At 60.2% G+C, this 115343-nt stretch carries 95 protein-coding genes, 1 tRNA gene and 2 pseudogenes (1 of these 98 running past the window's edge); 61 read left to right on the top strand and 37 right to left on the bottom strand.

Features of this window, described 5'->3' with window-relative positions; genetic code table 11:
• Nucleotides 1-505: 505 nt before the first annotated feature.
• Together HY067_14175 and HY067_14180 are read right to left on the bottom strand one after the other, a co-directional pair.
• Entirely contained in the window at nucleotides 506-736 is a 231-nt protein-coding gene (locus HY067_14175) for a hypothetical protein (protein ID MBI3529101.1), read from the bottom strand.
• 502 nt (nucleotides 737-1238) lie between these two features.
• The gene (locus HY067_14180) at nucleotides 1239-1919 is read right to left on the bottom strand and encodes a hypothetical protein (GenBank protein MBI3529102.1); all 681 of its coding nucleotides are present in this window, start codon (nucleotides 1917-1919) and stop codon (nucleotides 1239-1241) included.
• A 745-nt stretch (nucleotides 1920-2664) separates the two neighbouring features.
• On the opposite strand from HY067_14180, the gene HY067_14185 reads away from it, so the two are divergent.
• Entirely contained in the window at nucleotides 2665-3315 is a 651-nt protein-coding gene (locus HY067_14185; GenBank protein ID MBI3529103.1) for a pyridoxamine 5'-phosphate oxidase family protein, read from the top strand.
• 97 nt (nucleotides 3316-3412) lie between these two features.
• On the opposite strand, the gene HY067_14190 is transcribed toward HY067_14185, so the two are convergent.
• The 3 genes from HY067_14190 to HY067_14200 form a co-directional block, all read right to left on the bottom strand.
• Nucleotides 3413-4126, bottom strand: a complete 714-nt coding sequence (locus HY067_14190) for a haloacid dehalogenase type II (GenBank protein MBI3529104.1) — start codon at nucleotides 4124-4126, stop codon at nucleotides 3413-3415.
• A 114-nt stretch (nucleotides 4127-4240) separates the two neighbouring features.
• Nucleotides 4241-5185: a beta-propeller fold lactonase family protein gene (locus tag HY067_14195; protein ID MBI3529105.1), complete on the bottom strand. Its 945-nt coding sequence runs from the start codon at nucleotides 5183-5185 to the stop codon at nucleotides 4241-4243.
• A 10-nt stretch (nucleotides 5186-5195) separates the two neighbouring features.
• Nucleotides 5196-7490: a TonB-dependent receptor gene (locus HY067_14200; protein MBI3529106.1), complete on the bottom strand. Its 2295-nt coding sequence runs from the start codon at nucleotides 7488-7490 to the stop codon at nucleotides 5196-5198.
• A gap of 362 nt (nucleotides 7491-7852) precedes the next feature.
• Between HY067_14200 and HY067_14205 the strand changes: the two genes are divergently transcribed.
• The 14 genes from HY067_14205 (at nucleotide 7853) to HY067_14270 (ending at nucleotide 24161) form a co-directional block, all read left to right on the top strand.
• Nucleotides 7853-9178 (top strand): PAS domain S-box protein, encoded by a 1326-nt coding sequence (locus HY067_14205; GenBank protein MBI3529107.1) that lies wholly within the window; start codon nucleotides 7853-7855, stop codon nucleotides 9176-9178.
• Nucleotides 9175-9864: a response regulator transcription factor gene (locus tag HY067_14210; protein ID MBI3529108.1), complete on the top strand. Its 690-nt coding sequence runs from the start codon at nucleotides 9175-9177 to the stop codon at nucleotides 9862-9864. The genes HY067_14205 and HY067_14210 overlap by 4 nt, the downstream gene beginning before the upstream one ends.
• Before the next feature lie 159 nt (nucleotides 9865-10023).
• On the top strand, nucleotides 10024-11421 hold the full coding sequence (locus HY067_14215; protein MBI3529109.1) for an alkaline phosphatase family protein: 1398 nt from the start codon (nucleotides 10024-10026) through the stop codon (nucleotides 11419-11421).
• A gap of 258 nt (nucleotides 11422-11679) precedes the next feature.
• Nucleotides 11680-12537, top strand: coding sequence for an EboA domain-containing protein (locus HY067_14220; protein MBI3529110.1), 858 nt, complete (start codon nucleotides 11680-11682; stop codon nucleotides 12535-12537).
• 27 nt (nucleotides 12538-12564) lie between these two features.
• The gene (locus tag HY067_14225) at nucleotides 12565-13488 is read left to right on the top strand and encodes a TatD family hydrolase (GenBank protein ID MBI3529111.1); all 924 of its coding nucleotides are present in this window, start codon (nucleotides 12565-12567) and stop codon (nucleotides 13486-13488) included.
• 72 nt (nucleotides 13489-13560) lie between these two features.
• Nucleotides 13561-14730 carry a 3-dehydroquinate synthase gene (locus tag HY067_14230; GenBank protein MBI3529112.1) on the top strand — a complete coding sequence of 390 codons (1170 nt, stop codon included), beginning with the start codon at nucleotides 13561-13563 and terminating at the stop codon, nucleotides 14728-14730.
• On the top strand, nucleotides 14727-15923 hold the full coding sequence (eboE, locus tag HY067_14235; protein ID MBI3529113.1) for a metabolite traffic protein EboE: 1197 nt from the start codon (nucleotides 14727-14729) through the stop codon (nucleotides 15921-15923). Before HY067_14230 ends, eboE begins: the two co-directional genes overlap by 4 nt.
• A gap of 399 nt (nucleotides 15924-16322) precedes the next feature.
• Nucleotides 16323-17195: a UbiA family prenyltransferase gene (locus tag HY067_14240; protein ID MBI3529114.1), complete on the top strand. Its 873-nt coding sequence runs from the start codon at nucleotides 16323-16325 to the stop codon at nucleotides 17193-17195.
• A 167-nt stretch (nucleotides 17196-17362) separates the two neighbouring features.
• On the top strand, nucleotides 17363-17623 hold the full coding sequence (locus HY067_14245) for a hypothetical protein (GenBank protein MBI3529115.1): 261 nt from the start codon (nucleotides 17363-17365) through the stop codon (nucleotides 17621-17623).
• A gap of 39 nt (nucleotides 17624-17662) precedes the next feature.
• Nucleotides 17663-18091, top strand: a complete 429-nt coding sequence (locus tag HY067_14250) for a DUF3995 domain-containing protein (GenBank protein MBI3529116.1) — start codon at nucleotides 17663-17665, stop codon at nucleotides 18089-18091.
• 139 nt (nucleotides 18092-18230) lie between these two features.
• Nucleotides 18231-19538 carry a branched-chain amino acid ABC transporter substrate-binding protein gene (locus HY067_14255; GenBank protein MBI3529117.1) on the top strand — a complete coding sequence of 436 codons (1308 nt, stop codon included), beginning with the start codon at nucleotides 18231-18233 and terminating at the stop codon, nucleotides 19536-19538.
• A 182-nt stretch (nucleotides 19539-19720) separates the two neighbouring features.
• Complete coding sequence (locus HY067_14260; GenBank protein MBI3529118.1) at nucleotides 19721-21526, top strand: dihydroxy-acid dehydratase family protein; 1806 nt, start codon at nucleotides 19721-19723, stop codon at nucleotides 21524-21526.
• 1265 nt (nucleotides 21527-22791) lie between these two features.
• Complete coding sequence (locus HY067_14265) at nucleotides 22792-23490, top strand: hypothetical protein (protein MBI3529119.1); 699 nt, start codon at nucleotides 22792-22794, stop codon at nucleotides 23488-23490.
• Nucleotides 23491-23867: 377 nt separating this feature from the next.
• Nucleotides 23868-24161 (top strand): cytoplasmic protein, encoded by a 294-nt coding sequence (locus HY067_14270; GenBank protein ID MBI3529120.1) that lies wholly within the window; start codon nucleotides 23868-23870, stop codon nucleotides 24159-24161.
• A 329-nt stretch (nucleotides 24162-24490) separates the two neighbouring features.
• On the opposite strand, the gene HY067_14275 is transcribed toward HY067_14270, so the two are convergent.
• From HY067_14275 to HY067_14285, 3 genes are all read right to left on the bottom strand, one after another.
• Complete coding sequence (locus HY067_14275; GenBank protein MBI3529121.1) at nucleotides 24491-25720, bottom strand: DUF3047 domain-containing protein; 1230 nt, start codon at nucleotides 25718-25720, stop codon at nucleotides 24491-24493.
• Between the two features lie 313 nt (nucleotides 25721-26033).
• Nucleotides 26034-26699 carry a response regulator transcription factor gene (locus HY067_14280; protein MBI3529122.1) on the bottom strand — a complete coding sequence of 222 codons (666 nt, stop codon included), beginning with the start codon at nucleotides 26697-26699 and terminating at the stop codon, nucleotides 26034-26036.
• On the bottom strand, nucleotides 26696-27478 hold the full coding sequence (locus tag HY067_14285; protein MBI3529123.1) for a hypothetical protein: 783 nt from the start codon (nucleotides 27476-27478) through the stop codon (nucleotides 26696-26698). Before HY067_14285 ends, HY067_14280 begins: the two co-directional genes overlap by 4 nt.
• Before the next feature lie 809 nt (nucleotides 27479-28287).
• On the opposite strand from HY067_14285, the gene HY067_14290 reads away from it, so the two are divergent.
• From HY067_14290 to HY067_14335, 10 genes and pseudogenes are all read left to right on the top strand, one after another.
• Nucleotides 28288-28737 (top strand): CHRD domain-containing protein, encoded by a 450-nt coding sequence (locus HY067_14290; GenBank protein ID MBI3529124.1) that lies wholly within the window; start codon nucleotides 28288-28290, stop codon nucleotides 28735-28737.
• An 80-nt stretch (nucleotides 28738-28817) separates the two neighbouring features.
• Nucleotides 28818-30632: a PQQ-binding-like beta-propeller repeat protein gene (locus tag HY067_14295; GenBank protein MBI3529125.1), complete on the top strand. Its 1815-nt coding sequence runs from the start codon at nucleotides 28818-28820 to the stop codon at nucleotides 30630-30632.
• Entirely contained in the window at nucleotides 30625-31638 is a 1014-nt protein-coding gene (locus tag HY067_14300) for a transporter substrate-binding domain-containing protein (GenBank protein MBI3529126.1), read from the top strand. Before HY067_14295 ends, HY067_14300 begins: the two co-directional genes overlap by 8 nt.
• 192 nt (nucleotides 31639-31830) lie before the next feature.
• Nucleotides 31831-33030, top strand: coding sequence for a DUF3047 domain-containing protein (locus HY067_14305; GenBank protein MBI3529127.1), 1200 nt, complete (start codon nucleotides 31831-31833; stop codon nucleotides 33028-33030).
• Nucleotides 33031-33170: 140 nt separating this feature from the next.
• Nucleotides 33171-34994, top strand: coding sequence for a PQQ-binding-like beta-propeller repeat protein (locus HY067_14310; GenBank protein MBI3529128.1), 1824 nt, complete (start codon nucleotides 33171-33173; stop codon nucleotides 34992-34994).
• Nucleotides 34994-36799, top strand: a complete 1806-nt coding sequence (locus tag HY067_14315) for a PQQ-dependent dehydrogenase, methanol/ethanol family (GenBank protein MBI3529129.1) — start codon at nucleotides 34994-34996, stop codon at nucleotides 36797-36799. The genes HY067_14310 and HY067_14315 overlap by 1 nt, the downstream gene beginning before the upstream one ends.
• 121 nt (nucleotides 36800-36920) lie before the next feature.
• The gene (locus HY067_14320) at nucleotides 36921-37562 is read left to right on the top strand and encodes a hypothetical protein (GenBank protein ID MBI3529130.1); all 642 of its coding nucleotides are present in this window, start codon (nucleotides 36921-36923) and stop codon (nucleotides 37560-37562) included.
• Nucleotides 37563-37704: 142 nt separating this feature from the next.
• Entirely contained in the window at nucleotides 37705-38109 is a 405-nt protein-coding gene (locus tag HY067_14325) for a helix-turn-helix transcriptional regulator (protein MBI3529131.1), read from the top strand.
• 6 nt (nucleotides 38110-38115) lie between these two features.
• Nucleotides 38116-38310 (top strand): annotated as a pseudogene (locus tag HY067_14330) (PQQ-binding-like beta-propeller repeat protein).
• Between the two features lie 82 nt (nucleotides 38311-38392).
• A complete protein-coding gene (locus tag HY067_14335) occupies nucleotides 38393-38896 on the top strand; it encodes a hypothetical protein (GenBank protein ID MBI3529132.1) in 504 nt (167 codons plus the stop codon).
• Nucleotides 38897-38959: 63 nt separating this feature from the next.
• Here the strand turns inward: HY067_14335 and HY067_14340 are convergent, their stop codons facing one another.
• Nucleotides 38960-39613, bottom strand: a complete 654-nt coding sequence (locus HY067_14340; GenBank protein ID MBI3529133.1) for a GntR family transcriptional regulator — start codon at nucleotides 39611-39613, stop codon at nucleotides 38960-38962.
• Between the two features lie 388 nt (nucleotides 39614-40001).
• Here HY067_14340 and HY067_14345 point away from each other — a divergent pair, with 388 nt between their 5' ends.
• The 5 genes from HY067_14345 (at nucleotide 40002) to HY067_14365 (ending at nucleotide 49335) form a co-directional block, all read left to right on the top strand.
• Nucleotides 40002-41744, top strand: a complete 1743-nt coding sequence (locus tag HY067_14345; protein ID MBI3529134.1) for a PQQ-binding-like beta-propeller repeat protein — start codon at nucleotides 40002-40004, stop codon at nucleotides 41742-41744.
• A gap of 66 nt (nucleotides 41745-41810) precedes the next feature.
• The gene (locus HY067_14350) at nucleotides 41811-42221 is read left to right on the top strand and encodes a cytochrome c (protein ID MBI3529135.1); all 411 of its coding nucleotides are present in this window, start codon (nucleotides 41811-41813) and stop codon (nucleotides 42219-42221) included.
• A 449-nt stretch (nucleotides 42222-42670) separates the two neighbouring features.
• Nucleotides 42671-43612, top strand: coding sequence for an HD domain-containing protein (locus tag HY067_14355; protein ID MBI3529136.1), 942 nt, complete (start codon nucleotides 42671-42673; stop codon nucleotides 43610-43612).
• 90 nt (nucleotides 43613-43702) lie between these two features.
• Nucleotides 43703-44950: a branched-chain amino acid ABC transporter substrate-binding protein gene (locus HY067_14360; GenBank protein ID MBI3529137.1), complete on the top strand. Its 1248-nt coding sequence runs from the start codon at nucleotides 43703-43705 to the stop codon at nucleotides 44948-44950.
• Between the two features lie 365 nt (nucleotides 44951-45315).
• Nucleotides 45316-49335, top strand: coding sequence for a PAS domain S-box protein (locus HY067_14365; GenBank protein ID MBI3529138.1), 4020 nt, complete (start codon nucleotides 45316-45318; stop codon nucleotides 49333-49335).
• 57 nt (nucleotides 49336-49392) lie between these two features.
• Here HY067_14365 and HY067_14370 read toward each other — a convergent pair whose 3' ends face one another.
• The 7 genes from HY067_14370 to hyi all read right to left on the bottom strand — a co-directional run bounded on the left by HY067_14370 (nucleotide 49393) and on the right by hyi (nucleotide 57672).
• Complete coding sequence (locus HY067_14370; GenBank protein ID MBI3529139.1) at nucleotides 49393-50151, bottom strand: SDR family NAD(P)-dependent oxidoreductase; 759 nt, start codon at nucleotides 50149-50151, stop codon at nucleotides 49393-49395.
• A complete protein-coding gene (gene glcF, locus HY067_14375; protein ID MBI3529140.1) occupies nucleotides 50148-51413 on the bottom strand; it encodes a glycolate oxidase subunit GlcF in 1266 nt (421 codons plus the stop codon). Before glcF ends, HY067_14370 begins: the two co-directional genes overlap by 4 nt.
• Before the next feature lie 205 nt (nucleotides 51414-51618).
• Nucleotides 51619-52671, bottom strand: a complete 1053-nt coding sequence (gene glcE, locus HY067_14380) for a glycolate oxidase subunit GlcE (protein MBI3529141.1) — start codon at nucleotides 52669-52671, stop codon at nucleotides 51619-51621.
• Nucleotides 52672-52898: 227 nt separating this feature from the next.
• Nucleotides 52899-54398: an FAD-binding protein gene (locus HY067_14385; protein ID MBI3529142.1), complete on the bottom strand. Its 1500-nt coding sequence runs from the start codon at nucleotides 54396-54398 to the stop codon at nucleotides 52899-52901.
• Between the two features lie 2 nt (nucleotides 54399-54400).
• On the bottom strand, nucleotides 54401-55666 hold the full coding sequence (locus HY067_14390) for a glycerate kinase (protein ID MBI3529143.1): 1266 nt from the start codon (nucleotides 55664-55666) through the stop codon (nucleotides 54401-54403).
• Between the two features lie 149 nt (nucleotides 55667-55815).
• Nucleotides 55816-56700, bottom strand: a complete 885-nt coding sequence (locus HY067_14395) for a 2-hydroxy-3-oxopropionate reductase (GenBank protein ID MBI3529144.1) — start codon at nucleotides 56698-56700, stop codon at nucleotides 55816-55818.
• Nucleotides 56701-56895: 195 nt separating this feature from the next.
• On the bottom strand, nucleotides 56896-57672 hold the full coding sequence (gene hyi / locus HY067_14400) for a hydroxypyruvate isomerase (GenBank protein ID MBI3529145.1): 777 nt from the start codon (nucleotides 57670-57672) through the stop codon (nucleotides 56896-56898).
• A 97-nt stretch (nucleotides 57673-57769) separates the two neighbouring features.
• On the opposite strand from hyi, the gene HY067_14405 reads away from it, so the two are divergent.
• On the top strand, nucleotides 57770-58618 hold the full coding sequence (locus HY067_14405) for a MoxR family ATPase (GenBank protein MBI3529146.1): 849 nt from the start codon (nucleotides 57770-57772) through the stop codon (nucleotides 58616-58618).
• Nucleotides 58619-58749: 131 nt separating this feature from the next.
• Nucleotides 58750-59928 carry a VWA domain-containing protein gene (locus HY067_14410; protein MBI3529147.1) on the top strand — a complete coding sequence of 393 codons (1179 nt, stop codon included), beginning with the start codon at nucleotides 58750-58752 and terminating at the stop codon, nucleotides 59926-59928.
• 20 nt (nucleotides 59929-59948) lie between these two features.
• On the opposite strand, the gene HY067_14415 is transcribed toward HY067_14410, so the two are convergent.
• From HY067_14415 to HY067_14425, 3 genes are all read right to left on the bottom strand, one after another.
• Nucleotides 59949-64295, bottom strand: coding sequence for an EAL domain-containing protein (locus tag HY067_14415; protein ID MBI3529148.1), 4347 nt, complete (start codon nucleotides 64293-64295; stop codon nucleotides 59949-59951).
• 71 nt (nucleotides 64296-64366) lie between these two features.
• The gene (locus HY067_14420; protein ID MBI3529149.1) at nucleotides 64367-64795 is read right to left on the bottom strand and encodes a thioesterase family protein; all 429 of its coding nucleotides are present in this window, start codon (nucleotides 64793-64795) and stop codon (nucleotides 64367-64369) included.
• Nucleotides 64796-64922: 127 nt separating this feature from the next.
• The gene (locus HY067_14425) at nucleotides 64923-66806 is read right to left on the bottom strand and encodes a type II/IV secretion system protein (GenBank protein MBI3529150.1); all 1884 of its coding nucleotides are present in this window, start codon (nucleotides 66804-66806) and stop codon (nucleotides 64923-64925) included.
• Between the two features lie 300 nt (nucleotides 66807-67106).
• Here HY067_14425 and HY067_14430 point away from each other — a divergent pair, with 300 nt between their 5' ends.
• The 4 genes from HY067_14430 to HY067_14445 are packed head-to-tail and all read left to right on the top strand — an operon-like array spanning nucleotide 67107 to nucleotide 71439.
• Nucleotides 67107-68336, top strand: coding sequence for an efflux RND transporter periplasmic adaptor subunit (locus HY067_14430; protein MBI3529151.1), 1230 nt, complete (start codon nucleotides 67107-67109; stop codon nucleotides 68334-68336).
• Nucleotides 68337-69041 (top strand): ABC transporter ATP-binding protein, encoded by a 705-nt coding sequence (locus HY067_14435; GenBank protein MBI3529152.1) that lies wholly within the window; start codon nucleotides 68337-68339, stop codon nucleotides 69039-69041.
• A gap of 49 nt (nucleotides 69042-69090) precedes the next feature.
• Nucleotides 69091-70248, top strand: coding sequence for an ABC transporter permease (locus tag HY067_14440; protein MBI3529153.1), 1158 nt, complete (start codon nucleotides 69091-69093; stop codon nucleotides 70246-70248).
• A 24-nt stretch (nucleotides 70249-70272) separates the two neighbouring features.
• Nucleotides 70273-71439: an ABC transporter permease gene (locus tag HY067_14445; GenBank protein MBI3529154.1), complete on the top strand. Its 1167-nt coding sequence runs from the start codon at nucleotides 70273-70275 to the stop codon at nucleotides 71437-71439.
• A gap of 215 nt (nucleotides 71440-71654) precedes the next feature.
• Here the strand turns inward: HY067_14445 and HY067_14450 are convergent, their stop codons facing one another.
• Entirely contained in the window at nucleotides 71655-72206 is a 552-nt protein-coding gene (locus HY067_14450) for an NUDIX hydrolase (protein ID MBI3529155.1), read from the bottom strand.
• Between the two features lie 143 nt (nucleotides 72207-72349).
• Between HY067_14450 and HY067_14455 the strand changes: the two genes are divergently transcribed.
• Nucleotides 72350-72724: a hypothetical protein gene (locus HY067_14455; GenBank protein ID MBI3529156.1), complete on the top strand. Its 375-nt coding sequence runs from the start codon at nucleotides 72350-72352 to the stop codon at nucleotides 72722-72724.
• A 62-nt stretch (nucleotides 72725-72786) separates the two neighbouring features.
• Here HY067_14455 and HY067_14460 read toward each other — a convergent pair whose 3' ends face one another.
• Together HY067_14460 and HY067_14465 are read right to left on the bottom strand one after the other, a co-directional pair.
• Nucleotides 72787-73137, bottom strand: coding sequence for a cytochrome c (locus HY067_14460; protein MBI3529157.1), 351 nt, complete (start codon nucleotides 73135-73137; stop codon nucleotides 72787-72789).
• 92 nt (nucleotides 73138-73229) lie between these two features.
• The gene (locus HY067_14465) at nucleotides 73230-74975 is read right to left on the bottom strand and encodes a PQQ-binding-like beta-propeller repeat protein (GenBank protein ID MBI3529158.1); all 1746 of its coding nucleotides are present in this window, start codon (nucleotides 74973-74975) and stop codon (nucleotides 73230-73232) included.
• 299 nt (nucleotides 74976-75274) lie between these two features.
• On the opposite strand from HY067_14465, the gene arfB reads away from it, so the two are divergent.
• Entirely contained in the window at nucleotides 75275-75685 is a 411-nt protein-coding gene (gene arfB / locus HY067_14470) for an aminoacyl-tRNA hydrolase (GenBank protein MBI3529159.1), read from the top strand.
• A gap of 90 nt (nucleotides 75686-75775) precedes the next feature.
• Here arfB and corA read toward each other — a convergent pair whose 3' ends face one another.
• Together corA and HY067_14480 are read right to left on the bottom strand one after the other, a co-directional pair.
• Nucleotides 75776-76741: a magnesium/cobalt transporter CorA gene (gene corA, locus HY067_14475; protein MBI3529160.1), complete on the bottom strand. Its 966-nt coding sequence runs from the start codon at nucleotides 76739-76741 to the stop codon at nucleotides 75776-75778.
• 132 nt (nucleotides 76742-76873) lie between these two features.
• The gene (locus HY067_14480) at nucleotides 76874-77371 is read right to left on the bottom strand and encodes a MarR family transcriptional regulator (protein MBI3529161.1); all 498 of its coding nucleotides are present in this window, start codon (nucleotides 77369-77371) and stop codon (nucleotides 76874-76876) included.
• 53 nt (nucleotides 77372-77424) lie between these two features.
• Here HY067_14480 and HY067_14485 point away from each other — a divergent pair, with 53 nt between their 5' ends.
• From HY067_14485 to HY067_14545, 13 genes are all read left to right on the top strand, one after another.
• A complete protein-coding gene (locus HY067_14485; protein MBI3529162.1) occupies nucleotides 77425-78480 on the top strand; it encodes a 2Fe-2S iron-sulfur cluster binding domain-containing protein in 1056 nt (351 codons plus the stop codon).
• Complete coding sequence (locus HY067_14490; GenBank protein MBI3529163.1) at nucleotides 78477-79409, top strand: SDR family NAD(P)-dependent oxidoreductase; 933 nt, start codon at nucleotides 78477-78479, stop codon at nucleotides 79407-79409. The genes HY067_14485 and HY067_14490 overlap by 4 nt, the downstream gene beginning before the upstream one ends.
• 11 nt (nucleotides 79410-79420) lie before the next feature.
• Nucleotides 79421-80122, top strand: coding sequence for a phenylacetate-CoA oxygenase subunit PaaI (locus HY067_14495; protein ID MBI3529164.1), 702 nt, complete (start codon nucleotides 79421-79423; stop codon nucleotides 80120-80122).
• Nucleotides 80123-80330: 208 nt separating this feature from the next.
• Nucleotides 80331-81374, top strand: a complete 1044-nt coding sequence (gtdA, locus tag HY067_14500; GenBank protein MBI3529165.1) for a gentisate 1,2-dioxygenase — start codon at nucleotides 80331-80333, stop codon at nucleotides 81372-81374.
• 65 nt (nucleotides 81375-81439) lie between these two features.
• A complete protein-coding gene (locus HY067_14505) occupies nucleotides 81440-82135 on the top strand; it encodes a fumarylacetoacetate hydrolase family protein (GenBank protein ID MBI3529166.1) in 696 nt (231 codons plus the stop codon).
• A gap of 26 nt (nucleotides 82136-82161) precedes the next feature.
• Nucleotides 82162-82482 carry a 3-keto-5-aminohexanoate cleavage protein gene (locus HY067_14510; protein MBI3529167.1) on the top strand — a complete coding sequence of 107 codons (321 nt, stop codon included), beginning with the start codon at nucleotides 82162-82164 and terminating at the stop codon, nucleotides 82480-82482.
• Between the two features lie 62 nt (nucleotides 82483-82544).
• Nucleotides 82545-83501 (top strand): 4-hydroxythreonine-4-phosphate dehydrogenase PdxA, encoded by a 957-nt coding sequence (gene pdxA / locus HY067_14515; protein MBI3529168.1) that lies wholly within the window; start codon nucleotides 82545-82547, stop codon nucleotides 83499-83501.
• Between the two features lie 12 nt (nucleotides 83502-83513).
• Nucleotides 83514-84689, top strand: a complete 1176-nt coding sequence (locus tag HY067_14520; GenBank protein MBI3529169.1) for a four-carbon acid sugar kinase family protein — start codon at nucleotides 83514-83516, stop codon at nucleotides 84687-84689.
• A gap of 5 nt (nucleotides 84690-84694) precedes the next feature.
• Entirely contained in the window at nucleotides 84695-86089 is a 1395-nt protein-coding gene (locus HY067_14525; GenBank protein MBI3529170.1) for a CoA-binding protein, read from the top strand.
• A gap of 28 nt (nucleotides 86090-86117) precedes the next feature.
• Nucleotides 86118-86759: a maleylacetoacetate isomerase gene (gene maiA / locus HY067_14530; protein ID MBI3529171.1), complete on the top strand. Its 642-nt coding sequence runs from the start codon at nucleotides 86118-86120 to the stop codon at nucleotides 86757-86759.
• Between the two features lie 173 nt (nucleotides 86760-86932).
• On the top strand, nucleotides 86933-87352 hold the full coding sequence (locus HY067_14535; GenBank protein MBI3529172.1) for a hypothetical protein: 420 nt from the start codon (nucleotides 86933-86935) through the stop codon (nucleotides 87350-87352).
• A gap of 1 nt (nucleotide 87353) precedes the next feature.
• Complete coding sequence (locus HY067_14540) at nucleotides 87354-87692, top strand: hypothetical protein (GenBank protein ID MBI3529173.1); 339 nt, start codon at nucleotides 87354-87356, stop codon at nucleotides 87690-87692.
• Nucleotides 87693-87840: 148 nt separating this feature from the next.
• Nucleotides 87841-88155, top strand: coding sequence for a hypothetical protein (locus HY067_14545; protein ID MBI3529174.1), 315 nt, complete (start codon nucleotides 87841-87843; stop codon nucleotides 88153-88155).
• A gap of 39 nt (nucleotides 88156-88194) precedes the next feature.
• On the opposite strand, the gene HY067_14550 is transcribed toward HY067_14545, so the two are convergent.
• The 5 genes from HY067_14550 to HY067_14570 form a co-directional block, all read right to left on the bottom strand.
• Nucleotides 88195-88809 (bottom strand): DUF2726 domain-containing protein, encoded by a 615-nt coding sequence (locus tag HY067_14550; protein ID MBI3529175.1) that lies wholly within the window; start codon nucleotides 88807-88809, stop codon nucleotides 88195-88197.
• A complete protein-coding gene (locus HY067_14555; protein MBI3529176.1) occupies nucleotides 88810-89334 on the bottom strand; it encodes a hypothetical protein in 525 nt (174 codons plus the stop codon). It abuts the gene before it with no gap.
• Nucleotides 89335-89500: 166 nt separating this feature from the next.
• Nucleotides 89501-90184 (bottom strand): RraA family protein, encoded by a 684-nt coding sequence (locus HY067_14560; GenBank protein ID MBI3529177.1) that lies wholly within the window; start codon nucleotides 90182-90184, stop codon nucleotides 89501-89503.
• Between the two features lie 29 nt (nucleotides 90185-90213).
• Nucleotides 90214-90696, bottom strand: a complete 483-nt coding sequence (locus tag HY067_14565; GenBank protein MBI3529178.1) for an FKBP-type peptidyl-prolyl cis-trans isomerase — start codon at nucleotides 90694-90696, stop codon at nucleotides 90214-90216.
• A gap of 64 nt (nucleotides 90697-90760) precedes the next feature.
• Nucleotides 90761-91906 (bottom strand): N-acetyltransferase, encoded by a 1146-nt coding sequence (locus HY067_14570; GenBank protein ID MBI3529179.1) that lies wholly within the window; start codon nucleotides 91904-91906, stop codon nucleotides 90761-90763.
• A 32-nt stretch (nucleotides 91907-91938) separates the two neighbouring features.
• On the opposite strand from HY067_14570, the gene HY067_14575 reads away from it, so the two are divergent.
• A complete protein-coding gene (locus HY067_14575) occupies nucleotides 91939-93627 on the top strand; it encodes an NAD+ synthase (protein ID MBI3529180.1) in 1689 nt (562 codons plus the stop codon).
• A gap of 262 nt (nucleotides 93628-93889) precedes the next feature.
• A complete protein-coding gene (locus tag HY067_14580) occupies nucleotides 93890-94228 on the top strand; it encodes a P-II family nitrogen regulator (GenBank protein MBI3529181.1) in 339 nt (112 codons plus the stop codon).
• Nucleotides 94229-94309: 81 nt separating this feature from the next.
• On the opposite strand, the gene HY067_14585 is transcribed toward HY067_14580, so the two are convergent.
• Nucleotides 94310-94915, bottom strand: coding sequence for a Smr/MutS family protein (locus tag HY067_14585; GenBank protein MBI3529182.1), 606 nt, complete (start codon nucleotides 94913-94915; stop codon nucleotides 94310-94312).
• 143 nt (nucleotides 94916-95058) lie between these two features.
• Entirely contained in the window at nucleotides 95059-96015 is a 957-nt protein-coding gene (gene trxB / locus HY067_14590; protein MBI3529183.1) for a thioredoxin-disulfide reductase, read from the bottom strand.
• Nucleotides 96016-96149: 134 nt separating this feature from the next.
• Here trxB and HY067_14595 point away from each other — a divergent pair, with 134 nt between their 5' ends.
• From HY067_14595 to serS, 5 genes are all read left to right on the top strand, one after another.
• Complete coding sequence (locus HY067_14595; GenBank protein ID MBI3529184.1) at nucleotides 96150-98456, top strand: DNA translocase FtsK 4TM domain-containing protein; 2307 nt, start codon at nucleotides 96150-96152, stop codon at nucleotides 98454-98456.
• A gap of 85 nt (nucleotides 98457-98541) precedes the next feature.
• On the top strand, nucleotides 98542-98730 hold the full coding sequence (locus HY067_14600; protein ID MBI3529185.1) for a hypothetical protein: 189 nt from the start codon (nucleotides 98542-98544) through the stop codon (nucleotides 98728-98730).
• On the top strand, nucleotides 98730-99350 hold the full coding sequence (gene lolA, locus HY067_14605; GenBank protein MBI3529186.1) for an outer membrane lipoprotein chaperone LolA: 621 nt from the start codon (nucleotides 98730-98732) through the stop codon (nucleotides 99348-99350). The genes HY067_14600 and lolA overlap by 1 nt, the downstream gene beginning before the upstream one ends.
• Nucleotides 99351-99655: 305 nt before the next feature.
• A complete protein-coding gene (locus HY067_14610) occupies nucleotides 99656-100918 on the top strand; it encodes a replication-associated recombination protein A (protein ID MBI3529187.1) in 1263 nt (420 codons plus the stop codon).
• Between the two features lie 55 nt (nucleotides 100919-100973).
• Complete coding sequence (gene serS / locus HY067_14615) at nucleotides 100974-102335, top strand: serine--tRNA ligase (protein MBI3529188.1); 1362 nt, start codon at nucleotides 100974-100976, stop codon at nucleotides 102333-102335.
• A 157-nt stretch (nucleotides 102336-102492) separates the two neighbouring features.
• On the opposite strand, the gene mltF is transcribed toward serS, so the two are convergent.
• On the bottom strand, nucleotides 102493-103875 hold the full coding sequence (mltF, locus tag HY067_14620) for a membrane-bound lytic murein transglycosylase MltF (protein ID MBI3529189.1): 1383 nt from the start codon (nucleotides 103873-103875) through the stop codon (nucleotides 102493-102495).
• Nucleotides 103876-104010: 135 nt separating this feature from the next.
• Between mltF and HY067_14625 the strand changes: the two genes are divergently transcribed.
• Nucleotides 104011-104103 (top strand) — tRNA-Ser (locus HY067_14625).
• Nucleotides 104104-104392: 289 nt separating this feature from the next.
• On the opposite strand, the gene HY067_14630 is transcribed toward HY067_14625, so the two are convergent.
• The 5 genes and pseudogenes from HY067_14630 to HY067_14650 all read right to left on the bottom strand — a co-directional run bounded on the left by HY067_14630 (nucleotide 104393) and on the right by HY067_14650 (nucleotide 113297).
• Nucleotides 104393-104665 carry a hypothetical protein gene (locus HY067_14630; GenBank protein ID MBI3529190.1) on the bottom strand — a complete coding sequence of 91 codons (273 nt, stop codon included), beginning with the start codon at nucleotides 104663-104665 and terminating at the stop codon, nucleotides 104393-104395.
• A 106-nt stretch (nucleotides 104666-104771) separates the two neighbouring features.
• Nucleotides 104772-106970: an Ig-like domain-containing protein gene (locus HY067_14635; protein ID MBI3529191.1), complete on the bottom strand. Its 2199-nt coding sequence runs from the start codon at nucleotides 106968-106970 to the stop codon at nucleotides 104772-104774.
• An 83-nt stretch (nucleotides 106971-107053) separates the two neighbouring features.
• On the bottom strand, nucleotides 107054-107890 hold the full coding sequence (locus tag HY067_14640; protein ID MBI3529192.1) for a hypothetical protein: 837 nt from the start codon (nucleotides 107888-107890) through the stop codon (nucleotides 107054-107056).
• Between the two features lie 325 nt (nucleotides 107891-108215).
• Entirely contained in the window at nucleotides 108216-111290 is a 3075-nt protein-coding gene (locus HY067_14645; protein MBI3529193.1) for a hypothetical protein, read from the bottom strand.
• 1221 nt (nucleotides 111291-112511) lie between these two features.
• Nucleotides 112512-113297, bottom strand: a pseudogene (locus HY067_14650) (IclR family transcriptional regulator).
• A 257-nt stretch (nucleotides 113298-113554) separates the two neighbouring features.
• Between HY067_14650 and HY067_14655 the strand changes: the two are divergent.
• Entirely contained in the window at nucleotides 113555-114757 is a 1203-nt protein-coding gene (locus HY067_14655; GenBank protein ID MBI3529194.1) for an ABC transporter substrate-binding protein, read from the top strand.
• Nucleotides 114758-114868: 111 nt separating this feature from the next.
• On the top strand, nucleotides 114869-115343 hold the 5' end (the start) of the coding sequence (locus tag HY067_14660; protein MBI3529195.1) for an FAD-dependent monooxygenase. It continues 719 nt past the right edge of the window; the window shows 475 of its 1194 coding nt (coding positions 1-475); its start codon is at nucleotides 114869-114871; the stop codon falls past the right edge of the window.

A 115343-nucleotide genomic window follows, 5' to 3' on the forward strand; every position in this document is an offset into this window, starting at 1 on the left:
AATGTCTACTTCGGGCCACTCAAGCTTGGAAGATTGCTTGAGCGCCACATGCGCATCGAGGATGCTTACGGACGCTTAAAGCGACACAATGTGTAACCCATGTCCCCGGACTATTTTGTTACCGATGTCCCCGGCCGCTCACTCTACGCCGCTACCACAATGGTTGTGGCGCACGTGCTGCAACGCCAAATGTTGGCAGATGCGACGGTAGCTACCGGATGCACCGTCTGGTTGCCACAGGACCTGCACTTGTAGCCTTTCCGTTGTGTGCCCGCCGAGGGTTGGTCAAATGCAGACCACCAAACTGCGTGACATGTAGCCGTGGAGCAGTGGTAAGCACCCTTTGAGTATTTGCCCGTGGAGTTGCCGCACTCCGGACACTTGTAACCCTTTGCCATTTTCTACCTCCCTTGTTGTGTTGATGCCCAACGTGCAAGCTCAGCGGACGGCGACGAGGCGCGCAGCGGCGAGTTGACGTTCCGCTGGAGCGCCGGGTTGGGCCGCATTAACTCTCTCCCGGAACAGCGTTGCGTAACAGCATACGACCACCGCGAACCAACAGCACAAGCGCAACAAGCAGCAGCGTGACCAGAGAGACCGCAACGAAAAGATGATGCGTCTGGACTGCTGCAGTCACTGCTACCGCGCCATTGCCGATGAGGATGATGGTGAGAATGACCACGCCAGCGACGGCTTGCTTTGGACTCAACCTGGAACCACGCGAATTAATGCTCATATTTCTGCGGCCCAACGTTTGACTTAAGCGGACCGCCGTAGGCGGGTCCGCTTGAAGGAAGGGTTAGGGCGCTCGCGAAATTGAAGCCGAGTGACAACCACTGTGCCGAACTCGTGCTCTTTGTATTCTTGGTTTTTGGTCTTGTATTTCAAGTCGGGCTCGCTCGAACGAAGACTGATTCTGTGCTCTTCAGGAGCAGACCTGCTTCCGAGAAGCGCTGCCTCTTTGCTTTTGGCCATGTGTGCGAGGCTGGAACGGAGAGGCGACGCATTTGGCTGGCGAAGCGAGAAGGATTCAGAGCTACAGCCGAAGCATGCCAGAACCTGAAACGAAGCGGCAGACGAATAACTCCGACCGTGCGCTTGCCGCAAAGAAACCGACGACTTGCATTGCAACACTTCTTGGACCTGCCTGATTGAAGAGGAAAGCGCCCTAACGTTGCTGGTAACCGGCCCGCGAAAGGAGGCGAAGCCGACTGTAGCGGGTCCGGTTGACCAGCGGGTTAGGCGGCACTCTGGCGGTGTCTGAGCGCGCGTATGTACTCGGCGCAGAAAACTCGTAGCTCGTCATGATGAATCTCCTGAAGGCGAGTCGCAATCGGTTGAAGCTTTGGTGGGATGGAAGACAGGTCGTCGTCTCGCACACAGCTGTAGAGCCAGAAGACCAAGCCTTCGGGAGCAAGTTGGTCCTTGAACAGGTCTGTGTACGCCCCGACGCATTGCATTAGAAGATTCGCGTTGTCGACATCGGTCGCAGCGAGAGTCGCGCTAGGGTCCTTGTCGGCATGCTTGAGAAAGTTTGCCGTCTTGTTTCGATTCCGCCAGTATCGTTGAGCAGACTCCGCGTCGATGGAGACCTTCACATCCTTGATGCTCGAATCCGCTTCGATTGGAAGAACCGCCGCCAGCTCGGCAATTTGGGCCATCAGCTCGGGCCTGCTGGTCATGTGTTTGGGTAAGGTGCCACGCTTGTAGCTCCTAACGGCGTAGAAGATCGATGTCAGATGTGTATCGGCGGCTTCGTCCATGCCACGATCATCCTTAAGATCGGAAAGAAGCCGATAGGCGGCGGATGCAACTGTATGGATGGCGAGCTCGTCCTCCTCCTCGAAGAACAGGCGAATGGCCGCCCGCAACTGGCGCTCTGCAGCGGCAAACTTCGTGACGTGGATAGAGGCGGCCATATTGGGCAAGGTACGGCGGTAATTGTGCTGCCTAACGTGAAGTAGCAATCCCATTGACGGAAAATATCCCGTCAAATTGACGGATAAACTGGCGGCGCACGTGATAACTACTGGATAGTTGAACCAACTCCATTTCGGAAGACCTCCCATACGTCATGATCGTGCCCGATACCAACAGGTCGACGGAAAGCCTACTCTTGGACAGCATCGGGGACAAGATTCCCCTGAAGCGCTACAGCAATAGGACGGGGACCGCTTATGTGGATTGGGTACACCCCCTCTCCCTGCCCTCTCCCGCAAGGGGAGAGGGAACTTGAAAATACACTGCACCTCAAGGATCTTCTTCGCTCAGACCTTCTTCTCGATAGATCGAGAACGGAAAAAACGGATGACCAGTTTGTCGCCCGCTAAAGCGCATCCAAGATCCCTTCTCCCCTTGCGGGAGAGGGCCAGGGAGAGGGGGATGTTAGAATCGTCCCGGGTTCTATTTCTGGAGGGAGCATGAAACGCGTGCTCGTCGCATTGCTGCTGACCGCCTGTAGTTCGCTGTTCGCCGGATCTGCTTTCACCCAGGCCAATCCCGAAGATGCCATGAATGAGGGACTAGGGGCTAGGGATTAGGGGCTAGGGAAGTGCAATGCATCTCTGAACGCGTACGCGCAAAAACACAAAACTCTTTTGGATAAATTCGGAAACTGAACTCGGGATACTCACTCTTAATCCTAGCCCCTAGCCCCTAGCCCCTATGGATCTTCTCTCCGATCGCACCAAACTCGACCGCTATCCGGCGCGCGGCAAGCACGACTTCGCCACCGTTGCCGCGATCCTCGACGAGGGTTTCTTCTGTCACGTCGGTTTCGTGAAGAACGGCCAGCCGTTCGTGATTCCGACCGGCTATGGCCGCAAGGACCGCATGCTCTACATCCACGGCTCCGCTGCCAGCCGCATGCTGACCGAAGCGGGGAAGGGCATAGCGTTGTGCGTGACGGTCACGCTGGTCGACGGACTGGTCCTAGCGCGCGCGGCGTTTCACTCTTCGGTGAACTATCGCTCGGTGGTGATCCTCGGAACGGCCGAGCCGGTCGCCGCCGATGAAAAGGTCGCGGCGCTGAAAACCATCTCCGACCATATCGTGCCCGGCCGTTGGGAAAGCCTGCGTCCCGTGAAGCAGGAGGAGATCGATCAGACCTTGGTGTTGAAGCTCGACATCGTCGAAGCCTCGGCCAAGGTCAGAACCGGCCCGCCGGTCGACGACGAGGAGGACTATGCGTTGCCGATCTGGGCGGGTACGCTCGATCTCGCGGCCCCGGTTGCCACGCCCAACCCCGACGAACGTTTGCAGCCAGGCGTAGCTGTGCCCGCGCACGTGATGCGCTACCGGCGCATCAAATCCTGACCACGAAGTAAACGGTTGCGGCGCCGCAGCCGAGCAGCAACGCGGCGAGCCATAGTTTGCCGTAGCGCGCGGATGCATCCGCCGTTGCGGATGGAATTCAGGCGCCGAGCTGGTCCGCCAGGTCGAGAAAATCGTCGCTGTTGTAGTCGAAAGCGCGATCGGATGCGAGATCCTGTTTCACATGCGGTCCTTTTTCCTTCGGCCGTCGCACGAATGCGGTACGCAGTCCGCAGCGCCTGGCGGCGCGCAGATCATCCTTGTGTGCCGCGACCATCATTACCTCGCCGGGTTTGAAGCCGAGCATCTTCGCGGCGCCGAGATAACTTTCCGGATCGGGTTTGTAGTGATGGAACAGTTCCGCCGACAGAACGCAGTCCCACGGCAATCCGGCGTTCTTGGCCATGTTGGTGAGCAGCGACACGTTGCCGTTGGAAAGCGTGGAAATCACGAACTTCTTCTTCAGGCGTTTGAGTCCGCGTACCGAATCGGGCCACGGGGCGAGCCGGTGCCAGGCGCGATTGAGCTGGTCTTTTTCGGCCTCCTTGAGTCCGCGCATGTCGAACTGCTGCAACAGATCGTCGAGGATCAGCCGATGCAACTGGTCGATGTTCATCCACGGCAACTGACCGGTGCGTACCTTCTGCATGGCGGGCTGGTAGCCGCCTCGCCACGCGTCGGCGAATGCGGCCCAGTCGACGTCCAGACGCTTTTTCGCGCCGAGCGCGCGCCCTTCGCGAATGAGACTGCCGCGCCAGTCGACTACGGTGCCGAATACGTCGAACACCAGCGCGCGTACCTGAGGGGTCTTCATTGTTGTGTTTTTGTCCGTGGTGAGAATGCGCCGGATTATAAACGGCGGTGCGGAACGGACAAAAACCCCCGCGGACGAAGCCGCGGGCCGACTGGGTGAACGTAAGAAAACGGATCAGCGGATGGCGACGCCCCAGGGCAGTTCGCCCACTTTTATTTCAGTGATCGGCTTCAGCGTCTCGGCGTCGATCACGGAAACCGAGTTCGAACGGCCGTTGGCCACATAGAGCTTCCTGCCGTCGGGCGTGATCGCCATGTTCCAGGGGCGCTTGCCGACCGGAATGGTTTCGATGATCTGGTCGGTCGCGGTATCGATCGCCGAAACCGTGGCGTCCTTGCCGTTGGAGATGAACACGCGCTTGCCGTCGGGCCGCACCGCCACGCCATTGGAAAAGTTACCGCCGGGAAGCACGGTCTTGACTTCCTGCTTCGCCATGTCGATCACGTAGATCTTGCTGACGTATTCGGAAGCGACGTAAGCCTTGCTGCCGTCGGGCAGGAAGCCGATGCCGCGCGGGCGCTTGCCCACGGGAATGGCCTTGACCTGCCTGCGCTCGGCGACGCTGATCACGTCGATCTGTTCGGCTTCCTCGGCGCTGACCAGCAGCCACTTGCTGTCCGGGCTGAATACGGCATGCTCCGGGTTCTTGCCTTCGGTCTTGACGCTGAATTCCTTCTTGCCGGTGATCGTGTTGAAGAAGGTGATCGCATTGGTGACTTCGCTGGCCACGACCACCCACTCTCCATCCGGCGAGATGCCCACGCCTTCAGGCGATTCGCCGAGGTCGATCTTGCCGGCGGCTTCGCCCTTGACCAGGTCGATGACGACCAGCGCGTTGTGCGGCTGGTCGCTGACATAGAGCTTGGTACCGTCCTTGCTGACCGCCGATCCCCGTGGCTTCTTGCCCGCGGGAATGGTCTTGATCACCTTGTCGGTCGACGTGTCGATCACGCTGATGGTGCCGCTGCCCTCGTTGGGAACATAGGCATTCGGTCCCGCGACGGCGAGCGAGGCCGCGAGCAGCGGCAATATCGAACAAAAGCTTCTCAACATTTTCATTCAGGTTTCCTTAAGGTTTCTGGCCCATCGTGTACTTGACACCGACCCAGAACGCACGCGGCGCACCGGTCGAGCGGAATTGCTCACCCGTCACATTACTGGCATCAAAAGTCCGCCCCGGACCGTTGAAAAAGTTCTCCCCGAGAACGCCCAGCGTTTCGTAGTCCTTGTCGAAAACATTGTTGATCCGGCCAAAAAACATGAGTTGCTTGGTGTACTGAACCCGCGCGTCCAGATTGACGAGGGTATAGCCCGGCACTTTGCCATTGGCATCCTGGTTATTCTCGTCGCCGCGGGCATACTGGGAAGAGAAAAACATGATATTGGTCCCCATCGAAACGGTTTCGGTAAAATCGACCTCCGCGCGCAGCTTGACAGAATGTACCGGAATGCCGGGAATCTTGTTGCCGGGAGAAACCTGGATATCGCCATTGGCGTCTGCCGAGGAGTTGCTGGGACTGTTCAGCGTCAGCGCGGAAACGAATTTCGCGTCGATGTACCCGTAGTTCATGGCCAGGCTCAGCTTTTGGACGCGTCCGTGAATGCCAAGTTCCAACCCTTGCCGGCGGGTTTTGCCGGCGTTCTGGAAAAAGCCGGCATTCACAGCGCCCCCGCTGGAGATGAAGATGATGTCGTTGTTCAGGTCGGTGCGATAGGCCGCCGCGCTCCATCCAAAGCTTTCAGCCCAACGGCCGCGCGCGCCGATTTCAGTGGTCTTGGCCACCACCTTTTCCAGCGGCGGGTCGGCGAGGAAGTTATTGGGCAAACGGCACGGGGCGGCTGGGTCGGCGCAGGTCAGCTCGATCGGCGTCGGCGCGCGCATGCCCTCGCTATAGGAAACATAGGTGGTCAACGCCGCGCTCGGGTTGAAGTTCAGACCTGCAGCGGGATTGAAGCGCTTGAAGGTATGATCGCCGTTGAGTGGGGCGTCCAGTCCAGTCCTGTCCTTGATCGTGACATTTGCCCAGTTGTATCGGCCTGACAGGGTCAGATGCCACCGCTCGCTGAACGAGTACACGTCCGTGAAATAAAGCCCGTAGTAGTCGTTGGTGGTATCGACATCGGTCTGGAGGGTGGTTACCCCGGAGCCCACTGTCCCGCGATCAGACGTGAAGTCCGCCTCTTCTTCGGTCTGCGAAAAACGGGTCCGGCCGAGATCGGCGCTGGCACCGACGGTGAGATTGTTCTTCTTGCCGCCGAGATCGCCGAGCAAACTCACCTGCAATGAGCCGCCGTAGCCGTTCGTCTCGATCTTGCTGCGATCGTTGAAGGCCTGCGGCTCTCCGGAAGCGAAGCCACCTGCGCATGCAAATGGATTCAGCAAAAGCTTCTCACAGTCGTTGTTGACGTTGCTGCTGAAGTTGTCGTTCGTGTAGCGCCGGTAATAGACATTCCCGGCAAGCAGCCTGTCGGCGGTCAGAAAGTGACTTGCGCGGGCATTCAGAAAGGCGACCTGGTTTTCGTTGCGGTCCGGCCAGGTATAAGCCTGTTTGCGCGTATCCAGCCAGCCGATCGGCAGCGCCTGCGTGCCTTCCAATTTGTTGTCGGCGAGCATCAGCGAGACATCGACATCGGTATCCTCCCGCTCCCATCCCACCTTGCCGAATACGGTCTTGATGCGGCTCGGCGAATGCTCCCGCCAACCATCTTCGTCGAGAAAATTGCCGGCAAGAAACAGGTCTGCCTTCTCGCTGTGAGCGCCATATTCGACTTCGGCAGCCTTCCTGCCCCACGAGCCCCCGGACAATGAAACCGATGCACCCGGGTACTGAAAACCCGACTTCGTGCTCACGGACAGCGCGGCACCCAGCGTGTTGAGGCCGAATACCGGATTGGATCCGGGAATCAGGGTGACGGTGGAAATTGCGTTCTGAGGAATCAGGTCCCAGTTCACCACGTCGCCGAACGGCTCGTTCACGCGCACGCCATCGACGAACACCGACAGGCCTTGTGGCGTGCCGAGCAGCGGGGAAGCGGTGAGACCGCGGAAGTTGACGTCCGGCTGAAACGGGTTGTTCTGCCCATGATTGAGCGTGACACCGCCGAGGTTGTTATCCAGATATTCGGAGAGGTCCAGCGTTTTCTGCTTCTGAATATCGGCGCCGGTGGTGGTTTGTACATTCGCCGGCACTTGGCTGACCGGTACCCCGATTCCCTGGATCGGCGTCGTACCGATGACTTCGACCGTCGGTGCTTCCAGTTCGGCTGCCGGATTGTCAGCGGCGCCGGCCAATCCGAAGGCAAAGGCGAGGGCAACGGAAAGTGCGAAACATGCCCGTGATTTCGGGCAAGTGTGAACGACCATCTTGATTCCTCTCTATTATTATGTTTTGTTACCTGGCGGTAGCTTACCGCTCTCCCCCCGTAACGGCGGACTCGCATGCCTGGCCCGCCTGGCAGGGTAACCCAACGGGCAGGTGAGAGAATCTAAGTGCCGGAGCATGACCCTCGTCAGGGACGGCTTCCCAAGCGCATTGGGAAAAATTCCCAACGTGTGGCTCGGCGGGGTGCCGCAGCGCCATCGGAATGCTCGTGATGCGGGCTGCAAAGTCGTTGCGCGTGGAATTTCCCGGACGGCGTCTGACTTTGGGAATATTTCCCTTGTTGGCCCGGGGAGCTTCCGCTATATAGCTTCTACAGTCCGCTTCGTGCTTCCGGCTTCCTTTCATGAGACCCTTTCGGAACGGCCCGCAAGGGTCCCCGGCCAGCGTAGTGCACCCTTCCCTGCGTCGGGACCTGTTCGTGGTCGGTGCCGTGACGCTGTTGACGTTCGTGTTGTCCAGCGCGTTCGAGTTGAACGAATGGGTCGAGAAACTCACCGGGCCGCATGAGGCCTACCAGGTCGACGAGCTTCCGCTGACGGTCCTGGCAATGGCGATGGCACTGGCCTGGTTCTCCTGGCGCCGATCAAGACAGGTGTTGGAACAAGTGGCATTGCGCCTGGGCAGCGAAGAGCAGTATCGGATGCTGTTCATGGAGAACCTCGCCGGCAATCTGCTGGCGTCGATCGACGGAAAGATCAAGCTTGCCAATCCGGCGGCGGCCGCATTGCTTGGATTCAATGACGCGGGCGAATTGAACGGCCGTTCGCTCGAAGAGTTTTACGTCGAGCGCGAACAATGGGGGATGCATTGCAGCACGCTGCTGCGCGGCGGGAAGATTGAATTGCCGCTGCTGCAACTGAGGCGGAACGATGGCAAGTTTGTACAGGCGGTGGCGAAATTGTCGGCGCGGCTTTCGCCCACGCGTGAACCCGAACTGCACATGTACGTCGCGGATATCACCGACGTAACGCTGATGCAGACCGAGCTTGCGAGTGCGCTGGAAGACAACCGCCGGCTGTCGCAGCGCTCGATGCAGGTGCAGGAAGAGGAGCGCCGCAACCTGGCGCGCGAGCTGCACGACGAATTGGGCCAGAGCCTGAATGCGATCAAGGTCGACGCGGTGACGATTCGCGATCGCAGCGAGAACGCGGTCGAAGTGCGGCGCGGCGCCAAGGCGATCATCGAAGTGTCGGGGCAGGTCTACGACGTGGTTCGCAGCTTGATGCAACGCCTGCGCCCGGTCGCCCTGGACGAACTGGGTTTGCGCTCGGCCGTGGAGTACGGCGTGGAACAGTGGCAGCGCCGCCATCCAGCGGTGCGTTGCAGTTTTGCGGCGCAGGGCGAACTGGACGACCTGAGCGAACAGATGAACATTACTTTGTATCGGCTGGCGCAGGAATGCCTGACCAACGTCGCCAAGCATGCGCAGGCAACGCGTGTGACGATTTCGCTTTCGCGTCCTATCTGCGGCGATCGGAGCGGCGAGGAAGTCCGTTTCGACTTCGAAGACAACGGATGCGGCTTCGATCCGGGCCTGCGCAACCAGGGGCTGGGGCTGGTGGGCCTGCGCGAGCGGGTGGAGGCGTTGGGTGGAAATTTCGATCTGCAAAGCGCGCCGGGTCAGGGTGTCCGCGTAAGTGCATCGATACCTGTGAAAGGCAAGCAATGAACGAATCAAGGGTTACGCCGGTGCGCGTGGTGCTGGTCGACGATCATGCGGTGGTGCGCGAGGGTTATCGCCGCCTGCTTGAACGCACCGACGATATCTCGGTGATCGCCGAGGTGGCCAGCGGCGAGGAGGCTTACCGCGTCGTCTGCGACATGCAGCCGGACGTAACGGTCATGGACATCAATCTACCCGGGATGGGCGGCATCGAAGTGGTACGCCGCGTCGTCGCGCGGCTGCCTGAAGCGAAGATTCTGATGTTCAGCATGCACGAGGACACCGTGTTCTCTTCGCGCGCGTTGCAGGCCGGCGCGCGCGGCTACGTCACCAAGTCGGCTGCGCCGGAAGTGCTGGTCGAAGCCGTGCGCCTGGTGGCGCAGGGCAAGCTCTATATCAGCCACGCGATGGCGCAGGAACTGGCGGTGCAGATGCTGCCCGGCCGGGACAATCCGATCGACGCGCTGTCGGCGCGCGAATTCGAAGTGTTCCGCCTGCTGGTGGCGGGACATTCCCTGCAGGAAATTTCGAGGATCCTGTGCCTGTCCTACAAGACGGTGGCGAACTATCAATCCAACATCAAGCACAAGCTCGACGTCAGCAATACGGCACAAGTCGTGCGCATAGCCCTGAGCCACGGCCTGATCGCGAGCGGTTCCGAATCCGAGGCGTTGCGCAACGAGACCGGTTGAGGTGGGGGGAAAGATCCCCGCCGATGTCCGGCAAGAGTCCCTGTAACCCACGTCTGGCGGCGCATAGTCCTCGTTCCAGGGCTTGTTGACGGGGCATGATGCGCCGCAACGCGCGGGCGGGATTCCCCCAAACGCAATCCCTCGCGCTAAACTCCAATCATGAATCGTACGCTGATACTCAACGTGGTCGGCATGACGCCCGCCCTGCTGGCTCATGCACCGAATCTTGCCGCGCTGGCGAAGCAGGGCGCCGTGCGGCCGTTGCGGACGGTTATGCCGGCCGTGACCACGACGGTGCAATCCACCTTCGTTACCGGCACGCTGCCGCGCGATCATGGCATCGTCGGCAACGGCTGGTATTTCCGCGATCTGTCGGAGATCTGGCTGTGGCGCCAATCCAACCGCCTGGTCGGCGGCGAAAAGTTATGGGACGCCGCCCGCCGGCGCGATCCATCCTTCACCTGCGCCAAGCTGTTCTGGTGGTACAACATGTATTCGACCGCGGACATCGCGGTTACGCCGCGGCCGATGTACCCGGCCGATGGACGCAAGCTTCCCGACATCTATACGCATCCGCCCGGGTTGCGCGACGAATTGCAGCGCTCGCTCGGCCAGTTTCCGCTGTTCCGTTTCTGGGGGCCCGCAGCCGACATCGTTTCCACGCGCTGGATCGGCCAGTCGGCATTGCAGGTGCTGGAGAAGAATCATCCGACCCTGACGCTGGCGTACCTTCCGCATCTCGATTACAACCTGCAGCGCCTCGGCCCGAACCACCCAGCGATCGCACGCGACGTTGCGCAGGTAGACGAGGTCTGCGGCGAGTTGATCGCAGCGGCGCAGCGCGCCGGGATGCACGTCGTCGCGCTCTCCGAGTACGGCATCACCGAAGTATCGAAGCCGGTGCACATCAACCGCGCACTGCGCCAGGCCGGCTGGCTGCGCGTGCGCGACGAACTCGGGCGCGACCAGCTCGATGCCGGCGCATCCGACGCGTTCGCGCTCGCCGATCACCAGATCGCGCATGTCTACGTGGCGCGGCCGGAACTGGTCGACAAGGTTGCCGACCTGCTGCGCTCGCTGCCCGGCGTGGAACGCGTTCTCGACGAAGAGGGCAAGCGCGAGTTCGGCCTGGATCATCCGCGTTCCGGGGAATTGGTGGCGATCTCGCGGGCCGACAGTTGGTTCACGTATTACCATTTCCTGGATGACGCGCGTGCGCCGGACTATGCGCGCACCGTGGATATCCATCGCAAACCGGGCTACGACCCGGTCGAGCTGTTTCTCGATCCCGGGCAGCCGCTGGTCAAGGCGCGCATTGCGTGGAAACTGGTGCAGAAAAAACTTGGGCTTCGTTATCTGATGGACGTGATCTCGCTGGATGCGACGCTCGTCAAAGGCTCGCACGGCCGCCCGACCGACAGTCCGGACGAGGGCCCGCTCTTCATCACGTCGGCGCCGGAACTACTGCAGGAAGGTCCGGTGGCAGCCACCGACGTGAAACGCCTGCTGCTCGAACATGTGTTCTCCGCACGCAGTATGCTGAGGAGGGTGGCATGAGCAGGAAGCAGGGTCTGCCGAAGCGCGGAAGAGGGGCCCGGTACTTGTATGGGGATCTGACCGCGGAGGCAGACATGGGCGGGCCGGCAGCCCCATGCGTCCGTCTCAGGTCGCATCCCCATCAAAAGCGATGTGGCCCCTGCTCCACCTCGTCGGCCGCCCCATCGTTTTTTGATGGGGATGCGACCGCCCGCGATTGCCACCGGCCACCGACACGATGACCTTTGCGATGCGTAGATTCTTAAAAGAGGTGGCGGCATGACGCCCGAACTTCTGCTGAAGCAATGGCTGGAGTCCAGGCTGCCGGCCGATGCCCAAACCTGGCTTGCCGATGCCGCGGCAAAACTGCGCAATGGCAGCGACACCGAGCTATACCGGTCCATCAGCCTGGTTACCCGCAAGATCGGCAAAGCCGACCTCGCGCCCACCACCGCGGAACTGAAACAGGCTGGCGTGGCTCGCGAAGGCTGGAATCCGTCGGACTGGAGCCTGGATCAGGCGGCACGCATTTATCTGCTGCTCATGTCCGGCACGGATGGCGCGACTTTCCTGCGCCGCCTGGACCAGCTCTGCAACACGGCCGACGTCGGCGAGCTCGTGGCCTTTTATCGCGGTCTGCCGCTGTATCCGGATCAATCCCGTTACGTGTTGCGTGCCGCGGAAGGGATACGCACCAACATGAAGGCGGTGTTCGAGGCCGTGGCGCACCGCAATCCGTATCCCGCAGAGCAACTATCCGAGCCTGCCTGGAACCAGATGGTGCTCAAGACATTGTTCATCGGCAGTACGCTGCATCCGATCGTCGATCTGGACCGGCGCGCCAATCCCGTCCTGGCACGCATGCTCTGCGACTATGCCCACGAGCGCTGGGCGGCCGGGCGTCCGATCAGTCCCGAATTGTGGCGCTGCGTCGGGCCACATGCCACCGGCGATATGCTGCGCGACCTCGGGCGCGTTCTCGAAAAGGGCACGGCTCCCGAACGTAATGCGGCGGCGCTGGCGCTGGCGAGTTCGCCCGATCCGGCTGCGACGGGGTTATTGTGGGCGTATCCTGAACTGTCGATTGCCGTAAGCGAAAACAAAGTGAGCTGGCAGACGCTGGCCGGCTCCGCCTGACCTGGTTCGTTTATCTGGAGACTAAACATGCGATTCATCGATCCCCACATTCACATGAGCGCGCGTACCACCGACGATTACGAGCGCATGGCCGCCGCCGGCATCGTTGCCCTGATCGAACCGGCTTTCTGGCTCGGTCAGCCGCGTACCCAGGTCGGCAGCTACATCGATTACCTGTCCAGCCTGGTGGGTTGGGAACGCTTCCGCGCCGCACAATTCGGCATTCACCATTACTGCACCATCGGACTCAACAGCAAGGAAGCCAACAACGAGGCACTGGCGGAACAGGTGCTGGAAGTGCTGCCACGTTATCTGGTGAAGGAGGGCGTGGTGGCGGTCGGAGAGATCGGCTACGACGACCAGACCCCGGTCGAAGACAAGTACTACCGCGCCCAGCTCGCGCTCGCCAAGGAATTCGACATGCTGGTGCAGGTGCATACGCCGCATCGCGACAAGAAGAGCGGTACCATTCGCAGCATGGAAGTCGCCGTGGAGATGGGTGTCAAACCGGAACATGTTGTGATCGACCACAACAATGAAGAGACGGTAAAGGACGTTCTCGACCGCGGCTTCTGGGCGGCGTTCACCATCTATCCGAACACCAAGATGGGCAACGAGCGCATGGTGGAGGTGGCGCGCAAGTATGGCTCCAACCGCATATTCATCGATTCCAGCGCGGACTGGGGCGTATCGGATCCGCTGGCGGTGCCGAAGACCGCACGGCTGATGCTGGATCGGGGCATCGCCGCCAAGGACGTCGAGGCGATCTGCTATGGCAATGCACTCAAGGCGTTCGGCCAGAGCGGGCAGATGAGAGAGGAGCATTGGCTTAATCCGGCGCCGATCGACCAGCGCATGCTGTTCGAGGGAAACTCCGTGCTGCGCGGACAAACACCGCGCGTGGGAGAGCCGGCGATCGTCGAGCGCACCGATTCGGTTGTATTCAAATAGGCCACCACCGCCAATCGCAACAAGAGGAAGCCAATGAGCGTCGAACTGGTCAAGCCAACCGCCGAGCCCGGTATGGAGGCGGTCTACACCCAAGAATTCTCGGTTCGTTACGACTATCCGGTGCATTTCACGGAGCATTTGTTCGCGCGCGGCAATCCGGTGTTCGTGCAATCGATCGTGCGCCGCGAACCGGCCAAGCGCCACCGCATCGTGGTCTTCGTGGATGCCAATGTCGCGGCGAGCTGGCCGACTCTGGTACATGACATCGCCGCCTATGCCGAAGTGCACGCGGAGTCGCTCGAACTGGTCGGCCACCCGGAAGTGGTGGCGGGCGGCGAGCATGTGAAAAACGACCCCGCGTTCGTGACCAGCCTGCAGCGCCGTCTGGTCGAACTCAACCTGGATCGCCACGCTTTCGTGGTCGGAATCGGCGGCGGGGCCTTCCTGGACATGGTCGGCTTCGTTGCGGCCACTACGCATCGCGGCATCCGCCACATCCGTGTGCCCACCACGGTGCTCGGCCAGAACGATTCGGGCGTCGGCGTGAAAAACGGCATCAATGCGTTCGGCATGAAGAATCTGCTTGGTGTGTTCGCCCCGCCGTTCGCGGTGCTGAACGACACCGACTTCCTGCGCACGCTGCACCCGCGCGACAAGATCGCCGGCATTGCCGAGGCGGTGAAAGTCTCGCTGATTCGCGACGGGTTGTTTTTCGAATGGCTGGAAGGAAACGCGGAAGCGTTGCGCGAATGCGCGCCGGCGGCGATGGCCCGCATGATCCGGCGCTGCGCGGAACTTCACATGCGCCAGATCGCGCACGGCGGCGACCCGTTCGAAACCGGCAGCGCGCGGCCGCTCGACTATGGCCACTGGTCGGCGCACAAACTGGAAGGGCTGACCGCCCATGAATTGCGCCATGGTGAAGCGGTGGCGATCGGCCTGGCGCTCGACACGCGCTATTCGGTACAGATCGGCATGCTGGCGGCAGGCGGTGAAGAGCGCGTGTACAAGCTGCTCAAGCGCCTTGGCTTCTACCTGTGGCATCCGGCGATGGAGACCCGCGACGAGCAGAGCCGTCTGATCATCCTGCGCGGCATCGAAGAATTCCGCGAGCATCTCGGCGGCGAACTGACCATCACGCTGCTGCGCGATATCGGCCGCGGCGAAGAAGTGCATGCCATGGACAACAACGAAATCCTGCATGCGATGACGTGGCTGCGCCGGAAAGAGACCGGACAGTGAAGATCGGCGCGGACGGCGCTCACCTGACGTACTGCAGCAACATCCATCCCGGCGAATCGTGGGCCGACGTGCGTGCCAACATCGAACGCTACTTTCCCGCGGTGCGCGACCGCGTGGCGCCGGAAGTAATGTTCGGCATAGGCCTGCGCCTGTCGGCGCGCGCCGCGCGCGAACTGAGCAGCGGCAATGCGCTCGCCGAGTTCCGCGAATTCCTGGCCCGCAAAAAACTCTACGTCTTTACCATCAACGGTTTTCCCTACGGACCTTTCCACGGCACGCGGGTCAAGGAGGAGGTTTATCTTCCCGACTGGCGCGACGAAGAGAGGTTGCGTTACACCGACGAACTGGCGGAACTGCTGGTGCAACTGTTGCCCGACGGCGTCGAAGGCAGCATCAGTACCGTGCCGGGTGCGTTCAAGCCGGCCATGCAAGGCGGCGCGGACATCGAGCGCATTGCCGCCAACATGGTGCGGCATGTCGCGAAGCTGGTGGAGATCAAACGCCGCAGCGGCCGGCACATCGCGCTGGCGATCGAGCCGGAACCGCATTGTTTCCTGGAAACGGTCGACGAAAGCGTCCGTTTTTTCCAGGGGCATCTGTTCGGTGCGGACGCGGTACGCCGCCTGGGCGAACTCACCGGCCTGGATCGCCAGGCCGCCGCGACGGCGCTGCGCGACCATGTCGGCCTGTGTCTGGACCTGTGTCACGCAGCGGTCGAGTTCGAAGACCCGGCCGGCTGTATTCGCGATCTGCGGGACGCCGGCATTCGCGTGACCAAACTGCAGATCAGCGCCGGCCTGCGCCTGCCGGAATTGACGCAGGAAGCGGTGACGGCATTGAAGCAGTTCGACGACCCGGTCTATCTGCACCAGGTTGTGGAAGAAGGCCCTGACGGCATCAGGCGCTACGCCGACCTGCCGGAAGCGCTGGCGACCGCAACGGGCAAGGCGGACGGACGCGAATGGCGCGTGCACTGCCATGTGCCGATTTTCATGGACAACCTTGGCGCATTCTCATCGACGCGCTCCTTCATCAGCGAAGTGCTCGGTATCCATCGCCTGCATCCGGTGTCTGCGCATCTGGAAGTGGAGACCTATACCTGGAATGTCCTTCCCGAACATCTGCGCGCCGGCGACATGGAGCAGGCCATCGCGCGTGAGCTGAACTGGGTTAAAGAGGTTCTAGCGGCATGAGCAGGAAGCAGGGTCTGCCGGAGCGCGGAGGAGGGTTCGGCAAAGCGCGGAGCAGGGGCCCGCTTGCGGGATGCGACCGTGGAGCCGAACATTGGGCGCGCCAATTTTTTTGCCGAACCCTGTGCGCGCCTCCCGGGTCGGATCCCCGCAAGCGGGGCCCCTCCTCCGCCGTACGGTGCGCCCCATGCGTTTATGGGGATCTGACCGCGGAGGCAGACATTAGCGGCCGGCAGCCCCATGCGTCCGTCTCAGGTCGCATCCCCATCAAAATCGATGTGGCCCCTGCTCCACCTCGTCGGCCGCCCCGCGTACCGTTGCGGGGATGCGACCGCCCGCGATTGCCGCCAGCCACCGACAGGAAAGCCTGCGCGATACTCCGATCATAAAAGAGGTGGCCGCATGAAGCTGTCCGTCGCGCTGAAACTTGGGCGCGTGTCCAATCTGCCGACGGTCTGGTCGAACGTTCTCACCGGCATGGCGCTGGCGGGCACCGCAACGGCGGACCGCCGTCTGCTGCTGCTGGTCATCTCTCTCTCGTTGTTCTACGTCGGCGGCATGTTCCTCAACGACGCGTTCGATCACGGCTTCGATGCGAAGGCGCGGCCGGAGCGTCCCATTCCTTCCGGCGAGGTCAGCGCGGCGCAGGTCCATGCTTTCGGCTTCGGCATGATGGCTGCGGGACTTGCCCTGCTTGCCTGGGTGGGCTATGACCATGAACCGTTTACGCAATGGCGACCGGTCGCGGCGGGGTTTGCGCTGGCTGCGGCCATCGTGTTCTACAACTGGCATCACAAGAACAATCCGCTGAGCCCGCTGATCATGGGTGTGTGCCGGATGTTGGTGTACCTGACAGCCGCGTTAGCCGTAACCGCGATCGTTCCCCGGCAAGTGATCGTCGCTGCCGTGGTCCTGCTCTGCTATCTGATCGGGCTGACCTACGCGGCGAAGAAAGAACATCTCGGTCGTCTGGAGAATAGTTGGCCGCTCGCTTTTCTGGCCGTGCCGGCGATCTATGGAATTTATCTCGCGCCGGCACAGCCGGTCGTCGCATTGCCCCTGTTGTTGCTGGCTGCATGGATGTTTTACGCGCTGTGGCTCCTGCGCCGGCGCAAGCCAGGCGACGTACCGCGTGCCGTGGTGAGCCTGATCGCCGGCATCTCTCTGCTCGACGCGATGCTGCTGGCCGGGGCCGGCCACATTCCGTTCGCGTGTCTGGCGGTCGCGGCGTTCGTCATCACGCTCGCGCTGCAACGCTGGATTTCCGGCACTTGAGTTTTGTATCCAGTTCAAGAGCGTTGACGCAACAGCTTCAGCTCCAAGTGTTCCCTTGAGTGTTTGACCTCAAGGGCGCAGAGGGGTAAAGAGAGGGCGCAAAGAAAAGCAAACACGCGCAACTATTAAAAAACACACTTTTCTAGCCCCTTGTAACGGACAAAATCATGGTCGACGAGAAAATCAAGGTACGTGTCACCGAAACGGGTCAGATCCTCGACGTGGTTGTGCTGAACAAGCGCGCCGAACGCATACAGATCGTTCTCGGCGAAGGCATCCATAACGTCAAATGCGATCTTTCCCCTACCCGTAACGGGATGGGCTACGCCGGCAGTGCGATGGGGCGCGAGCTCATTTACGAGCGCAGCCGCGATCAGGTTCAGGCCGACATCGACCGGCTCAACCCGGCCCTGCGTAAATCGCGTTGAAACCCATCAACCGGCGGGCTGCAAGCCGCTGAGGTCGTCATGCTCATAGTCCTTGCCATTGTGTTGATCGCGACATTTGCATTTCTGGCGTCGGTCCATGTGTACTGGGCGTTCGGCGGGCGGTTTGCCAAGGTGGCGGCCATTCCCGAGTTGCGCGGCGCGCCCTCGTTCGTTCCCGGCCGCATAGCGACGCTGCTCGTCGCGTGTTGTTTATTCGTCTGCGCCGCACTCATCGGCGCAGCCACCGGATTCATCGATGCTCCCGTCCCGGCGATGGTTATCCAGTGGGGCTGCTTCGGACTGGCGCTGCTGCTGCTGTTGCGGGCGATCGGCGACTTCCGCCTGGTGGGCTTCTTCAAGACTGTCCGTGGCAGCCGGTTCGCCTGGCTAGACTCCGCGTTGTATTCCCCGTTGTGCCTGGCGTTGGCTCTGGGTGTGTTTCTTGTTGCCTGGAAGGCTGCTGCCTGAAGAGCGACCGCGCATCCTGACTGGATCGTCGGGGATCGGAAAACGCGACCTCGGACCGACGTCCGCGGACGATTCAGTTATGCTTTGCGCAAAGGGCGATTTCCAGACCCAGAGGGAGTTTTCCCGGGAGGAGCATTTCGTGACGAAGGCGGTTGGGTTCGGCGGCCTCGGGTCGATGGGTGCGTCCTTTGCGGTGAAAAGATTTTCCGCCATCGTGCGGCTCGTCGCATCGATGGCGTTTGTTCTTCACTGCGGTGTCGCGATATCCGCCGAGCCGATCAGGGTCGCGTTTTTCGGCTCGCTCAGCGGCCCTTTCGCGCTGCAGGGCGAGGAGACGCTGAAGAATCTCCAGGCCGCCGCGGATTTTGTCAACGCGCGGGGAGGGGCGCTCGACGGGCGCAAGCTGGAGATCGTGCCCTTCGACAACAAGGGTAATCCGCAGGAATCCCTGATCGTCCTGAAACAGGCTATCGACCGGGACATCCGCTTAGTCGTTTCGGGGGTGTCGAATGTCGCGCACGCGCTCAGCGACGCGCTGGAAAAACACAATCAGCGCAACCCGGAAAAAGCGGTATTGTTCCTCGACTACGGCGCGCTCGACCCGGCGCTCACCGAAGGCAAGTGCAGCTTCTGGCATTTCCGCTTCGAATCGCATGCCGAGATGCAGGTCGGCGTGCTTACCGACTACGTCGCGAAGCTGGCTTCGGTGAAGAAGGTCTACCTCATCAACCAGGACTACGCCCACGGCCAGGCGGTGAGCCGCGCCTCGGTCGAAATGCTGGCGAAAAAGCGGCCAGACATCGAGGTCGTTGCGAACGACTTCGTGCCGCTTGGAAAGGTGAAGGACTTCGCGCCCTACGTCGCCAAGATCCGTGCTTCCGGCGCGGACAGCGTGATGACCGGAAGCTGGGGCAATGACCTGTCGTTGTTGATCAAGGCGGGCAACGAAGCGGGATTGAACGTCAACTACTACACGCTGCTCGCGGCTTTCTTTGGCACGCCTTCCGCGATCGGGCCGTCCGGCGTGGGCAGGGTGAAGACCATTTACGCCTGGAACATCAATGCCGCCGATCCGGCATGGGAGAAAGCCCTCCTGGAGTACAAGGCGAAGTACCACAGCGTCACGAATATGGATTACCTGCCGGTGTTCCGGGCCATGGAGATGCTGGCCTCGGCCATGAAGAAGGCAGGCACGGACGATCCGATGAAAGTGGCTTACGCGATGGAAGGGCTGGAGTACGCCGGCCCGAGCGGGGAATCCTGGATGCGTACCGAGGACCATCAATTGATCGCGCCGATCTATGTGCTGGGCCTCGCCAAGTCCGGTGCGCCGGGCGTGAAGCACGATTCGGAAGGAACCGGACTGGGGTGGAAGGCCGAGGCGCTGATCCATGCGCGGGACACCATCCCGCCGATACGCTGCAAGATGGAGCGGCCGCCGATGTAAGGTGTTTCGCCGGACAATCCGAAGATGGTAGTGGATGCGGTGCTGAGCATGATTGCCCAGGCAAGGACGAAAGGCAACTAAGCCGTTTTCCCCGGGGGCGAGCCTCGGTTAGAATTACTCCGCACCCGTGACCATCAAACGACCGGGACTTTCGAACCCGGCGTTCCGAGGAGAAGAAAACTATGGCAAGTAAAATCAAAAAAGATCCCGCAAAGCTGCGTTCCCGCAAATGGTTCGCCAATGCGGACAACCCCAATATGACGGCGCTGTACCTCGAGCGCTACATGAACTGGGGGCTGAAGCGCGAGGAACTGCAAGCCGGCAAGCCGATCATCGGCATTGCACAGTCGGGTTCGGACCTGTCTCCCTGTAACCGTCATCATCTCGAACTCGCCCATCGCGTGCGTGAGGGCATTCGCGAAGCCGGCGGCATCGCCTTCGAGTTTCCGGTGCACCCGATCCAGGAAACCGGCAAGCGCCCGACCGCCTCGCTCGACCGCAACCTCTGCTACCTCGGACTGGTGGAGACGCTGTACGGTTATTTCATCGACGGCGTCGTGCTGACGACCGGTTGCGACAAGACCACCCCGGCACAGTTGATGGCGGCGTCGACCGTGGACATCCCGGCCATCGTGCTCTCCGGCGGGCCGATGCTGAACGGCTGGTTCCGCGGCGAGCGCACCGGCTCCGGCACCATCGTCTGGAAGGCGCGCGAATTGCTGGCAACGGGCGAAATCAACGACGAGGAATTCATCGAGCTGATCGCCTCCTCCGCGCCGTCGACGGGCCACTGCAACACCATGGGCACGGCGTCGACCATGAACTCGCTGGCGGAGGCGCTCGGCATGTCACTGCCCGGCGGCGCCGCGATTCCGGCCCCGCACAAGGATCGCGCGGTGAACGCCTACGAAAGCGGCAAGCGCATCGTCGAGATGGTGTGGGAAGACCTGCGCCCGTCCAAGATCATGACGCGCGAAGCTTTCGAGAACGTCATCGTCGTCAACTCCGCGATCGGCGGTTCGACCAATGCGCCGATCCATTTCAACGCCATCGCGCGCCACATCGGCGTCAAGCTCGACAACAACGACTGGGAAAAGATCGGCTACGACATCCCGCTGCTGGTGAACGTGCAACCCGCGGGGGAGTACCTGGGCGAGGAATACCATCGCGCCGGCGGCGTGCCCGCGGTGGTCAACGAACTGATCAAGGCCGGCAAGATCCGCAAGAACGCGCTGACCGTCAACGGCAAGACGTTGTACGAGAACTGCAGGAAGACCCCGGTCCAGGACGAGCTGGTGATCTGGCCTTACAAGAAGCCGATGAAGCAGAAAGCCGGCTTCCTCAACCTCAAAGGCAACCTGTTCGACAGCGCGATCATGAAGACCAGCGTGATCTCCGAGGCCTTCCGCAAGCGCTACCTGTCCAACAAGAAAGACCCGAATGCATGGGAAGGCCGCGCCATCGTGTTCGACGGCCCCGAGGACTACCACCACCGCATCGACGACCCGAAGCTGAAGATCGACGACAACTGCATGCTGTTCGTGCGTGGCACCGGTCCGAAGGGTTATCCCGGCGCCGCCGAAGTGGTGAACATGCAACCGCCCGCGAAACTGATCAAGCAGGGCATCACCGAACTGCCGTGCATCGGCGACGGCCGTCAGTCGGGCACCTCCGGATCGCCTTCGATCCTGAATGCCTCGCCGGAAGCGGCCAGCATGGGCGGCCTCGCCATTCTGAAAACAGGTGACCGTGTGCGTATTGACCTGAACAAACGCACGGCGAACATCCTCATCAGCAAGGCGGAGTACTCGCGGCGCATGAAGGCGCTGGAGAAACAGGGCGGCTTCAAGAGCCCGGCCAGCCAGACGCCATGGCAGGAAATCCAGCGCGGCATGGTCGACGAACTCTCGTTGGGAATGGTGCTCAAGCCGGCGGTGAAGTATCAGCGGATTTCCACGAGCAAGGGCGTGCCGCGGGACAATCACTAGCGTTAGGGGCTAGGGGAGAGGGACTAGGGGCTAGGGACGAGGGGTTACGGCCGACCGATGGCCGGCCATAAACGCGTTCAACGCAAAGGACGCAAAGAGAAAGGAAAGGTACGCGAAGGAAAACTCGCGTTGGGTAGATCAAAGTGCGGCTATAAAGTATATGCCCGACCCTCGCGCTTGCGCTGTACCTAGGAGAGAGGCGAACTGTGTTCTCGCACGTTTCTGCCCTCTTTATCAAGAATAGAGGCAGGCGCAGGCGCGCCGCTGCGGGCGCATCCAGCGCCTCGCTCTCACTACTGGCAATAATTTGCATGACGACTCCATGCGTTTATGGGCCGAATGGAGCCATGGGAAAGGATTGCTAGCCAGGCCTCAGTCGGTCACGGATCAGTGACAAGTGTTGTCATTTTCACGACCTCACAATGGGCTAGGCACTCTGGCCTAAACAACCCTGCTATGGGGCATGCGTTATCCCCGACTAAATGCTATTGTCAATTTTCTAGCCAAGACTTTGTTAGACTTGGCGTGCCTCCATTCCACTGTCACATTCCATAATCTTCCACAACATGCCTATGTAATCCAAACCCAAATATGGCAAAGCCTCAGATTTCGTTTGCAGTACTTGCGGACGCTCACAAGGACGCGGGCAACGGTAAGATCGATTGCTTTGGAATCTTTGACAACGTAGGCCTCTGGGCCGCGCCGGCGACCCGCGAGTGCTCCGTAGTATTCGGAATAAGAGATATTCCCGCCGGTCCACTGGAAGTCTCGCATTGGCTTCGCGTGCAGCACGCAGGACGGAAAGCAATAAAAATTCTGCAAGGCCACCTCAACTTAGAATCGGCCACGCGATCCGTAATAGTTGCGACCCGCATCCCCCTCTCAATCGAGAGAGTCGTTCCATATGAGCTAGGAGTGGCCATCGGCGAAGAACTCCGAGGCCAGAACGCATTATGGATACCACTAGAGACTAAACTTTTCCCGTGGCCAGCGCCATTGGGGAAAGAAGAACTGGCCAAAGTTCTGGCTGATCCAAAGTCCATCAAGTCGGCCCGTGCATTGCTGATATGCAGTAGTTGCAAGAATCAGTACATATTCCAGATCAATCTAGATTCCGCAAGCCCGATCCCCGCCGACGCGCGCTCATTCCCAGAAACGGGGGAGTTTCGCTGCCCAGAGTGCAGCACCGTTCATCACTTGAAAGACATCGAAGGCCAACTCAGAGCTCAACTCGGGAAACAGAGCCCCTCCTCTGAGGGCCGCCAATGAACTTTGTTCCCTACCATGCCTTCCGCGACTGCGAAGTGTTGGAGGAAACGATCCAGAATCTACGCGCCAACGGCGCCATTCCCGGCAACGTATGCGCTAGTTACGATACATATCATTTTTCATTGCTACACAAACTTCGCTCGGCGAAATATCACGCAGACACTCTCCGCGAGTACCTCGAGACGCAAGCCACTGCAACGCACCAAGTGAGTCCCTTTGACCTAATCTACCGTGTCAATTTTCACTTCGATGGATTTGGGTACTGCATTGGAAGCGCCCTAGATATTTTTTCCCGGGAAATCCTAACTTATTTCGGTATACCGCTACCCCAGCTTGTCTATTTCGATACTGCGGAGAACCAGCTACTAGCTCAGCGAGCCGGCGATCCGGTTATTGCGCTGATTCAATCGCCAGCATGGCGACAAGAGTTTTCGGATTACCGCAATACGGCGACACACGAAAGCGTCGTTGGAACGGAGTACCAAATTGCGGTAAGCGTAGTCGGGTCTACGGAGAAAAAGCGCTTGGTATTTCCTCTCCCGGACGATCCTCGAGTCTTACCTCGCACCTATCGCCGTAACCCTGACATAGTCGAGTATTGCCGATTGACAATGTTCCGTGTCTTATCAATTTTCAATCAAACATACGCGCACGTTAACGGGCGCATTCAAAATGCTGGTACGTTGCCAATCTAGTGCCGCGATCCGGGTCGGACCACGGCAACGCATTGATCGAAAGAGAAGAGGGCCAAAAAAAGTGCTGCTTATAGCGCTTAGAGGCGCGTTTTTGGCAGGCAAAAGGGCGCTTTAAAGATCGCGGTGCTCAGCTCAATCTGCCCCCGTTTGTTCCGGGCCTTCGATCTCAGCGCGAAAGCGATTCCAGCGCCACTTTGGCCGCCCGCTGGATGTGACGAAGCGATGCCCCGTAGTGTAGGCTGATCCTGGTCGGACCACCGCGACTTGGTGGTGCTGACGTTTGACTAACAAAAAAGGAAGATTTATCGATGAAGCAAGCGCTCGCGATTGCAAGTTTTCTGTTGGTATCTGGTGGTTCAAGCTACGCTGCAGATCCCCTGGTTACCGACGCCGACAAGTACAAACTCCGGATCGAGAACGAACGGGTGCGCGTTCTCGAGTACCACGACAAGCCCGGTGAGAAGACCAATACGCACGAGCACCCGGATTTTGTGCTCTATGCGCTGAGCGCCTTCAAGCGCAAGCTGACTTTCCCCGATGGAAAGACGGTAAATCGCGAGTTCAAGGCCGGCGACGTGATATTCATGAAGGGACAAACCCACATCGGCGAAAACATCGGTGATACGGATACCGATGTAGTGATCGTCGAATTGAAGCAGCCGGCGAAGTAATGCACCGATGCCAGGATCAGAAAAAGGACTGATCCTGGTGATCCTGGTCGGACCACGGCAACGCATTGATCGAATGAGAAGAGGGTCAGAAAAAGTGCCGCTTCCAGCGCTTAGAGGCGCGTTTTTGGCAGGCAAAAAGACCCTTTAAGGATCGCTCGTGCACAGCTCAATCTGACCCTATTCGTTCCCGGTCCGGTCGACCGCGTACCACGAACACGCGAAGTCGCCGTTGATCTTCTCGCAGAAGACCTCAGCGGGATTTCGCGTGTCCCCGGAGCAACTCCGTTGGCGCCGACGCGATTCGCGAAAGTGGGTCTCGCGAAAAACTTCTATCTACTTGTGGCAACATCCCACTGGGTTAGCGCTTCATTGTCAGCAAAAACGCGCGTCTCCTTTGCGCCATCCTTCAGGACGATTTCACCAAACTGACTCATGCCTTCGACTTGTTGGAACAGGCTCACGGCGATGAGCCAGACTTTGGTAATCCGCTTTGGCATCGTTCCTCCCACGGCCTTCTTGTAATTGTCGAAGACATTATATTGTTCGCTGATCCACTTGCCCAGGTCCCCCGTCCCGGACCGGGCCACGATATGGGTTTCCCTGAAGTCCCATCCGGGAAGCGGACAGCGAAAGCTCTGGCCGACCGGCAGGTCGTGGCTCCAGATGAACGTGATGTCCTGTCCGTTGTCGAACTCGACCGCGATACTCATGTAGTCATGAGTCGGTAGCGAGTTCTCAGATACCGATGCCGGAATCTTGTCCACTTTCCACTTCCACGCAAGCGTAGTAGTTGGCGTCAGCGCGACGGATACGTCGGTTTTCACGATCGCGACATCGTTCTTCATATGCAGATCGATTGCCCGTTTCGGCGCGTCATCGCCGGCCGGTTCGGCCACTTCCCCGAAAATCTGCGACGGACCCAGCTCCCAGGTGTAATACCAACCGGCAGGAAGTTTTCTCTCTGGCGTGATCTGGCGTTTGATTTCCGCCGTTGCCCACTGTGCGGTGGCGTCCTTGTCCGCAATTCGTTGTAATTGCTCCGGCACATTGGCGTCTCGACTCCAGAGCAGTATGGCAACGCTCGCTCCGCCGCCGCTGTCGGGGTTGACGGGTGCAGGCTCTCCAGCGTATCGGCCCGAAGTATCGAGCCATCGTTGGCCAGGATAAGTCTTCAACTGAAGCGTGCCGGTCTCCTTCGCGACAAATGTGTTGGTTTCCGTCCCTCTGAAGAGAGGTCCACGCTCGCCCACTCTGGCCCACACTGCTATCTGGGATTCAAACGAGAGGTTGTAGGCGCGCGACAGCCACATCTTCCCGTTGAGGATCATCGTGACTTTGTCTCCGGGCTTGAGCGCAAGACCGGTATCCAGCCACGGCCCTATATCACTGCTCAGATACAGGACTTTCAACCCCGCAATCTCCTTCCCCGCCAGTGGCGCAACGCTCGCCCTGATCTGTTGATCGAATTGCTGGTGAGGTAGCTCGGATGCAAATGAAACAGAGGGCGCTGCAGAGGCAAGCAAAAGCATGGCGGTCAAGACCATCGATTTCATAACTATGTTCCTCCGAAATATTGACGATGTGTGCGTCGCGCTTGAGCTCGAACCCGGTTTGGTTCGGCTGGCGCGTGCGTGCAATCAGTCACGCGAATCGATAATCGCCGACCGATGTACCGCTGCAAAGAGAGAAAGGCCGTGCCGGGATGTAACCTGGGCGTTACAGGGAAAATTGCCTGACTGGACTGCTCCCGATCAGCAGGGACAGGTCACCTGTGCATTACCGGCAGCGCTGGCTTGGTATGGGATTTCCCGTTCCCGATCTTCCGTGCGAATTCAATCAGGAATGTCCTGATCAGGATGGCGGGGTTGCGGTTCAGGCGTGCTTCGTAAGCTCCAGCAGATCGACGACGTTCATGCGCAGCGCAAGCCGGACCAATTCAATGTCGGTTGCGACGCCCAGCTTCTTCTTGATCTGGTAGTGGCAGTTGGACACGGTCTTCGGGCTGATGTGCAATGCGCGGGCAATTTCATCCGTGGCCTGCGCCTCCACCAGCATTCTCAAAATCTCGAACTCGCGCACGGTCAGCTCGGCCAGCGCCTCGTGCTCACCGCCCAGCTTGCTGAGCGCCAACGCCTGGGCGATGTCGGGGCTTAGCGCGTGCCGTCCGCGGTAAATATCGTAGACGGCGCGAATAAGCGTGTCCGGGTTACTGCTCTTGGTCACATATCCTTTGGCACCGGCTTGCGTCGCCTGAATGGCGAAGGTCGGGTTCTGGTGCATGCTGAACACCAGGATGCGGGCGCTCGGGAGACGTTTGCAGATGCGGACGATCGCTTCCAGTCCCCCTTGCCCCGGCATGGACAGATCCATGATGACGACGTCGGGCGAAGTTTCCTGGAAACGCGCGTAGGCCGCGTCGCCGTCCGCGGCCTCGGCCACCACCTGCATACCCGGTTGCTTTTCGAGCAACGAGCGATAACCCTCCCGCACGATCGCGTGATCGTCTACAAGCAATATCCTGATCGACTGCGAGTTCATGTCCTCTCAGCCTCTCGTGTGACGGAAGTGACGGGGAGCAACGCGCGTACCGTCAGCCCGTTGGATTGGCGGGCTTGAAGCATCAACTGCCCGCCGAGTGCCGCGACGCGCTCGCGCATCCCGAGCAATCCCAGCTTCGGGCTAAGCGAGAGTCCCGCCGCATCGGCCACTCCGTTGTCCTCGACGAGAACATCGATGCTGCCTTCCGATCGCCCAGCGGGCGGCTCGCATCGTTCGAGCTTTACCCTGACCTTTGTCGCGCCGGCATGCTTCGACACATTCGTCAGACACTCTTGAACGAGCCGATAGACGGCGATCGTAATCGCTTCGGGGAGATCATCGAAGTTGCCCTTGACTTCCAGCTCGATCCGCGCACTGCCGCCTTTCCACTGAGCAACCAGGCCTTTGATGCTGTCGACGAGCCCCAGCTCCTCGATACCGACTGGGCGCAGCCGCAGAAGCATACTGCGCAGCACCTCCATCATATGTGCGCCGGTCCGCGCCAGCCTGTCTCCCTCACCGACGAGTTCGGGACAGCGCTGCTCGGCGGTCTGGATCAATCCAGAGGCGATCGCGTTGACGGCCGCGAGACACTGTCCGAACTCGTCATGCAATTCGCGCGCGAGGAATCGCCGCTCCTCTTCCTGCAGGTTGACGAGCTTGCGCATCAGCTCGGTGCGCTCCAGGATAGTCTGCTCGAGACTGCCGGCCAGCCGATTGAAGCCGGCACTCATCTTCTGCAACTCGATCAGCTCGAACTGCGGCAGACGAGCCGACAAGTCGCCGCGTTCCAGGCGTTCGATGCCTAGGACAATTTCGCGCGTTGGTCGCAGGGCCCCTGGCCATCGCGAAATACACGAGCAGGCACAGCGCCAGGACCGTCATTGCCGTCAGTCCGAGCAAAGCACTTACATTTCGCCAGGCTTCGGCGATCTGGCCTTCGGCATCCGCCACGGCGCTGATCCTGCCGTAGGCCTTGTCGCGCCAGTAGAGATCCCGGACGATTTCCTGCCCGGGATTGAAGCTCGCGCGATATGCCGCGGCGAACCAGGCCGGGACCCGTTGCGCCTTGTCCGAGCCCCTGCAGCTACTTTGCTTGAGTTCTCCCTCGGGACCAACGTATTTGATGCAAAAGCCGGCCAGCAGTCCCGACTCCAGGAGCGGATCGAGGTACGGAAAGCGATCGGGGCGGTCGAACCCGGCGGCGATCTTGGTGAGCTGTGCGTGAAGCTGCCTGGCGACCACGTCCAGGGTCCGGTTCGAGTTGCGCTGCGACTCGCGCTCCCCCGCCCACAGGACGTAACCGGTAGTCACGACCAGACACAGTGCGGCAATCAGCACGATTCGGGTCATCAGGTACGTCTTGAGGTTCATGGATCACCTTGCGAGCTGCCGGCAACCGGGCGCGCGGCTTCGTCGGGATCATTCTAAATGCCGCTCCGGGTTCCGGGTAAGCCGTCCCGGCTTTGCCGGGAAATTTGCCCGTCGTTTCCGGGCAAGGGTCGGGTGCAGCCCGCTTTCGCGCTACGTAGCATCCCCTGGAAGACATGAGTTCATGTTCGTTCAACAAACCCGCTTTTATCAATCGATGGAGGAGCATATGAATTCAATTCTTCGAAAAGCAGGCATCGCATCCACTGGCGTCATCGTGATGGCGGGCGTGCTCGTTGCGGCAACCGGGATGGCGATAGCCGAGACGACCCAAGTGACATTGAGCGGCGCCCAGGAAGTGCCGTCGGTGCAAACGTCCGCCTCGGGTAGCGGCAGCATCACGGTAGGCGAAGACAAGTCCGTGAGCGGCAGCGTAACCACGAAAGGCGTCAATGGCACGATGGCGCACATCCACGAGGCAGCGCCGGGACAGAACGGCGGAGTAGCAGTTCCCCTGATCAAAAAAGGCGACAACGAGTGGGTCGTGCCGGCGGGCGCCAAACTTACCGACGACCAGTACAAGGCCTTCAAGGCGGGCAACCTCTACGTCAATGTCCACAGCGACGCGAACAAGGGCGGGGAAATCCGCGGGCAATTGAAGCCATAAGACGGTCTTCAGTCGTGAAGACCCGTTCGGTTCATTTCTCGATTTCTTGTTTTCGATCCATTGATGGAGCAGCAGAGCCCATGGTTCCGGAATCTTTGCGTCTTCCGTTTCTCGTCCGCGGCTCGCGGTTATTCCGGATGCTCTGCCTGATCGTAGTCTTCGCAACGCCATCGGTGCTGCTGGCGGATACCGAGGAGAAGCTGCGCGGCGCGGCGGCGAACGATGCCGATTGGCTCACGTACGGTCACGGCTACGCGAACCAGCGCCACTCCGGATTGAAACAGATCCATCGGGGGAACGTGTCGCGGCTCGTTCCGAAGTGGATATACCAGACCGGCGTGGACGGCACGTTCCAGACCAGTCCGATCGTGCGCGATGGCGTGGTGTATCTGACGACACCGCGCAACCATATCGTGGCGCTGGATGGTGCCACCGGCGAGGTACGCTGGAAGTACACGCACAAGATGGAAACGGACAAGCTGTGCTGCGGGACGCACAACCGGGGCGTGGCGATCGGCTACGGACGAGTCTACGAGATCACCGCCGACGCGCGGCTGATCGCGGTGGATCGCGACACCGGCAAGCTGGTGTGGGACGTGCCGGTGCTCGACCCGGCGACGGGTTTGCCGGACGCGCCACAGCAAGTGCGCAACATGCGCAATCTTTCCAAAGATGAGATTTCCAAGTGGACGCGCCTCATGGGCAATATGGCGCCGTTGGTCTACGACGGATTGGTCATTGTCGGCACGACGGGCGCGGGATACACGAGTTTTTTTGGGGACGAGGACGAAAAGGCGCTGGCGGCCATTGGCCGATCCGGTACGCGGGCCGGACTGCGCGCTTTTATCTCGGCCTATGAGGCGGACTCGGGCCGGCTTGCGTGGCGCTGGTATTCGACGAAGGATCACGGCTGGGAGGGCGAATTCGTAGCTAAGACATTGATGGGCGATGTGCTGAATCGTGATCTGGCCGCCGAGCGGGCGAATACGGAGAAATTCCGCGACGCGTGGAAAAGTGGCGGTGGTTCGATCATTGCCTCGCCCGCGCTCGATCCGCAACTGGGGCTGCTTTACTTCGGCACGGGCAACGCGGCGCCTTACGCCGATCTGTACCGACCGGGCGACAATCTTTATACCGCGTCGCTGATCGCGCTGGACATCAGGACCGGCGAGATGCGCTGGTGCCATCAAGTCACGCCGCACGACATCTGGGGCTACGATCTGGCCTCGTCGCCGATGCTGATTGACGTGCCGGTGAATGGAAAGATGGTACCTGGCATTGCCCAGGCGACCAAATCGGGGTGGATGTACTTTTTCAACCGGATCACCGGTGAGGTGATCCGCCGTTCGGAAGGTTTCGTGCCGCAGTCCAACCTGTTCCAGCGCGCGAAGGATGCCAAAGGTGTGATGGCGGTGCCCGGCGAAGCGGGTGGTGCGAACTGGCCGCCGATATCGTTCAGCCCCGAGACCGGGTGGGCGTATGTCGCGGGCAGCCATTTTCCGAGCCAGTTTACGCTGGAGCCCGACGCGAAGGGAAACCTGGTCAACGTGCTCAGTTTTCCGAAGGGCGTGGAAACCTACGGCACCGTGAGCGCAATCGATCCGGCAACAGGCAAGCTGGTGTGGCAGGACCGCATGAGCAAGCCCTTCACGGGCGGCATCACGACCACTGCCGGCGGGCTGTTGTTCATGGGCGAAGCGGACGGATACTTCACGGCACGCGACTCCCGCACCGGCGAGCTGCTGTGGCGCTTCCAGACCGGAGCGGGCGTGAACGCGCCGCCGGTGGTCTACGAGGCCGGCGGCAAGGAGCACGTGGTCGTCGCCGCGGGCGGGAACAAACTGTTCAACCTGCCGGCGGGCAACGCGGTGATCGGGTTCGGCTTATATGAATAAGACGCCGCGCAAGAGCTCCCCCGGCAGGTTCGTCGGCGGACGTGTAGTCGGCATGGCGCTCGCCTGCATGGTGGCATTCGCATCGATCCATTGCGACGCGCAGGAAAAGCCGATCGAGAAGCTCGATACGGAAATCGTCGTCGGTGGTCAACACGGGCAGGCGGCCGGCTTCAACCCGATGCACGATCGCTACTGGCTCGGCGGCTACAAGGAAAGCTTCACTTCGGAAATTCCGGAAGAACTCAGGAACGTAGATGCCCTGACGCGGGCCACGAAACTCAAGCGTCTCGTCGCCTGCGCCGACGCCTGGTTCTATCCGTTCTCGGAGCGGGTCGAGAACGGGGCCAGCGGCATCGACCTCGACATCGCCCGCGCCATCGCCTCGCGGCAGGGCTGGCGCGTGGAGGTCGTGTGGGCCAATACCGGATCGTTCGCCGGCATCGGGCGCGAGTTCCGCAGGGGCATCGACAAGGGGTATTGCGACTTCTTCACCGGCCTGGTCATCACCGGGGACGACGACCAGGTCGAGAAGCACAAGCTGACGTTCACGCGCCCTTATCTCGGCCTCGGGTTCGTTCTCGTCGTGCAGGGCAACGCGGTGCACGTGAGGACGCTGGACGAAATCAAACGGCAGAAAATCAAGATCGGCGTGCTGATGTTCAGCCCGATGGAGGAGTACATCCGGGTCAACGCCATAGACCACGAACTCTACTACCAGAACCAGCGGCTCATCGACGGCCTGGTCCAGGGAGAGGTGCAGGCGGCGATATTGTGGACAGGCGCCCTCGCCACCCTCAAGCGCGACTATCAGACGGAGTTCAACATGGTGCCCGGCTATGTTCCGGCGAAGGGACAGCGCTGGAACGGCGCGTGGGCGATCCAGAAGAAAGAGCCCGAACTCAAGCGCTTCCTGGATGAACAATTCGAAGCGCTGCTCAAGGACGGCGAGATGAAACGCATCGTCGAGCGTTACGGCATGCCGTTCTACCCGCCCTTTGATCAATAGGCCGGTCGTCTTCCTCGGCAAGCCTCTTGACCATTTTCGTGGAGTGAGTGGTTTCCCCGAGGCATTCCGGGAAATTTCCCCGTCGTTTCCGGGCAGGGATCGGGTTTAACCCGCATCGACGCCCAGTAGCATGCCGTCAGGAGAGTTCACCAAAGTCCCTCGCTTTGGGTGTGCTCCGGACGGAGGCTTCGAATGCGCATGAAAGCGCTTGCACAGGTCGCAACGGAATTGAACGTCGTTTCGAGGCTAACCGGGCGTGCGGTCGCGCGCCGCCTCCGGCCCGAACATACCGACGCGAACCAGGAGTTCGAGCGCGCGCAGTTCAGGTACGGCCTCACAGGTCTCCTTCGCAGCGCGCCCGACGGCCTGGTCCGAGGCTGCTTCTTCGTGGATCTCGCCGCGACCCAGCCGCCGTGGACGGATACCGGAATCGAGCTTGCTCCAGGCGACTGGGTGACGACACTGGCGGTCGGCCGCACGTACCTGTCGCGTACGTTCGATATCTGGGCCGGGGCGCACTTTCAGTTATGGATGCGGGTGGGGCTCAAAGGCACGATTTTCCGCGGCACCCGGGACACCCATTCATTTTTTGCCTTCGAGTCGGGGCGACTGTATCTCGCGAGCTACCTGCCTGGCGAATGGGCGGACCAGACCGGAACCCTGGCGACACCACTCGATGCCTACGCTCGCGTCAGCGGCCGGTTGTCGGTTGCCGTGATCTTATGGAATGGCCCGACTTTGAAGGGCCTGAAGCAAATTGCCGCGCGCGGTGATGTACAAGGGCTCATCGACTCGGAGATCGACCGAATCCGCACCGCAGCCGAACCTCCTGACGGATGGCGGTACCACTGGATGCTGGGCCCGGCGGAGGCCTATCGCTCCTGCAGTGATCACGGCAGGGCAAACGGCATCTGTTGCACGACCCGCGAAGACGTCGCCGTGTTGCAAAAGGATGCACGCATTGCGTTGACGGCCGATACCCGCCTGCGCTGGGAGTGGCGGGTCGACCAGCTGCCTTCCGATCTGCGCGAAGACACCGCCGTCACGCACGACTACCTGGGCATCGCGGTCGAGTTCGACAACGGCCAGGACATCAGTTACATCTGGAGCGCCGCCTTGCCCCTCGAAACGACGTTCCGCTGCCCACTGGCGAGCTGGCACGTGCGGCAGACGCATATCGTCGTCCAGTCCGGCGCGAAACGCCTCGGACAATGGCTTGCCGAGGCGCGCAACGTGTTCGAAGACTGCACCCGGACAATGGCCGGCCCGCCGCCTCGCCATATCGTGCGTGTATGGCTCGTCGCTGCAAGCCTGTTCCAGCGTCAAGAGGGCAAGGCGCACTTCGCCAATATCGCCTTGGTGAGCGCAGATACCGAGCTGCAAGTGAAGTAAGCGAAAGCTCAGGTGACTTCAGCACAGGCTGCAACGCACGCTCGTACCGCCCTCGACGCCGTGACGCAATACGAGTTCCTGCCGGAGGGCAAGACCTTCCAGGCCGACCAGGAGATCATTTTCGAGATGGGAGAAGACGAATGAAACTGCATGCCGCGATCGCATGGCACCTGTTGCTCGTAGCGCTCGCATTGTGCCCGTTGCCGGGGCGCCCCGAGTCGGTCGACATTGGCGACGCACGTTTACTCGCCGCGGGCTCCGATTCTGGCAACTGGCTCTTGTATGGCCGCGACTACGCGAACCAGCGGTTCTCTCCGCTGAAGCAGGTCACAGCGGCCAACGTCAGGCACCTCGCGCCTCGTTGGATCTACCAGACTGGTGTATCGGCGACCTTTCAAGCCAGCCCCGTCGTGGTCGACGGCGTGATGTATCTGTCGATGCCCTACAATCACGTCGCGGCGATCGATGCGCGCACAGGCCGTGAGCTGTGGCGCTATGAACATAAGCGCCGCACCGACAAGATGTGCTGCGGGCCGGCAAATCGCGGCGTTGCGGTGGCGTATGGAAAGGTGTTCGTCGGCACGGTCGACGGTCGCCTGATCGCGCTCGATCAGAAGACCGGCAAGCTGGTGTGGGACAAGCCGCTGGTCGGAGAGCTAGCCGGAAAGGCAGAGACGACCGACCAGTTTGCTGCGGACGATCCCCTGCGCAAGCAGCACGTGTCCGGCACGACGGGGGTGGGCGCCAATATGGCGCCGCTGGTTTACAAAGGTAAAGTCATCATGGGTATCACCGGCGTTGGGTACGGCCTGCATCTCGACTCCGATCGCCCCGGCGCTCCGGTCGGCACCGTGGTCGGGTTTGCCGGGGAAAGTCAGCGCGCCGGTTTCTACGCCGCCTACGACGCGGTCACCGGGGAGCGTATCTGGCAGTTCGACACCACACCGGCGAGTGGTTGGGAAGGGCAGTTTCGCACCACGACCGCTGACGGTGCGCCGCTCGATCGCGACATCGCCCGGGAGAAGGCCACACTCGCCGAGTATCCGGAAGCGGCGAAACGCGGGGGTGGATCGGCATGGACGACTCCGGCCGTGGATCCAGAGCTCGGATTGATTTATCTTGGTACCGGCAATCCATCTCCCCAGATGGACGATGTCACGCGGCCCGGAGATAACCTGTACACGGTATCGCTGGTCGCGCTGGACGTGGCAACCGGGAAGCTGCGCTGGTACTACCAGCAAGTGCCTCACGACATGTGGGGCATGGACGTCGCCAGCCCGCCCGTCCTGTTCGATGCCGATGTCGATGGACAACGCGTTCCCGCAGTGGCAGAGGCGGGCAAGACCGGCTGGCTGTATGTGCTCGACCGGCGCGATGGCAAGCTGCTCTACAAATCTGAAGCCTTCGTTCCGCAGCTCAACCTGTTCCAGCGACCCACGCCCGAAGGGGTGGTGATGGCACCGGGTGCTGCCGGAGGGGCAAGCTGGTCGCCCGTCGCCTACGACTTCCGCACAGGTCTGGCGTATGTGGCAGCCCTGCACGTGCCGGTCCGATACACGGTTCACGAGCTCCCAGCGACCGTCGACAAGCCAGCCGTGCGTTACACGGCGCTTGACATCAATGGCGGCCCCAGCTGGGGCACGCTGACTGCCCTCGATACGCGCACGCGCGGCAAGATTCGCTGGCAAGTGAAGACTCCACAACCGCTGGTCGGCGGGGTGCTCGCCACCGCTGGGGATCTGGTCTTCACCGGCGAGGGCGATGGCAATTTCGCGGCGTACGATTCGCGGACCGGCGCGCGGCTTTGGCAGTTCAACTGCGGTGCCGGGGTGAATGCACCGCCCATCAGCTTTGAAATCGATGGCACCCAGTACATCGCGGTGGCCGCCGGTGGCAACCAACTGTTCGGCTTTCGACAGGGCGATGCGCTGGTGGCTTTTGCGCTGCCCAGGCAGCAGCCCTGATGGCATCTTCGATGCACCGGCTCGCCTGTCTCGTGATTGGACTTGCCCTGTCCAGCTTCACGAAAGCCGACGTGAGCCTGGACAGAGCCGCATCCAACCCGGACAACTGGGCGATGCCGGCTGGCGATGAGCTCAATCACCGCTTTAGTGCGCTGACGCAGATTAACGTTCGCAACGTCGGCAAGCTGCAGGTCGCGTGGACCTTCTCGACCGGTGTGCTGCGCGGTCACGAAGGCAACCCTCTGGTGATTGGCCATCTGATGTACATCCACTCGCCGTTTCCGAACAGGGTGGTCGCGTTGGATCTGGGCACGCAAAGGATCGTATGGCGATACGAGCCGAAGCAGGACCCCGCCATCCCGGGGCAGATGTGCTGCGATACCGTCTCCCGCGGGCTCGCCTACGGCGACGGAAAGATTCTGCTCCAGCAGGCGGACACGACGTTGGTCGCGCTCGATGCCCGGACCGGCCGGCTGATGTGGTCGATCATCAACGGCGATCCCTCGCTCGGGGCGGTCAACACCAACGCTCCGCACGTCTTCAAGGACAAGGTCATCACGGGCATCTCCGGCGGAGGATGGGGCGTGCGCGGCTACATCAGCGCGTACGACCTCAAGAGCGGCCGCCTGGTCTGGCGTGGCTACAGCACGGGGCCGGACGAGGAGATGCTGATCGATCCGGCGCGTACCACAACCTGGGCCGATGGCAAGGCTCAACCCGTGGGCAAGGACTCTTCCCTTCGAAGCTGGGCAGGCGAGCAGTGGAAGATCGGCGGAGGCACTACCTGGGGCTGGTACAGCTACGACAGAGAGTCGAACCTCATCTACTACGGCACCGGCAACCCGGGCACCTTCAATCCCCGGCAGCGCCCCGGCGACAACCGATGGTCCGCGAGTATCTGGGCACGCGATCTTGACACCGGGCAAGCCAAATGGGTGTTTCAAATGACACCGCACGACGAGTGGGACTACGGCGGAACCAACGAGATGATCCTCGCCGACATTCAGGTTAAGAAGCGGAAGGTGAAAGCGCTCGTCCATTTCGACCGCAGCGGCTTCGCCTACACGCTCGATCGCACGGATGGTGCATTGCTCCTGGCCGAGAAGTACGATTCGCAGGTCAACTGGGCGCAGCGCATCGACATGAGATCGGGGCGACCGCAGGTCTCGGCAAAGTATTCGACCGATCTCAACGGCCCCGACGTCGTCACCAAAGGGATCTGTCCGGCGGCACTGGGGACGAAGAATCAGCAGCCGGCCGCATTCAATCCTTTGAACGGTCTGTTCTACGTGCCGACCAGCCATCTGTGCATGGACTATGAGCCGTTCCACACCGACTACACGCCGGGCATGCCCTACCTCGGCGGAAAGCTCTCCATGTTTGCCGCACCGAGCGGCCCTTACATGGGCAGCTTCATCACCTGGGATCCCGCCGCCGGCAGGATCGTGCGGTCCAAACCCGAAACATTCCCGATCTGGAGCGGCGTGCTGGTCACCGCCGGTGGCATCGCCTGCTATGGCACGCTCGAGGGATATCTCAAGTGCGTCGACGCCAACAACATCAACCGGGAGCTTTGCAAGTTCAAAACGCCCTCCGGGATCATCGGCAACGTATTTACCTACCTGTACAAGGGCAGGCAATACATCGGGGTTTACTCCGGGGTCGGCGGCGGGTGGGCTGGTACGGGGCTCACGGCTCGAGGCGCTGCCCGGGGCGAGCGTCCTGGCACGGCCAACGAATATCCGGAATTCTCCCAATACACCAATCTGGGCGGAAGCCTGACGGTGTTCGCGCTACCCGGGTAACCGGAATATTCGCGATCGGCGCCTTGGCGAGTCATGCCGTGGGGCGGATGTTCCCGGGAAATTTGCCCGCCATCGCTGGGCACATATCAGGCGCTCCGGTCTGCCATGGCCGTTAGCATGCATGACAGAGTTGTTCGCACACGTCATCAACGGGCTAAATGTTGGATCGAAATTGAGTGCTCGGGCCTTCGGAAGCAAGCTCTCGCAACGGCGTATCGGCATCGAACCCGAGCTCACGCATGAGGAGTTCAGGAATCGCTTGACCCGACTGTTTAAGAAAGCACCGGACGGCGTTGTCAAGGAATGCTGCTTCCTGGACTTCCCGGCCAGCCGGCCTCCTTGGTATCAGACCGATATGGGGGTGCAGGCGGGCGACCGGGTGACCACGATGGCGATTGCCCGTACCTACCTGTCACGGGCGCCCGATGCTTGGATCGGATCCCATTTTCAACTCTGGATGCGAGTTGGCGCGAAAGGAGCGATCTTGCGCGGCACCGGCAATACGCACTCCTTCGTCGCCATGGAATCGGGGGAACTCCGTCTGGCGAGCTATTTCCCGGACGAATCGTCCGACCAGGCCGGGCGTCTTGCTACACTGCTCGAAATTTGCAGTCAGGTCACCGGAGACCTTTCGATTGTGGTGGTTCGCTGGAATGGTTCGTCGCTCAGAGGTCTGAGAGCCCTCGCGAATTTCGGCGACGTGCAAGGACTTGTGCGGACGGAAATCAACCGGCTTTGCAATCCGGTCGACCTGCCGGACTGATCGAAGGAGAGTCGCTTGGCGCGCTGCGGAAGAATGACGATGTCAGGCGCATCGTTGGGAGCCATGGTGCTCTTTGTTGTCGTCCATTCAAAAATCAGGTGCTTCCGCCGCGACCTCGGCGGGCCCTCACCGAGCGGCTGACGTGAGCGCGGGCGACTTCCAACTGAAGACAGCCGCGGTCGCCGAGGTCAACAACGTCGCCGTGATGGGGCAGCTTTCCAGGCGTCGGTTGAGTCGTGCGATGGAGTACATACACGCCAATCTGGCTGAGGGCGTTCGTACCGAAGATGTCGCGAGTGCCGCCGGATTGAGTGCATTCCATTTCGCGCGGGCGTTCAAGAGGACGACCGGAATGACGCCGTATCGCTTTCTGGTCATGGCCCGTGTCGAGCGGGTCAAGAAGCTGTTGCGCAAAAGCGAGACATGTCTTGCGGAAATTGCGGTGGAGGCAGGGTTTGTGGATCAGAGCCACATGACCAACGTCTTCAGGCGCTCGACCGGGATGACGCCCCATGCTTTCAGAAATGCCTGGACCCGGTACCTCTGACCGCGTGACGGGAACTTCTCTGCGTTCGATGCCAAGGACGGACGGCTTCTATGGCAGTTTCAAGGCGGCGCGGGTGTGAATGCGCCGCCGATCAGCTTCGAGATCGATGGCACGCAGTACGTCGCAGTGGCGGCCGGCGGGAACCAGTTGTTTGGCTTTCGGCAAGGAGGTGCCCTGATCGTGTTCGCGCTACCAGAGTAGATTTCTCTCCCTTGCGTGCTGCACCGAGTCTGATCCCTGCTTTTTGCTGCAAACCGAAATTATGAACACAGGAGGAAGTGCGATGAACTACAAAGCCGTATTTTTTGCCGGGTCGTTGCTGGTACCGGCCGTGGTTTGGATATCGGCGCCGCTCGGCGCGGAGATGCTCAGGGAAGGGCGCTTCGACTTCAACATCTGCAAGTTCGGCAAGGCCGATTATCCAAGGCACGCCAAGGACCTTGTCAGCGGCTCATTCGACCGCATCGTGGCTTCCATGTACGACAGCGGCGGTTCGAAAAACATCGACCAACAAGGTTCACGCTGCGTGGGCACCTACGAGATTGTCGGCGGCGGATATCGAGACTACGGCGTTTGCACCCAGGTGGATGCCGACGGAGACCAGTGGCGCATGCGCTATGAGACCGGTGCGGACCTAAGCGGGACCTGGGTGGCGGTGGGCGGTTCGGGCAAGTACGAGGGCATGACAGCCAAAGGCGAGTACAGGCCTATCGGTAACGTGCCGGGCCTGGTGCCAAATGGCTTCAAAAGTTGCAACCACTATACGGGCACCTACAAATTGAAGTGACGTTCACGGAGGACTGGGGATAGGCCGGTACCTTCCTAGCGCGACTGATCCGGGCCTTCGAGCTCAGCGTGAAAGCGATTCCAGCGCCACTTTGGCCGCCCGCTGGATGTGACGAAGCGATGCTTCGTAGGCGGCTTCGGGATCCCGCCGCTTGATGGCCTTCAATACGGCACGAATTTCCCTGATACTCGAAGGCCAGCGTTCGGGCGAAGCCAGCGAGACCCTGCGCAACATCGTGATCCGCGCGTTCATTGTGTTCAGGACCGACGCGATCATGCTGTTTCCCGAGCCGTTGATCAGCACGTCGTAGAAGCGCCGTTTTGCCTCCACGATACGTTCCACATCCCGGCCTCTGTAGGCCAGCTCCAGAGTCTCGACCGCGGCCTCGAGTTCTTTGACCTGATGGTCGCCGGCGTGAGTTGCGAACAACTGGGCGGCCAGTGCTTCAAGGGCGCCGCGAATCTGGTAAATGCTCGCCGCATCCTGCGGGGAGAGGCGGGAGACCGACGGGCCGCGGTTGGGGACGGTATGTATGAGGCCTTCCGTTTCCAGTTGCCGCAGCGCCTCGCGGACTGACGCGCGGCTTACGCCGGTCAACTCGCACAGGTCTTTTTCGACCAGTCTCTGCCCGGCTTGAAATCGTCCGCTGGTAATGGCCGAGCGCAAGACTTCAGCAACCTGTTGCCGCACCGGAGCGGCAATCGGAGCTATACGCATGGAAAGGTCGGTCATATACGAAGCCGGGCTGTCGAAGCCATTCAGTCTCTCATATCTGCCCGTGCACTGAAAACAGCCGCCGTCCGTGCGGCTGCTGCGGGCCCTGCGCTCCGGATGAACGCCGCGGCTTTTCGCGGAACGTGCCGCATCGGACAGGCGGCGGGTTGACCGCCAAATAATATTAGAATATTGTCAGACAAGAAGACAATCAGCCAATCATAGGATTTATTCCCGGGCGCACCGGGAGCCAGTCCGTGGGTCGTCGGCCAACGTCTTCCTTATCTTGTGGCAGCGGGGATCTGCGCCGCATTCGCGCATCGTCCCCGTTTGGCCGCCGCATCCGCAGCGCGGCCGCCATCAATGAAAACAACGTGGGAGGAGATTCGAAATGACCACTCAGTTTCATGCGAAGTTGGCCGGTATTGCCGCGGTTTTCGCGGTGAGCCTGGCCCCGGCCGGCGCCGGCGCGGCCGGCGTCCCGGAGATCGAGAACGCGAAGCCCGGCGACTGGCCGAGCTATCACCGTACTTACGATGCGCACCGGTACAGTCCGCTGGATCAGATCAACAAGCGCAACGTCGGCAAGCTGACCGTCGCCTGGGTTCACCAGGTGGGGGAAATTACGCAGGGCCTGCAGGCCACCCCGCTGGCGGTCGACGGTGTCGTTTACTACTCCGGCTCGTACAACCGCGTGTTCGCGGTGGACGGAAAAACCGGCAGCGAAATCTGGCACTACTTCCCCAAGCTGAAGGAAGGTACGGACAGGATTCCGACCGCGCCCTATAACCGCGGTGTGTCTCTTGGCAACGGCATGGTGTACGTCGGCACGATGGACGGCCGCGCGATCGCGCTCGATCAGAAGACGGGCAAGTTCATATGGGAAACCCAATTGGTCGATGCCTTGCAATGTGGATGCCTGTTCACCTCTCCGCCGCTGGTCGTGAAGGACAAGCTGATCTACGGTTCGACCCAGGGCGGCATCCCGGCCCGCGGCGGCGGCATCTTCGGTCTGGATCAGAAGACCGGCAAACAGCTCTGGTATTTCGACCCGGTACTGGAAGGCGATGAACACTGGGGCACGAACAGCTTCGGCGAATCGAGCGCCAAGTACGCGGGCGTCGGCGCCTGGCATGTCGGCAGCTATGACCCGGAACTGGATCTGCTCTACTACGGCACGTCCAATCCTTCTCCATGGTTCGACTGGGTTGCGCCGGGCGACGGCCCGAAAGGCTACTTGCGCAAGAACGGCGAGGGCGCCCGCCCGGGCGACAACCTCTATAGCTCCTCGGTGCTGGCGCTGCGCCCGGATACCGGCGAACTGGTCTGGTATCACCAGGAGCATCCGCACGACGAATGGGATTACGACTCGACGCTTGGAGAGTTTGTGCTGGTCAACGAAGGCGGCAAGAAGCTGATGGTCCATCAGGCGAAGAGCGGCTTCGTCTTCGTCTATGACCGTACCAACGGCAAGATTCAGAACGTGTGGTCCATCAACGAGCACCATACCTCCATGAAGTCGGTGGATCCGAAAACCGGCGAGCTCATAGGGCGAAGCCCGCCGGTGACCGCCGAGAACAACATGTTTTGTCCTTCCTTTCTCGGCGGCCGCAGCTGGAACCCAGGCTCCTACAACCCGGAAACCAAGGTCTGGTACAACTCGCGCATTGAGATGTGCATGATCGTGAAGACGAGGCCGGAGAAGCCCACGGTTGCGCCGGCTCTGGGCTGGTACATCGGCGGCGACATGTCGTTTTCGCATCCGCCGGGAGACAAGACCCACGGCGCGCTCGATGCATGGGATCCGCTGACCGGCAAGAAGAAGTGGTCGGTGCCCGACAAGTACCCGCGCATCTCCGGCGTGATGTCCACCAAGGGCGGCCTGGTCTTCAGCGGCGACATGAAAGGCGCGATCTACGCCTATGACGCCGACAACGGCAAGGAGCTGTGGAAGTTCAACATGGGCTCTGCTTCGCGCGGCGGCATCATCAGCTACATGGCCGGCGGCGAGCAGTACATCGTCGTGCCGAGCGGCATCGGCGGGGGCGTGCCGGCGGTGCTGTCGGCCATCTACCCGGAGATCGCTGAATTCCCGACCGGCGCAACGCTGTTCGCGTTCAAGGTTTCCAAGTAATAGCGTCAGGGTCGGCGAGGGGCCAATGTCCCTCGCCGGATCGGCGCAATATCAGTGCATCACGATATGAAAAAGATTCTTTTTGCCCTGCTTGTTTTGTTTTTTCCGGTTGCAATGCTCGTCGCCGCGGAAAGCGATCCGGACGTTCCGCCGCCGGACAAGGCGGCCGGCGTGGATCTGCGCGATTCCGAAGTCGTTCAGAAGGGGATGAACATTCTGTCCAGTATCTGCGGCGGCTATTGCCACGGCACCGAAGGCAGAGGATTCAAGGCGCCGTCCCTGCGCAACCGCACGGACCTGAACGTCGATTCATTACGCACGATAATCCTGAACGGCCGCAAACGCGCAGGAAAGTTGATGCCTCCATGGAACGGGGTCCTGTCCGAGCAGGAGGTCTGGACCGTCATTGCCGCGATCGTGTCCCTGCGGCATGTCGAATCCGACGCCGGCGCCGATGGAAAGTCAGGCGCGCATTAGATAACGGGCAGGCTGTTTACCAATGAATGCCGGGCACCCAGCCCGGCTTTTTTTGCCTCGCGGTCGCCGTCGTTACTGCGTTCACGATATCGGCCATAACCGGGTCAGACCAGCGCATTACGTTTTTGAACTTGGAACCTATACACTGCGCGGCGGGAAGCGAGCGGACGTTACGCGCCTGATTTCGACGCCAAAATTGATACTCCAAGGCTGGATAACTCAATTCCGTGGCAGGAAAACCTAGAAGCCGTCGAGACTTAGCGTGGTCCGACCCGCGGTTCCCTGCCCGCACAAGGGCTTGATGCAACGCCGCAAGAACGCGGAGCATTCCTGAGCTTAGCGCTGTCTTTTCGAGGCTAAAATGCGTGCTGTATGCTGGCCGAAAGGCACGACTGCATGGATGACGTGGAAAAATGGACCAACGCCGATCTCAGGAGAAAGAACACCGGATGGAACGTCGGAACGACTACGACGTAACGAACCTCGTCAATACCACCGACCCGGCGGCGGTCAATCGCGAAGTCAATCGCATTTTTGCCGAACTCTATCCGGCGGCGTCGACCCACGTTCTGAACCGCGCATTCAAGGATCTCGCCCGCCTGCACCACGGTAAGTACCCTGGCTACCGGGCCTGCGACACCACTTACCACAACCTGCAGCACACGCTCGACGTAACCTTGGCGATGGCTCGATTGATGGACGGCTACGAACGTTCGCCCGAACGCGCCGACGCGCTCGGTGCCAGGCTGTTCGGTCTGGGTACCGTCACGGCCTTGTTTCACGATATCGGTTACCTGCGTCGCGAAACCGACACCCGGCACAAGAACGGCGCGGAATACACCCTCAAGCATGTGGGCCGCGGCGCCAGGTTTCTGGAGGGTTACCTTGGCAAGTTGGGCATGGCAAAGCTGGCCAATGTCGCCGCGCGGATCGTCCACTTCACCGGCTATGAGCGATCGATCAACACGATCCGGCTGCCCAATCCCATCTTCCGCATGGTGGGCAATCTGCTGGGCACAGCGGACATCATCGCCCAGATGTCGGACCGCTGTTATCTGGAGAAATGTCGCGACCGTCTGTTCCCGGAGTTCGTTGAAGGCGGGCTGGCGGCCCGAGACGAGACCGACCACCGGGCCGGGGTGCAATTCAAATCGGCGGAAGAGCTGGTGGTGAAGACGCCAGGCTTCTACAGTACAGCCATGGATCGGCTCAACAATCAGCTTGGCGGCGTTTATCGCTTTGCGGAGACGCACTTCAAAGGCAGGAACCTTTACATTGAGACGATCGAAAGGAACATCCGGTTCGCAACCGAAATTGGCAAGCTGCGTGACTTTTCCCTGCTGCGTCGTTTGCCACCTCCTCCTGGCGCAGCCGAACCCGACGTTGCCTGAGTACTGAGTCTTCGCCGGGAGGCTCATGCAGTCGTCGTCAATTTGCGTGGACAAGGCCATCGAGGCAGAAAAGTCGCGCGGGGACAAATGATGCTTTCCAGGTTGGGACGGTTGGCGGCGAGTGCGATTCTCGCTGTTCAACTGGGCGGGGCGGTTGCGGCGGACACGATCAAACTCGCCGTGCTGGGGCCGATGAGCGGTCCGTTCGCGCTACAGGGCGAGGAGCGGCTGAAAATATTCCAGGCGAGTGCCGACATCGTCAATGCCCGGGGCGGCGTGCTTGGCGGGAAGAAAATCGAGATCGTCGGCTTCGACAACAAGTCGAACCCGCAGGAGTCCCTGATCGTCCTCAAGCAGGCGATCGACCAGGACATTCGTTTCATCGCCTCGTCCGCGTCGAATGTCGCGCACGCAATCAGCGACGCGCTGGTCAAGCACAATGCCCGCAATCCGGATCAACCGGTCCTGTTCTTCGATTTCAATGCGCTCGATCCCGCATTGACCGAATCCAAGTGCAATTTCTGGCACTTCCGCTTCGAAGTGCATTCGGACACCCAGGTCAACGTGCTCACCGACTACATGATCAAGCAGCCTTCGATCCGGAAGGTTTATCTGATCAACCAGGACTATGCCTTCGGACAGGCGGTGAGCAAGGCGGCGAAGGAAATGCTGGCGGCGAAGCGCCCGGACATCCAGATCGTTGGCGACGATTTCGTCGCCCTCGGCAAAGTCAAAGACTTCGCCCCTTACATCGCCAAGATCCACGCAGCGGGGGCCGACAGCGTTCTGACCGGAAACTGGGGAAACGACCTGTCATTGCTCGTCAAGGCAGGCAACGAGGCGGGATTGAAGGCGACTTTCTACGCCATCCTCGCCGGCTATCCCGGCACCTGGGCGGCGATCGGCGCCGCCGGGGCGGATCGCGTGAAGACACTGGACGCATGGCATATCAACGCTGCCGATATGGTCTGGCAGAAGACGTTGCTCGAATACAAGACCAAATACAACACGGTCTCGAATGTTGCCTACCTCCCGGCATTTCGTGTTGTCGAGATGCTTGCCGGTGCGCTGGATAAGGCAGGCACGGGTAATCCGATCAAGGTTGCATACGCCCTCGAAGGATTGAAGTACGCGGGACCCAGTGGGACTTCATTCATGCGAACCGAAGATCATCAGATGATCGCGCCGCTATTCATTCTGAGTCTCGTCAAAGCCGGGCAGCCTGGCGTCAGGTATGACGAAGAAAAGACCGGCTACGGCTGGAAGACCGAAGCCTTCATCGAAGCGAAGGATACTGTCCCGCCGGTGAAATGCCGGATGGAGCGACCGCCGATTTGAGCGATTCACTCGGCTTCTACCTCCTCACAATGACTGAGACTGGGCGTTCGGGGACATAGGTAACAAGGAAGTCCAAGGTGACTTCGCTCATGGGATCGCGTCGGTCGCCACCGCCGCTTTCGCATTCGCGCGGGATGTGCCTATCGAGTGTCGGTGTTGCGGCGCATGAATTCGGGAGTCCCATCATGGCGAGGAACCAAGTGCTAGCATGGGTAGGTCGGAGGGATTTATCGGGGGGTGCGCGGCATGGCTATCTCCATTCGCACGAAGGACGAGAAGCGGGGTAAGCCGCTGAGCTGTTGCGTAGCACGTGATGCGCCAGTGGTCTTGTGTAGTCGCAGGCGATGCTGACAGGACAAAAAGAAGTGCTAGAAATGATTGCGTCCGGAGCCCTGCTCTCTGAGACGTTGGACGCGATTACGCAGTTTGTAGAGAATCAATTCCCCGAGATTCTGTGTTCGATCCTGCTTATCGACGAATCCGGCAAGCGGCTCCTGCGCGGAGCCACTTCAAGGTTGCCTGAGGAATACAGCGCGGCGATCGACGGCGTTGCCATTGGACCCGGCGTGGGCTCCTGCGGGGCAGCGGCTTACCGAAAAGAGCTGGTGATCGTCGGAGATATCGGTAGTGATCCGTTATGGGCGGATTTCCGCGATCTGGCGTTGCGCAACAATCTGAGAGCCTGCTGGTCGCATCCGGTCGTTTCCCCCGGCGGGCAGGTGCTGGGCACGCTGGCCATGTATTACCGCGAGCCGCGCGAGCCGAATGCGCGCGAACTGGATACGATCAAAGCGGCCGCATCGCTTGCCGGTATCGCGATCGAGCGCACGGAGAGTCAGGAAGCACTGCTCCGCAATATCGAACGATTTCAAACCGTCGCCCGGGCGACGAACGACGCCGTCTGGGATTGGGATCTCGTCACCAACGACGTCTGGTGGAACGAGGGATATCAGACGCTGTTCGGTTATCCGCATGAACATATCAAACCGGGAATCGATTCCTGGTACGACCCGATTCATCCGGACGACCGCGAGCGCGTTCTCGAAGGCATTCATGCACTGATCGATTCTGGCGCGCAGGCGTGGACCGACGAATATCGTTTTCGCCGCGGCGACGGAACCTACGCGTACGTTCACGATCGCGGATTCGTGATTCACGACAAGGACGGGAAGGCCGTTCGGATGATCGGCGCGATGCAGGACGTTACCGGACGCAAGGAGGCGGAAGTTGCATTGCGGGAGGCCGAAGACCGCTATCGCCGCCTGGTCGAACTCTCGCCGGAGCCGGTTTTCGTGCATCAGGATTTGAAATACGTGTATGTCAATCGCGCTTGTGTTGCGCTTCTCGGGGCGACGCGTCCGGAGGAGCTGCTGGGGCGCTCGGTCATGGACTTCGTCCATCCTGATTTCCGGGAGGCCGTCCGGGAGCGCGTTCGCCTCCAGATCGAGGAGGGCAGGACGCCGCCCGTGGTGGAACATGTCTATGTGCGGCTGGATGGTTCCACGGTCGAAGTGGAAGTGTCTTCTGCGCCGTTCATGTTCCGTGGAAAACCCGCCGTCCAGGTCATCGCGCGTGACATCACCGGGCGCAAGCGCGCCGAGCTTTCGCTGGCAGAGATGCAGGCGCGCTATCGGCAACTGGTGGAATTGTCCCCGGACGCAATCCATATTCATCAGGACGGCAAGTTCGTGTTCGTCAACAGCGCCTGCCTTCGGCTGTTCGGCGCCACGTCGCCGGATCAGCTGATCGGGCGTCCGTTGCTCGAAATTATTCACCCTGACCACCGCGAGACGGTTCGGGAGCGCATGCGCATCCAGTACGAAGAGGGGAAGTTGATACCGGGTATGGAGCAGAAGGTGCTTCGCCTGGATGGTTCGACGGTGGATGTCGAAATCAAATCCGCGCCGTTCATCGTCGACGGTCGACCCGCCATCCAGACCGTCGTGCGCGACATCACCGAACGCAAGCGCGCCGAAGAAGCGCTGCGCCAGTTTCGTGCGGCGATGGACATTTCACCGGATCTGATATTTCTCATCGACCGCGCCAGCATGCGGTTTGTCGACGTCAACACTACCACCTGCAGATTGCTGGGCTATAGCCGCGAGGAGTTGCTGGCGCTCGGACCGCATGACATCGCTCCCGTGTCGCGCGAGGAACTTGCCCGGCTCTACGACAGGGTAATCGCGGGTGATACCGGCGTGGCGGCGCTCGAGATGAACCACCGCCGCAAGGACGGATCGCTACTGCCTGTCGAATTGTTCCGTCGTGCGGTGCCTTCCCGCGAGGGACATATCATCGTGGTAATCGCACGCGATATTACCGAACGCCAACTGGTGGAAGCGGAGCTGCGGAACAGCCACGAACGCTTTCGGCAGATTGCGGAAAATATCAGGGAAGTATTCTGGATCACCGATCCTGCCAAGCATACGATGCTCTACATCAGCCCTGCATATGAGGAAATCTGGGGGCGCAGTCGCGAAAGCCTGTATGCGGCGCCATGGACATGGCTGGACGCAATTCATGCCGATGATCGCGACAGGATCTTGCAAGCCATCGAGCTAAGGCAATTGCAGGGACAATATGACGAAGAGTATCGCGTTGTGCGTCCCGATGGCTCGATCCGTTGGGTGCACGACAAGGCATTCCTCGTTGCCGACGAAACGGGTGCGGTGTATCGCGTCGTGGGAGTGGCCGACGACATAACCGAACGAAAGCAAGGCGAGGAGCAGGGTCGCAAGGCAGCCGAACAAACGCAACGCATCCTTTCGAGCATTACCGATGCTTTCTTCGCCGTGGACGACCAATGGCGATTTACCTTTCTGAACGCCACCGCGGAACGGCTGCTGCGCAGGGACAAGGCGGCACTGCTCGGGCGCAATGTGTGGGAGGAATTTCCGGAGGCGGTTAATTCAGCTTTCCAGGTAAATTACCAGAAAGCCGTAACCGAGCAGGTTCCCGTCGAATTCGAGGAATTCTATCCGCCGCTGGAAACCTGGTTCGAAGTGCACGCCTATCCATACGAAAGCGGGCTATCGGTTTACTTTCGGGATGTCACTGAGCGCAAACGCTCTGAAGAGCGGCTTTCCTACCTGGCACAGTACGACCCTCTCACGGGACTTCCCAACCGTACGCTTTTCCGCGACCGGCTGAATCTGGCAATGGCGCGTGCAAAGCGGGAAGAATATCTTGTTGCGGTCATGTTCCTGGACGTCGATCGGTTCAAGGATATCAACGATACCCTGGGACACTTGGTTGGGGACGGCATCCTGCAAGGCGTGGCGAGCAGGCTCAAGGAAAACCTGCGAGGTGTCGACACCATATCCAGATTCGGGGGCGATGAATTCACGATTATTATCGAAAACATCTTGAACGTAGACCAGGTCACCGCTGTTGCCGACAAGCTTCTGAATGTATTTTCACAACCGATGGCCGCCGGCGGGCACGAAGTTTATGTCACCACGAGTATCGGCATTGCAGTCTGCCCTCGGGGTCTGGAGGACGTCGATGAACTTCTCAAGAGCGCGGATATCGCGATGTACCACGCGAAACAGGAGGGCCGCAACAATTACCAGTTCTATTCCGCAGACATCCATGGGAAGTCGCCGGAACAACTGAGCCTGGAGAGCAAGCTGCGGCGTGCGATGGAGCGGCACGAGTTCGTTCTGATGTATCAGCCGCAAGTAAATATAAAAACCGGCCGGATTGTCGCGGTCGAAGCCCTGATCCGGTGGCAAAGTCCGGAATTGGGGCTGGTTGCGCCCAATCGCTTCATTCCTCTGGCGGAGGAAACCGGGCTGATCGTTCCGATCGGGGAATGGGTGCTGCAGACTGCGTGCGCACAGAATAAGGCCTGGCAGGAAGCAGGACTTGCACCGATTGTGGTCTCCGTGAACTTGTCTCCTCGCCAGTTCAGGCAAAAGAACCTGCTGGACACCATCGTCGGGCTGATTCGGGACTCTCGTCTTGAATCGCGCTTTCTCGAACTCGAGATCACCGAAAGCACGGTCATGCATAGGGCGGAGGAAATAATAGTCACCCTATCGCGGCTGGACGACATAGGCGTTCGATTGTCCATCGACGATTTCGGCACCGGGTACTCCAGCCTCAGTTACCTGAAGCGCTTTCCGGTGCATAAACTTAAGATCGACCAGTCCTTCGTCCGTGACATCACGACCGACCGGGACGACGCGGCCATTGTCAGCGCTGTGGTTGCGATGGCGCGCAGCCTTGAACTGCTCGTCGTTGCGGAGGGGGTGGAAACCCGGGAACAGCTGGCCTTCCTGGAAAAGCTCGACTGCGACGAATACCAGGGATACTTCTTCAGTAAACCCGTACCTGCCGATGAATTGGCAAAAATGCTTGCGCAAGATGCCGCAATAAAATAAGTAAAGGCCGAACCTGAAGGAAAGAGTCCGGCCTTTTCACTTCCGGCGCAAGAAGCCTTACGCCGCAGCGCCTCGATCGACCTGAAACGGCCCGAAGGACTGGCTGACCGGCATCAATTCCAGGCGATTGATGTTCATGTGCGGCGGAAGGGTCGCGACCCAGAACAGCGTTTCCGCGATGTCTTCCGACTTCATCGGATTCGCGCCTTTGTAGACATTGTCCGAGGCGGCCTGGTTTCCGCTGGTGCGCACCAGCGTGAACTCGGTTTCGGCCATGCCCGGTTCGATGGAAGTCACGCGCACACCCGTTCCGTGCAGATCCGAGCGCAACCCCAGCGAAAACTGCTTCACGAACGCCTTGGTACCACCGTACACGTTGCCGCCCGAATAAGGGTAAGTGGCCGCGACCGAACTGATGTTGATGATCGCACCTTTTTGCGCGATCAGGATCGGCAGCAAGCGGTGCGTGATCGTGACCAGGCCGGTGACGTTGGTCTCGATCATCTGGTTCCACTGTTCGAGGCTGGCTTTTTGCGCCGGCGCGGTACCGAGTGCCAATCCTGCGTTATTGATCAACAGATCGATGTTCCGGAACGATTCGGGCAGGGCTGCCAGCGCTGCTTCGATAGCATCCGGTTTGCGCATGTCGAAAGACGCGGTGAATACTTTCTCTTTGCCGAATTCGTCGATCAGCTTCTGCAGCCGGTCGGCGCGGCGGCCCGTCGCCACGACACGCCAGCCCGCATTCGCGAAACGCCGCACGGCGGCGGCCCCGAATCCGGCGGTCGCGCCGGTGATCATTGCGGTCTTTGTCATGACAGCCTTTCGTCCAGGATATTGATCCAATGCCTGACCTGTAGCGACGTCCCGCTCTGGATGTGAGTCAGGCAACCGATGTTCGCCGTGGCCAGCATCGCCGGCTTGCCCGATTCCAGGGCCTCAACTTTGTTCTTCAGCAATCGCTGCGACAGTTCGGGTTGAAGAATCGAATACGTACCCGCCGATCCGCAGCACAAGTGCGAATCCTGAACCACGGTCAACTCGAACCCGGCCGAGGTCAGGAGAGCTTCCACCATGCCGCGAATCTGGAGGCCGTGTTGCAATGAGCAGGGGGAGTGGAAGGCTACGCGCGGCTTCGCCGCGCTCGCAGGGGCTAGGGGCGAGGGACGAGGGACGAGAAGAACCTTTAGGGCCTCTTCCAACTTCTCTTTCTCCGCGAAGATCACTTCGCTGATGTCTTTCGACAGTTCGGAAATCCTCGCGGCCTTTTCTGCGTATTGCGGATCGCGGGCAAGCAGATGGCCGTATTCCCTGACCATGGTGCCGCAACCGCTTGCGGTTATCACGACCGCTTCCACGCCGGCCTGGACATGTGGCCACCAGGCATCGATGTTGCGGCGCATGTAGTCGAGCGCTTCGTCCTGGCGGTTCAGATGGAAAGTCACGGCGCCGCAGCAGCCAGCCGCTTCGGCCTCGACCAGCGAGACGCCCAGGCGATCCAGCACGCGTGCCGTCGCGGCATTGATGTCCGGCGCCAGGGAAGGTTGCACACAGCCGTCGAGCACCAGCATCTTCCGTGCATGGCGCGGCGCCGGCCATTCGGTGTTGCTTGCGCCGGTCTTCGGGATTTTCTTTTTCAGGGCTCTGGGCAGTAGCGGGCGCAGGGACTGGCCGATCCTGAGCAACGGATTGAACAGCGCGGGCCGAGGCAACACGATACGCAATGCGGTGCGCATGATCGATTCCAGCAGCGGGCGGTTTACATGCTGGTCGACGATGTTGCGGCCGATGTCCACCAGCCTGCCGTATTGCACGCCCGAAGGACAGGTGGTTTCGCAGGCGCGGCAGGTCAGGCAGCGGTCCAGGTGCATTTGCGTCTTGGCGGTGACCGCATGGCCTTCCAGCACTTCCTTCATCAGGTAGATGCGTCCGCGCGGGCTGTCGAGTTCGTCGCCCAGCAATTGATAGGTCGGGCAGGTGGCGGTGCAGAATCCGCAATGCACGCAGGCGCGCAGGATGCTGTCCGCCTCCTGGCCCTCCGGCGTGCTCTTGATGAATTCCGCCAAGTTCGTTTTCATTTAGGGCAACTTCTCGACGCAAAGACGCAAAGGACGCAAAGAACGCAAAGGAAAACAAAAGATTAAATGATCAGGATATGGACTCCATATGTCGGGTCTCGGCTCACAAAGCGAGTAATGGCAAATGGCGGTTTTTCTCCCCGTTTGGTTTCCTTTCATTGTTTCCTTTGCGCCCTTTGCGCCTTTGCGTTGAGGTGTGGTGTTATCAAAAATCGGCGTGTATACGCCCCGGCCCTAGAATTCCGTGGGGATCGAATGCGCGCTTCAGCTTCTTGTGGACGGCGAGCAGGCCTGACGAGAATTGCTGGATACCGTGACGCTTGTTGCCGTCGCGGAACAGGGTCGCGTGCCCGCCGGCCTTGTGCGCCAAATCGAAAGACTTCGACGGATCGAGATCCGCCGCGATCCAGCGCAGGCCGCCGTTCCATTCGATCAGTTGTGTGCCCAGATCGAGCGGTGCAGCCGTCGGCTTGATCGAAAAACGCCATAGTGCCGGCGCGCCTTTGAACAGCGGATGGGTCTGTTCACGGATCGACCTCCAGAACGCGGCGCCGTCTTCGACGATGTCTCCGCCGAGTCTCTTCTGTGAAGCCGTGACCGCGGCGGCAGCGCCGGACAATCGCACGTACAACGTACCCTCCACGTGACACGTCGCGGAGATCGACAGCGGTTTTGCCGCCCATTTGTTCATGGACTCGATTGCCACTGCTTCGTCCAGCGTAAAGCGCAGCGTGCGCTCTTCCTGTGGCAACGGCAGCACTTTTACCGATGCCTCGGTGAGCAGTCCGAGCGTGCCGAATGATCCGGTCAGCAACCGCGACAAGTCATAGCCCGCAACATTTTTCATGACCTGCCCGCCGAAATGCAGGTCTTCGCCGAGGCCGTTGACAATGCGCACGCCGAGCACGAAATCGCGCGCGGAGCCCATCGCGGCGCGGCGCGGTCCGGAAAAACCGGATGCAATGCAGCCACCGAACGTGGCATCCGGTCCGAAGTGGGGCGGTTCGAAGGCCAGCATCTGGCCTTTGTCCGTGAGCGCCTCTTCGACCTCGCGTAAAGGCGTTCCGGCACGCGCGGTAATCACCAGTTCGGTAGGTTCATAGTCGACGATGCCGCAGAGGGCGCGCGTGTCGAGCGCGTCGCCGATCAGCACTAGGCCGTAGAAATCTTTGCTGCCGCTGCCGCGGATGCGCAATAGCGTTTCCTCGGCGGCCGCCTTGCGGATGGTTTCTGAAAACTGTCTGATTACTTCCTGCATGGAAAGTCTCAACGCAAAGGCGCAAAGGACGCAAAGGGACGCAAAGGTAGAAACAACACGATAGAGAGATAGCTATTGGTTTTCGACAGGCCAGCAAGTGTATCGCGTGTGAGAAACCAGCAAAATTTGGCAAGGAACAGCGCTACCCTGACTTTGATCTGTTTCCCGCCCTCTTTGCGACTTTTGCGTCCTTTGCGCCTTTGCGTTGAGATTGAGCGGTTGAAAAATTAGAAACGCGGCAGGTCGGGAAATTTTTCCTTCCCTATATGTACGTGCATCGCGCCGAACTCGGCGCAGCGCTGGAGCGTCGGCACCGCTTTGCCGGGATTCAACAGACCGTGTTCGTCGAACACTTTTTTCACCGCGTGGAAGGTTTTCAGCTCGTCGGTGTTGAACTGCACGCACATCTGGTTGATTTTTTCGATGCCGACACCGTGCTCGCCTGTAATGGTGCCGCCGACCTCGACGCATAATTCCAGAATCGCCGCGCCGTAAGCCTCCGCGCGCTCATTCTGGTCACCCTCGTTGGCATCGAACATGATCAGCGGATGCAGGTTGCCGTCACCCGCATGGAACACGTTGGCGCATTGGAGATTGAATTGTCCCGACAGCTCGTCGATGCGCTTGAGCACGTAAGGCAGTTGCTTCTTCGGAATGGTGCCGTCCATGCAGTAGTAATCCGGCAAGATGCGTCCTACCGCGGGGAACGCGGCCTTGCGCCCTGCCCAGAATTTGAGCCGCTCGGTTTCGTCGCGCGAAGTACGGATCTCGGTTGCGCCGGCCTTCTTCATGACGTCCTTGACGCGCGCGATCTCGTCGGCGACTTCCTCGGTGGTGCCGTCGGATTCGCACAGCAGGATCGCCGCCGCGTCCAGCGGATAACCGGCGCGCACGAACTGTTCGACCGCCGCGGTGGCCTTCTTGTCCATCATCTCCAGTCCGGCCGGAATGATGCCCGCGCCGATCACGTCCGCCACCGCCTGGCCGGCCTTGACGACGTCGTCGAATGCGGCGAGCACGACCTGGGCCTTTTCCGGTGTCGGCAACAGCTTGACCGTGACTTCGGTTACCACGCCGAGCATGCCCTCGGATCCGGTGATCAGCGCCATAAGATCGTAGCCCGGCGAATCCAGGCCCTCGGAGCCGATCTCGAGCAATTCGCCTTCGATGGTGACGAAGCGCAGCTTGAGAATGTTGTGGACCGTCAGGCCATACTTCAGGCAATGCACGCCGCCGGAATTTTCCGCGACGTTGCCGCCGATCGAACAGGCGATCTGGCTGGATGGATCGGGTGCGTAATAGAGGCCGTAGGGTGCGGTCGCTTCCGAGATCGCCGCGTTGCGCACGCCCGGTTGCACGCGCGCCATGCGCGCGACGGGATCGATGTGGACGATCTGCTTCATCTTTGCCATCACCAGCAGCAAACCCTGTGCATAAGGCAGGGCACCGCCGGAAAGTCCGGTGCCGGCACCGCGGAATACGACCGGCACGCGCCCCTTGTGGCAGATTCGCAGCACGTTGCGAACCTGGTCTTCGTTCTCCGGCAGCGCCACCATCAGGGGCACGCGCTGGTATGCGGTCATGCCATCGCATTCGAAGGGCTTGAGGTCCTCGCGCTCGTGCAGCAGCGACGCCGGCGGTAGCACGGCCACCAGCTGTGCGATGAGCTCGGCTTGGGCAACGCGGGGTTGCAGCGTTTCGGACGACAGCAGTTCGGGCATGCCCATGGTCAGGTAATCAGAATTGCGCGGAAATCGTTGACGTTGGTGAGCGTAGGGCCGGTAACGACCAGATCGCCGAGACTGGAAAAGAAACTATAGCCGTCATTATCGGCGAGCATCTTCTTCGCGTCCACATTGCGTTGCGCCGCTCTCGCCAGGGAATCAGGAGTCACCACTGCACCGGCGTTGTCTTCGGTGCCGTCGACGCCGTCGGTATCGCCGGCGAGCGCATGGATGTCCGGCTCGCCGCCGAGGGCAACCGCCAACGCGAGCAGGAACTCCGCATTGCGGCCGCCGCGGCCCTTCCCGCGCACGGTGACGGTGGTTTCTCCTCCCGACAGCAGCACGCAGGGTGTCTTGGCCGGCTGGCCGTGGCGTTTGATCTGGCGGGCGATGCCGGCATGCACCATCGCGACTTCGCGTGCTTCCCCTTCGATCGCGTCGCCGAGGATGACCGGCGTGATGCCGGCCTTGCGCGCAATGGCCGCAGCCGCTTCGAGCGACATTTGCGGCGCCGCGACCATGTGCAGTTCGGTTTTCGCGAGCCGCGGGTCACCGGGCTTCGGTGTCTCCTCCCTTGCGGCGCGCAGGTGCTCGACGACTGCTTTCGGTTCGGTGATGCCGTACTTTTCCAGGATCGCTACGGCATCGGCAAATGTAGTCGCGTCAGCCACCGTCGGGCCGGAAGCGATCACGGCAGGATCGTCGCCGGGGATGTCGGAAATCGCGAGCGTGATCACCTTGGCCGGCGCGCAGGCGGCGGCGAGCCGCCCTCCTTTCACTGCCGAAAGATGCTTGCGCACGCAGTTCATTTCGGTGATGTTCGCGCCGCTCTTCAGCAATGCCTTGTTGATCGTCTGTTTGTCCGCGAGCGTCAGGCCCGGCGCCGGCAATGACAGCAGCGCGGAACCGCCGCCGGACACCAGGAAGAGCACCAGATCGTCGGCCGACAACCCTTGCACCATTTTCAGCATGCGCTCGGCTGCTTCGCGTCCCGCCTCGTCGGGTACTGGATGCGCGGCTTCGACGACTTCGATTCTTTTCGTCGGCACGTTATAACCGTAACGGGTCACCACCATTCCGGACAAATCGGCCGGCCAGTGATCCTCGACGGCTTTCGCCATGCTTCCCGCGGCCTTGCCGCAACCGACGACGAGCGTGCGGCCCTTCGGCGGTTTAGGCAGATAGCCGGGCAGCGTCTTGTCCGGCAGCGCCGCAGCAATCGCCGCGTTGAACATGGCTCTTAGCAGGGTACGCGGATCTTGGTTCATCATTTTCTAAGCGCTAACCGCAAAGGACGCGGAGGACACAGAGTAAACCGAAGGACTCAAAGTAAGTTCCAAGAAATTGCTCAGGCTTAAATTTTTTTGCCCATTGGTTCTTGCTTTTCCTCTGCGCCCTCTGCGTCCTCCCCGGTGAAGCGTTATTTTGCAACTTGGTGATTGGCGAGAGCTTCGAGGGCCTTGACCATGGCGGAGTGATCCCACTTGCCGCCGCCCTGGGCCTGGCAGGCACTGAACAATTCCTGCGCCGTGGCGGTGTTGGGGAGGCTCATCTTCAGTGCGCGCGCCGAGGACAGCGCCAGATTCAAGTCTTTCTGGTGCAGTTCGATGCGGAAGCCGGGATCGAAAGTGCGTTTGACCATGCGTTCACCGTGCACTTCAAGCACGCGCGACGAGGCGAACCCACCCATAAGCGCCTGGCGTACTTTGCCTGGATCGACGCCGGCCTTTGATGCAAGCAGCAGCGCTTCGCCGACCGCTTCGATGTTCAGTGCGACGATGATCTGGTTGCAAACCTTGCAGATCTGGCCGGCACCGACGTCCCCGACCAGCGTGATGTTCTTGCCCATCAGTTCGAACAACGGCTTCACTTTGGCGAAGGCCGTTTCGGAAGCGCCGACCATGATGGTGAGCGCCGCGTTCTTGGCGCCGACTTCACCGCCGGATACCGGCGCATCCACGTAATCGGCGCCGGCTTTTTTAATGCGGTCGGCGAAGACCTTGGTCTCAATCGGCGAGATCGAACTCATGTCGACGATGATCTTGCCCGACGACAAGCCTTCGGCGACACCGTCCTTGCCGAACAGCACCTTCTCGACGTCCGGGGTGTCCGGCACCATGGTGATGATGATGTCGGCTTTCTGCGCGACCTCCTTCGCCGACGCACAGGCTTTCCCGCCCGCTGAAATCAGCTCTTGCGGCACGCCGCTGCGGCTCGTCAGGTACAGGGTATGCCCGCCCTTGATGAGATTGGCGACCATGGGTTTGCCCATGATGCCCAGACCGATAAATCCCACGTTGCTCATTTTTTTCCTCCCGGATCAATTCAGTTCTCGCCGCCAAGACGCCAAGAGCGCCAAGAAAAATAACCCAAAATAATGTCGATATGTTTGAGAATCGAACTGTTGTGGATGGCACGAAACGTCTGTGCTTCTGATCAATATTCAAAGTTTATTGTTTATGTTCCGATCTTCTTGGCGCTCTTGGCGGCAAATGAATTTTCATAAGTAAGGCTTGAGCCAGCCGAGGCCATCCTCGGTCTTGGCGGCGGGGCGATACTCGCAGCCGATCCAGCCCTTGTAGCCGATCCTGTCGAAGAACTGGAACAGGAACGGGTAGTTGATTTCGCCGGTGCCGGGTTCGTGGCGGCCGGGCGTATCGGCGAGTTGCATGTGGCCGATCTTCGCCAGGTTCTTCTCGACCGTCGGCGCCAGGTCGCCTTCCATGATCTGCATGTGATAGATGTCGTACTGGAACAGGAGATTCGGCACGCTTGCGTAATGCATGATGTCGAAGGCCTGGCGCGAATAGTTCAGGTAGAAACCGGGAATGTCCCGCGTGTTGATCGCCTCGATCAGCAGCTTCATGCTGTGTTTCGCCAGTTCCTTGCCGGCGAACTGCAGGTTGGCGATATAGGTCTCGCGCATCTTTTCTTCGTTTACGCCACGCGGCTTGAGCCCCGCCATACAGTGGATCATTCCGCAACCCAATGCCTTCGCGTAGTCGACCGCCTTGCCGATGTTTTCCTGGAACGGGGCTACCTTGGCCGGATCGCAGGCCAATCCGCGATCTCCGGCTGCCCAGTCCCCCGGCGGCATGTTGAACAGCACCATTTGCAGCTTGTGCTTGTCGATCTGCTCCCTGATCTGTGCAGCGGGGAAGTCATAGGGGAACAGGAACTCGACACCCCGGAAACCGGCTTTGGCCGCGGCGCCAAAGCGCTCCAGGAAGCCGACCTCATTGAACATCATCGACAGGTTGGCGTTGAAATTGGGCATGCATCCTCCCGGGATTTATTAGAAATAGGTTAGCGGGAGCGGCAATTATAGCTGCCCGCGCCGTTATAATCGGGCCCTGCATCCATCCGGAAGCGAGATGTCGATGAAATTCAGGGGAACCGAGTCCTATGTCGCCACCGAGGACCTGATGATGGCGGTCAACGCCGCCGTCACCCTCGAGAGACCGCTGCTGATCAAGGGCGAGCCCGGCACGGGCAAGACCATGCTGGCGATGGAAGTGGCCAAGGCTCTGGATCGTCCGCTGCTGCAATGGCACGTGAAATCCACCTCCAAGGCCCAGCAGGGGCTGTACGAATACGACGCGGTATCGCGCCTGCGCGATTCCCAGCTCGGCGACGGCCGGGTTCACGACATTGCCAATTACATCGTGCGTGGCCCGCTGTGGGACGCATTCGATTCCGACCGTCAGGCCGTGTTGTTGATCGACGAGGTGGACAAGGCCGACATCGAGTTCCCGAATGACCTGTTGCGGGAGCTGGATCGCATGGAATTCTACGTCTACGAAACGCAGAAACTGGTCCAGGCCAAACACCGGCCGGCGATCATCATCACGAGCAACAACGAGAAGGAGTTGCCGGACGCTTTCCTGCGCCGCTGCTTTTTCCACTACATCAAGTTTCCAGACAAGGAAACGATGCAGCGCATCGTCGACGTGCATTTCCCGCACCTGAAGAAATCGCTATTGCGGGAGGCGCTGGAGGTGTTCTTCGAGTTACGCGAGGTGCCGGGACTGAAGAAGAAGCCGTCAACCTCCGAACTGCTCGACTGGCTGAAGCTGCTCATGGCGGAGGACATCTCTCCGGAGACGCTGCGCGGCAAGGACCATTCGAAGATCATCCCGCCGCTTGCCGGTGCCCTGCTTAAGAACGAGCAGGACGTGCATCTCTTCGAGCGGCTGGTCTTCATGTCCCGCCTTGCGCGTTAGTGCGAAACGCGGTTAACACGAAGGATCACGAATACCCTCGCGATAGCGTGGAGTACCCTTTTAGGAAGAGCGGAGTAACACGAAAGAAATCAGAAATCCAACTGGTTATACGAGGTTGAAAGAGGTTTGTTTTGCTGACTGATTTCTTTCTGAAGCTGCGGGAAGGCGGGGTGCCGGCCTCGGTGAAGGAGTACCTGACACTGATGGAGGCTCTGCAGAAGCACGTCAGCTCCGGCGGCCTGGACGAGTTCTACTACCTATCGCGCGCCTGCCTGGTCAAGGATGAATCGAACTACGACAAATTCGACCGCGTATTCGGCGCCTACTTCAAGGGAATCTCGGCACCGCCCGACAGCATGGTGGTAGAGATACCCGAAGAGTGGTTGCGCAAGCAGGCGGAACTGCTGCTGACGGAAGAAGAAAAGAAGCTCGTCGAATCGCTGGGTGGTTGGGAAAAACTCATGGAGGCGCTGCGTAAGCGCCTGGAAGAGCAGAAGGGCAGGCACCAGGGCGGCTCGAAATGGATCGGCACCGGCGGCACGTCGCCATTCGGCGCTTACGGCTACAACCCGGAAGGCGTGCGCATCGGCCAGGACGGCTCGCGCAACCGCAGTGCGGTGAAAGTCTGGGACAAGCGCGAGTACCGCAACCTGGACGACTCGGTGGAGTTGGGCGTACGCAACATCAAGGTCGCACTGAAGCGTCTGCGCAAATTCGCGCGCGAGGGTGCGGCGGACGAACTGGATCTGGTTGACACCATCCGCTCGACCGCGAAGAACGCCGGCTATCTCGATATCAAGATGGTGCCCGAGCGCCACAACGCGGTGAAGGTGCTGCTGTTTCTCGACGTCGGCGGTTCGATGGAGAGCTACGTGAAGATCTGCGAGGAATTATTCTCGGCCGCGCGCGTCGAGTTCAAGCATCTTGAATATTTCTACTTTCACAACTTTCTGTACGAATCGGTGTGGCGCGACAACCGCCGGCGCAATTCGGAGCGCACGCCGACTTTCCAGGTGTTGCACAAATACGCCCACGACTACAAGCTGATATTCGTCGGCGATGCTTCCATGAGTCCTTACGAAGTGGGTTACCCAGGCGGCAGCGTGGAGCATAACAACGAAGAAGCCGGCGCGGTGTGGATGCAACGCATGCTTGACGTCTATCCGCACGCGGCCTGGCTGAACCCGACGCCCGAGGATCGCTGGGGTTACTACGAATCCATCGGCATGATCCGCAACCTGATGGGCGATCGCATGTACCCGCTTACGCTCGATGGGCTGGAGCGTGCGATGCGCGAACTGACTCGCTAGACTGCCAGGAATTGGGGCCGTCAGGCTCTGCGGGCCTGGCTGCCGGCGGAGCTTCGACGCTGGACGGGTTTGGGTGCGGCGGATACGGAGTGCTCCAGAAAGCGGGGGGCAAATTCTTCGGCCGGTATGGGCCGCGAAATCAAATAGCCCTGAAACTGGTCGCACTTCAATTTCCCCAAAGCCGCAAGCTGGCCCTGCGTTTCCACGCCCTCGGCGGTTACGCGCAGTTCCAGACCATGGGCCATGGCGATAATGGCCTGGATGATGGCGGCATCGTCGGGATCGCTTTCGATGTCCCGCACGAAAGTGCGGTCGATCTTAAGCGTGTCGATCGGTAGTTGCTTGAGATAGGCGAGCGACGAATAGCCCGTTCCGAAATCGTCGACCGCGAGGTAGGTGCCGAGCTTCCCCAGCTTCCGCAGCACAGCGACGTTTTCGTCGACGTTTTTCAGCAGCATGCTCTCGGTCATTTCCAGCTCGAGGTAGCGCGGGTCCAGTCCGGTCACGTTCAGCAGCCTGGTGACCTCATCGGCGAAACCGCTCGGATCATTGAACTGCCGCGCGGAAATGTTCACCGCGATTTTTACGATGGGAAACCCGGCCGCCTGCCAGCGCTGGTTCTGTTCGCAGGCGGTACGAAGCGCCCATTTTCCGATCAGTTCGATCAGGCCGGATTCCTCGGCGACCGGAATAAAGCTGTTCGGTGGCACCAGCCCCCGCTGCGGATGCTGCCAGCGAATCAGCGCTTCGATGCCGACCAGCCTGCCTGTGCGGATGTCCATCTGGGGCTGATAGTGCAGCACGAACTGATCCGCTTCCAGCGCCCGGCGCAGTTCGGTCTCCAGTTGGTGGCGCTCGACCGCTCGCAAATTCATCTCCGGAGAGAAGAACTGGAAATTGTTACGACCCCGCTCCTTGGCGTGGTACATCGCCGTGTCGGCGTTCTTCATGAGTTCCCGGCTGTCTTCGGCATCGTTCGGATAAATGCTGATCCCGATGCTGCATGACGTGTTGAGCGTGTGACTGCCGACTGAGATCGGCCGGTGAAGCGCATCGATGATCTTCAAAGCGACTTGCGATGCATCTTCCGCGTGCGCCAGACTTTCGAGCGTTACGACGAACTCGTCGCCGCCGAGCCGGGAAAGCGTATCGCCCCCGCGGATGCAGGAAGCCATTCGGCTGGAGACTTCCTTGAGCAGGAGGTCGCCGATGTGGTGACCAAGGGAGTCGTTGATGTTCTTGAAGCGATCCAGGTCGAGAAACAGAACGCCGAGCTTGTCCCCTTTGCGCCGCGCGGCAATGATTCCCTGTTCGAGGCGGTCGTTGAACAGCAGCCGGTTCGGGAGTTCGGTCAGCGGGTCGCGGGTGGCCAGGTAGCTGATTCGGGCTTCGGATTGTTTCATCTCGGTGACGTCGCGAGTGGTGCCGCGATGTCCGGCCGGCACGCCGTTTTCGCCTGTTTTCACGACCGCGCCGACATTGAGCCAGACGGTTGCCCCGGATTTGCATACGAACATGTGTTCGAGGTTGCGGTATGAACCGTCGGCATGCTCGTTGTCTTTGAGCCACTGTCGTACGCGATCGACCTCGCCAGCCGGCATGAACTCGGCCGCCGTATGACCGATCAATTCCTCCGGTGCATATCCCAGTACTTCGAATGCGCGCGGTGAAACATAAGTGAAGCGGCTGTCGCGATCGTTCTCCCACATGAATTCGGCCGCGGTGTCCGCAAAGTCGCGAAATCTCTGTTCGCTCGAACGTAACGCGTCCTCCGACGCTTTGCGTTGCGTCACGTCCGTCATGACCAGCACGAGCACCCGGCTGCCGTCGCCACGTACCAGCGCTGACTTGTAGACGTACATCGTATGTGGAATGCCTGCGATCGTGTACGTGCCCTCATACTCGATCGGCTTCGTTTTTTCGAGAGCGAGATCGTCGGTACTTTGCAGATGGGCGGCGCGTTCCGGTGGAAACAGGTCGTAGTCGGTTTTTCCGAGCAACCACTCCCGCGGTCTGCCGAGAAACCGGACCGCTGCATCGTTCATCGAGATGAAGCGGTGATCCTCGCTCTTGACGATGATCGGGCTCGCGACCGCATTGATAACGTCATCCAGAAAATGGCGCCCGTCGGCAACTGCCAGCTCGGCCTTCTCGCGCGCGGCATTACTTTCCAGGTTTTCCAGGGCGAAGGAAATATTCGGGCCGAGCCGATTGAGCAGCCCCAGCAGTTCCGCGTCGAAGGCACCGGGCTCCCTGGCGTATAGATGGAGCGCACCTTTCGGTTTGCCGAGCACGACGAGCGGAAAGGTCGCGGCGGAGCGCAGTCCGGCCTGAAGCAGAAGTTCGCGCCCGGATATCTGCTCTTCGTTGCCGACGTCGTTGCAGATGAAGACCCTGCCGCTCGCCAGCGCAATCGCCGACGCAGTGCGGCCTTCCGGGAGTGCCGGGTCCATCGAAGAGAACAGCTGCGAGGCGAGTGTCCGATCATCACCGCTGTGCGCGACGGTTTCCATGCGCTTCGTCGTTTCATCGAGCATTGCGAACCGTACGAAGTCGATGCCGCCGCGCGCAGCCAGCATGTCGCATACCACGCGGAACAATGCATCGCGCGCCGGCAGGCGTGCGATGACTTCGTTGACTTCGGACAGGATCGAGTAGTAGTTGCGTAATCGCGATTCGCGTTGCGCCGCGATGATCTGATCCGTTACATCGCTGCCGACGCCGCGATAGCCCTGGAAAACGCCGTCGCTGCTGATTATCGGGTGTCCGCTGATCGACGCATAGCGAACCTCGCCATCCGGTCTTGTCCGCTTCAGGACCACATCGCGGAACGCGCGCCGCGCCAGCAGATCCTGCTCGTGCTGTTGGCGCGCTTCCGGGGGCTCGAATTCGTTCGGCAGTTCGAAGCGGGTCTTGCCTACTGCTGCCGGCCCCGGCAGGCCGGCGTGATCGCGTGGCGACAGGGAAACGAACTTGAATCGCAGGTTTTCGTCCTGCTCCCAGTACCAGTCGGAAGAAAATTCAATGAGGCTGCGGAACCGAACTTCGCTGGCGCGCAAGGCGAGTTCGGTCTGCTTGATCTCGGTAATGTCGCGACCGATGCCGCGATAGCCGCGGAATCGACCATGCTCGTCGAAGATCGGATAGCCGCTGGTGGAGGTGATGCGAATTTCCCCCCGATTGTTGAACCGGGTAACCACCAGATCGCGAAACGGCTTGCGTTCCGCGAGAAGTCGATCGTGGGCGTTTTTTTCCTCATCCGATATTCCGGCATGAGGAATCTCCCACCGCGTCATGCCGATCTGATTCGACGCAACCGTGCCTGCATTCTGGTTGGCGTCATAATAACGGCTCGCGCCCAGACTCTTGAAGCGCAGGTTCTCGTCCTGCTCCCAGTACCACTCCGCTGAAAGCTCCGACAATTGCCGGTATCGATCCACGTTGCGGCGCATGTCGTGCAGCGCGCCGGCGCGCTCGGCGTTGACTCCGGCGACAAGAAGCGTGGTAAACGACGTAATGGCGAGAAAGACGTGCAACAGGATCAGATTGACGCCCGGATCGCCGATCGCGAAGGGACCGGTGCCGTGGGCGGTTTGCCAGATTGCAGTGACGAACAGGACGACGCTCGCAATCGTGGAGTGGCGAAGCGGGCAAGTCGCCGCAAGTAATACTGCACATGGCAGCAACGCATAAGTCGCGCGTTCGATGCTGAGTGGCGAGCCCAGCCAGCCGTGAAACACAATCTGCGCCGCCATCGTCTGCGCGGCGAGCAGGCCGATTGCCCGCCAGGTGGATGCTTGCCGCAAATTCAGCACCGGGTTCGCCGCCCACGCCAGGATAAGCGGGGTAATCAAGAGAATGCCGAGGGCGTCCCCCAGCCACCATACCAGCCAGGTTTTTCCGAATTCGGCAGCCGGCAGCGCGCCGGCAACCCACAAGCTGAAAGGACCTATCGTTGCGGCGATGATCGGACTTGCCGCCACGCCGAAAATCATCAGCGCGCCGGCATCGCGCAGACGTTCGAGTTTCGGATCCATGCCGGCCCAGCGCGTCAGAGCCCACCGGCCGGCGCACGCTTCAAGCGAATTGCCGATGGAGACGCCGATTGCGCTGCCGAACTGACCGGTATGCCAGAAATTCACCGCGAAGGCTCCAAGCGCGACTGCCGGCAGTGTCCGCGGTCCCCACAGCAGGAGTGAGGCCAGGGCAATCCCGGACGGCGCCCAGACCGAAGTCGCGATGTGATGGAAGAAGGCGAATTGCAATCCGGCGATGCCCGCGGCGATGTAGGCGAGTGCTACCGCTGCGTTGAGCGCGAGGTCGCGAACGCCCCACGGGAGCTTTAAGGAGGAAAAGTCGGCGTTCATGAAGCGATAGGCCAGCCTTGTATGCGCTTGCGTCTTTTGCCGAAAAAAAGAGTACGCCCTTCCGCTGGCGGCTACCTGGCGGCGCGAGCCGCTTTCTCCGCTACCTTGCTGCGAAATCGCGCGGCGTCGATTACAAATCTTTCGTGCGTGCCTTGGGAAATCCTTTCCATTCCGTCATGCGCCTCGACGTGAAAACGGATTCTTCTGCCGTCCACTTCCGTCAGGCGGACATTGACCGTCACCGTCATTCCCGGAGGTGTGGCGGCCTCATGTGAAACATTCACATGCGTGCCCAGCGATTGTTCGGCGGGCCAGTCCAGGTGCGGCCGCAATGTCTCAACGCATGCCCATTCCAGCAAACCGACCATGAAACCGGTTGCGAATACTTCCGGCATTTCCCGGAACATTTCGGACTCCGGATAGAGATGCGGCACCGTTTTGGTCGCCGGAATCCGGAATTGGAAGGTGTGCGTAAGTCCGGGCTGCAGCGTATCTTTCATGATTTGCGTGTGAATGGATGGTTAACGGCGTAGACCGGCGATTCTATAATTTCGCCGGGGGACTATTCGACGAGAAGGCAAGGCTTGCCCAGGATGCTACCGGCACAACGCACCGACGGCGGGGCGATCAGGCCCGGTGATTCTTTCTGCGATCTCCGCTCAGCGGAGGCGCGACCTTGAGAATTTCGTCCACGGTCGTGATTCCCGCGGCGATCTTCACGGCGCCAGAAATCCTCAGCGGTTTCATGCCATCCCGATAGGCCTGATCGCGTATCAACGTGAAATCGGCGTCTGCAGTGATCAACGGGCGCTGCGCTGCCGACATGAGCAAGATTTCGTAGATTCCAATCCGACCGGAATATCCGGTCATCCGGCATTCGAGGCAGCCTTTCGCGTAGTACATCTGCTGCGGCTTTTCCGATTGCCAGGGCGCAATCAGCATATTCCAGGTTTCCGCGTCGATCTCGGCGGCCTCGCGGCAGTGGGGGCAGAGCGTGCGCACCAGGCGTTGCGCCATGACGCCGAGAATCGTCGAGTGGATCAGATACGGTGGCACACCGAGATCGAGCAGACGCGTAATGGCGGACGGTGAATCGTTCGTGTGCAAGGTAGACAGCACCAGGTGCCCGGTCAATGCAGCTTGAATCGCCATATCGGCGGTTTCCAGGTCTCGAATTTCTCCGACCATCACGATGTCCGGATCCTGGCGCATCAGGGTGCGAATGCCGGAAGAAAAATCGAGCCCGATTCCGGCCTGCACCTGCATCTGGTTGAACGTCGGCTCCACCATTTCGATCGGGTCTTCGATGGTGCAGACATTTACGTCCGGCAAGGCCAGCTGCTTCAGCGTCGAATAGAGCGTGGTTGTCTTGCCCGATCCTGTCGGCCCGGTCACCAAAACGATGCCATGCGGATGCGTTACTGCCTTTTGCCAGCGGTCTCGGTCCTCATCGGAGAAACCCAACTCCTTGAAGTCCTTGACGATCACGTCCGGATTGAAAATCCGCATGACCAGCTTTTCCCCGAATGCAGTCGGCATGGTCGACAGACGCAGTTCGATTTCCTCGCCTTCGGAGGTGCGGGTCTTGATGCGGCCATCCTGCGGACGCCGTTTTTCGACCACGTCCATGCGTCCCAGAATCTTGATGCGGCTCGTCATGGCGGCGACTACCGGCGTCGGAATCTGGTAGACCTGGTGCAGTACGCCGTCGATGCGGAAGCGCACGTTGGCCACATCACGCCGTGGCTCGACGTGAATATCGCTGGCACCTTCATCGAACGCATACTGCAGCAGCCAGTCCACCAGTCGCACGACATGCTGGTCGTTGGCGTCGAGTTTGCCGCTGCTGCCGAGCTGGACCAACTGCTCGAAGTTGGTGATGTCGGAAAGTGCCGCGCCATGCAGTTCGCTGGCGCTCTTGACCGAGCGCGCGAGATTGTAAAACTCCACCAGAAAGCCGTTGATGTCCTGCGGATTGGCGATGACCCTTCTGATTTCCAACCGCATGATGCGCGCCAGTTCTGCCTCCCACTCGCGAACATAAGGTTCGCACGTGGCAATCACCACTTCGGTGGCGCTGACGCTGACCGGCAGAATTTTGAATCGCTCGGCGTAGGCGTTCGACACTATCTTGGTAACGGCGGCGAAGTCGATCTTGAAAGGATCGATGTGCAGATAGGGAAGCCCGACCTTGCTGGCCATCCACTCGGTCAAGACTTCAAGGGTCAGCAGCTTCTTGGGATTGCGCGGATCTTTCCATTTCTGATCCGCGAGAATCATCAGCGGATGAAGGTCGCTGCTGCGCAGATTGCGGCGCAGTGCGACCAGTTTCTCGGCAGTATCCTGGGATATCAGCTTGTCAGCGACCAGATCGGCGAGCAACTGATCGAGCGTGAGCTTCTTGTCCGGCTGCTTCTGGGTTTTCCCGGGAGCAGCCGGTGGCGGGTTCGACGAAGGGGTTTGCTTTCGCGTGTCGGCTTGAGATGCTGGGGCTGGCGTATTGGCAGGCATGATTTTTCGCGGTGTCTCACTGCACTATAAACCTGAGAACATTCGCCTCCAACTCGCGGCTGATCGATCGAACGCTGATGAGTGTGCTGATTCCTCAGCTTACCGCCTCATAATAGTGCATCTAACCGAGGGAAGGAAGTTAGCTGGTAGCCTGAATGACCGGGATGCATCCCTGCCGCAGACAGGAGGCGGCATGCCTGCGCCGCCTCTTTTTTTGGATCGGGCGCACCTACTCAAAGTCGCCCGGTCCAACGGCGGGAGCTTCCGTCATAATGACGTCATTCTTACTGGTGAATACGCGTGGATACGCCGGACCTGTCGAGGCTGAAAATAGATCGCACGAGAACTGCACCCGCCCGATCGCGTGCGGGCAGCCGCTGGAGGCGGCTGCTGGTGCCGGCATCGTTGGTGGTTGCTGCGCTCGTAGCAGCCGCGGTTGTTTACTACCGTCTAGCCGCCGCGCCGTCGGAAGTGGAAACGGTCACCGTGACGATGGCATATCCTTCGCAAAGCTTCACCGTTCTGAATGCAACCGGTTACGTCGTGGCCCAACGCAAGGCCGCAGTGGCCTCGAAAGCGACCGGCCGCCTGATCTGGCTGGGTGTGCAAGAGGGCAGTCGCGTCAGGAGAGACGATGTCATCGCACGATTGGAAGACCTCGACGTCAAGGCCACGCGTGAGCAGGCGGCGGCTAACGTACAGGTCGCGCGCGCCAACCTGGCACAGGGACAGGCGGAACAGAAGGATGCGGAAACCGCCCTCAGGCGCTCGCAGGGTCTGCTGGCGGAGGGTTTTGTGTCGCAGGCTTCTCACGACATCGCCGTGGCGCGCTACAACAAATCCACGGCCCAGATTGCCAGCCTGCAAGCCGCAATCGCCGCTGCGGCAGCGAATTTGCGTGGCGCGCAGGTGGCGGTCGAGCAAACGCTCATCCGCGCGCCTTTCGATGGGGTCGTATTGACGAAGGCCGCAAACGTCGGGGACATCGTCACGCCTTTTTCGTCCGCGCTCGACAGTAAAGGTGCAGTGGTCACCATGGCCGATATGACGACGCTGGAAGTGGAGGCCGACGTATCCGAGTCCAGCCTTTCCAGGGTGCATATCGGCCAGCCCGTGGAGATCCAGCTGGACGCGTTACCGGACAAACGTTTTCGCGGCGAGGTCAGCCGTACGGTACCGACGGTCGATCGTTCCAAGGCCACGGTGATGACCAAGATCCGCTTCCTCGAGCCGGATGCGCGTGTGTTGCCGGAAATGAGTGCGAAGGCGGCGTTCTTGTCGAAGGAGGTCGACGACGCCGAGCGGACGGCAAGGCCGGCGGTGAATCCGGCCGCGATTACAAACCGGGGCGGGCGCGACGTCGTGTTCGTGGTGAAAGAGGGCAAACTTGCTGAAATGCCGATCGAGACCGGCGCGAAGATCGGCGACCTGGTGGAGATCCGGCGCGGTCCGCAACCCGGCGAGAAGGTGGTGCTGAGGCCGCTTGAAAAACTGCACGACGGCACTGCAGTCAAGTCGGCGACCAAGTAGATGACAAGCGCGGCGATCGTAGAGCTACGCCATCTGTTCAAATCCTATCGGCGGGGAGGGCAGGTTGTCCCGGTACTTCACGATCTGAGCTTCGACATCGCGGAAGGTGAATTCCTGGCCCTGATGGGTCCTTCCGGCTCGGGCAAGAGCACCTTGCTCAATCTCATTGCCGGAATCGACAAGCCTGACAGCGGTGAATTGCGCATCGGCACAGAGGATATTTCCCGGCTGTCCGAGTCCGAACTTGCCGACTGGCGCGCGGCCAACATCGGCTTCATCTTCCAGTTTTATAACCTGATGCCGGTGCTCACCGCATTCGAGAATGTCGAGTTGCCGTTGCTGCTTACCGGTCTGGGTCGTCGCGACAGGCGCGAGCGCGTCCAGCTTGCACTGGAGATGGTCAGCCTCGTTGACCGCGCGGCGCATTACCCTTCCGAGCTTTCCGGCGGACAGCAACAGCGTGTAGCCATTGCCCGCGCCATCATCACCGATCCTCTGCTCATCGTGGCCGATGAGCCGACCGGCGATCTGGACCGGGTGTCCGCCGCGGAAACTCTCGGATTGCTGGAACGGCTGAATCGCGAGATGGGGAAGACCATCGTGATGGTGACACACGATCAACGCGCCGCTGAGCGAGCCAGGGTGATCAAACACCTCGACAAGGGCGAACTGGTCGAGATCGCAGCGCCTGCTGTCGCCGTCTGATCTCCCGGCGCTGCAAACGGTTCGTGCATTTCGGCCCCAAGATATTTCCATGTACTTCCTGAAGCTGATCCTGCGCAATGCCCTGCGCCACAAGCTGCGCACAGGGCTGACCCTGCTCGGCATCTTCGTCGCCATTGTCGCCTTCGGTCTCTTGCGCACGGTGGTGGAGTCCTGGTTTGCCGGAGCCGAGAATGCCTCGACCACCCGTCTTGTCACCCGGAATGCGATTTCCCTCGTGTTTTCCCTGCCGATCACCTATGGCGAGCGCATCCGGCAGGTCGATGGGGTCGACCATGTCAGCCATGCCAACTGGTTCGGTGGAGTCTATGTCTCGGAGAGAAATTTCTTTCCGCAGTTTGCCGTGGATTCCGGAACCTACTTCCCGCTTTATCCGGAATATCGGATATCGCCCGAGGACATGAAGACTTTCCTGCACGATCGCAAAGGTTGCGTGGTCGGCCGCAAACTCGCGCTACAGCATGGTTTCAAGGTCGGCGATGTGGTGCCGTTGCGAGGGACCATTTTTCCCGGTACCTGGGAATTCGTGGTACGGGCGATCTATGATGGCGCGGACGCCAAGACCGATACGTCCCAGTTTTTCTTCCATTGGGATTACTTGAACGAAACCCTGAAGAAGACCGTCCCGCGCCGCGCCAATACGGTGGGCGTCTACATAGTAGGCATCGATCAGGCCAGCCGCGCGGCATCAGTCAGTTCGGTCATCGATCAGATGTTCAGGAACTCACTGGCCGAAACGCTGACGGAAACCGAAAAGGCATTCCAGCTGGGATTCGTCGCCATGACCGAGGCGATCGTGGTGGCTATCCAGATCGTTTCCTTCCTTGTGATTTTCATCATCATGGCGGTCATGGCGAACACCATGGCGATGACGGCGCGCGAGCGCCTTTCGGAATACGCAACGATGAAAGCACTCGGTTTTGGACCGGCCCGGCTGCTGGCGCTGATTTTCGGCGAATCTCTCGCAATCGCCCTGGCAGGAGCCGCTGCTGGCATCACCGCCACGTTTCCCGTGGCGGATTGGTTTGCAGCCAAAATGGGAACGCTGTTTCCCGTATTCGGCGTCTCGCGGGCCACTGTGATCATGCAGTTGGCAGCCGTCCTGCTGGTTGGCACGGTTGCCGCGCTGTTCCCCGGTTTACGTGCGGCCCGCTTGCGCATCGTCGACGGTCTCAGGAACATCGGCTAGCAGCCCGATCGCATTGACCCCGCCATGGTCATTCCGTTTTCCTATGCCGCCAAGAATCTGTCCGCGCGCAAGCTGACGACGGCCCTCACCGCCGCTGGCATGGCACTGGTGGTGTTCGTGTTCGCCACCGTGCTGATGCTGCAGGAAGGCCTCAAGAAAACGCTGGTCGACACCGGATCCCCGGACAATGTCGTGGTAACGCGGCGCTCGTCGGGAACGGAAGTGCAAAGTGGCATCGACCGCGCGCAGGCCGGGGTCGTGGAAAGTCAGCCGGAGATTGCATACGGCCCGGACGGTCAGGTGAGGGTATCGAAGGAAATGGTCGTGCTGATCACCCTGCAGAAGCGCGATTCGGACAAACCGTCCAACGTGATCATCCGCGGCCTCGGAGCGAAGGGCCGGGATTTACGTCCCCAGGTGCGCATCGTGCAGGGTCGGATGTTCCGGCCGGGTTCTTCGGAGATCATCGCGGGCCGCAGCATTGCGGAGCGCTTTCGCGGCGCCGGGGTCGGCGAGCAACTGCGCTTCGGCATGCGCGATTGGGTCGTGGTCGGGACGTTCGACGCGAACAAGAGCGGCTTCGATTCGGAAATATGGGGAGATGTCGAGCAGCTCATGCAGGCCTTCCGCCGGCCGGTGTTTTCTTCGCTGATCCTGAAATTGAGCGATTCAGCCCGGTTCGACAGCCTCAAGCTGCGTCTTGAATCCGATCCGAGGCTCACGGTGGAAGCCAAGCGCGAATCGGTATTTTATGCGGAGCAATCCGAAGTGCTGGCGAACTTCATCGGTTATCTCGGACTGACGTTGTCGGTCATCTTCTCGATTGGGGCGACCATCGGCGCGATGATCACCATGTATGCGTCGGTGGCAAGCCGGACAGCGGAAATCGGCACATTGCGTGCGCTCGGTTTCCGCAGCAGCGGCATTCTCATGGTATTTCTTCTGGAAGCCCTGCTGCTCGGGCTGGTCGGGGGCAGCATCGGACTGATACTCGCCTCTTTCATGCAGTTCCTGACGATCTCGACGATGAACTGGCAATCCTTCGCCGAACTGGCATTCTCGTTCACGCTCAATCCCGCGATCGTCGCCAAGTCGCTGGCCTTCGCCCTGTCCATGGGGTTGCTGGGTGGTTTTCTGCCGGCGGTGCGAGCGTCGCGCCTGAACATCGTCGACGCGCTGCGCGCGCCTTAGAGCTGAGCCGGCCACGGGCCGGCGATAGAAGCGTCGACACAGAGGCCTCAGAGGAAAGACAAGAGAGGTCGCAGAGGAGATCAGAATAATATGCTCGGTACCCGGGAATAGACTCCGAGAAGCAGCCAATATTCTGTTTGTCTCCGTGCACTCTCTTGCTTTTCCTCCGCGTCCTCCGCGTCAACGCTCTTATCGCCGGCCTGCGGCCGGCTGGGCTAAGTAGTAGGAGGCTTGGGCATGGGATCGATGGTGCCGATATGGAATCGGAATTCCCCGGCGCGACGATCGTCGAAATAGTGTCTGAGCGTGCGCCGGACCGTAACGAAGGCGATCTGGTCCCAGGGAATCTGCTCTTCTTCGAACAGTTTTGTTTCCAGGGTCTCTGCGCCTGCACTGAAATCAAGATCGAGAAGCCGGGCACGAAACAGCATGTACACCTGGTTGATGTGCGGAATGTTGAACAGGGCGTACAGTCCCAGGATTTCGACCTTCGCGTTGGCTTCCTCGAGCGTCTCGCGCGCAGCGCCCTCGGCCGTGGTTTCCCCGTTTTCCATGAAGCCCGCGGGCACGGTCCACAAGCCGTGGCGGGGTTCGATGGCGCGACGGCACAACAAGATGCTGTTTTCCCATTCGGGAATGCATCCCACCACCATTTTTGGATTTTCGTAGTGGATGATCCCGCAGTTCGTGCAAATGGAGCGGGGAAGGTTATCGCCGGGTGGCACGCGGTGTTCGACGCGTGCGCCGCAGGCGCTACAGAAATTCATTCGACTGGCAATCTATGCGGTTGAGAGGGCATTATATAAGGACGACCCGATCATGCCTCCGACTGGCCTCTCTGCCGCAAGGCCTGCCGTTACAATTGCGCATGGTCCGGTTCGCAGCCGAATCCAACTGCCGGAGGAATAGGATGAAAGTCATATGGCTTGCTGCAATGACGATGGCAATTAATTTCGCCGGGACGGCTGTTGCCGATACGAGCGCATTGCATGGATCGTGGAAAGGTCCATGGTATATCGGCATGAGCAGTGGATTGGTGGCGATGGAGATCGCCGAGGATGGGTCAGGAAAAATCGCACTCACGAATCTGGACGAATTCGGTTCACAGCCAGTACCACTGGCAAGGCAGTCGTTTGATGGGAAATCGTTCACGTTCAGTGCGTCCGGCGCCAACGGCGCTGCGCTGGTGATGAGTCTTCAGTTGGGCGAGGGCGGCAGGCAATTGCGCGGCAACGGAAAGCACGCCGGTTTCGGCGCCAGGATGGAGCTTCAGCGTTCCGATTGAATGCGCCAGGAATGAAAAAAAGGGCGGCTCAGGCCGCCCTTTTGTCTGCAGACATCCGGGGACTAATTCGCGGGCAGTGCCTTGATGTATTCGGCGAGCGCCTGGACCTCTTCTTCCTTCAGTTGCGACTTGAAGCCGGGCATCGGCAACTTGCCGTTCTTGATCTGCTTCATGACCTGCTCCAGCGTCTTGTCGGTGCCGGCAAGCTTCGGACCGTCGGCCTGCTTCATTCCATAGGCTTGATGACACCAGCTGCATTTCGTGGCAAAAAGTTTTTTGATGTTGCCGCCAAATTTTTCGTCGATCTTGGCCGCGACCTCATCGGTCGGATCCTTGGCGAAGCCAGGGGTGGAAAACAGGCCGGCGATCAGTGCAACGGCAAGGACGATCTTCGTATTGCGTGAGGCTCTCATTTGCTTCTCCGCAGGGCGGTGAGTTCGAACAACAAAGCGGGCGAGGGATCGCTCCCCCGCCCGCAATTAACGCTTTGACTTCAGAAGTTCGACTAGAGACTGAACACGATCAGCTGACCGGCATCGGTCGGCATCTCGGTGAACGGGTGGCCGAACAGCGGACCGTAGTTGCCTGACACGTGGCTGCCCCAACCGGCCACGACGGCGATGTACTGCTTGCCGCCCGCCATGTAGGAGATCACGCCGCCGTGATGGCCGATACCGTTGTTGTGCTTCCAGAGTTCTTTGCCGGTACGGGCATCGAGCGCATGGAAGTTGCCGTCGGCGCCGGGCACGAACACTAGATTGCCCTTGGTCGACATCAGCGAGGCCAGCGGCGGGTACTTGAACTCGGTACGCCACTTGATCTTGCCGGACAGCGGGTCACGGCCGGTGACATGGCCGTATGCCTTCTTGCCTTGCGGATGCGTGGCGGTCCAGGAAGCGCCGAAGTAGGCTTGACCCGAGAAGTCAGCAGGCTTGTCGGCCTTCACGACTTCGATGTCGAAACACCATTCCTGGCCGATCTTGTAGAACAGGCCGGTACCCGGGTTGAAAGAACCCGTGTTCCAGCTGATCGCGCCATCGATGGCCGGGCATACGTTGGTGTGCTTGCCTTCCGGCAACTCGCGACGGCCGATGAGCTGGCCGGTCTTCGGGTCGACGCCCTTGATGTAGTTGAAGGTTTCACCAAACATGTAGGCGTTTTCCACCTTCAGCTGGTTGCCGCCGCCGACCTGATCAGCGTTGTAAACGAAGATAATGCCGCCCTTGTTCGGGTGCAGCATGTAGCGCTTGCCACCCTTCTCGAGGGACATGAATTCGCCGGGGGCTGCATCGAAGTCCCAAGCATCATGCGGCATTTCGGAGAAATACGACTTCAGTTCGCCGGAATCGGCATCCAGAACGACCACGGACGAGCTGTAGAGGTTTTCGCCGGGACGCGGACCGTCGGTCTTCCAGTTTTCGCCGGCCCAGTCGTAGTCGGGCGCCGGATTGGCGGTACCCCACCATACCGTATTGGTCTTGGCATCGTAGGAACCGGTCATCCAGCCGCCGCCACCGCCGATCTTCCACGAGTCGTTGCCCCAGGACTGACGGGAACGCTCGTCGCCACCGATGGTGTCGAACTGCCATGCCACTTCGCCGGTCTGCGCATTGACTGCGAAAATCGGGCCGCAGCAGCCGGACAGCTCACCGCCGTTCGAACCGATGATGACCTTGTCCTTCACGATCACAGGAGCGCCCGTGAAGCCCTTGTTGCCTTTCTCGACGCTGAGGATGGTGTTGTCCCAGGCCACTTTGCCAGTCTTCGCGTCGAGGGCGATCATGCGGCCGTCGACGGTGCCGATGTAGACCTTGCCGTAGCCGATCGCCAGGCCGCGGTTATACGGATTGTAGAAGGTGCCTTCCGCACGCTCGGTGTCGATCTTGGCCTGATAGCGCCAGATCACAGCGCCGGACGCGCCGTCCAGTGCCCACACTTGGCCAGTTGAACTGGTGTAGTACAGGACTCCATCGGCCACCAGCGGGAAGGACTGGATGCCGCGCTTGCCAGCAGCAGGCGTGTGCAACCAGGCTACGTGCAGGTTCTTGACGTTGTCGGCGTTGACTTGGTCCAGGCCGCTGTAGTGCCAGCCCTTGAACGACTGGTGATACATCAGCCAATTGTTTGCGTCCTTGTCAGCGTTCATCAGGCGGTCCCAGGTGACATCTGCTGCCATTGCCTGGGAAGCGAAGCCGACGAAAGCTGCCGCGGACAGGGCCTTTGCGACCCCTGTATAAGTCCATCGTTTCATAACTCTCTCCCGTTCGTATTATTTAGTGGATTGGGCACAACTTTTCGAGAACAGATTGACCCGTTAACGCCGCCTGTTTATTGAGTTCTTGTTCAAGCTTCGTTCATAGGGGAGCCCGTCGCAAATGTAGCCCTCATTATTTTCGATTGCAAGCACGCCGGGAAAATTTCCTGCCGCCTCCAAAACCTGCGCCAGTCGGGCGTATCCGTGTGCTGCGCCGCCGCATAATTCCGCGCTCGTTGCCGATGGCAGAATGCCCATATCGCGGTCCATTACGCCGCAAGTGAGGGAGCGCTGTATTGCGTCATTTCCCAATACCCGAAGCAGAATTGGAGTTTCGACATGTCCGTGCGTCAGGCCCGGGCGGGCAGAACGTCAACAAGGTTTCCACAGCGGTCGAACTACGCTTCGACATCGGTGCCAGCCGCGCACTTCCCCAGGAGGTGAAGGCGAGGCTGCGCCGGCTTGGCGGCCGGCGGGTCAGTGTTCAGGACGTGCTGGTGATCGATGCCGGGCGTTTTCGCACGCAGGAGGCGAACCGGCGCGATGCGCTGGCCCGGCTGGCGGATTTGCTGCGCGCTGCGTCGGCAAGGCCGAAAGCGCGCATTGCGACGCGTCCGACGCGCGCATCGAAGGAGCGCCGCATTGCGGGAAAACGCACACGCTCAACCTTGAAACGCGGGCGTGGCCGGGTCTCCGATACGGAGTAATTCGGAAAGATCCGGAACGGACACCCTTCGAAGTCGGGACGAAAACCGGGAGCGGTGTTCGGCAGCCAGACTTTTTCGCGACTCGTCGCCCTAGAGCCATTTCTTCCACTTGAAAATGGCGACCATGATGATCGTGACCACCACCATCAGGATCAGCGAACCCTGGAAGCCGTAGTGCCACTCCAGCTCCGGAAAATGCTGGAAGTTCATGCCAAATATGCCGGTGATGAACGTCAGCGGCATGAAAATCGCCGAAAACAGCGTCAACACTTTCATGACGCTGTTGGTCCGCGTGGTGATCGTCGAATAATAGGAATCGAGCATTCCGTTCAAAAGGTCCCGGAACGTGTCCACGCCGTCGGTGACCTGCATGATGTGATCGTGCAGGTCGCGAAAATAAGCGGCGTTCGATTCGCGGATGAGAGTCGATTCGGAACGTTGCAGGCTGGTCACGACTTCGCGCAGCGGCCAGACCGACTTGCGCACGAAAATCATCTCGCGTTTGATGGCGTGGACGGCGCGCACCGTACCCTGCCCGGGATTGGTGATCACGATCTCTTCCAGTTGCTCGATTTTCTCGCCCAGTTTCTCCAGTACCACGAAATAGTGGTCCACGATGATGTCCAGTATCGCGTAGGCGAGATAGTCGGTGCCGAGCTTGCGTACGCGTCCCAGCGATTTGCGTATGCGTTCGCGCAGCGGGCCGAAAAAATCCCCCGCGCGCTCCTGGAACGAAATCACGTAGTTCGGGCCGAGAATCAAGGATAGCTGTTCGATTTCGATCTCGCCCTTCTTCACATCGTAGTCGAGCATCTTCACCACGATGTAAATGTAATTGCCGTAGTCCTCGAACTTGGGCCGCTGATCGGTGTTGAGGATGTCTTCCAGCATCAGCGTATGAAAACCCATGACCCGCCCGAAATTTTCCAGGAGTCCGGGTTCTGTCGCGCTGTCGACATTGATCCAGGTTACCGTCTGGGCGTCCTTGAACGGGATGCAGTCGTCCACCTGCACGAGTTCCTTCTCCACGACTCTGTGCTCGTCGTAATCGAGCATGGTGACGCGAGGAATCGGCGATTTCCTGTCGCCGGTATACACCAGCGAACCGGGAGGCAGGCCAGGCGTCTTGCGTCGAGGACGGAATAGCTTCTTGCGGGAAGCGGGTTTGCGTGCCACGACAGTCTCCGGTTAGCGCCGTTCGGGAAGGATGCGCTGGAGAAGCGCAACCAGTTGGGCACGCTCGCGCGCAGAAAGGTTCTGGACGACCCGACGCTCATGCTGGGCCACTTTGCGTTTCAACCCGCGCAGCAGGGCGGCACCTTGATCCGCCAGGAACAGGCCGTTGCTGCGCCGATCGGCGGCCCGGCGTTCCACCAGCCCACGGCCTTCCAGTTTGTCGATCACCGTAACGACGGTGGAGCGATCCAGGTGAGCCGCGTTGGCCAGCGCCTGCTGGGTCAGTCCGGGATTTTCCCCGATGACCACCAGGATGCCGAACAGCCCGGGCGAGATGCCGCTTTCGCCGACGGTATCTGCGAAATCGGCGAAGATCGCGCGCTGCGCGAGCCGCAGCTGATAGCCGATCAGGCCGGGCAACACGCCGAGATCGGGCGCCTTGCGGGTCCGCGCTGCGGGGCCATCCGCGGCGCGGCCAGATTGTTTGACATCCAACAGTTTGCTTCCCATACTTGTCGTCGATAATAGACTATCGGTCATAACCCTGCCAGCCGGTCACAACCGTGAGTGTAACCGTCACCGTCGCCGACCTGAACCAGTCCGCTCCCGCCGAGGAAGGCCAGACCGTGCTCGACGCCTTGCTCGCTCACGGCGTCGGCTTTGCCTACAGCTGCCAGTCCGGCAACTGCGGCACCTGTCGATGCGAGCTCGTATCCGGCGACATCATGGAACTCGAGTATTCCGAGCATGCGCTGTCCACTGAGGAGCGCAGCCGTGGCATCGTGCTCGCGTGTCGCTCGCAAGTCTGGAGCGATGTGGTCGTGCGCCGGCTCGACGCCGAGGACTTTGTCGTGCATCCCTCGCGCGTAATGCGCTGCAGGGTCGTTGACCTGACTGCGCTCACGCACGACATATTCAGGCTCAGGATGGACATCATCGCCGGCGGGCCATTTGCGTTTTCCGCCGGACAGTTTGCCAGTGTCGAATTTCCGGTCGCGCCCGGCGTCGCCCGCGATTATTCCATGGCCAATCGTCCGGACGAAAAACTCCTCGAATTCCACATCCGCATCATGCCCGTGGCGAACTCGGTGAGCTGTCGCATGGCGGCGGCTCTCAGGTCCGGCGACATGGTCAAGGTGTCCGGTCCGCTCGGCACGTCTTATCTGCGCGCGCAACATGCCGGTTCGATGTTGTGCATCGCCGGCGGCAGCGGACTGGCTCCGATCAAGTCGATCGTCGAAACCGCCCTGGAGGGCGGCTTTGGCCAACCGGTGCATCTGTATTTCGGTGCGCGCGCCGAGCGCGACGTTTACTTCGAAGCGGAACTGGCCGAACTGCAGCGCCGGTTCCCTTTGTTCAGGGCGCACATCGTGCTATCCGAGTCCGGCGGGGAAACCGCAGCGACTTTGCTGCCGAGGAGGCACGGGCTGGTCACCGAGGCTGTCGCAGCGGATTTTCCCGCGCTGGTGGGCTTCAAGGCCTATTTCGCCGGACCGCCCCCGATGGTCGATGCGGCGACCGCGCTGATGCGCGAACGCGGCGTCGAGTCGCGCGATATCCATGCGGATGCCTTTTTCCCGGCTGCGACTGCACCGAAACAAATGGCGGAGATGCGATGAGCACGGGTCAGACATTGTCGGGCAGGGTCGCGATCGTAACCGGCGGTGCGCGCGGGATCGGGCTGGCGATCGTCGAGGAACTGCACCGACGAGGCGCTTCGATCCTGATTGCGGATAGCGGCGTATCGATCGCCGGTGCCGATCCGGATCCGTCGGTTGCGCAATCCATCGCCGCAAAGCTGGGCGCCGATGCCGCGGCATTTGGCGAGGACCTTTCGAATGCCGGGGCGGCGGCGCGTGCCGTGCAGGCCGCAACGAAGACCTTTGGTGCGATCGATATCGTGATCAACAATGCGGCGATTCTCAAGGACTCCTTCATTTTCAAGGCGAGCCGCGAAAACTGGGAACAGGTCATCGCAACCAATCTGACCGCGCCCTTCGCGCTGCTCGCGGCCGCTACGCCGCTGATGCGCGAGCAGCAGAAGAACGGCCGCGCTCCCGGGCGCATCGTCAACATCGTGTCCAGCGCCGGGCTGTTCGGCAACTTCGGGCAGGCAGCTTATGCTTCCGCCAAGGCCGGGCTGGTGGGTCTGACACGCGTGGTGGCGATGGATATGTCCCGCTCGAAAGTCACCTGCAACGCGATTGCGCCGTTTGCCGCGACGCGGGTAACCGAATCGATTCAGCCTGCGAACGATGCCCAGGCCGAATACAAACGGCGCGCCCTGCAGATTCCCGCACACTACGTCGCCAGGCTCGCGAGCTTTTTGAGTTCGAATGTCCACAATCTGACCGGACAGCTTTTCGGCGTGCGCGGGCGCGAGCTGCTGTTGTTTTCCCAGCCGCGGCCGGTTGCGCGCACCCTCATGTCGGCCGGCACGGCGTGGGACGAGACGGCGCTCGCCCAGGCCATCCACGGCGAATTAACCGCCGGACTGACCGACCTCGCCACCGACCTCGAATTCTTCAATACCGAACCCATCGTCTGAGATACACGCCCATGACTGCTACCGCCACCCTTGCCGTGAAAACTGCGGCCGAACTCGCGCAACAGCCCGAGGAATACCAGACCGCTGTCAGGAAGATCGTCATCAGCCATGCGGTGAACGAGCTGTACGGCGCCCAGGTGTTCGACGAACCTGCTATCGCGCTGGCGCCTTCGCCTTACGCGAAATGGCTGACCTGCCGCGTCGCGATGGAGGAGTACCATCACCATGTGCGTTTCCGCGGACTGGCGGAACAGATCGGCGTGCCGATGGCGATGATGGACCCGAAGATCAAGAAACCGCTGACGATCTTCAGTTTCGAGTTGAAGACGTGGCCGGAATTCTGCGTGATCAAGGCAATTGCCGACTATGCCGAAATCCTGCAGGTGGAAGATCTGCTGCATTGCTCGTTTCATCCATTGCGGGATCTGGCGCGCATCACCATGCCCGAGGAGAAATTCCACGCCAAGTTCGGCAGGGATTTCTGCACGGAACTGATCCGGACCGAAGCAGGCAGGGCTGCGGTGCAGGACGCGATCGACCGCTATTTCCCGATCACGCCGGGGTTTTTCGGCGCGAGCAAATCGAAGAACAACGAAATGTATCTGCGCTGGGGCCTCAAGAGCCGCAGCAACGACGAGATGCGCGAGGATTTTCTCTGTCGCGTCACAGAACTGGTGGAGAAGGATTTGGGTTTGACGTTGCCGAAAATCTAGCGCGTAACCGCAAAGGCGCGAAGACGCAAAGAAAAACACGCAAAGGAAGGCAAGAAACTGCATGTGAATTGGATGGCATTACCGCATGTCGAGCCAATTCCACGGTCACTTTTCTTATTTTCCTTGTTCTTCTTTGCGTTTCCTTTGCGTCTTTGCGCCTTTGCGGTGAGGATCTCAATTTCGATAGAGCAGCAGGCAGGAGGAGAAAATGGGACAGCCACTTAAAGACCCCCACACGGAGCGGGAAGCTTACTATCGCCGCATCGCGCCGGCGCATCTCACGCCGCTGTGGGAAATGATGAGCGCGCTGGTGCCGCGCCAGCCGAAGTCGCCCTGTGTGCCGGCGCTGTGGAACTACGCCGAGGTACGGCCGTGGCTGATGGAGTCCGGCAGCCTGATCACGGCGAAGGAAGCGGTGCGCCGCGTGCTGATCCTCGAAAACCCGGGCATTCCCGGCCAATCGGCGATCACGAACTCGCTGTACGCCGGCTGGCAACTGATCCTCCCCGGCGAAGTGGCGCCGAGTCACCGGCACACGCAAACGGCGCTGCGGCTAATCGTCGAGGGTGCCGGGGCCTACACCGCAGTCGACGGCGAGCGTGTGACCATGCATCCGGGCGATTTCATCATCACGCCGTCGTGGACATGGCACGACCACGGAAACCCCGCAGCTGAGCCGGTCGTCTGGCTCGATGGATTGGATATCCCGCTGGTGCGATTCTTCGATGCCGGCTTCGCGGAGGATTATCCGCACGACGAACAGGACGTCGTTCGTCCGGAAGGCGATGCCTGGTTGCGTTACGGCAACAATCTGCTGCCGATCGCGTTTCAGCCCAGGGATGCGAGCTCGCCGGTTTTTGCCTATCCGTACGCGCGGTCGCGCCAAAGCCTGCTGCAGCTGGCACAAGTCGACAAACCCCATGCGAGCCATGGACACAAGATGGAGTTCGTCAATCCCGCCACCGGCGGTCCGGCGATGCCGACCATGGGTGCCTATATCCAGCTCCTGCCGAGAGGTTTCAGCGGTCGTCCGTGTCGCGGCACCGACGGCACTGTCTTCTCGGTGATCGAGGGCGGCGGCCGCGCGGTGATCGGTGGCGAGACTTTCGACTTCGCGGCACGCGATACTTTCGTCGTGCCTTCGTGGCAGACCTATGCGTTGGTCGCTTCGGAGGAGTCCGTACTGTTTAGTTTTTCCGACCGGCCGGTGCAGCGGGCATTGGGCTTGTGGCGCGAGGAGCAGCTGCAATAGCCCACGCCGAGCGCTGGTTCTCGCGCCTCGGACTTCCATCTTCTGACCATCATTACTTCCAAACCATGAACGGAAATGAATTGTTGTTCGACATCGGCCCGGTGCCCTCGGTACCCATCGTGGGCCGCAAGGAGCGATTCCCGGTCCATCGCATTTATTGCGTAGGCCGCAACTATGCCGCCCATGCCCGGGAAATGGGCAAGGATCCGGACAAGGAACCGCCGTTTTTCTTCCTCAAGCCGGCCGACGCCGTGCTGCCGGGCGGCGGCAAGATGCATTACCCGCCGGGCACGGAAAATCTGCATCATGAAATCGAGATGGTGGTGGCGATCCAGCGCGAGGGCCGCAATATTCCGGCGGCCAAGGCACTGGAGTTCGTGTTCGGCTATGCGGTTGGCCTGGACATGACCCGTCGCGACCTGCAGTTCAAGGCGCGCGACATGGGACGGCCTTGGGACTTCGGCAAGGCTTTCGACGAATCGGCGCCCATAGCCGCCATTCATTCAGTGGCCAGCCACGGCCATCACTCGACGGGCAAGATCTGGCTGAAGGTCAATGGCGAAACGCGGCAGCAGGCGGACCTGTCGGAGATGATCTGGAACGTGCCGGACACGATTGCATACCTGTCCGACTATTACTTGCTCAAACCCGGTGACCTGATTTACACCGGCACGCCGGCGGGTGTAGGGGCCGTGAAGAAGGGCGACCAGATGGTCGGATCCGTGGAGGGACTGGGGGAACTGGCCGTCACCGTCGCTTGAAGTCACCGGACAACGACAACAACCATATGGAAGCAGCGGGGCAGGGCAAGACGTGGCTGGAAGCCGCACTGAACGGACCATGGACGCGCAAGCATCAACCGCGGATTCCGGTCACGGTGAAGGAAATCGTGGAAGAGGGCATTGCCTGCGTCAGGGCGGGCGCGGCGATCATTCACGCCCATGCTTATGACGAAGCGACCGGGCGGCAAACCCAGAGCCCGGATGTTTACGCGAGCATCATTGACGGCATCCGCAGCAAAGTGGACGCCATCGTCTACCCGACCATTCCGGCCGTTGGGCTGGGAGGTCAGCCCGGCGAGCAGACTTCGCCACACGCTCGGCTATAATTTTGCGCACTTCCTTTTCTTGAAATCACGAGGATCGCATGACCGCAAAAATCGGCATCACCATGGGCGATCCGTCGGGCATAGGGCCGGAGATCATCGTCAAGACGCTTGCCCAGATGAGCCCGGCAACGCGTTCGGTTTCCGCTGTGGTGGGCAATCTCGCCACGCTGAAACGCGCCGACAAGCTGCTTGGCACGGGACTCAAGTTCGTCGACGGACTCGAAGCGAAGGACGGTGAAGTACCGGTCGCCAATGTGGCGAGCAAGGATCAGGACAAGATTGTCGACGGCAAGGTTTCCGCCGCCGGCGGCGAAGCGGCTTATCGATACGTTGAGGAAGCGGTCAAGCTCGCTATGGGCGGCAAGATTGCCGTGATCGTCACGGCACCGCTGAACAAGGCCGCCATGCATTCCGCCGGCCATCACTTCGACGGCCACACCGAGTTGCTGGCGCATCTGACCGGAGCGAAGTCTTCGTTCATGCTGCTGGCCAGCGACAAGCTGAACGCGATCCACGTCACCACGCACCAGTCACTGAAGAACGCCGCCGAACGTCCGACCATCGAACGGGTGATCGCGACCATCCGTGCCGGACATCAGCACTTCCGCGAACTCGGCATCGACAAACCGCGTATCGCGGTCGCCGGTCTGAATCCGCACAGCGGCGAAGGCGGGATTTTCGGCCGCGAGGAAATCGAACGCATCCAGCCGGCGATCGAAGCGGCGCAGAAGGAAGGCATCGACGTCAAAGGGCCGATCTCCGGCGACACGGTGTTCTATCGCGCGCTCAAAGGCGAATTCGACCTGGTTGTTGCGCAATATCACGATCAGGGCCATATCCCGACCAAGCTGATCGCCTTCGACGAAACCGTGAACGTCAGTCTCGGGCTGCCGATACGCCGCACGTCAGTGGATCACGGCACGGCGCACGACATCGCCTGGACCGGCAAGGCCAACAACGTCAATATGCAGGCGGCCATCGCTTATGCCCGGAAGATGGCGGACCACATTGCCGCCTGAGGGTGAGGTTCCATGACGCGTCCGCCCCGCGTACTCATCGTTGCCGATGACCTGACGGGGGCAATGGATAGCGCCGGGCCCTTCGCCACGCTTGGCGTCGAAACCTGGGTTGTTGCCGTGCCGATGCGCTGCGATCCGGCATCCTTGAAATCGGCATGCGTTGTCTCGGTTAACACCGACACCCGACATCTGCCGGGACCGCAAGCCGCTGCCCGCGTGATCGAAATCGTGCGCCACCTCGGGGCCGGCGGTTTCGATATCGTCGTCAAGAAAATAGATTCGACTCTGCGGGGCAACGTTGTGGCCGAAACTCTGGCATTGCTCGATCTCAGCGGCCGTCGTGAAGCCGTGGTCGCAGCGGCATTTCCGGCACAAGGGCGCACCGTGCGCAAGGGAATCGTTTACGTCGACGGCAAGCCGCTTGCGCAGACCGGTTTTGCGAAAGATGCGTTGTCGCCGCCGCCGCTGGCGCCGCTGCAGCAGGTCTTCGCCGCGGCGAAGCCAGGATTGCGAGTTACAACAGTCGCGCCGGCGGATGCCTTCGATGCCGGGACCGATATCTGGATTGCTGACAGCGAAATCGATGCCGATCTGGCGAGAATCATCGAAACCCTCGCTTCGCGCATGAACTCCGTGCTGATGGTCGGTTCAGCGGGCTTGACCCGCGCTCTTGCCCTGATCTGCTTCGATGGGCATCCCGCGCCATCCAGCCCGAAACATGTAACCGGCATCATTGTGTTCGCGGTTGGCTCGCGTGCGGCGCGCACTGCCGAGCAGGTCGAAGCGCTGGTAGCCGAGCCGGAAACCAAGGTGTTGCGTGCGCCTAATGGCCGGCTGCAGTGCACCGAGATTCCGGTCGCGCGAAATCTGGTATTGAAGGCCACAGCCGACGATTTTGGCCATGAGGGCGACGCCGGGCGCGTCGCAGCCGACATGGCGAAGCATGCGATCGAAATTACGCATCGCGCGCAGGCCCAGGCGCTGGTCGCAACCGGTGGCGATACTGCGATCGCCATTCTGGTTGCGAGTGGGAACCCGGCACTGCAGGTGCTCGGCGATCTGATGCCGGGCATTCCCTACGCGCGCATTCGTCTCCAAGGCGCATCGCTCTGGCTGGTCACCAAGGCGGGCGGCTTCGGCGGGCGCGATACGTTTCGCGACGTCGCGCGCCGGTTGCGCGGAGTCTAAAGTTCATGTCGGCCAAAAACGCCATCAGCAGTTTTCTGAATCCGGCGAGCATCGCGGTCGTCGGTGCGGGAGAGCGGCCGACCAGTTCGGGCGGCGCCATGCTGCGCAACTTGCGCGTATCGGGCTACGCCGGCCGCATCGTCCCGGTCAATCCCAAGGGCGGTGAATTCGATGGCCTGAAGGTGGCGGTTTCACTCAAGGAGATGGACGGCCCAGTCGATCTGGTCGCGGTGCTGGTAAGACCCGAGAGCATCCTCGACGTGGTCACCGAAGCGGCAGACACCGGCCACAAGAACATCCTGATCCTGCCCGGCGGATTCGCCGAAGCCGGCGACAGCGGGCGCGCGCGCGACGCCTCCCTGCGTGAACTCGCTTCTGCGCGCGGGCTGACGATCGGCGGTCCGAATTGCGCGGGCGTGATCAATCTGCTGGACCCGAAGGCGCCGTTCGCCGCGACCTTCTTCCGCGACATGCCCAGAGGCGGCGCCGTGGCGATGATCTCGCAGTCGGGCGCGATCATCGAAGAGGCGATCGACGCCAGTCATGCCTACAACATCCCGCTGGGTGCGGTCGTGTCCGTTGGCAACAGCATGCACCTGGGCATCATCGAATATCTCGAGCATTTGGGCCGCGACGAACGTTGCAAGGCGATCCTGCTCTATGTCGAATCCTTCGGCGACGCGGCGCGTTTGGGCGAAGCCGCGCGCGCGGTGGCGAAGATCAAGCCGGTGATCGCCCTGATCGGAGGGCGCACGACTGCCGGCCGCGATGCTGCAGTTCGCCACACCGGATCACGGCCGCCCGATGATGCCGCCACAGATGAGTTCTGCCGCCGCAGCGGCATCGTCAGGGTGAAAAGTCTGCGGCGCCTGCTGCTGGCGGGCAAGGCATTCGGTGCTTATCCTCAGGGCATCGGCAAGCGCGTGCTGCTGCTGTCGAATTCCGGCGGCCCGGGCGTGCTGGCCGCCGACCAGGCGGTGGATGAGGGCCTCGCGTTGCCGGAACTGCCGGCTTCGATGGCCGAGAAATTACGCGGTTTCCTGCCCCCCGAAGCGTCGATCGCCAACCCGCTCGATCTCCTGGCGGACGCGCGCGCAGACCGCTTTTCCGCCACGCTCGCGGCCGCGTTGGAAATGGGTAAAGGACACTTCGATGCGATCCTGATGATCCACGTCGTGCCGTTCATGGTGGATGCCGGCGCGGTGGTCGAGGCGCTCGCCGAGTTGTGCAAACCGGCGAAGCTGCCGATCCTGCATTCCATGATGGGCACGCTCGAGCACAAGGACGACTGGTTCGCGCGCATGGAACAGGCCGGCGTACCGACGTTCAAGGATGCCGAGGAAATGTGCATCGCAGCCGGTCTGCTGATGCGCCATCGCGAACTCAATGTGGTGCGTTGAAGAACGCAGGCAATACCAGGGAGAACAGATGCTTAAACTTTACGGGTATTTCAGAAGTTCCGCGTCCTACCGCGTGCGCATCGCACTGAACATGAAAGGCCTCGACTACGAGCAGGTCAGCATCCATCTGGCGAAAGGCCGGCAGTACACGCCCGAGTTTTCGGAAATCAGTCCGCAGAATCTGGTTCCGGTGCTGGAGCACGACGGCCAGCGGCTGTATCAGTCGCCGGCGATCATCCAGTATCTCGACGAGAAATTTCCCCAGCCGGCCCTGCTGCCCAAAGATTCTCTCGGTAGAAATCGCGCCCGCTCCCTGGCGCTGATCTGCGTTTGCGAAATCCATCCGCTGAACAACACACGCGTGCTGGCCTACCTGACCGATACGCTCAAACTGACCGACGAACAGAAAAATGCCTGGTACCGGCACTGGGTGACGGTCGGCTTCACCGCACTGGAGAAGCGGCTCGCGACGGAAAAGGAAACCGGGCAGTTCTGCCACGGCGACACGCCGGGTTTCGCAGATATCGCGCTGGTACCGCAGGTTGCCAATGCCAATCGCTTCAAGGTCGACCTCAACCCATTTCCCACCATCAGTCGTATCAACGACGAGTGCCTTAAGCTCGAGCCTTTCAGGAAGGCGATGCCGGCGAATCAGCCGGATGCCGAGTAAGGGACGAGGGACGCCCACGGAATTCCGGGGATTCCGGGGGATACCGGTCTAAAAGGGCACTCCATGCTTCGCATGGGTATTCCACCATAACCGGCCTTCGGCCATAAGGGACGCCGATAGAGGGATCGCGCGTGCTATTCTCGAACGCACAGCGATAAAGGGAAGGTGAGGAGATGAAGAAGAGTTATCTTGTAGCTGGCTTGTTACTCGCGCTGTCCGTGCCGGCCGTGTATGCAGATGACGTGGAGCCGCCCAAGGTACGCAAGCAGGGCAGCACGACTTACGTTACAGGGGGGGCCGGCGAAGCGCAGCGCAAGGCGATGTTCAAGATCGCCAACAAGTTTCCGATCCAGTTGATTTTCGAGGTCGAAGGGCAGGAAGGCGATATCAGCGGGGTGAAGGTTACGCTGACCGACCTCAGCGGGAATGCATTGATCGAGGCGGTTTCTGAGGGGCCGTATTTTTATATGAATCCGCCCGCTGGCGGACGTTTTACCATCGACGCCGAATACAACGGCGAAAAGCAAACCAGAACGAAGGATCTGGTGGGCCGCCGCTACCTGGTCCTCGAATTCAAGTTCCACGCGAAGTAGCATGGCAATCGAGTTGCTTGCGAAACCGGTCGTCGATGCCTTGCTCAAGGCCTTTGATCGCGCCAAGGATGCGCGTCTGCGCGCCAGTGCGCGCAAGGCCATCGGCGAAGCGATATCCGAGCTGATCCGCATCAGTCCGGATCTGAGCAAGGCAGAGGCGAAGATTGCGATCGCGCGCGCGGCCGGAATCCTCGATCAGGATCTGTTCACCGCCGAGCGCATGCTGAAAAAGGTCAAGAAGGCCAACCGGAAAGCCGCCATGCCGGGGGCCGCGAAGAAGCCGGCCAGCAAGTTGCGCAGGCGCAAGGCTGCCGTCAGAGGACGCCGCGCAGGATCCTGACAGCCGCAGACGGCGACGTGCGATATCCGTCGCGCCGGTTTTATCCTAGAATCGTCGGACTTGAGTCCGGGTGCGGGTTGCCGCGGCATCCCACGTGGGAGGCATGCCCGAGGGCGGGAAGCCGGGCTCTTACTGTGAGAGGTTCACCATGAAACAACGAGTTGTAGCTGGCCTCATCGGGTTGGTGGTGGCCGGGCTTGGCGCCGCCAGTCCGGCTTTCGGCGAAGGCGCGTCCAATGGCCGCGAGCGGTTTTTCCTCAAACGGCAGAACTGTGCCTGGACCGAGGAAATGGGCAAATACATCTACGAATGCATCAAGAAGAACGATGGCTTCAATGCCCACTGGTGCCACAACGAGGCGATCGATGCCTTCTGCCCGGCCGACGAGAATGCGATTCCGCATCCCACCGACGTTCAGCCGAGCGAGAAGCCAGCCGAACCGGAGGCGGGCAAGAAGGGCTGAGGTTTCGTTCCCCGAAAAAGGCCGCGCTTCGCGGCCTTTTTACATTTTGTAAAGCAGCGCGTGCAATTCATCCGGTCGCGGAAGGGATTTTGCCGACAGTCGCAGGTAGCGGATGCCGAGCGCCTTGAGGTAGTCCGCCTTGGCTGCGTCCGCGGCGCTGTTCCCTGCATCGATCAGGTCGATGACCGCCACAGCCGACATATTCGCGTTGCAGATCAGCAGATCGACGCCGGTCCGTGCCAGCACCGGGTCGACCATGCCGCCGGTGGACAGCGCCGAGAGTGACACGTGCGCGAAGATGTGGTGGTCGCGCAGTCCGGTCTTGCAGGCCAGGTAGGCCAGTTTGGTCGAACCGGAAACGAAGGCATCGCGCTTGATAGGGGCAGTCTGCGCTGCTGCGGGGGCGGGCAGCGGCGTGCGCGACGGCTTCGTCGCTGCATTCACCGGTATGGACGCGCTGTTACCCATCGGTACTTCACCGCGCTTGTAAGCGGCAAGGAACTCATCCAGCGAATTGTTCTCTTTTCTCGGTTTACGGTTGCCCAGTGAAAACAGCGGCCCGTCGTCGCCCTTGATTGACTTGTAGGTGCGGAGCCAGAGGACAAATACCACCGCGAGAATGAGAAGGCCGAACAGGGCGCCGACGATTTTCATTCAATCATCCGATCGTGGCGCATTTACCTGGTCGCCTGGAACAAGTTGATGAAAAAGGCTGGATTCACGGTTGTAGAATCCTTCGGTGTGGAAGGTCTCCGGAAATTTATAGAGTTCGTAGTCGAGATGGTGGCAAATCTCATGCAGCAATGTGCGCAGATAGCTCTTGAAAGCAACGACGCGCTTGTGTTTCGCGGTGCGCATCCACAGTTGAATCTTCGCTGTCTTGCCGTCCTCTTCCGGCAAATAGAGGCCGTGCAGTTCGCCCCAGCCGTCGCTCGGCCTGACCGCCAGCACCTGGATGCGCAGCGGTGGAACTTGCAATTGTCCGATGATGCCGTCCGTGACCTGCTGCGACAGCCGCTGAACGGTCGTCCGGTTTTCCGATTTCAATGCCTCCACCAATGCCTGCGCCGGCGCCCGCAGAACTCCGGCATCGGGCAACCGGACCGCGATGATCGCATCGCTTTGCCGGTAGATGCTTTGCCTCCTGGCCGAAAGCCGTTTGTAGTAATCGAAAACCACACCTCACCCCCGACCCCTCTCCCCGGAGCGGAGAGGGGAGCTTAAAGGGGAGCGCCATGTATGAAATTGCTGGATTTCTTTGAATCGTTGCTCCACTTTGTCACGTATCTCGAAATTTATGTATTGATCCTTGAGTTGGACTGACCCTCCTTAGGGTCACCCTTCATCAGTCGATGTAATGGAGCCGGCTGCCGAGCGCATCGGGATCCCAGAACTTGAGCTTGATGCCCTTTTTGATCTTGGCCTCGGCTTCGGCCTCTTTCTTCTTCACGAGTTCCAGACGCTCAACCACATGCGCCGCCTCCGCGAGCGGGACGGCAACCACCCCATCGCGGTCGCCGACGATGATGTCGCCGGCGGAAATCGCCACGCCGCCGCAGGTCACCGTGGCGTTGATTTCACCGGGACCGTTCTTGAAAGCGGAATTCGGCTTGATGCCGCGCGCGAAGACCGGGATGTCGACTTTCAGCAACCCGGTGACGTCGCGTATCAGGCCGTCGCAGATGATGGCGGCGACACCAATCTTCTTCGCCCAGAATGCCCACAGGTCGCCGATGGTCGCCGCGGAATCGTCGCCTGTGGTGGCGATCACGATGACATCCCCTTTCTTTGCGAAGTCGAGTATCGCCATCGCGGCAAGATTGTCCATCGGTCCGCAGAACGCCGTGATGGCGCTGCCGCTGAAGCTCATGGTCGGGAGCAGAGGCTTGATTGCATAGTCCAGGCAACCTTTGCCGTTATAGGCATCGGTGACAAAGCCGGTGGGCATGCCGGCAAATGCCTTCATTGTGGTTTTCGAGGGCCGTTCGATTTTGCGGCGGACGGTCAGGGCAACGGGATCGCCGATCATGTTCGTATTCTCCTTTTTTGTTGTGCGAGCTATTCGTTGGACGGAGCGGAATTCGCCTGCGGCACGACATCCACGAGCTCGACGTCGATGATCAGATTCGAATCGACGGAAACACCATCCGGGCTCTCCTGCCGGGCACCCTTGAAGGCATATTTGGCGGGAATGACGACGGTGCGGCGCCCGCCGACCTTCATGCCTTCCATGCCTTTTTCCAGCCCGGGCAGCGCGCGCTTGTACCCGTACACGAAAGAAACCGGTGCGCCGCGGTCGTCCGAATTGATGAATTTCTTTCCCTTCCTGTCGGCCGCCTGCTCGTCGTAGATCCATCCGGTATAACGGATGATCGCAAACCAGCCGCGCCGCGGCTCGAGACCGTTTCCCACGGTTTGGTCCGCGATCTCGATTTCAGTTGGCGCGGCGTGAGCCGAAGCCGGCCACAGAGTCGGGGCACAGAGCAGACTCGACAGCGCGAGCGCGATTACAGCGGGGCAGGTACGAAAAATTGGCGGCATGACGCTAGTTTAACCAAATCCGCCTTGGCTATTCTTTGGCTGCGCCACGACTATTCGGAGTCGGCTATTCGGGGGCACGATCCGCCTGCTTGAACGGACTGTGTTCGGACAGTTCGTCGACATAGTGCTCGATACCGCTCGCTTCCTTGCGCAGAAAGCGCGTGACGGCCTCGGCGAATTCGGGGTGCGCCAGCCAGTGCGCGGATACCGTGCGTTGCGGCAGGAGCCCACGGGCGAGCTTGTGCTCGCCCTGCGCGCCGCCTTCGAAAGAGCCGATCTTCTCGGCGATGCAGAATTCGATGGCCTGGTAGTAGCAGGTTTCGAAATGCAGGCCGGAGTGGAATTCCTTCGTTCCCCAATAGCGGCCGTACAGCGTTTCGCCGCCAATGATATTGAAGGCCGACGCCACCGGCAGCCCTTCCCGATAACCCAGTATGAGCAGAACGTGTCCGGGCATGGCTTGCGCCAGACGCAGAAAGAAATCGAGATTCAGATAAGGCGACGAATGGTGGGCTCGATACGTCCGGTTGTAGCATTCGACGAAGAACCGCCAGTCGGCCTGGGTCGCCTCGCCCCCGCGCAGCCAGCGAAATTCGATCCCTGCATCGCGTACCTTGCGCCGCTCCTGGCGGATTTTCTTGCGCTTGTCGTGGTTCATGCGCGCCAGAAAATCGTCGAAGTCACGGAAACCCTCGTTGCACCAGTGGAATTGCACGGACGCCCTCAACATCAGCCCGGCGGATTCGAAAGCCGTAACCTCGGGTGCCGCAGGAAACAGGCAGTGCAACGAAGATACGCCCGTGTCGCGCGCAAATTCCAGCGTCGCGTCGAGCAGTGCGTGTCGATCGGCTTCGTTCGTTGCCAACAAGCGCGGTCCGGTCACCGGCGTGAACGGCACCGCATTCAGCAGCTTGGGGTAATAGCGCAGGCCGTGGCGCTGGTAGGCGTCCGCCCAGGCCCAGTCGAATACATACTCGCCGTAGGAATGGGATTTCAGATAGAGCGGCATGGCCGCCGCCAGCCGGCTGTCCCGCCACAACGTCAGGTGGCAGGGCGCCCAGCCCGTCTCGGCGCTGGCGCAACCGCTTTCATGCAGCGCATGAAGGAAGGCATGCGAAAGCAGCGGATGATTTCCCGCGAGCGCGTCCCAATCCGAAGCGGGAATCGACGCAAGCGAATCTACGACCTGGATACCGGAGCGCGTTTTCATCGTCGGAAGGGGTGGATGCTATAGTAGCAGCCATGCGCATTGCGATTGGCCAGATCAACTGTACGGTCGGGGATCTTTCCGGCAACGCAAGAAAAATCCTCGAGTTTGCGCACCGGGCCAGGGCACAGGGCGCCGATATTCTGCTGACTCCCGAACTCTCCCTCTGCGGTTATCCGCCGGAAGATCTGCTGTTGCGCGAGGATTTCCGCGCCGCCTGCGATCGCGCGCTCGCGGAGCTTGCGTCCAAGGTCGAGGGCATCAGCGTCGTGGTCGGCCACCCGCACCAGGTCGGCGGCAGGCTCTACAACGCCGCTTCGGTGCTGCAGGATGGCGGCATCGCGGCCGTCTATCACAAGCGCGATCTGCCCAATTACACGGTATTCGACGAAGAGCGCTATTTCGAGTCCGACGGCAGCCCCTGCGTCGTGGAAGTCAACGGCGTTCGGGTCGGCGTGAACATCTGCGAGGATGTCTGGGGTCCCGACGGGGAGAGCACGGGCCGCGTCATCCCTGGCGCCGACGGCGTCAATGTCGGCATCAACATCTGCGCGGACGTCTGGGAACCGGAGGCGCCAAAGCGCGCGCGCGCGGCCGGGGCGCAGGTGTTGCTGGTCCTCAACGCCTCGCCTTTCCATATCAACAAGCTCAGGACCCGTTACGAGGTGGTGCACGATCGTACCGCCGAGACCGGTATGGCGGTGGTGTTCTGTAACCTTGTCGGCGGCCAGGACGAACTGGTATTCGACGGCGCGTCTTTCGTGATGGATGGACGCGGCAAGCTGACCCACCAGTTGCCGGCCTTCGAGGAGGCGCTTGCGGTTGTCGAGGTCGGCAAAGACGGCCCGCTCCCCGGCGAAATTGTTCCGGAACCGGAAATCGACGAGAGCATCTACAAGGCGTTATGCCTGGGCGTGCGCGACTATCTCGGCAAGAACCGGTTTCCCGGGGCGCTGCTGGGTTTGTCCGGCGGCATCGATTCCGCGCTGACCTTGTGCATTGCCGCCGATGCGATTGGCGCCGACAAGGTGCATGCGGTGATGATGCCCTCGCAGTTCACCGCCGACATCAGCATCGAAGATTCGCGGGAAATGGTCAAGCGCCTCGGCGTGCGCTACAGCGAGATCGCGATCAAACCGATGTTCGACACCTTCATGAAGGCGCTGGCGCCGCATTTCGGCGACCGGCCGTTCGATGCCAGCGAAGAAAACCTGCAGTCGCGCATTCGCGGCACGCTGCTGATGGCATTGTCGAACAAGCATGGATCGATCGTGCTGACCACCGGCAACAAGAGCGAGATGAGCACCGGCTACGCCACGCTCTACGGCGACATGGCGGGCGGCTTTGCCGTGCTCAAGGACATCACCAAGAAATTCGTCTACCGCCTCTCACGCTATCGCAACTCCCTGTCGGCGGTGATCCCCGAGAGGATCATCGAGCGCGCCCCGAGCGCCGAGCTGCGGCCCAACCAGGTCGACCAGGACAGTCTGCCGCCTTACGACGTGCTCGATGCGATCGTCGAGCGTTACGTCGAGCAGGACCAGAGTGTCGCGGAAATTGTCGCCGCCGGCTTTAAGAGCGAGGATGTCCATCGCATCGTCAATCTGGTGCATATCAACGAATACAAGCGCCGGCAGGCGCCGGTAGGTATCCGCATTACTCCGCGCGGCTTCGGCAAGGACTGGCGTTATCCCATTACCAACAAATACCGCGGCGGGCTCTAGGAGCCTGTCGGACTTAGGATGATTCGGCTGCAACGGCGGCAGAGCGGTCCATATTTCGCCGCTTTCTCCTTACATATTCCCGATATGCGCGTCGAAATCGTCAAAATCTGTCCTCGCTCTGCCGCCGTTTCGCTATCGAACACCTAAGTCCGACAGGCTCCAAGGCAAGGCTTGCTTTCCGGAGGGCGGACTGGCCGTCTATACTGCACGTCCAGGCAACCGCTCAGGCGGCGGATATTCAGACTACAGGGGAGCAGCAGTCATGAAGAAAATCGAAGCGGTGGTCAAGCCGTTCAAGCTCGATGAGGTGCGCGAAGCGCTCTCGGAGATCGGGGTCACGGGATTGACGGTGACGGAAGTCAAGGGTTTCGGCCGGCAGAAAGGCCATACGGAGCTCTACCGCGGTGCTGAATATGTCGTGGACTTCCTGCCCAAGGTCAAAGTCGAAGTCGTGGTGGCGGACAAGCTCGCCGATCAGGCGATCGAGGCGATCGTGAAGGCGGCGCGCACGGGCAAGATCGGCGACGGCAAGATTTTCGTGACCTCGGTCGAGCAGGTCATCCGTATCCGTACTGGCGAGACCGACGAAGCGGCGGTGTGACGAACGGTGATCGGTAAACAGTGAACAGCCAGTATGATTGAGCCGCCCCGGGCGGCTCAAGTTTTTGTTGTGGCTCTTGACTCAGTCCTCGGTCCTCAGTCCTGTGCGCTGTTTTTTGGTTTTGGCCTTCAGCAGCACCATCACCGCACCGCCGCCGCCATCCTCGGCGCGTGCCTGCACGAAAGCCAGCACTTCGTCGCGCTGGCCGAGCCAGTTGCCTATTTTTCTTTTTAGCACAGGTTCCGCGTTCCTCGATCTGAGTCCCTTGCCGTGAACGATGCGCACACAGCGCAGCCCGTGTTTGAGCGCGTCGTTGAGAAAGCTCACCAGTAGCGTTCGCGCCTCCTCGCTACGCAGGCCGTGCAGATCGAGGTGGTCCTGCGTGGACCAATATCCGCGCCGCAGTTTCTTCAGAATCTGGTTGGAGAGGCCGTTTCGCAGGAACACCAGTTCCTCGCCGGTCTCCAGCCCGATTTCCGTCGGCATGTCGTCGGAGAGGCTGTCCTGCAGGACTTGTTCGTCTTCGTGCAGTGTCTGCACCGGAATCGGCGCCGGCGGCGGGCGTTGCAAGCTTGCCTTGCCGGGATTACGCAGCGGCGCGACGCCTTTCAACGCATCGCGCAACAAGGCTTCCTCGTCCGCATCTTCCACGGCTGGGGACTCCGGATTGACTGGGCGTTTGGCCATGGTGATCTAGGGCGACTAACCGCAAAGGCGCCAAGGCGCAAAGGGAACGCAAAGAACAGCAATGAACCAATGAATGGTATGGAACTCTGTCGTGTATTCCTTTGCGGATTTTCTTTGCGTCTTGGCGCCTTTGCGGTGAAGGGTTAACTTAGTTCTTCGAGATACTTCTCGGCATCGAGTGCTGCCATGCACCCGGTGCCGGCGCTGGTGACCGCCTGGCGATAAACATGATCCTGCACGTCGCCCGCCGCAAATACGCCAGGTACGCTGGTCGCCGTCGCGCCGCCCTGGTTGCCGCTTCTGGTGACGATGTAGCCATCCACCATGTCGAGCTGTCCCTGGAAGATCTGCGTGTTCGGCGTATGTACGATGGCAATGAAGACGCCGGACAGCGGCAGATTCCGCGCGTTGTTGTTCTTGGTCGAGCGGATGCGGATGCCGTTGACGCCTTTCTTGTCGCCGCACACTTCGTCCAGCGTATGGTTCCACTCGAGCTTGACATTGCCGGTCTTCGATTTTTCCGTCAAGCGGTCGACCAGGATCGCTTCAGCGCGAAACTTGTCGCGCCGATGCACCACTGTCACGGTCCGGGCAATGTTGGACAAATATAACGCCTCTTCGACCGCGGTATTGCCGCCGCCGACCACGGCCACATCCTGGCCTTTGTAGAAGAAGCCGTCGCAGGTGGCGCAGCCGGAAACACCTTTGCCCATGAATGCGCTTTCAGAGGGCAGGCCGAGGTATTTTGCTGAAGCGCCTGTAGCGATGATCACGGCGTCGCAGGTGTAGACGGCCTGGTCACCGATCAGCTGGAACGGCCGCTCACCCAGCTTCACGGTGTGGATATGATCGAAAATAACCTCGGTGTCGAAGCGCTCGGCGTGCTTCAGAAAACGCTCCATCAGTTCCGGGCCTTGCATGCCCATGACGTCCGCAGGCCAATTGTCCACGTCGGTCGTTGTCGTAAGCTGGCCGCCCTGGATCATGCCGGTAATCAGCACGGGCTTGAGATTGGCGCGCGCGGCGTAGATGGCGGCCGTGTAGCCGGCGGGACCGGAACCCAGGATGAGGAGTCGGGAATGTTTTGTTTTGGCGGTCATGAATGTCAACTGAGGGTTAATAGTCGAAAAAGCAAGACTGTAGCAGCGCCGCAAAGCTCGTGTCCACGCAGGGTAAATGGGCTACGTGAGCACGCCGGCCATGGGATATAATTCTTTGAAACTGATAAGGTAATTTGCTCTTGCGAACATCATCGGCGGCCAAGTCCGCAGTCCACAAAACACCGCGCAAGCCGCTCCCGCCGAAGATCGCCGCGCTGCTGCGCGAATCGTGGTGGCTGCTGCTGATCGGTGCGGCTCTCTATCTCGTACTCATCCTCACTACTTACAGCAAATCCGATCCCGGCTGGTCGCACCAGGCATCCGGTTCGCAGGTCGTCAATGCCGGCGGCAAGGCCGGTGCTTGGATTGCCGACGTGGCGCTTTATGTCTTCGGGCTCTCGGCCTGGTGGTGGGTGCTGTTCCTGATCGGGGCGGTTGTCTGGGGTTATCGCCGCATCGAGGTGGCCACCGAGAGCGACCGTCGCTCCATCGCGCTGGCCTGCACCGGTTTTTTCATCCTGATCGCCGCCAGCAGCGCTTTCGAATCCTTGCGTCTGTATTCGCTGAAGGCGCAGTTGCCGCAGTTGCCCGGTGGCGTATTGGGTGAACTGGTCAGCGGGCTGATGGCCCGGGGATTCGGCTTTACCGGCAGCACGCTGATTCTTCTGATCCTGTGGGGCGTCGGCTTTGCCCTGCTCACCGGTCTCTCGTGGGTGGTCATCATCGAGAAGCTCGGCAGCGCAATCGAGATCGCTTACGTTTCCGTCAGAGAGCGGTGGCAGGCCCGTCAGGATCGGAAGGTCGGGGAACAGGCTGCCGTGCAGCGCGAGGAAATCGTTGAAGTGGAACGCAGACGCTTCGAAGAACACGAGCCGATACGCATCGAGCCGCCCAAGATCGCTATTCCGAAGTCCGATCGCGTCATCAAGGAAAAACAGAAGCCTCTGTTCGAGGATCTACCGGATTCGCCGCTGCCGCCGCTGCACCTGCTCGACGAATCGCCCGCAGACATCGAGATGCTGTCCGCGGAGACGCTGGAATACACTTCCCGGCTCATCGAAAAAAAGCTTTCCGATTTCGGTATCGAAGTCAAAGTGGTGGCCGCGCTGCCTGGCCCGGTGATTACCCGCTACGAAATCGAGCCGGCAATCGGCGTCAAAGGCAGCCAGGTCATCAATCTGGTTAAGGATCTGGCCCGTGCGCTGTCGGTCGTGAGCGTGCGCGTGGTCGAGACCATCCCCGGCAAATCCTGTATGGGATTGGAGATCCCCAATCCGAAGCGGCAGGTCGTGCGTCTGTTGGAAATCCTGAGTTCCAGGATCTACGCGGAAATGGCATCGCCACTGACGCTGGCGATGGGCAAGGACATTGCCGGCAATCCGGTCGTCGCGGATCTCGCGAGGATGCCCCATGTTCTGGTCGCCGGCACCACCGGTTCCGGCAAGTCGGTTGCCCTCAATGCCATGATCCTGTCGCTGCTATACAAGGCGACAGCCAACGACATACGGCTGATCCTGGTCGATCCGAAGATGCTCGAGCTTTCGGTTTACGAGGGCGTACCGCACTTGCTCACACCCGTGGTCACCGACATGAAGCAAGCGGCCCATGCGCTCAACTGGTGCGTGGGCGAGATGGACCGCCGCTACAAACTGATGTCGACATTGGGCGTGCGCAATCTCTCGGGATTCAACCAGAAGATCAAGGAAGCCGAAAAGGCGGGTAAGCGGCTGACCAATCCTTTCACCATTACGCCGGAGAACCCCGAACCGCTGAAGGAACTGCCGTTGATCGTGGTGGTCATCGACGAGCTTGCCGATCTGATGATGGTCGTTGGCAAGAAGGTCGAAGAGTTGATCGCACGGCTGGCGCAGAAAGCCCGTGCCGCCGGTATCCATCTGTTGCTCGCGACCCAGCGGCCTTCGGTGGATGTCATTACCGGCCTGATCAAGGCGAACATCCCCACGCGCGTGTCGTTCCAGGTTTCCAGCAAGGTGGATTCGCGAACCATCCTCGACCAGATGGGTGCGGAGCAGCTGCTCGGCCAGGGCGACATGCTTTACCTGCCGCCGGGCACCGGTTATCCGCAGCGGGTGCATGGTGCCTTCGTCTCCGACCAGGAAGTGCACAAGGTCGTCGAGTACCTGAAGTCGCGCGGCCAGCCCCAGTACATCGAAGATGTTCTTGAAGGCGGGGAAGCCGACGCCGAGAACGGCGGGACTGCGGGCGAGGCCGACGCAGAGGCCGATCCGCTGTACGATCAGGCCGTCGATATCGTGCTCAAATCGCGGCGGGCTTCGATCTCGCTGGTGCAGCGGCATTTGCGCATCGGTTACAACCGCGCTGCGCGCCTGATAGAGCAGATGGAGCGTGCGGGGCTGGTGTCGAGCATGCAGTCCAACGGCAACCGCGAGGTGATCGCGCCGTCCAGAAGCGAAGCCTGAACCGGAGCGGACCGAAAAAAGACCAGGAACCATGGCAAGGCGACAATGGTCTAGGAACAATGGTCCGGAAAGAGAGGAGATGCTCATGCGAAAACAGTGGATGCTGCTGGGTACGGTCCCTGGATCGGTTAGTGCGAATCCGGTATCGGTCAATTCCACCGAATCGATCGTGAAAACCTTCCATTACTATCCCACGGCCTCTGATCCGTTCACCAGCGTCGTTACCACGACCGGTGGCCGGATCACGGATCTGCAACGCACGAGGAACAGCTGATGAGAAGCGCGTCCTCATGGACGGCACTGCTCATTGGAGCGCTGATCGCCATGCCGGCGAGTGCAGGTTCCATCGAGAAGCTGCATGCCTTCATCGAGCAGACCCGCTCCGCGAAAGCGAACTTCACCCAGGAAGTCACCGATGCCAACGGCGCCGTCCAGCAACAGGCGAGCGGTACCGTGCAGTTTCAGCGCCCCGGGAAATTCCGCTGGACCTATGACAAGCCTTACGAGCAGATCATCGTGGGCGATGGCGAAAAACTCTGGATCTACGACAAGGACCTCAACCAGGTCACCCAGCGCAATCTGGACAAGGCGCTCGGCAGCAGTCCGGCCGCATTGCTGGCGGGCGCGGACGATGTCGACAGGTATTTTTCTCTGAACGCGGTCGGAGTGAAGAAAAAGCTCGACTGGCTGGAGGTCAAGCCTTACGACGAGGACAGCCTGTTCGAAAAGGTGCGCATGGGTTTTCGCGGAAACACCTTGGAAGTCATGGAACTCCACGATCATTTCGGACAAAGGACGACGATCAAATTCTCCAATCTGCAGCGCAATCCCAAGACCTCGCCCGATCTCTACACGTTTACGGTGCCCAAAGGCGCGGATGTCGTAACGGAATAACCACCCACCTCACCCCGGCCCTCTCCCCCCGTAGGCGGGCGGAGAGGGAGTTGAGAGACAATGTGCCTTGTTGCAGATTCGTGGCGTGGTTGTGGTTCGCATTTTCGCCAGTTTTGAAGGAGCTTCTATCCTCGTTGGTCCTGTGAACCGGGCTGGTCTGTCGAATAATCCGGGAAAATCTTGAAAGAGGCACGATCTGACTCCCTCTCCGCCCTTTGAGGGGGGAGAGGGCGGGGGTGAGGTGGGTGTGATCTTTGACTGACCTTTTCGAAGCCCGGCAGCCGGCGGCGCCACTCGCGGAGCTGATGCGGCCGCAGAATCTGGACGAAGTCGTCGGCCAGCGGCATCTGCTCGGTCCCGACAAGCCGTTGCGCGTGGCCTACGAATCGGGAAAGCTGCATTCGATGATCCTGTGGGGTCCGCCCGGGGTGGGCAAGACCACGCTCGCGCGCCTGATGGCGCGGGCCTTCGATGCCGAATTCATTGCGCTCTCCGCCGTTCTTTCCGGTGTCAAGGATATCCGCGATGCCGTTGCGCACGCGGAGAACGTGCTCCAGCAGTCCGGGCGCGCGACCATCCTGTTCGTCGATGAAGTTCACCGCTTCAACAAGGCGCAGCAGGATGCGTTTTTGCCCTTTGTCGAGCGTGGCCTGGTGACGTTCATCGGCGCGACCACCGAAAATCCATCGTTCGAAGTCAATGGTGCATTGCTGTCGCGTGCGGCGGTCTATGTACTCAAACCGCTTGACGAAGATGACCTGGCGGAATTGTTCTCGCGTGCGTTCGCGAAGGCCTTTCCCGCCCAGGCTTTCTCCGAAAAAGCGCGCGATCTGGTGGTCGGGGCCGCCGACGGCGATGCACGGCGATTGCTAAATATGGTTGAAGCCATCGGCAACGCGGCGACGATGCGCAAGGTTGCGCAGCTCGATGAAACATTCGTGCAGGCGACACTCGCCCAGAATCTGCGTCGCTTCGACAAGGGCGGCGATGCCTTTTACGACCAGATCTCCGCGTTGCACAAATCGGTGCGCGGATCGTCTCCCGATGCCGCGTTGTACTGGCTTGTCCGCATGCTCGATGGTGGCGCGGACCCCTTGTACGTCGGCAGGCGGCTGGTGCGCATGGCGGTGGAGGACATCGGCCTGGCCGATCCGCGGGCGTTGCGGCTGTCGCTGGATGCTTGCGAGACTTATGAAAGGCTGGGCTCGCCCGAAGGCGAACTCGCCCTGGCACAGGCGGCCATTTATCTGGCGTGCGCTGCAAAGTCGAATGCTTCCTACGTTGCGTATAATGAGGCCCGCTCGCTTGTCCAGTCCGACAAGTCCCGGCCCGTGCCGGAGCATCTTCGCAACGCTCCCACCAAGCTCATGAAGGAACTCGGCTACGGCCGCAGTTATCGTTATGCGCATGACGAGGTGGATGCGTATGCGGCGGGAGAAAATTATTTCCCGGAGGGCCTGGAGAGCACCGGTTTCTACCGGCCGACATCGCGTGGACTGGAAGGCAAGATCGCCGAGAAACTCGCGCACTTGCGCGAGCTGGATGTGAAGGCAAAGAAAAAGAACTGAAGGGCGTTGACGCAAAGGTCGCAGAGGAAAAACGGAGAGGACGCAAAGGAAAGCGATGTTGGATGTTCAATTGATTCGGAGTGATCTCGATGGGGTGGCGGCCAAGCTTGCGACGCGTGGTGTTGCGATCCCTGTTGACGCATTACGTACGCTTGAGCAGCGGCGCAAGAATGCTCAAGTAAAGACGCAGGAACTACAGGCGAGACGCAATACATCTTCGACTCAGATCGGTGTGTTCAAGCGCACGGGACAAGACATTTCTGCTTTGATGGCCGGCGTAAACGAGATAGGCGACGGGCTAAAAGTCGTCGAAGCCGAGTTGAGCCAAATCCAGACAGAGCTTACGAATATCTTGCTCACGATTCCAAACCTGCCGCACGCAAGCGTGCCCGTCGGAAAATCCGCGGACGAGAATGTCGAGATGCGCCGCATCGGTGAGCCGCGCAAGTTCGATTTCCCGGTGAAAGATCATGTCGATCTCGGTGCCGGCCTCGGCCTGCTTGATTTCGACGCTGCGGCGAGGATCAGCGGCGCGCGCTTCACCTTGATGAAGGGGCCGCTGGCGCGCCTGCATCGCGCGCTCGCGCAATTCATGCTTGACATACACACCGCGGAGCATGGCTACACCGAAGTGTATGTGCCTTATCTGGTCAACGCCGACAGCATGCGCGGAACTGGTCAGCTACCAAAATTCGAAGAAGACTTATTCAAGATCCCGAGACAGACTTTCGACGATGACGCCGTTCTGGAGGAAATTAGAAGATCAGGAAAGACCGTGGATTCGGTGAGCCCAAAGTTTCGTGATACAAGCCTGTACCTGATTCCCACCGCAGAAGTACCGGTCACGAACATGATACGAGACCAGGTGCTGTCACTTGACGAATTGCCGCTGAAGTTCGTCTGCCATTCGCCGTGCTTCCGCTCCGAGGCCGGTTCTTACGGCAAGGACACGCGCGGCATGATCCGCCAGCACCAGTTCGACAAGGTCGAACTGGTTCAGATCATCCAGCCGGAAAAATCCTACGAAGCCTTGGAACTGCTGACGGCGCACGCGGAAACGATTCTGAGGCGGCTGGAGTTGCCGTTTCGCACGGTGGCGTTGTGCACCGGGGACATGGGGTTCTCCGCAGCAAAGACCTATGACATCGAAGTCTGGCTGCCGGGACAGAATGCCTATCGGGAAATCTCCTCGTGCAGCAACTTCGAAGCGTTCCAGGCGCGGCGCATGCAGGCGCGCTTCAAGGGGGAGAAGGGCAAGAATGAACTGGTGCACACGCTGAACGGTTCCGGGCTGGCGGTTGGCAGGACACTCGTGGCCCTTCTGGAAAACTATCAACGCGCGGACGGCGGGGTGGACATTCCCGCCGTCCTGCAACCCTACATGGGAGGGTTGCAGGCGATCAATCGCCCGCGTTGATGTTTCAGTGCAGGCTAACCTGACCACTGAGCAGTGGTCAGGTTAAGCGAAGCGGCGGGAGCTAAAACTACCAGCAAGCCGACGGCAGTGTGGCGATACCGCCGGCGTTACGCCCGTACATGGGCGGCATCGACACGATTCGCCGCGGCTGAACGCGCTACGGCGCGACGTGACTTTCGTCGTCCGGGACCGTGGAAAACAGTGGCCGGTACGATTCGTCGTAGCGAACCAGGATGTCGAAATAGTTGCGGATGTTCTCGGTGAGAATGACGGCTTCCCCGCCGCGCGCAAAACCGCGTTTGACCGTGATGTAGAAGTCCGAGCGTGTCAGCAAAGGCAGCGTCTTCTTTACGTCGACCCAGGTATCCGAGTTCAGGCCGTGCCGTTGCGTCAGGATGCGGGCATCCTCCAGGTGACCATAACCGACGTTGTACGACGCGAGGGCGAGCCAGGTGCGGTCCGGTTCGGTTATGCGCTCGGGTAACGTGTCTTTCAGAATTTTCAGATAGCGCGCACCGGCAATGATGTTCTGGCGTGCGTCCAAGCGGTCGTTCACGCCGAGCCGATCAGCCGTTTCGGAAGTGAGCATCATCAATCCCCGTACGCCCGTGGGGCTCGTCGCCAGCGGATTCCAGTGCGATTCCTGGAAGCCCAGGGCAGCCAGCAGACGCCAGTCGATGCTAGTCAATTCCTGTGCCTCCTGAAAGGTGCTGCGATATTGCGGCAATATCGATAGCCGACGCTCCAGGAATGCGGATACATCGGCCTGGGTGAGGCGCTGGATATGGCCGTAATACCTGTCCAGCAGAATCCTCAAGGTGCCGTTGGCGTTGATGCGCGCGAAGAAATCCTTGACCCGGTCTACAAGCAGCGGACTCGCATCTTTCGGCAGAGCCCATGACAGTGTTTCGGGTTCGCCCAGATTGAACGCCCGGCCGATGTTCGGGGAGAAATTCTGGGCAAGCTCGACGATATTCGAGTCTGTCACGACGTAGTCGACCTCGTCACTAGCCAGCTTGTCGAGCAATGCCATACTGTCCGTCGCCGCAATTTCTTCCCATTGCAGCTTGGATTCTTGCAAGACTTCCAGTCCGAGCTGTTCCGCGCTGCTGGAACCGGCAAGGACGGCTACACGCTTGCCAACGAGGTCGCGGACATTCCTGGGGCGCTGATGATCGGTGTTGTAGGCGATCACCGTGTGCACAGACAGGTACGCGGGTCCGAAGATGAACTCCTTGCGGCGCTCTTCGGTCGCAGCCAGGCCCGCTGCGGCAAGATGAGCAAGATGGCGGCGCAATGCCGGCAGAATTTCGCTGAATTTCGTGCGCTCGACGAGGCGCAAGCGCGTGCCGGTGTCCTTGGCGAACATGTCGAGCAGGTCCTGCTCGATGCCGCTGTATTTGCCGTCCGCGCCGAGGAAGCGGGTGGCGGGGCCATTGCGGACCAGGACGACGAGTTCGTCGGTTTCGCCGAAAGGCTGTACCGGTCTCTCGAACAGCGTATCGGGATTGCACGATGGCAGTACCAGAAGGAGCGCCATTGCCACGACCCTCAGCGCGTTCGGCGACGAAGCACAACTTCCGGAGATTGCGCGCCGTCTCATTGTCAATAGCCGAAACGGCACGAGGGAAGATTCGCAATAGAGCACATCACTGATAAAATAGCACACGAATCCGGAGAGGTACCGAAGTGGCCATAACGGCGCTGACTCGAAATCAGATGGTCAGGGAGACCTGGCACGTGGGTTCGAATCCCACCCTCTCCGCCACCCAGTTTGCAATTTTCGTTCTCTGTCTCTAGCACAGACATCAAGTCCCGCAAGATCAAATACCTTCGCGTTCCGTGTCGCCAATTGGAGGCACGGAATGCGCTCCACAGCCGGGCATTAAGTTACCTTTCACGCGGTTTTCTCCAGCACGCACTTTCGCGTGCCACCTTTCGAATGTGGACAAAAATTGAAACCACGGATCATGCATCGATATCGGCATAGTGCGACCCCTTTGAAGCAGCCGCGCAGCGATAAATGGAAAGAGAATGCTTGACGCGAACGCCGGAATTCAGGCCTTAGAAAGCCCTAAGACCTTACGTTGCTCGACCCAGTCGAGCGGCAGGTTTTCGAGTAGTTTTTCCAGCGTGAGTTCTGCAGGCTGGCGTCCGACCAGTATCAACTCGACGATATCCGGTGCCAGGAAGGCACAGCGGGAGATCTTTCGCACATAGCGTGGGCTAACGCCCATTTCCTTTGCGAATACAGGCTGCGACTCCAGTCCGCCGGAGAGCAGTCTTTCGTACCAGCATCGCGCATGCTCCACGGCACGGATGAGCGGCATGATGGAGTTGATTACGCAAACATAGATGCACGAACAAACAATATTGCCCCGTGATTATGACCAAAGCGTAGGAATAATTTCCCTGTCGAAAATCAGAGTGGTCGCGTTACTGTGATCGGTACCTCCCTCCATCGTTGAAACGCGTGCCTGCAGGGTCGTTTCCGCCCCATACGATCATGTCTGTTCCGGTCCAGATCGCGGTGTGGCCCATCCGGGGACTGGGCATGGCCACAACAGGCGTGGATTGCCAGGCATCCGTGCTGGGGTTGTAGCGCCCCCCGACTCTGTAGTAGGGACCATTGGGATTCCGGCCTCCTCCCCACACAATCAACTCGGTTCCGCTCCAGATCCCGGGGACAGAGCGGCCCAATGGGGCGCACTTGGAGGACATGGGGAGCCAGGTGTTGGATGACGAGTTGAATCGCGCTCCAGTATTGAACGGGTCGCCGCCGTCATCTCCACCCCAGACGATCATTTCAGTGCCAGTCCACGCCGCCGAGTGGCGTATTCGGGGCGTAGGCGCGCCACTATCCGTGATTGCCGTCCAGCTATCTGACGACGGCGTATAGATTCCACCAGTGTTGGTTAAGAGCACTCCGGAGTTGGCCCCTCCCCAGACGATCATTGCCGATCCGTTCCAGATGGCCGTGTGTCCTAACCGCGCGGCCGGAGCACCGATCTCAGAGACCGTCGACCAGGAATTTGTGATCGGGTTGTATCGCGCCCCATCACCGAAGGCAATGACGCCAGTTCCGCTACCGCCCCAGACGATCATTTCCGATCCTGTCCATACTGCAGAGGGCGACTGCCGTGCGGAGGGCGCCCCGGATGACGACATGGCTGCCCAAGTGTCTGTGATCGGATCGTAGATGGCACCCGAATTCAAAAAGGCACCTGGTTGCACTCCTCCCCAAACAATCATCTTGCTTCCAGTCCAGACTGCAACATGACCGTATCGGGGGGAGGGTGCACCGACATTCGACATTGGCGTCCACATATCGGTAGCAGGATCGTAGCGCGCACCGTTACCGAAAACACCATTGGAATATCCACCCCAGACGATCATCTGGGTACCCGTCCAGATGGCTGTGTGGTCGGATCTCGGCGAGGGCGCACCAGCGGCGGATGCGGCACTCCATGTGCCGGCCCCTGCAGCCTGGGTTGTAAATGTCCACGTGTAGTCCGTTATAAGGTGGTTCCCAGCGAGGTCCGTGATTCCGGTTGTGATGGTGCTCGTGTAGGACGAGGAATCTGAGAGCGGACCGTCCGGAGCGAAAACGGCTGGTGCCATGAAAGGCAGCACGGCCGTTCCACCGACTGGATTGTTCTGACTATCCTTCAGTAGGAAAGTACTGGAGTTCACTGTCGGGAACGAGACGGCCTCGCTGAATGTGGCGAGTAGCTGTGTCTCGGTCGGAACACACGTTGCTCCGTTTGCGGGCGATGTCAAGCTCACGGTCGGTGGCGTGGTATCGGGCGCTGGACCCGTTGTGAAGCTCCAGCCATAGGCCATCGCGAGCGCATTTCCCGTGATGTCCTTTACGCCCGAGGTGATGGTGGCCGTGTAGACGGTCGACCCCTGAAAGCTTGCGGCAGGCGTGAAAGTCGCGACCGCGCTCGAATAGGTCACGCTGCCGTTCACGGGGTTGTTCAAATTGTCATTGAGCAGGATCGTCGAGGTCGAAATAGTCGCCGGATCCATCGCTTCACTGAAAGCGACGGTAAAGGCACTGTTTGTTCCGACTGCGGTCGCCCCGTTTGCAGGACTTGTTGCGCTGACGGTCGGCGGCGTGACATCGGGCGTACGCCTCACCGAGACTGTCGCGCGCCCAAGGTTGCCTCCCGGATCAGTGGCCGTGATCGTGATGGCATTATTTCCCACGACGAGATCGATGGTGGCTTGCCATGTATGACCGCACAGGTAGTAACCGAGGAAAAAGCAATATTGCGGTGCCTGCGTGGCCGCACCTGAGCCTCCCGTTGTGGCGTTTGCCCACGAGACCGTCACCCCCGTGTCCGTCGCCGATCCCGTGCAACAAACGAAGAACTTGGGACTGATAAAGGCATCACCGCTTAGAGACACGGTAGGCGAGTTCGTTAATTTGCTGGGTCCGGCATCGCTGCCGGTGATCGTGACCCAACCGGCGCCCACGCGATTGGGGTCATTGGGAGGTGTCGAGGCGTCCGTCCCCCCTCCACCGCCGCCACATGCGCACAGCATGAGAAGCAGGGATGTCAGCGCGGCAACTCGCCAGCGCGGACCGCTGCTCAGTAGAGAAACGAATTGGCTCAGTTGCGAAGACATATCTCGACCTCCGAATCAGCGGAACAGCACTCCGCCTGCGTCGCTTGTTGTGTTGATCGCGGTTTCTCTTTGCCCTCTCCTGTTTAGGAAGCTGGCAGGGTTACCCTCCCTTGCGAAAGCGCCATGACTTTGGCCGTCTCTCCGGCCAACCAGGGTCGCTCCGCATCCCAGTACTCCGGCGACCGTTTGCCGGCTTTGATCGCCTCCATTGCGAGCACCATCAAAGTTGCGACGACTTTTTCCTGGCGCAGCAGCTTGTAGTCGATCGCGGCCCAGTCGACCACTTCGTCGATGGGTTGTCCGTCCACATCGCGCTGGTAGGGCTCATGCCAGCCGCGTTGTCCCGGGCGAAACGTAGTTGTAATGCCAGTCTGTTTCGCGGTTACCCGAAAAGGCTGCTCGCCCGGATGCCGGTACACGATCGCAAGAAGGATCTGACCTCGTGTCAGCGCGTACTGGTAGTTTCCCGTCAGCACGTAATTCTTTGCCGTTTGCTCTGGCATTCCCTGCGACACCAGCAGACGCTGCAGCGAACTGTTTGCCTCGAAGATCGCCTGCGAGCGGTAGCGACCATAGAGGCCCGGCTGGCCTTCGATCCTGCCGGACTGCGGGTCGACACGCTTGTCGTCGATGGATACCCCGAAGGTGGCCTTGTACGAGTCGTCCAGTGGAACCGCATTCGCCTGCAATAGACCCTTGTTAAGATCGTTAAGTCCAGTTCCGATTGTGTACGGAAGAAAAGCCAGGCCCTGCGCTATGCCCGCGACGATCATGAATGGCGAAAGGACGAGGTTCTTCAGGCCCTGTCCGAACGTATTGGCTGCGACATACCCATCGGCCGCACCGGGGGTCGCACATCCGCCCAGGAGCATCATTGTCGTCAACAGCACACTCGATACTCGAATCATGTTCGTCTTCATGGTCTGCCTCCGTTTATAGAAATTGCAGTGCGTTGGCCTGCTAAAAATGTTTCGCTGACGTTTGAAATCGCTCAGGGTCGAGAGCTGCCGCTAGCGATCTCCTCCCTGTCTACACACGCTGCTGTTCGTTGCGTAGTCGTATCCGTGCGACGTCGAATTGACACCCAGGACGTGCATTTGTTGAGCGCAGAATGCATGTGGCCGGTTCCCGGATGGGTTACCAACCGATTACTTATGACTTACAAAATTGGGGAAGAAGGCAGGCGCAGGATCGATCGCGCTCGGGAGAACGCGTTACAGGCCGTCTATCGTGACCGGCCGGAACTTATTGGAGATTAACGAGTTTCTCGTAAATACCACGGGTTTCCATGGATGGCTCCACGCCCAGCCTTGCCGCCAGAACGGAACGACAGCGCGCATAGCCTTCGACGGCTTCGGCGACCCGGCCAAGCTCGACGTAGCATTGCATGAGCTGGCGGTACACGCTCTCGGCCAGATCGTCCACGTCGAGGACGCGGTGCAGATAGTCCACAGCGCGCTCGGTGTCGCCGGCCTGTTGCCAGAAGCGTGCGATGTCGCTCGCGGTGCGCACGTAGCGGTTACGCAGACGCTGGCGCAGCGTCTGACTCCATGGTTCGTCTGCTTCATTGCCGAGGAATGGACCCCGATAGAGCTCGAGGAGCCGGTCGCCGAATGCGGCGATGGCGGATTTGTCGATGTTATCGCGCCTGCCGCGCCAGGATAGGTCGATCAGCGCCGTAAGCTGTTCGAGTGCCCAGGTGTCGGTCCATACATAGCGTCCATCGAGGGATAGCTTGCCTTCCGAAAGGACAAGTGAGCGATCCTCTCCCAGAAGCTTGCGCAACCGATGCAACGTCGAGGTGAACGAGCGGTGCGCCGAGTCACCATCGATGCGGGGCCAGAGCGCTTCGGTAATGTGCGTCTCGCTGACTTCCCGACCGCCATGTGCAATGAGCACCTTGAGCAGATCCAGGGGGCGTTTCTGTCCCTTGCCCGACGATACGATCGGCACATTGCCGCGCAGAAGCCGAAATGGGCCCAGCGTGTGGACTTTGAAGGGCCACGGCCATCCCGACAGGGCCGCGCGCGCCGAATCCAGCGTGAGGCCGCAACGGCGAATGATCTCCGCAGCGTAATCGGGCTCGATTCGCGCTTCGAGCGCGCGACTCATCAGGCGCGCGAGGGGATCGGGACGCCATAACGTAAACGTCACAAAATTGCGCGGCTTGCCGACGGCGAGCGCCTGGCGCAGTGCCAGCAGTCCCGAGCGGCGGCGCCGGTTGTCTTCGAGCGCGACCCGCGCATAGCTCATCAGACCGGTAAATTCGAGCAGGTGATTCTTGATCGGGCGCCCGAGATCGTACGCTTGCTGGAACTGCGCCATGGCATTGGTTCTCTCGCCACCCTCGTAGAGAACCTCGGCCGCAGCAAGACGGCATAGCACTTCGAAGTAAGGGCAACCCACCTCGATTGCTGTCCTGAGCGCGAGCTTCTGTTGCTGGAACGCGCGCAGGTTGTCCTGCGAGAGCATCGCATGCCACGTCGAGAAGAGATGGAAGAGACAGAGATCGAATCGCGCCGGCGTCCGCGGCAACGTTGCGAACTCGTCCAGCATCGCTCTTGCGGCGTCGAGATCTCCGCAGGTCAACATACCGCCCGCCCCGAATACCAGCAATTGGTGGGAGGTGACGTTTACCCCGGCGGCCCGTTCGATCTCGAGTCCTTCCTGCACCGACCGGAGGCATTCATCATGTTGGGCGGTGAGCATGAAGTACATGACCTCGGCCAACCTCATCATGCTCAACGCGAAGGGCGAAACCTCGTGGCGGGAGGTCAGGCGTCGCATACCTTCGATTACCGCCGACGCTTTCGGATAGTGTCCTCCCCATATGATCGCGATCGCGACGCGAGGCTCCACCAGCATGCGCAGATCCGGGTCGTCATGGGCCGCCGACGCCATGTAGGCATGCTCGACCCACTTTTCGAGGTCGGGATGGTGCGGCTGCCGGACGACCATCGATGCCAGAAGGCTCGTTTCAAGACGGGTGCCCACCGGCCGCGACAGCATTTCCGGGTGCGCGCGGAGCAGCTCGTCCATGATCGGAATCCACCGATCGAGCAACGTGAAATCATCGAGCTCGTACAGGATCGAGTCCATCGCGCCCGAACAGCTCAGCATGAGTCCGACTACGTCCTGGTCTTTCTGCGCACGGAACAAGTCATATGCCTGTTCGTGCAGGATGCGGCCCTCCCGAGGGGACGCGTGCATGCGCGCCACCGCGATCCAGTACAGAGTCCATGGGTGCTGCTGCTGCACTTCCTTGGGCAAGGCCACGACCCACTGCGCGAGCGTCTCCGCCATGCCCCGGTTGAGCATCGCCTCGGCACGGGAGCGGATCACCTCGACCATGTGCTCCCAGTCGTCGATCTCGCGCAGCAGAGAAACGCATTCGCCGACGAGCCCATTCGCTTCGAGCAGAGCTGCCGCCTTTCGTTGCAGTCCAATACGGGTGTCCTTGTCGAAGGCTTCGGCAACGCGCGAGAGCAGGAACTCGCGCAGCAACGGGTGATACTGGTAAACCGGCTCCGGTCTAGCCTGTTTGAGCGTCACAAAATAGTTTTCGTGATACATCCGGGCCAGAATCGTTCCCGCATCGCTTTCACCGGTAAGGCTGCGTGCCATTTCTGCCGTCATCTGCGGCAGGTAGGCCGTATTGAGCAGGAATGTCTGCGTTCGGGAATCGGACTTCTCGAATATCTCTCCCGCCAGATAATCGAATACCAGTTGCGGGGTAGAGAGCTCCGGCACCTGCGCGATCGAATCGCGTCCGGCAACCTGCTCCAGCGTCAGGATCAAACCGGCTGCCCAACCCTGGGTCTTTTCATATAGCTCGGTGAGCGTCCGGTCTGACAAATAATGACCTCGTTGGCGGACAATTGCATTGCTCTCTTCCTGAGTCAGCCGCAAATTCTCCCAACCAAGCACTTCCATCGCTTGATTGGCGCGCAATCTCGCCATGAGCGGAGGAGGGTCGCTCCGACTGATGAGGACGACGATACAGTCGGCGGGTACCTCGGAGAGCGCGACCCGAATTGCGTCATGGAATACCGACTGTGCAGAGACTTCATGATATCCGTCGAGCACCATCGCGAATGGCGCGCCGAGATGTGCGTACAGTGTCTGGAAATAGCGGCGTGCGAACGCTGAAATCGCGGCATGATATTCCGGCGTGAGCTGTGGCAGCCGGAGTTGCGGCCTCCGACGCAGTTCACTGGCCGCCAAGCCGAGGTAATAAAAGAACGATGCAACATCCGCGTCGCCTTCGTCGACCTGGTACCAAAGGGATTGCTGCTTGCGGCGTTCAAGATAGCTGGCCACGAGCGTCGTCTTCCCGCACCCAGGTGGGCCCGTCACCCAGACAACGGATTTCCGAGTGGCATCCAGCATGGCGAAGAGGCGATCCCGAGGCAGGATGCCCGCGAAGCTTGGACGCGTCGTTTTGGCGAGGGAAACCGATCTTGTGCTCATGCTTGTCGCGCGCCTCACCGGCTCCAAGCCGATGTTACCGGACGGAGGTTTGGACTCCACCACGCGGTGATCATGGCGCGGCTCGCCTCTGGATCGCTTCTACTTCTTTAGGCTGTGGGAGTCGCGAACACCGGCTTGGGGATTCGCCCAAGCGGACTCTTACTATGGCTGTAGCCGGCGTCACCAGATACTCTTGCAGGTATCATCGTAACGCCTCAATGCAAGAGACCAAGCCGGCTGCGCATATGCGCTGGGAAGCGCAGACGCGATTGTACCAACAGCGAAAGTCGCGTCGTCATACTCACGCGTCCCCCTCTGAGATTCTGACGATCCGCCGATGCTAGCGGAATATTTGCCGACCCTTACTAGCGTTTCGAAGCAATCATACTATGCGGTTGATCGGGTATGGAAGGCCGGATGGGGTGGCTTTCTGCGCTTAGCAAATGCCCGGGCTCGGCAAAAAATTCGATCAGCTCCCTGATTGCGCCTGCCCGTGAGGTCGGTAGTTTGTCATGCATGCGCGCATGCTACGAGCTACTTGTTGATTTCTCCGCGCAGTTAACCCACTTTTTCGTTGGCACATAACCCGCACGGGAAGACAGCAACCACTTGGATCTACAGCGGAATCCCAATGCAAAAACGGATCTGTCCGAAATGGAAAACAGGGTCAATTAACAGTAAAAATAAACAATTAAGCGGATTGGCGCGCGGGCGTGGTCATGCGCGCGCGGCGATTCTTAGAGACCAGTGCGAGGGGGGCGGCGGGACAGGAGGCGTGGGCGCGTGCGGGGCAACACTGGCGACAGTTCAGGGAGCTTGATGCGAGACCCGGTAGTTCGGGCATAGTGTCGCGAGACGTACTCTTTTCCAAGTCAGCCATGGTCCGTCAACGGCCATAAGCGGCTATACAGCCAATTTTGTGAAAGCGGTCGTTCGACGGCGCAACCAGCCCTGAGCGGACATCCAAGGATTCGAGTTGCCACGTTCTGTCGAGAGGGTGCGAGCGAACGGGGGCGCCGAAAAGAACTCAAGACCGGTGGATCTAGCGAGAGAACCTAGACCTGGACCGCGTCAACCATGAACTGATTTCGACGAGGAATAACCTAATTTGCGCGACACGCTCTCAGCAGCGCTGCGCAATGCACGTACCAGCGTGCCGTCCCAGGAGATATCGAGATCGCGTTCAGAGCCAAGAAGAGTTATCACAGCGACGACGGCACCTCGATGATCAAAGATCGGAGCCGCCAAGGCGTTCGTTCCGGGAGTGACCGTACCTTGGATGCGAGAAAGCCCATGCTGCCTTACCGTCTTCACGAGCGTATCCAGATCTTTCTTGGTCTTCGGGGCTAGGGTTCCTGTCGACCGACGGTTCGCTTCGAGTTCAGCCGCGACTAGCTTGTGCGTCACCGATTCTGGCAAGAAGGCGATGAAGGCAAGTCCCGTCGCTGACCACGTCAGTGGCATGACCGCGCCCACTCGTGCCAGAACGAAAGCTGGTCGCCGCGACGCCAATACGCGGACAACAGTCGGTCCCTGATCCCCCCAGACCGCGAGCAGTCCGCTCTCGCTGGTTGACTCTCGTAACTCCTCCAGAACCACGGTGGCAAGGCCGATGGCGTCAATCCGACCCTGACGGGCCAGGCCAAGCTCAAGCGCGAAGTTCGCCAGGTCATAGCGACCGGTCGCCGAGTCTTGATCGACGAGTCCTAAGCGACCCAAGCTCACCAGGTACCGGTGGGCCTTAGCTGCCGGCATGTGAGCCGCTTTTGCTAGATCGCGCAGCATCATGGCTCGCCCTTCGCCGACCAGCGCGCGAAGCAGGCGGCCTGCGACCTCTACCGACTGGACGCCTTGTTGCGACGCCTTCACAGGAAATATTCCTGCCTAATAAAGCTGCGATCAAGTTTGCAGCCATACCTCGTTGTGCTCTGCACGAGCGTGTGGTTATGAGTCCGGTCGTTGGTCATGGTCGTGATCACTATCCTGCGATGCCTCAATTCTAGCAGATTACGTATTGCGGTTGACAATATCCTATATCGTAATTACCATATTCGTAACTTAATTACGAAACCCGTAACTCAAGGATAGCCAACCAATAAACTAAGGAGGGAGCCATGACTGCATCGTCGCTGTATAAGTCTTTGATCCTGGCCGGAGCACTGGCGTGGCTGGGAACAGACGTGAGCTTTGCGGAGAAGCGCTATGGGCCCGGCGTCACCGATACAGAAATAAAGATCGGTCAGACCATTCCCTATAGCGGCCCGGTTAGCGCCACGGGGATGGTCGGCAAGGCGCACACTGCCTACTTCGATATGATCAACGAGCGCGGTGGTGTCAATGGCCGCAAGATTCGGCTTATCTCATTGGACGATGGCTACAACCCCGCCAAAACCGTCGAGCAAACTCGGAAGCTCGTCGAGCAGGAAGAGGTATTGTTCATCTTCGGTTCGCTCGGCACGGCATCCAACAGCGCGATCAAAAAATACCTCAATGGGAAACAGGTACCGCACTTGTTTATTAACGTGCTCGGTTCGAAATTCAACGATCCGACGCACTTTCCCTGGACAATGCCCTTCCAACCCAGCCCGCAAGTGGAGGTGCAGGCTTTCTTACTCCACCTCCTTCGCGAACAGCCCGATGCCAGGATCGCCGTGCTCTACCAGAACGACGATCTCGGCAAGGACTATTTGAGAGCGACAAGAGAATTGTTGGGGGACAAGGCCGTGCGCATGATCGTAGCCGAGGCAAGCTACGAGGCGACCGACCCGAGCGTCGATTCGCAAATAGCCAGCCTCAAAGCTTCGGGTGCCGACACACTGTTGATCGCTACGACTCCCAAATTCGGCGCATTTGCAATTCGAAAAATCTACGACATTGCCTGGCAACCCATGCGATTTATTGCTTACCCGAGCACCTCGATTGGGGCAACGCTGACCCCGGCGGGATTGGGGAAATCAGCGGGTCTTTTTTCCGCAGCCTTTCTGAAGGATCCAACTGATCCAGTCTGGCAGCAAGACGCGGGGGTGACAGAATGGTTTGCATGGATGAAGCGATACCATCCTAGAGGAGATGTGGCGGATGCGTTCAACGTCTTGGGCTACTCGGGTGCGCAATTGCTGGTTGAGGTGCTACGGCGTTGCGGTGATGATCTGACGCGCGAGAATGTGATGAAACAAGCCGCGAGTCTGAAGGATGTGGATCTTACGATGCTGTTGCCGGGAATCAAGATCAACACGAGCTCAACCGACTACCAACCCATCAGACAGGCGCAGCTTCAGCGCTTCGATGGGAATCGATGGGTTAAGGTTGGGAAGTGAGGTTGGAGCGACCCTAGAGTTGATGTATGCCATCGAAACGAAAACCTCGGCGAGGATCTCTCTCAAAGAGCACCTCAACCCGGACCACGCGGCGGGGGTCCCTCAGTGACGCTGCGAATAGCGATAGTAGGAGGTGGTCTTGGCGGACTTGCAGCCGCGCTGTTCCTTCAGAAGGCGGGACTGGACGTAACGGTCTACGAGCAGGCGCCAGAGCTGAGGGAGCTGGGCGCGGGGATTGTGATCCCACCCAACATGGTGCGCCCGTTGGACAAACTTGGGCTCGCCGACAATCTGCCGGACTTCGCCGTTCGGCTTGAGGCCGCCTGGGAGTTCCGTCGTTGGAAGGACGGCCAGGTGCTGTTCGTCCAACCCATGGGAGAAGAGTGCGAGCGCCTCTACGAGGTGCCCTGCTACGTCGCCCACCGGGCGGACATATTGGCCCTGTTCCAGCAAGCGCTCTCTGCGCAACAGGTCCACCTGGATCATCGCTGCGTCGAAGTGACTCAGCTGGAGAACGAAGTGGAACTTACCTTCGCCAGTGGGTCCGGCCGGGAAACGACGGTGACCTCGGACGTGGTCATCGGCG

Source organism: Betaproteobacteria bacterium (genome assembly GCA_016194905.1).
Lineage (GTDB): Bacteria > Pseudomonadota > Gammaproteobacteria > Burkholderiales > JACQAP01 > JACQAP01.

Coding starts and splice junctions, on each gene's coding strand:
- HY067_14175 (MBI3529101.1), bottom strand. CDS start 736: ATGAGCATTAATTCGCGTGGTTCCAGGTTGAGTCCAAAGCAAGCCGTC.
- HY067_14180 (MBI3529102.1), bottom strand. CDS start 1,919: ATGGCCGCCTCTATCCACGTCACGAAGTTTGCCGCTGCAGAGCGCCAG.
- HY067_14185 (MBI3529103.1), top strand. CDS start 2,665: ATGGATCTTCTCTCCGATCGCACCAAACTCGACCGCTATCCGGCGCGC.
- HY067_14190 (MBI3529104.1), bottom strand. CDS start 4,126: ATGAAGACCCCTCAGGTACGCGCGCTGGTGTTCGACGTATTCGGCACC.
- HY067_14195 (MBI3529105.1), bottom strand. CDS start 5,185: ATGAAAATGTTGAGAAGCTTTTGTTCGATATTGCCGCTGCTCGCGGCC.
- HY067_14200 (MBI3529106.1), bottom strand. CDS start 7,490: ATGGTCGTTCACACTTGCCCGAAATCACGGGCATGTTTCGCACTTTCC.
- HY067_14205 (MBI3529107.1), top strand. CDS start 7,853: ATGAGACCCTTTCGGAACGGCCCGCAAGGGTCCCCGGCCAGCGTAGTG.
- HY067_14210 (MBI3529108.1), top strand. CDS start 9,175: ATGAACGAATCAAGGGTTACGCCGGTGCGCGTGGTGCTGGTCGACGAT.
- HY067_14215 (MBI3529109.1), top strand. CDS start 10,024: ATGAATCGTACGCTGATACTCAACGTGGTCGGCATGACGCCCGCCCTG.
- HY067_14220 (MBI3529110.1), top strand. CDS start 11,680: ATGACGCCCGAACTTCTGCTGAAGCAATGGCTGGAGTCCAGGCTGCCG.
- HY067_14225 (MBI3529111.1), top strand. CDS start 12,565: ATGCGATTCATCGATCCCCACATTCACATGAGCGCGCGTACCACCGAC.
- HY067_14230 (MBI3529112.1), top strand. CDS start 13,561: ATGGAGGCGGTCTACACCCAAGAATTCTCGGTTCGTTACGACTATCCG.
- HY067_14240 (MBI3529114.1), top strand. CDS start 16,323: ATGAAGCTGTCCGTCGCGCTGAAACTTGGGCGCGTGTCCAATCTGCCG.
- HY067_14245 (MBI3529115.1), top strand. CDS start 17,363: ATGGTCGACGAGAAAATCAAGGTACGTGTCACCGAAACGGGTCAGATC.
- HY067_14250 (MBI3529116.1), top strand. CDS start 17,663: ATGCTCATAGTCCTTGCCATTGTGTTGATCGCGACATTTGCATTTCTG.
- HY067_14260 (MBI3529118.1), top strand. CDS start 19,721: ATGGCAAGTAAAATCAAAAAAGATCCCGCAAAGCTGCGTTCCCGCAAA.
- HY067_14265 (MBI3529119.1), top strand. CDS start 22,792: ATGAACTTTGTTCCCTACCATGCCTTCCGCGACTGCGAAGTGTTGGAG.
- HY067_14280 (MBI3529122.1), bottom strand. CDS start 26,699: ATGAACTCGCAGTCGATCAGGATATTGCTTGTAGACGATCACGCGATC.
- HY067_14290 (MBI3529124.1), top strand. CDS start 28,288: ATGGAGGAGCATATGAATTCAATTCTTCGAAAAGCAGGCATCGCATCC.
- HY067_14295 (MBI3529125.1), top strand. CDS start 28,818: ATGGTTCCGGAATCTTTGCGTCTTCCGTTTCTCGTCCGCGGCTCGCGG.
- HY067_14300 (MBI3529126.1), top strand. CDS start 30,625: ATGAATAAGACGCCGCGCAAGAGCTCCCCCGGCAGGTTCGTCGGCGGA.
- HY067_14305 (MBI3529127.1), top strand. CDS start 31,831: ATGCGCATGAAAGCGCTTGCACAGGTCGCAACGGAATTGAACGTCGTT.
- HY067_14310 (MBI3529128.1), top strand. CDS start 33,171: ATGAAACTGCATGCCGCGATCGCATGGCACCTGTTGCTCGTAGCGCTC.
- HY067_14315 (MBI3529129.1), top strand. CDS start 34,994: ATGGCATCTTCGATGCACCGGCTCGCCTGTCTCGTGATTGGACTTGCC.
- HY067_14320 (MBI3529130.1), top strand. CDS start 36,921: ATGACAGAGTTGTTCGCACACGTCATCAACGGGCTAAATGTTGGATCG.
- HY067_14335 (MBI3529132.1), top strand. CDS start 38,393: ATGAACTACAAAGCCGTATTTTTTGCCGGGTCGTTGCTGGTACCGGCC.
- HY067_14340 (MBI3529133.1), bottom strand. CDS start 39,613: ATGCGTATAGCTCCGATTGCCGCTCCGGTGCGGCAACAGGTTGCTGAA.
- HY067_14345 (MBI3529134.1), top strand. CDS start 40,002: ATGACCACTCAGTTTCATGCGAAGTTGGCCGGTATTGCCGCGGTTTTC.
- HY067_14350 (MBI3529135.1), top strand. CDS start 41,811: ATGAAAAAGATTCTTTTTGCCCTGCTTGTTTTGTTTTTTCCGGTTGCA.
- HY067_14355 (MBI3529136.1), top strand. CDS start 42,671: ATGGAACGTCGGAACGACTACGACGTAACGAACCTCGTCAATACCACC.
- HY067_14360 (MBI3529137.1), top strand. CDS start 43,703: ATGCTTTCCAGGTTGGGACGGTTGGCGGCGAGTGCGATTCTCGCTGTT.
- HY067_14370 (MBI3529139.1), bottom strand. CDS start 50,151: ATGACAAAGACCGCAATGATCACCGGCGCGACCGCCGGATTCGGGGCC.
- glcF (MBI3529140.1), bottom strand. CDS start 51,413: ATGAAAACGAACTTGGCGGAATTCATCAAGAGCACGCCGGAGGGCCAG.
- glcE (MBI3529141.1), bottom strand. CDS start 52,671: ATGCAGGAAGTAATCAGACAGTTTTCAGAAACCATCCGCAAGGCGGCC.
- HY067_14385 (MBI3529142.1), bottom strand. CDS start 54,398: ATGGGCATGCCCGAACTGCTGTCGTCCGAAACGCTGCAACCCCGCGTT.
- HY067_14390 (MBI3529143.1), bottom strand. CDS start 55,666: ATGATGAACCAAGATCCGCGTACCCTGCTAAGAGCCATGTTCAACGCG.
- HY067_14395 (MBI3529144.1), bottom strand. CDS start 56,700: ATGAGCAACGTGGGATTTATCGGTCTGGGCATCATGGGCAAACCCATG.
- hyi (MBI3529145.1), bottom strand. CDS start 57,672: ATGCCCAATTTCAACGCCAACCTGTCGATGATGTTCAATGAGGTCGGC.
- HY067_14405 (MBI3529146.1), top strand. CDS start 57,770: ATGTCGATGAAATTCAGGGGAACCGAGTCCTATGTCGCCACCGAGGAC.
- HY067_14415 (MBI3529148.1), bottom strand. CDS start 64,295: ATGAACGCCGACTTTTCCTCCTTAAAGCTCCCGTGGGGCGTTCGCGAC.
- HY067_14420 (MBI3529149.1), bottom strand. CDS start 64,795: ATGAAAGATACGCTGCAGCCCGGACTTACGCACACCTTCCAATTCCGG.
- HY067_14425 (MBI3529150.1), bottom strand. CDS start 66,806: ATGCCTGCCAATACGCCAGCCCCAGCATCTCAAGCCGACACGCGAAAG.
- HY067_14435 (MBI3529152.1), top strand. CDS start 68,337: ATGACAAGCGCGGCGATCGTAGAGCTACGCCATCTGTTCAAATCCTAT.
- HY067_14440 (MBI3529153.1), top strand. CDS start 69,091: ATGTACTTCCTGAAGCTGATCCTGCGCAATGCCCTGCGCCACAAGCTG.
- HY067_14445 (MBI3529154.1), top strand. CDS start 70,273: ATGGTCATTCCGTTTTCCTATGCCGCCAAGAATCTGTCCGCGCGCAAG.
- HY067_14450 (MBI3529155.1), bottom strand. CDS start 72,206: ATGAATTTCTGTAGCGCCTGCGGCGCACGCGTCGAACACCGCGTGCCA.
- HY067_14455 (MBI3529156.1), top strand. CDS start 72,350: ATGAAAGTCATATGGCTTGCTGCAATGACGATGGCAATTAATTTCGCC.
- HY067_14460 (MBI3529157.1), bottom strand. CDS start 73,137: ATGAGAGCCTCACGCAATACGAAGATCGTCCTTGCCGTTGCACTGATC.
- HY067_14465 (MBI3529158.1), bottom strand. CDS start 74,975: ATGAAACGATGGACTTATACAGGGGTCGCAAAGGCCCTGTCCGCGGCA.
- corA (MBI3529160.1), bottom strand. CDS start 76,741: ATGCTCGATTACGACGAGCACAGAGTCGTGGAGAAGGAACTCGTGCAG.
- HY067_14480 (MBI3529161.1), bottom strand. CDS start 77,371: ATGGGAAGCAAACTGTTGGATGTCAAACAATCTGGCCGCGCCGCGGAT.
- HY067_14490 (MBI3529163.1), top strand. CDS start 78,477: ATGAGCACGGGTCAGACATTGTCGGGCAGGGTCGCGATCGTAACCGGC.
- HY067_14495 (MBI3529164.1), top strand. CDS start 79,421: ATGACTGCTACCGCCACCCTTGCCGTGAAAACTGCGGCCGAACTCGCG.
- gtdA (MBI3529165.1), top strand. CDS start 80,331: ATGGGACAGCCACTTAAAGACCCCCACACGGAGCGGGAAGCTTACTAT.
- HY067_14505 (MBI3529166.1), top strand. CDS start 81,440: ATGAACGGAAATGAATTGTTGTTCGACATCGGCCCGGTGCCCTCGGTA.
- HY067_14510 (MBI3529167.1), top strand. CDS start 82,162: ATGGAAGCAGCGGGGCAGGGCAAGACGTGGCTGGAAGCCGCACTGAAC.
- pdxA (MBI3529168.1), top strand. CDS start 82,545: ATGGGCGATCCGTCGGGCATAGGGCCGGAGATCATCGTCAAGACGCTT.
- HY067_14520 (MBI3529169.1), top strand. CDS start 83,514: ATGACGCGTCCGCCCCGCGTACTCATCGTTGCCGATGACCTGACGGGG.
- HY067_14525 (MBI3529170.1), top strand. CDS start 84,695: ATGTCGGCCAAAAACGCCATCAGCAGTTTTCTGAATCCGGCGAGCATC.
- maiA (MBI3529171.1), top strand. CDS start 86,118: ATGCTTAAACTTTACGGGTATTTCAGAAGTTCCGCGTCCTACCGCGTG.
- HY067_14535 (MBI3529172.1), top strand. CDS start 86,933: ATGAAGAAGAGTTATCTTGTAGCTGGCTTGTTACTCGCGCTGTCCGTG.
- HY067_14540 (MBI3529173.1), top strand. CDS start 87,354: ATGGCAATCGAGTTGCTTGCGAAACCGGTCGTCGATGCCTTGCTCAAG.
- HY067_14545 (MBI3529174.1), top strand. CDS start 87,841: ATGAAACAACGAGTTGTAGCTGGCCTCATCGGGTTGGTGGTGGCCGGG.
- HY067_14550 (MBI3529175.1), bottom strand. CDS start 88,809: ATGAAAATCGTCGGCGCCCTGTTCGGCCTTCTCATTCTCGCGGTGGTA.
- HY067_14560 (MBI3529177.1), bottom strand. CDS start 90,184: ATGATCGGCGATCCCGTTGCCCTGACCGTCCGCCGCAAAATCGAACGG.
- HY067_14565 (MBI3529178.1), bottom strand. CDS start 90,696: ATGCCGCCAATTTTTCGTACCTGCCCCGCTGTAATCGCGCTCGCGCTG.
- HY067_14570 (MBI3529179.1), bottom strand. CDS start 91,906: ATGAAAACGCGCTCCGGTATCCAGGTCGTAGATTCGCTTGCGTCGATT.
- HY067_14575 (MBI3529180.1), top strand. CDS start 91,939: ATGCGCATTGCGATTGGCCAGATCAACTGTACGGTCGGGGATCTTTCC.
- HY067_14580 (MBI3529181.1), top strand. CDS start 93,890: ATGAAGAAAATCGAAGCGGTGGTCAAGCCGTTCAAGCTCGATGAGGTG.
- HY067_14585 (MBI3529182.1), bottom strand. CDS start 94,915: ATGGCCAAACGCCCAGTCAATCCGGAGTCCCCAGCCGTGGAAGATGCG.
- trxB (MBI3529183.1), bottom strand. CDS start 96,015: ATGACCGCCAAAACAAAACATTCCCGACTCCTCATCCTGGGTTCCGGT.
- HY067_14600 (MBI3529185.1), top strand. CDS start 98,542: ATGCGAAAACAGTGGATGCTGCTGGGTACGGTCCCTGGATCGGTTAGT.
- lolA (MBI3529186.1), top strand. CDS start 98,730: ATGAGAAGCGCGTCCTCATGGACGGCACTGCTCATTGGAGCGCTGATC.
- HY067_14610 (MBI3529187.1), top strand. CDS start 99,656: ATGCGGCCGCAGAATCTGGACGAAGTCGTCGGCCAGCGGCATCTGCTC.
- serS (MBI3529188.1), top strand. CDS start 100,974: ATGTTGGATGTTCAATTGATTCGGAGTGATCTCGATGGGGTGGCGGCC.
- mltF (MBI3529189.1), bottom strand. CDS start 103,875: ATGGCGCTCCTTCTGGTACTGCCATCGTGCAATCCCGATACGCTGTTC.
- HY067_14630 (MBI3529190.1), bottom strand. CDS start 104,665: ATGCCGCTCATCCGTGCCGTGGAGCATGCGCGATGCTGGTACGAAAGA.
- HY067_14635 (MBI3529191.1), bottom strand. CDS start 106,970: ATGTCTTCGCAACTGAGCCAATTCGTTTCTCTACTGAGCAGCGGTCCG.
- HY067_14640 (MBI3529192.1), bottom strand. CDS start 107,890: ATGAAGACGAACATGATTCGAGTATCGAGTGTGCTGTTGACGACAATG.
- HY067_14655 (MBI3529194.1), top strand. CDS start 113,555: ATGACTGCATCGTCGCTGTATAAGTCTTTGATCCTGGCCGGAGCACTG.